Annotated in this window: 103 protein-coding genes and 4 riboswitches; of the genes, 10 read left to right on the top strand and 93 right to left on the bottom strand. The window is 49.9% G+C overall.

The window, feature by feature from the left end; genetic code table 11:
- Window positions 1-194: 194 nt before the first annotated feature.
- The 38 genes from AC50Y5_RS31500 to yabN form a co-directional block, all read right to left on the bottom strand.
- A complete protein-coding gene (locus AC50Y5_RS31500) occupies window positions 195-611 on the bottom strand; it encodes a GtrA family protein (protein WP_056034740.1) in 417 nt (138 codons plus the stop codon).
- Between the two features lie 64 nt (window positions 612-675).
- Window positions 676-4,530, bottom strand: coding sequence for a glycosyltransferase family 39 protein (locus AC50Y5_RS31495; protein ID WP_235533142.1), 3,855 nt, complete (start codon window positions 4,528-4,530; stop codon window positions 676-678).
- 269 nt (window positions 4,531-4,799) lie between these two features.
- The gene (gene lysS / locus AC50Y5_RS31490; RefSeq protein ID WP_494865540.1) at window positions 4,800-6,323 is read right to left on the bottom strand and encodes a lysine--tRNA ligase; all 1,524 of its coding nucleotides are present in this window, start codon (window positions 6,321-6,323) and stop codon (window positions 4,800-4,802) included.
- An 85-nt stretch (window positions 6,324-6,408) separates the two neighbouring features.
- The gene (gene greA, locus AC50Y5_RS31485; RefSeq protein WP_056034744.1) at window positions 6,409-6,885 is read right to left on the bottom strand and encodes a transcription elongation factor GreA; all 477 of its coding nucleotides are present in this window, start codon (window positions 6,883-6,885) and stop codon (window positions 6,409-6,411) included.
- A 784-nt stretch (window positions 6,886-7,669) separates the two neighbouring features.
- The gene (dusB, locus tag AC50Y5_RS31480; RefSeq protein ID WP_494865538.1) at window positions 7,670-8,668 is read right to left on the bottom strand and encodes a tRNA dihydrouridine synthase DusB; all 999 of its coding nucleotides are present in this window, start codon (window positions 8,666-8,668) and stop codon (window positions 7,670-7,672) included.
- A 130-nt stretch (window positions 8,669-8,798) separates the two neighbouring features.
- The gene (locus AC50Y5_RS31475; RefSeq protein ID WP_056034753.1) at window positions 8,799-9,020 is read right to left on the bottom strand and encodes a helix-turn-helix domain-containing protein; all 222 of its coding nucleotides are present in this window, start codon (window positions 9,018-9,020) and stop codon (window positions 8,799-8,801) included.
- Window positions 8,972-9,523, bottom strand: coding sequence for a 2-amino-4-hydroxy-6-hydroxymethyldihydropteridine diphosphokinase (folK, locus tag AC50Y5_RS31470; RefSeq protein WP_056034756.1), 552 nt, complete (start codon window positions 9,521-9,523; stop codon window positions 8,972-8,974). The genes AC50Y5_RS31475 and folK overlap by 49 nt, the downstream gene beginning before the upstream one ends.
- The gene (gene folB, locus AC50Y5_RS31465) at window positions 9,501-9,887 is read right to left on the bottom strand and encodes a dihydroneopterin aldolase (RefSeq protein WP_056034759.1); all 387 of its coding nucleotides are present in this window, start codon (window positions 9,885-9,887) and stop codon (window positions 9,501-9,503) included. Before folB ends, folK begins: the two co-directional genes overlap by 23 nt.
- A gap of 31 nt (window positions 9,888-9,918) precedes the next feature.
- On the bottom strand, window positions 9,919-10,791 hold the full coding sequence (gene folP / locus AC50Y5_RS31460) for a dihydropteroate synthase (RefSeq protein ID WP_056034762.1): 873 nt from the start codon (window positions 10,789-10,791) through the stop codon (window positions 9,919-9,921).
- A 61-nt stretch (window positions 10,792-10,852) separates the two neighbouring features.
- Window positions 10,853-11,818, bottom strand: a complete 966-nt coding sequence (locus AC50Y5_RS31455) for an aminotransferase class IV (protein ID WP_494865534.1) — start codon at window positions 11,816-11,818, stop codon at window positions 10,853-10,855.
- Window positions 11,815-12,396, bottom strand: a complete 582-nt coding sequence (gene pabA, locus AC50Y5_RS31450; RefSeq protein WP_494865532.1) for an aminodeoxychorismate/anthranilate synthase component II — start codon at window positions 12,394-12,396, stop codon at window positions 11,815-11,817. The genes AC50Y5_RS31455 and pabA overlap by 4 nt, the downstream gene beginning before the upstream one ends.
- A gap of 14 nt (window positions 12,397-12,410) precedes the next feature.
- On the bottom strand, window positions 12,411-14,048 hold the full coding sequence (locus AC50Y5_RS31445) for an anthranilate synthase component I family protein (RefSeq protein ID WP_494865530.1): 1,638 nt from the start codon (window positions 14,046-14,048) through the stop codon (window positions 12,411-12,413).
- Between the two features lie 299 nt (window positions 14,049-14,347).
- The gene (gene cysK, locus AC50Y5_RS31440; RefSeq protein WP_056034771.1) at window positions 14,348-15,286 is read right to left on the bottom strand and encodes a cysteine synthase A; all 939 of its coding nucleotides are present in this window, start codon (window positions 15,284-15,286) and stop codon (window positions 14,348-14,350) included.
- Window positions 15,287-15,593: 307 nt separating this feature from the next.
- On the bottom strand, window positions 15,594-16,565 hold the full coding sequence (locus AC50Y5_RS31435; protein WP_494865528.1) for a peptidylprolyl isomerase: 972 nt from the start codon (window positions 16,563-16,565) through the stop codon (window positions 15,594-15,596).
- A gap of 18 nt (window positions 16,566-16,583) precedes the next feature.
- Entirely contained in the window at window positions 16,584-17,483 is a 900-nt protein-coding gene (hslO, locus tag AC50Y5_RS31430) for an Hsp33 family molecular chaperone HslO (RefSeq protein WP_056034777.1), read from the bottom strand.
- A gap of 3 nt (window positions 17,484-17,486) precedes the next feature.
- Complete coding sequence (locus AC50Y5_RS31425) at window positions 17,487-18,257, bottom strand: type III pantothenate kinase (RefSeq protein ID WP_056034779.1); 771 nt, start codon at window positions 18,255-18,257, stop codon at window positions 17,487-17,489.
- Window positions 18,254-19,138, bottom strand: coding sequence for a carboxylating nicotinate-nucleotide diphosphorylase (nadC, locus tag AC50Y5_RS31420; protein ID WP_056034781.1), 885 nt, complete (start codon window positions 19,136-19,138; stop codon window positions 18,254-18,256). The genes AC50Y5_RS31425 and nadC overlap by 4 nt, the downstream gene beginning before the upstream one ends.
- Window positions 19,131-20,747, bottom strand: a complete 1,617-nt coding sequence (gene nadB / locus AC50Y5_RS31415; RefSeq protein ID WP_494865525.1) for an L-aspartate oxidase — start codon at window positions 20,745-20,747, stop codon at window positions 19,131-19,133. The genes nadC and nadB overlap by 8 nt, the downstream gene beginning before the upstream one ends.
- A 39-nt stretch (window positions 20,748-20,786) precedes the next feature.
- Entirely contained in the window at window positions 20,787-21,725 is a 939-nt protein-coding gene (nadA, locus tag AC50Y5_RS31410; RefSeq protein ID WP_046234439.1) for a quinolinate synthase NadA, read from the bottom strand.
- A 416-nt stretch (window positions 21,726-22,141) separates the two neighbouring features.
- Window positions 22,142-23,104: an ABC transporter permease gene (locus AC50Y5_RS31405; RefSeq protein ID WP_056034787.1), complete on the bottom strand. Its 963-nt coding sequence runs from the start codon at window positions 23,102-23,104 to the stop codon at window positions 22,142-22,144.
- A gap of 1 nt (window position 23,105) precedes the next feature.
- Window positions 23,106-24,200, bottom strand: coding sequence for an ABC transporter permease (locus tag AC50Y5_RS31400; RefSeq protein ID WP_494865523.1), 1,095 nt, complete (start codon window positions 24,198-24,200; stop codon window positions 23,106-23,108).
- 5 nt (window positions 24,201-24,205) lie between these two features.
- On the bottom strand, window positions 24,206-25,753 hold the full coding sequence (locus AC50Y5_RS31395; protein WP_494865521.1) for an ABC transporter ATP-binding protein: 1,548 nt from the start codon (window positions 25,751-25,753) through the stop codon (window positions 24,206-24,208).
- A 118-nt stretch (window positions 25,754-25,871) separates the two neighbouring features.
- On the bottom strand, window positions 25,872-26,939 hold the full coding sequence (locus AC50Y5_RS31390; protein ID WP_056034796.1) for a BMP family lipoprotein: 1,068 nt from the start codon (window positions 26,937-26,939) through the stop codon (window positions 25,872-25,874).
- Between the two features lie 517 nt (window positions 26,940-27,456).
- The gene (gene ftsH / locus AC50Y5_RS31385) at window positions 27,457-29,457 is read right to left on the bottom strand and encodes an ATP-dependent zinc metalloprotease FtsH (protein ID WP_056034799.1); all 2,001 of its coding nucleotides are present in this window, start codon (window positions 29,455-29,457) and stop codon (window positions 27,457-27,459) included.
- 104 nt (window positions 29,458-29,561) lie between these two features.
- The gene (gene hpt / locus AC50Y5_RS31380; RefSeq protein ID WP_046234433.1) at window positions 29,562-30,101 is read right to left on the bottom strand and encodes a hypoxanthine phosphoribosyltransferase; all 540 of its coding nucleotides are present in this window, start codon (window positions 30,099-30,101) and stop codon (window positions 29,562-29,564) included.
- A gap of 49 nt (window positions 30,102-30,150) precedes the next feature.
- Entirely contained in the window at window positions 30,151-31,581 is a 1,431-nt protein-coding gene (tilS, locus tag AC50Y5_RS31375) for a tRNA lysidine(34) synthetase TilS (protein WP_056034979.1), read from the bottom strand.
- A gap of 78 nt (window positions 31,582-31,659) precedes the next feature.
- Complete coding sequence (locus AC50Y5_RS31370; protein WP_056034801.1) at window positions 31,660-32,583, bottom strand: protein kinase domain-containing protein; 924 nt, start codon at window positions 32,581-32,583, stop codon at window positions 31,660-31,662.
- Window positions 32,567-33,292, bottom strand: a complete 726-nt coding sequence (locus AC50Y5_RS31365; protein ID WP_056034804.1) for a vWA domain-containing protein — start codon at window positions 33,290-33,292, stop codon at window positions 32,567-32,569. Before AC50Y5_RS31365 ends, AC50Y5_RS31370 begins: the two co-directional genes overlap by 17 nt.
- 609 nt (window positions 33,293-33,901) lie before the next feature.
- Entirely contained in the window at window positions 33,902-36,394 is a 2,493-nt protein-coding gene (spoIIE, locus tag AC50Y5_RS31360) for a stage II sporulation protein E (RefSeq protein WP_494865516.1), read from the bottom strand.
- A 364-nt stretch (window positions 36,395-36,758) separates the two neighbouring features.
- Window positions 36,759-37,307, bottom strand: coding sequence for a S1 domain-containing RNA-binding protein (locus AC50Y5_RS31355; RefSeq protein ID WP_056034813.1), 549 nt, complete (start codon window positions 37,305-37,307; stop codon window positions 36,759-36,761).
- Between the two features lie 103 nt (window positions 37,308-37,410).
- Window positions 37,411-37,722 carry an FtsB family cell division protein gene (locus tag AC50Y5_RS31350; protein WP_056034815.1) on the bottom strand — a complete coding sequence of 104 codons (312 nt, stop codon included), beginning with the start codon at window positions 37,720-37,722 and terminating at the stop codon, window positions 37,411-37,413.
- A 69-nt stretch (window positions 37,723-37,791) separates the two neighbouring features.
- Window positions 37,792-38,382 carry a spore cortex biosynthesis protein YabQ gene (gene yabQ, locus AC50Y5_RS31345; protein ID WP_056034817.1) on the bottom strand — a complete coding sequence of 197 codons (591 nt, stop codon included), beginning with the start codon at window positions 38,380-38,382 and terminating at the stop codon, window positions 37,792-37,794.
- An 8-nt stretch (window positions 38,383-38,390) separates the two neighbouring features.
- Entirely contained in the window at window positions 38,391-38,675 is a 285-nt protein-coding gene (gene yabP, locus AC50Y5_RS31340; protein WP_056034818.1) for a sporulation protein YabP, read from the bottom strand.
- A gap of 209 nt (window positions 38,676-38,884) precedes the next feature.
- A complete protein-coding gene (locus tag AC50Y5_RS31335; RefSeq protein ID WP_081418787.1) occupies window positions 38,885-39,646 on the bottom strand; it encodes a DUF817 domain-containing protein in 762 nt (253 codons plus the stop codon).
- A complete protein-coding gene (locus AC50Y5_RS31330) occupies window positions 39,646-40,254 on the bottom strand; it encodes a histidine phosphatase family protein (RefSeq protein ID WP_056034823.1) in 609 nt (202 codons plus the stop codon). The genes AC50Y5_RS31335 and AC50Y5_RS31330 overlap by 1 nt, the downstream gene beginning before the upstream one ends.
- Window positions 40,255-40,361: 107 nt before the next feature.
- Window positions 40,362-40,643 (bottom strand): RNA-binding S4 domain-containing protein, encoded by a 282-nt coding sequence (locus AC50Y5_RS31325; RefSeq protein WP_046234424.1) that lies wholly within the window; start codon window positions 40,641-40,643, stop codon window positions 40,362-40,364.
- Between the two features lie 3 nt (window positions 40,644-40,646).
- The gene (locus AC50Y5_RS31320; protein ID WP_046234423.1) at window positions 40,647-40,919 is read right to left on the bottom strand and encodes an HU family DNA-binding protein; all 273 of its coding nucleotides are present in this window, start codon (window positions 40,917-40,919) and stop codon (window positions 40,647-40,649) included.
- Window positions 40,920-41,111: 192 nt separating this feature from the next.
- A complete protein-coding gene (gene yabN / locus AC50Y5_RS31315; protein WP_056034825.1) occupies window positions 41,112-42,593 on the bottom strand; it encodes a bifunctional methyltransferase/pyrophosphohydrolase YabN in 1,482 nt (493 codons plus the stop codon).
- Window positions 42,594-42,949: 356 nt separating this feature from the next.
- On the opposite strand from yabN, the gene AC50Y5_RS31310 reads away from it, so the two are divergent.
- Window positions 42,950-43,357: a hypothetical protein gene (locus tag AC50Y5_RS31310; protein WP_494865512.1), complete on the top strand. Its 408-nt coding sequence runs from the start codon at window positions 42,950-42,952 to the stop codon at window positions 43,355-43,357.
- A gap of 53 nt (window positions 43,358-43,410) precedes the next feature.
- Here AC50Y5_RS31310 and spoVT read toward each other — a convergent pair whose 3' ends face one another.
- From spoVT to AC50Y5_RS31240, 14 genes are all read right to left on the bottom strand, one after another.
- Window positions 43,411-43,953, bottom strand: coding sequence for a stage V sporulation protein T (gene spoVT / locus AC50Y5_RS31305; protein ID WP_046234419.1), 543 nt, complete (start codon window positions 43,951-43,953; stop codon window positions 43,411-43,413).
- A 537-nt stretch (window positions 43,954-44,490) separates the two neighbouring features.
- A complete protein-coding gene (locus tag AC50Y5_RS31300) occupies window positions 44,491-44,724 on the bottom strand; it encodes a hypothetical protein (protein ID WP_494865510.1) in 234 nt (77 codons plus the stop codon).
- A gap of 24 nt (window positions 44,725-44,748) precedes the next feature.
- On the bottom strand, window positions 44,749-45,597 hold the full coding sequence (locus AC50Y5_RS31295) for an ABC transporter ATP-binding protein (RefSeq protein ID WP_081418788.1): 849 nt from the start codon (window positions 45,595-45,597) through the stop codon (window positions 44,749-44,751).
- Window positions 45,598-45,774: 177 nt separating this feature from the next.
- Window positions 45,775-47,601: an allophanate hydrolase gene (gene atzF / locus AC50Y5_RS31290; RefSeq protein ID WP_494865508.1), complete on the bottom strand. Its 1,827-nt coding sequence runs from the start codon at window positions 47,599-47,601 to the stop codon at window positions 45,775-45,777.
- Entirely contained in the window at window positions 47,598-51,299 is a 3,702-nt protein-coding gene (gene uca, locus AC50Y5_RS31285; RefSeq protein ID WP_494865506.1) for an urea carboxylase, read from the bottom strand. Before uca ends, atzF begins: the two co-directional genes overlap by 4 nt.
- Before the next feature lie 22 nt (window positions 51,300-51,321).
- The gene (locus AC50Y5_RS31280; protein ID WP_056034837.1) at window positions 51,322-51,972 is read right to left on the bottom strand and encodes an urea amidolyase associated protein UAAP2; all 651 of its coding nucleotides are present in this window, start codon (window positions 51,970-51,972) and stop codon (window positions 51,322-51,324) included.
- Between the two features lie 2 nt (window positions 51,973-51,974).
- Entirely contained in the window at window positions 51,975-52,700 is a 726-nt protein-coding gene (locus tag AC50Y5_RS31275; RefSeq protein ID WP_056034840.1) for an urea amidolyase associated protein UAAP1, read from the bottom strand.
- A gap of 49 nt (window positions 52,701-52,749) precedes the next feature.
- Window positions 52,750-52,899: riboswitch (guanidine-I (ykkC/yxkD leader) on the bottom strand.
- A gap of 148 nt (window positions 52,900-53,047) precedes the next feature.
- Window positions 53,048-53,839: a hypothetical protein gene (locus AC50Y5_RS31270; protein WP_494865503.1), complete on the bottom strand. Its 792-nt coding sequence runs from the start codon at window positions 53,837-53,839 to the stop codon at window positions 53,048-53,050.
- A 244-nt stretch (window positions 53,840-54,083) separates the two neighbouring features.
- Window positions 54,084-54,284: a type II toxin-antitoxin system antitoxin gene (locus tag AC50Y5_RS31265; RefSeq protein ID WP_056034846.1), complete on the bottom strand. Its 201-nt coding sequence runs from the start codon at window positions 54,282-54,284 to the stop codon at window positions 54,084-54,086.
- Window positions 54,285-54,297: 13 nt separating this feature from the next.
- Window positions 54,298-55,170, bottom strand: coding sequence for an SPFH domain-containing protein (locus AC50Y5_RS31260; protein WP_056034850.1), 873 nt, complete (start codon window positions 55,168-55,170; stop codon window positions 54,298-54,300).
- 502 nt (window positions 55,171-55,672) lie between these two features.
- A complete protein-coding gene (locus AC50Y5_RS31255) occupies window positions 55,673-56,473 on the bottom strand; it encodes an ABC transporter permease (RefSeq protein ID WP_056034985.1) in 801 nt (266 codons plus the stop codon).
- A 5-nt stretch (window positions 56,474-56,478) separates the two neighbouring features.
- Entirely contained in the window at window positions 56,479-57,495 is a 1,017-nt protein-coding gene (locus AC50Y5_RS31250) for an ABC transporter substrate-binding protein (protein WP_494865500.1), read from the bottom strand.
- 182 nt (window positions 57,496-57,677) lie between these two features.
- Window positions 57,678-57,826: riboswitch (guanidine-I (ykkC/yxkD leader) on the bottom strand.
- Window positions 57,827-57,971: 145 nt separating this feature from the next.
- Complete coding sequence (locus AC50Y5_RS31245) at window positions 57,972-59,147, bottom strand: asparaginase (protein WP_494865498.1); 1,176 nt, start codon at window positions 59,145-59,147, stop codon at window positions 57,972-57,974.
- Window positions 59,148-59,360: 213 nt separating this feature from the next.
- A riboswitch (guanidine-I (ykkC/yxkD leader) is annotated at window positions 59,361-59,509 on the bottom strand.
- A 58-nt stretch (window positions 59,510-59,567) separates the two neighbouring features.
- On the bottom strand, window positions 59,568-60,743 hold the full coding sequence (locus tag AC50Y5_RS31240; RefSeq protein WP_494865496.1) for an asparaginase: 1,176 nt from the start codon (window positions 60,741-60,743) through the stop codon (window positions 59,568-59,570).
- Between the two features lie 187 nt (window positions 60,744-60,930).
- On the opposite strand from AC50Y5_RS31240, the gene AC50Y5_RS31235 reads away from it, so the two are divergent.
- Together AC50Y5_RS31235 and AC50Y5_RS31230 are read left to right on the top strand one after the other, a co-directional pair.
- Window positions 60,931-61,506 (top strand): TetR/AcrR family transcriptional regulator, encoded by a 576-nt coding sequence (locus AC50Y5_RS31235; protein ID WP_494865494.1) that lies wholly within the window; start codon window positions 60,931-60,933, stop codon window positions 61,504-61,506.
- Between the two features lie 94 nt (window positions 61,507-61,600).
- Window positions 61,601-63,424 carry an alpha/beta fold hydrolase gene (locus AC50Y5_RS31230; protein WP_056034864.1) on the top strand — a complete coding sequence of 608 codons (1,824 nt, stop codon included), beginning with the start codon at window positions 61,601-61,603 and terminating at the stop codon, window positions 63,422-63,424.
- An 8-nt stretch (window positions 63,425-63,432) separates the two neighbouring features.
- On the opposite strand, the gene AC50Y5_RS31225 is transcribed toward AC50Y5_RS31230, so the two are convergent.
- Complete coding sequence (locus AC50Y5_RS31225) at window positions 63,433-64,068, bottom strand: DUF2306 domain-containing protein (protein ID WP_056034867.1); 636 nt, start codon at window positions 64,066-64,068, stop codon at window positions 63,433-63,435.
- 145 nt (window positions 64,069-64,213) lie between these two features.
- Here AC50Y5_RS31225 and AC50Y5_RS31220 point away from each other — a divergent pair, with 145 nt between their 5' ends.
- Window positions 64,214-64,810 carry a TetR/AcrR family transcriptional regulator gene (locus AC50Y5_RS31220; RefSeq protein ID WP_056034870.1) on the top strand — a complete coding sequence of 199 codons (597 nt, stop codon included), beginning with the start codon at window positions 64,214-64,216 and terminating at the stop codon, window positions 64,808-64,810.
- 119 nt (window positions 64,811-64,929) lie between these two features.
- On the top strand, window positions 64,930-65,952 hold the full coding sequence (locus tag AC50Y5_RS31215) for an iron chelate uptake ABC transporter family permease subunit (RefSeq protein ID WP_494865491.1): 1,023 nt from the start codon (window positions 64,930-64,932) through the stop codon (window positions 65,950-65,952).
- A 92-nt stretch (window positions 65,953-66,044) separates the two neighbouring features.
- On the opposite strand, the gene urtE is transcribed toward AC50Y5_RS31215, so the two are convergent.
- From urtE to AC50Y5_RS31185, 6 genes are all read right to left on the bottom strand, one after another.
- Window positions 66,045-66,758 (bottom strand): urea ABC transporter ATP-binding subunit UrtE, encoded by a 714-nt coding sequence (urtE, locus tag AC50Y5_RS31210; RefSeq protein ID WP_056034875.1) that lies wholly within the window; start codon window positions 66,756-66,758, stop codon window positions 66,045-66,047.
- A complete protein-coding gene (gene urtD / locus AC50Y5_RS31205; protein ID WP_056034878.1) occupies window positions 66,736-67,515 on the bottom strand; it encodes an urea ABC transporter ATP-binding protein UrtD in 780 nt (259 codons plus the stop codon). The genes urtE and urtD overlap by 23 nt, the downstream gene beginning before the upstream one ends.
- On the bottom strand, window positions 67,484-68,569 hold the full coding sequence (gene urtC, locus AC50Y5_RS31200) for an urea ABC transporter permease subunit UrtC (protein WP_494865484.1): 1,086 nt from the start codon (window positions 68,567-68,569) through the stop codon (window positions 67,484-67,486). The genes urtD and urtC overlap by 32 nt, the downstream gene beginning before the upstream one ends.
- A gap of 24 nt (window positions 68,570-68,593) precedes the next feature.
- Window positions 68,594-69,499, bottom strand: coding sequence for an urea ABC transporter permease subunit UrtB (gene urtB, locus AC50Y5_RS31195; RefSeq protein ID WP_056034884.1), 906 nt, complete (start codon window positions 69,497-69,499; stop codon window positions 68,594-68,596).
- Between the two features lie 110 nt (window positions 69,500-69,609).
- Window positions 69,610-70,872, bottom strand: a complete 1,263-nt coding sequence (gene urtA, locus AC50Y5_RS31190) for an urea ABC transporter substrate-binding protein (RefSeq protein ID WP_056034886.1) — start codon at window positions 70,870-70,872, stop codon at window positions 69,610-69,612.
- 487 nt (window positions 70,873-71,359) lie between these two features.
- Window positions 71,360-72,757: an MATE family efflux transporter gene (locus tag AC50Y5_RS31185; RefSeq protein WP_494865480.1), complete on the bottom strand. Its 1,398-nt coding sequence runs from the start codon at window positions 72,755-72,757 to the stop codon at window positions 71,360-71,362.
- A gap of 158 nt (window positions 72,758-72,915) precedes the next feature.
- On the opposite strand from AC50Y5_RS31185, the gene AC50Y5_RS31180 reads away from it, so the two are divergent.
- A complete protein-coding gene (locus AC50Y5_RS31180) occupies window positions 72,916-73,800 on the top strand; it encodes an AraC family transcriptional regulator (protein ID WP_494865478.1) in 885 nt (294 codons plus the stop codon).
- A 114-nt stretch (window positions 73,801-73,914) separates the two neighbouring features.
- Here the strand turns inward: AC50Y5_RS31180 and AC50Y5_RS31175 are convergent, their stop codons facing one another.
- The 4 genes from AC50Y5_RS31175 to pth form a co-directional block, all read right to left on the bottom strand.
- On the bottom strand, window positions 73,915-75,075 hold the full coding sequence (locus AC50Y5_RS31175) for a peptidylprolyl isomerase (protein WP_494865476.1): 1,161 nt from the start codon (window positions 75,073-75,075) through the stop codon (window positions 73,915-73,917).
- A 77-nt stretch (window positions 75,076-75,152) separates the two neighbouring features.
- Window positions 75,153-78,680: a transcription-repair coupling factor gene (gene mfd, locus AC50Y5_RS31170; RefSeq protein WP_494865474.1), complete on the bottom strand. Its 3,528-nt coding sequence runs from the start codon at window positions 78,678-78,680 to the stop codon at window positions 75,153-75,155.
- Window positions 78,681-78,882: 202 nt separating this feature from the next.
- On the bottom strand, window positions 78,883-79,116 hold the full coding sequence (fin, locus tag AC50Y5_RS31165; RefSeq protein WP_056034901.1) for an anti-sigma-F factor Fin: 234 nt from the start codon (window positions 79,114-79,116) through the stop codon (window positions 78,883-78,885).
- A gap of 75 nt (window positions 79,117-79,191) precedes the next feature.
- A complete protein-coding gene (gene pth, locus AC50Y5_RS31160) occupies window positions 79,192-79,752 on the bottom strand; it encodes an aminoacyl-tRNA hydrolase (RefSeq protein WP_494865471.1) in 561 nt (186 codons plus the stop codon).
- Window positions 79,753-80,126: 374 nt separating this feature from the next.
- On the opposite strand from pth, the gene AC50Y5_RS31155 reads away from it, so the two are divergent.
- Window positions 80,127-81,269 (top strand): WG repeat-containing protein, encoded by a 1,143-nt coding sequence (locus AC50Y5_RS31155; protein ID WP_494865469.1) that lies wholly within the window; start codon window positions 80,127-80,129, stop codon window positions 81,267-81,269.
- Here the strand turns inward: AC50Y5_RS31155 and AC50Y5_RS31150 are convergent.
- The 6 genes from AC50Y5_RS31150 to AC50Y5_RS31125 all read right to left on the bottom strand — a co-directional run bounded on the left by AC50Y5_RS31150 (window position 81,266) and on the right by AC50Y5_RS31125 (window position 86,665).
- Window positions 81,266-82,180: a metallophosphoesterase family protein gene (locus tag AC50Y5_RS31150; protein WP_056034909.1), complete on the bottom strand. Its 915-nt coding sequence runs from the start codon at window positions 82,178-82,180 to the stop codon at window positions 81,266-81,268. The two genes, AC50Y5_RS31155 and AC50Y5_RS31150, sit on opposite strands and share 4 nt — an antisense overlap.
- 146 nt (window positions 82,181-82,326) lie before the next feature.
- A complete protein-coding gene (locus tag AC50Y5_RS31145) occupies window positions 82,327-82,671 on the bottom strand; it encodes a DMT family transporter (RefSeq protein WP_046234480.1) in 345 nt (114 codons plus the stop codon).
- A gap of 7 nt (window positions 82,672-82,678) precedes the next feature.
- Window positions 82,679-83,575: an HAD family hydrolase gene (locus AC50Y5_RS31140; protein WP_494865466.1), complete on the bottom strand. Its 897-nt coding sequence runs from the start codon at window positions 83,573-83,575 to the stop codon at window positions 82,679-82,681.
- 3 nt (window positions 83,576-83,578) lie between these two features.
- Window positions 83,579-84,937, bottom strand: a complete 1,359-nt coding sequence (locus tag AC50Y5_RS31135) for an ABC transporter substrate-binding protein (protein ID WP_494865464.1) — start codon at window positions 84,935-84,937, stop codon at window positions 83,579-83,581.
- 40 nt (window positions 84,938-84,977) lie between these two features.
- The gene (locus AC50Y5_RS31130) at window positions 84,978-85,817 is read right to left on the bottom strand and encodes a carbohydrate ABC transporter permease (protein ID WP_056034919.1); all 840 of its coding nucleotides are present in this window, start codon (window positions 85,815-85,817) and stop codon (window positions 84,978-84,980) included.
- Window positions 85,818-85,840: 23 nt separating this feature from the next.
- Window positions 85,841-86,665, bottom strand: coding sequence for a carbohydrate ABC transporter permease (locus tag AC50Y5_RS31125; protein ID WP_494865546.1), 825 nt, complete (start codon window positions 86,663-86,665; stop codon window positions 85,841-85,843).
- A gap of 285 nt (window positions 86,666-86,950) precedes the next feature.
- On the opposite strand from AC50Y5_RS31125, the gene AC50Y5_RS31120 reads away from it, so the two are divergent.
- Window positions 86,951-87,490: a GbsR/MarR family transcriptional regulator gene (locus tag AC50Y5_RS31120; protein WP_056034994.1), complete on the top strand. Its 540-nt coding sequence runs from the start codon at window positions 86,951-86,953 to the stop codon at window positions 87,488-87,490.
- A gap of 228 nt (window positions 87,491-87,718) precedes the next feature.
- Here AC50Y5_RS31120 and AC50Y5_RS31115 read toward each other — a convergent pair whose 3' ends face one another.
- The 14 genes from AC50Y5_RS31115 to AC50Y5_RS31050 all read right to left on the bottom strand — a co-directional run bounded on the left by AC50Y5_RS31115 (window position 87,719) and on the right by AC50Y5_RS31050 (window position 100,477).
- A complete protein-coding gene (locus AC50Y5_RS31115) occupies window positions 87,719-88,369 on the bottom strand; it encodes a 50S ribosomal protein L25 (protein ID WP_327204917.1) in 651 nt (216 codons plus the stop codon).
- A 110-nt stretch (window positions 88,370-88,479) separates the two neighbouring features.
- Window positions 88,480-89,880, bottom strand: a complete 1,401-nt coding sequence (gene glmU, locus AC50Y5_RS31110) for a bifunctional UDP-N-acetylglucosamine diphosphorylase/glucosamine-1-phosphate N-acetyltransferase GlmU (RefSeq protein ID WP_056034926.1) — start codon at window positions 89,878-89,880, stop codon at window positions 88,480-88,482.
- Between the two features lie 229 nt (window positions 89,881-90,109).
- The gene (gene spoVG, locus AC50Y5_RS31105; protein WP_020620824.1) at window positions 90,110-90,397 is read right to left on the bottom strand and encodes a septation regulator SpoVG; all 288 of its coding nucleotides are present in this window, start codon (window positions 90,395-90,397) and stop codon (window positions 90,110-90,112) included.
- 129 nt (window positions 90,398-90,526) lie between these two features.
- The gene (locus AC50Y5_RS31100; protein ID WP_056034997.1) at window positions 90,527-90,925 is read right to left on the bottom strand and encodes a RidA family protein; all 399 of its coding nucleotides are present in this window, start codon (window positions 90,923-90,925) and stop codon (window positions 90,527-90,529) included.
- Between the two features lie 35 nt (window positions 90,926-90,960).
- Window positions 90,961-91,791, bottom strand: coding sequence for a pur operon repressor (gene purR, locus AC50Y5_RS31095; protein ID WP_046234486.1), 831 nt, complete (start codon window positions 91,789-91,791; stop codon window positions 90,961-90,963).
- Between the two features lie 83 nt (window positions 91,792-91,874).
- Window positions 91,875-92,729: a 4-(cytidine 5'-diphospho)-2-C-methyl-D-erythritol kinase gene (ispE, locus tag AC50Y5_RS31090; protein WP_056034929.1), complete on the bottom strand. Its 855-nt coding sequence runs from the start codon at window positions 92,727-92,729 to the stop codon at window positions 91,875-91,877.
- A gap of 144 nt (window positions 92,730-92,873) precedes the next feature.
- Window positions 92,874-93,062 carry a small, acid-soluble spore protein, alpha/beta type gene (locus AC50Y5_RS31085; protein WP_056034932.1) on the bottom strand — a complete coding sequence of 63 codons (189 nt, stop codon included), beginning with the start codon at window positions 93,060-93,062 and terminating at the stop codon, window positions 92,874-92,876.
- A 174-nt stretch (window positions 93,063-93,236) separates the two neighbouring features.
- Window positions 93,237-93,506: a biofilm formation stimulator Veg gene (gene veg / locus AC50Y5_RS31080; protein ID WP_056034935.1), complete on the bottom strand. Its 270-nt coding sequence runs from the start codon at window positions 93,504-93,506 to the stop codon at window positions 93,237-93,239.
- A 203-nt stretch (window positions 93,507-93,709) separates the two neighbouring features.
- Window positions 93,710-94,600 carry a sporulation peptidase YabG gene (yabG, locus tag AC50Y5_RS31075; protein ID WP_430154637.1) on the bottom strand — a complete coding sequence of 297 codons (891 nt, stop codon included), beginning with the start codon at window positions 94,598-94,600 and terminating at the stop codon, window positions 93,710-93,712.
- A gap of 103 nt (window positions 94,601-94,703) precedes the next feature.
- Window positions 94,704-95,618: a 16S rRNA (adenine(1518)-N(6)/adenine(1519)-N(6))-dimethyltransferase RsmA gene (gene rsmA, locus AC50Y5_RS31070; protein ID WP_056034941.1), complete on the bottom strand. Its 915-nt coding sequence runs from the start codon at window positions 95,616-95,618 to the stop codon at window positions 94,704-94,706.
- Between the two features lie 9 nt (window positions 95,619-95,627).
- The gene (rnmV, locus tag AC50Y5_RS31065; protein ID WP_056034944.1) at window positions 95,628-96,176 is read right to left on the bottom strand and encodes a ribonuclease M5; all 549 of its coding nucleotides are present in this window, start codon (window positions 96,174-96,176) and stop codon (window positions 95,628-95,630) included.
- Window positions 96,177-96,508: 332 nt separating this feature from the next.
- Window positions 96,509-97,654, bottom strand: a complete 1,146-nt coding sequence (locus AC50Y5_RS31060) for a resuscitation-promoting factor (RefSeq protein ID WP_494865459.1) — start codon at window positions 97,652-97,654, stop codon at window positions 96,509-96,511.
- A gap of 245 nt (window positions 97,655-97,899) precedes the next feature.
- Window positions 97,900-98,107, bottom strand: a riboswitch (cyclic di-AMP (ydaO/yuaA leader).
- Between the two features lie 184 nt (window positions 98,108-98,291).
- Complete coding sequence (locus AC50Y5_RS31055; RefSeq protein WP_056034949.1) at window positions 98,292-99,065, bottom strand: TatD family hydrolase; 774 nt, start codon at window positions 99,063-99,065, stop codon at window positions 98,292-98,294.
- 116 nt (window positions 99,066-99,181) lie between these two features.
- A complete protein-coding gene (locus AC50Y5_RS31050; protein ID WP_056034952.1) occupies window positions 99,182-100,477 on the bottom strand; it encodes an HD domain-containing protein in 1,296 nt (431 codons plus the stop codon).
- Between the two features lie 280 nt (window positions 100,478-100,757).
- Here AC50Y5_RS31050 and AC50Y5_RS31045 point away from each other — a divergent pair, with 280 nt between their 5' ends.
- The gene (locus tag AC50Y5_RS31045) at window positions 100,758-101,012 is read left to right on the top strand and encodes an AbrB/MazE/SpoVT family DNA-binding domain-containing protein (RefSeq protein WP_012772023.1); all 255 of its coding nucleotides are present in this window, start codon (window positions 100,758-100,760) and stop codon (window positions 101,010-101,012) included.
- A gap of 120 nt (window positions 101,013-101,132) precedes the next feature.
- Here AC50Y5_RS31045 and rsmI read toward each other — a convergent pair whose 3' ends face one another.
- The 10 genes from rsmI to AC50Y5_RS30995 form a co-directional block, all read right to left on the bottom strand.
- Window positions 101,133-102,011, bottom strand: a complete 879-nt coding sequence (rsmI, locus tag AC50Y5_RS31040) for a 16S rRNA (cytidine(1402)-2'-O)-methyltransferase (protein WP_056034954.1) — start codon at window positions 102,009-102,011, stop codon at window positions 101,133-101,135.
- Window positions 102,012-102,042: 31 nt separating this feature from the next.
- On the bottom strand, window positions 102,043-102,699 hold the full coding sequence (locus AC50Y5_RS31035) for a tRNA1(Val) (adenine(37)-N6)-methyltransferase (RefSeq protein WP_056035000.1): 657 nt from the start codon (window positions 102,697-102,699) through the stop codon (window positions 102,043-102,045).
- Between the two features lie 121 nt (window positions 102,700-102,820).
- Window positions 102,821-103,261 (bottom strand): initiation-control protein YabA, encoded by a 441-nt coding sequence (locus AC50Y5_RS31030; RefSeq protein ID WP_056035002.1) that lies wholly within the window; start codon window positions 103,259-103,261, stop codon window positions 102,821-102,823.
- Window positions 103,262-103,355: 94 nt separating this feature from the next.
- Entirely contained in the window at window positions 103,356-104,159 is an 804-nt protein-coding gene (locus tag AC50Y5_RS31025; protein ID WP_046234497.1) for a PSP1 domain-containing protein, read from the bottom strand.
- Window positions 104,160-104,163: 4 nt separating this feature from the next.
- Window positions 104,164-105,141: a DNA polymerase III subunit delta' gene (gene holB, locus AC50Y5_RS31020; RefSeq protein WP_056034957.1), complete on the bottom strand. Its 978-nt coding sequence runs from the start codon at window positions 105,139-105,141 to the stop codon at window positions 104,164-104,166.
- Between the two features lie 39 nt (window positions 105,142-105,180).
- A complete protein-coding gene (locus AC50Y5_RS31015; protein WP_494865454.1) occupies window positions 105,181-105,624 on the bottom strand; it encodes a YaaR family protein in 444 nt (147 codons plus the stop codon).
- Between the two features lie 16 nt (window positions 105,625-105,640).
- Window positions 105,641-105,970: a cyclic di-AMP receptor DarA gene (gene darA, locus AC50Y5_RS31010; protein ID WP_099517854.1), complete on the bottom strand. Its 330-nt coding sequence runs from the start codon at window positions 105,968-105,970 to the stop codon at window positions 105,641-105,643.
- 67 nt (window positions 105,971-106,037) lie between these two features.
- Window positions 106,038-106,664 carry a dTMP kinase gene (gene tmk, locus AC50Y5_RS31005; protein WP_494865449.1) on the bottom strand — a complete coding sequence of 209 codons (627 nt, stop codon included), beginning with the start codon at window positions 106,662-106,664 and terminating at the stop codon, window positions 106,038-106,040.
- Window positions 106,665-106,771: 107 nt separating this feature from the next.
- The gene (locus AC50Y5_RS31000) at window positions 106,772-108,298 is read right to left on the bottom strand and encodes an aminotransferase class I/II-fold pyridoxal phosphate-dependent enzyme (protein ID WP_494865543.1); all 1,527 of its coding nucleotides are present in this window, start codon (window positions 108,296-108,298) and stop codon (window positions 106,772-106,774) included.
- A 184-nt stretch (window positions 108,299-108,482) separates the two neighbouring features.
- A complete protein-coding gene (locus tag AC50Y5_RS30995) occupies window positions 108,483-108,674 on the bottom strand; it encodes a sigma factor G inhibitor Gin (RefSeq protein ID WP_046234503.1) in 192 nt (63 codons plus the stop codon).
- A gap of 217 nt (window positions 108,675-108,891) precedes the next feature.
- On the opposite strand from AC50Y5_RS30995, the gene AC50Y5_RS30990 reads away from it, so the two are divergent.
- A complete protein-coding gene (locus AC50Y5_RS30990) occupies window positions 108,892-109,422 on the top strand; it encodes a hypothetical protein (protein WP_056034973.1) in 531 nt (176 codons plus the stop codon).
- Window positions 109,423-109,657: the final 235 nt, after the last annotated feature.

The following is a 109,657-nucleotide window of genomic DNA, read 5'->3' as shown; positions in this document are numbered from 1 at the left end:
GGCAGTTTCACTCGTTGTTCAGTTTTCAAAGAACAATTTCTCTTGCTTGCGTTTCGTTCGTGTCTGCCGTATGTCTCAGCGGCGACTCATATAATATATCACGGGTGCCTAGAGGATTGCAAGTGTTTTTTCAAAAAAACTTTTAACTTTTATTAAACCCGCATTACAGCGCCTTTTTCCGGCGTTTTAAACCCTTATTTACCGCGAAAAACCCACTTCTTGCTGCCAATAAAATTGAGCACTGTCGTCACCCCTGTAACGAGCAGCTTTGCCAGCCACTCGTTAACAAGCATCTTTTCAGATACGAAATACAATAGGGGCAACGACAGGCCTAGAACCGTACAGCTCAAAATAGTAAACCTTATCGCCTGCGCTTTATCAAACTTGCGTTCTCTTCGCTGCTCCGGCCCTTTGCCGAACGTCAGCCAGGAATTCATAACGTAGCTGTTCACAATACCTGCTCCATAAGAAATCACCTGTGCACCAACGAAGTACACACCCAGCCATACCAAGAGGCTAAACACCATAAAATCGACAGCCGTATTTACGAGCCCTATCATATTAAACATTATAAACTGCCTGATTGTTTGCCTCATTGCACCCTGGGACATGTTGCCGCTCCTTTGTCTTCCTAGCTTCTTTACTCAAATGTTTGTATGGCTCAGCTTCCTGGCACTAGCCGCTGTAGAGCACCCAGCTTGGGAACCAACGCAATATATGAGCCACATATGTTTTGCTGAAAGGCAAACCAGATAATACAGGATAAAACATAATGAACAGCACAACCGCTGCTGCGACGTATAGGCCTAGATATTTTCTCCACTTCGGATTTTTCTCCTCAGCCGTCTGGAACATATAGAGAATCGCCATGACCATGAATGGCACCATCGCAAAATAATGATAAATAAACGTCAGCCTTGGCACCAGCATCCACGGCAAGTATTGCGACAGATAAGCGATCCAGACAATGTACATTCGTTTGTCCTTGCGCTTAAGGCTTATATAGAAGGCACCTATTACCGCGAATAGCCCCGTCCACCAAATAAGTGGATTGCCGAAAACGGAAATCGACGATACATCATTCGCATTTTCTAAATCCTTGCCGCTATAATACCACACCGGGCGTTTCATAAACGGCCATTCCCACCACTGCGAGGAATAAGGATGCGTGGCAACCAGTTCGCTGTGATAAGAATACATATGCTCCTGCTGACTTACAAGTCCTTCAAATGTATATTTGCCATCGCCTGCGTTCAGCACCGGGATAAAGGACAGGCTGTAAATGACAGCCGGTATGGCGATATACGTAACCAAACAGCTCGCGAGCGTCAACAGCGTATTGCGCGGGAAAGCCTGAATGACGCGCTTATACATTTCCCTCTGCTCAGCATTCCCTGTGCTAGATGCAAGCGCACGCTTGGAAGCTGCATATTGCTTGTAGCGTTCGAACAAGGATAGGCCCAACATAACGGCAAGCCCTGCCCCGCCGTAAAGGACGATCCATTTGGACGCGGCACCGATGCCGAATACGACCCCTGCGAGCGATAGCGGAACGAGCGTCTTCCTTAGTGCTACTAAATAGAAGTTCATTCTATAGTAACGGTACATGAAGTAGAACATCAGCATAATGAAAAATACGGCGTACACATCGATCGTCGCAATGCGCGTCTGTGTGAAATGCATGAAATCGGCCGCCAGCAAAATCGCGCCAGCCGCTGCATAAACCGTGCGGTAGCGGAACAGCCGCAGCACGAATATATACATAAGAGGAATCATCGCAATGCCGAACAGCGTTCCAATAATCCGCCAGCCGAAGGGGCTGAGCCCGAACAGCTTGATGCCAATGGCGATGAGTATTTTGCCCAATGGCGGATGTGTATTTTCATATACGGGCAAATCCTCAAGGAACTCATACGCAGTACGTGCATGATAAATCTCATCGAAGTATGAGCCGTTCCAATAGGTCGACTTGTAAGCTGCCGAGCTTTGCTCATCAAATAGATGCTCCACAGGGCCAAAACGCGGGTCCTCGGCCGCTGCCGCATTAGAGCCGATATAAACAATGTCTCCAATAGGCAGCGGCTGATCGCTTCCACTTGGATAAAAGGCCATTTCCTGCAGCGAGAAACCAGTTGAAGCAACCGTAACCTTGGCATATCTCGCGCTCACATTAAGCGGCTGGACGACCCATTTTAGATCATCGCCGATTTTCAGCTCGACTTCTACACCGCCGCTCCACGCATCCGGTGAATTTCCGAACTCCAGCTTGAGCTTGCCGGCTCCCACACCTCCAAACATATTGACCCGCTCCAGCTGCTGCGTCTGGCCAAGATCAACATAAAAGCTTTGGCCATTCTGCTGCGGCTTCCAGCCTGTATTCAGGCTGTTGAACGAGCCCAAATTAAGCAGCGCCACAATCGCATAGACAACAGTAATGCCGCCCATCCACCACCAGTCCTTGCGGGTGAGCTTATTGCCGCTCTTATCAGAGGTAGAAGCCTGCAGTTCCTTGCCCTTAGGAGTGCTCTGCGGCTCCAGCTCCTTAAGTGCCTGCTGGTCCGCTTCCCGAAGTTCTTCCTGCGTCAGCGGTGGAACTGGTTTGGGATCATTTTTCACATAGAGAGAATAACCAACATAAAGCAAATAGGCGAACAAACACAAATTCGTAATGGAGCACAAAATGACAATGCCGTCGGTCACCGTATGCTGACCTGCCTCGCTAAATGCAAGCACGTACCCGACATTAATGAAATGCGTGACACTGAAACCCATCATGAGATGCAGCAGCCGCCGATCCTGCGACTCGATATAGGCGAATACATACAGCAAGATGACAGGGAACAGATAACGCTCATGCATTTTCGTCGCAAATAGAAACACGATTGTGATGAGAATAATCGCAATAAAATAAGAGATGCCCAGATTGCGCTTTGGCTTGCCCTTAAAGGAGAACCATAGTGCCGCCACAACAGCTAGTACTATGGCAATATTGCCCCATGTTTTATAAGACAACAGCAGCCAGCTGCTGTCCAGTGAAGCCCAGTTCCCTCCCGTGAGCGCGTATAAGTTGAACGCATTCAATGTTGCGTACGGATAGGAGGATAACGTTGCTTTGTAAAGCTCAATAACACCCATTAAACCGCCATTATTCAAGAAAAATGGAGCCGCAAGCACTAGAAAAGCAATCAAGCCATAAGCGACGCTCATCAAGGCGCGCTTCCAATCGCGTTTATGCCAATAAGCGAGCAGGACAACCGGGGCGAAAATTAAAGCCTGCGGTTTAATGAGCACAGCAAGCGCGAACCAGATACCGCCTCGTTCCAGACGCTCCCCCGCCATGCTGCTAATGGCCATAATGAGAAACAAGGTGAAGAAGGAATCCACCTGTCCCCAGCCTGCTGAATTGATCCAAATCGCCGGGTTAAAGACATAGAGCAGGGCAAGGCCTGTCGCTGCTGCCGGATTGAGCTTTGTTTTGGCAAACCGGTAAATGAGCCAGCTGGACACTAGATCGGCCACGATGGCCGGGAGCTTGAAGAGCAGCGTTGCTCCGCTTGTATCCGGATTTATGCTGAACCATGACTTGATGGCAGCAAGAACATACAAAATATAGACGTAGCCCGGCGGGTAGTCTGCAAAGACCCCTTCTTCATAAAACTGCTGTACGCCATTCTGATAGGCGCGATCCGCCCAGTACATAAAGGTCTTAATATCGTTGACGTAGCCCGGCACCTTAATCGCAACCCATAGCCTGAAAATAAGAGCTGCTGCCATAGCGGCAATCAGCCAGCCACGATAGGAAGTGCTGGATTTGCCAAGCGGCTGCGTCCGAAGCATTTTTCGATAGAGAAAAACAAACAAGAGGCCGAATAAGGCCGATATTGATAATACGGGAAAAGCGGATATCTTTTTCGGGTCCATCTTTTCAGCATCTGTCGCTCCGCCCCCACCACCTGTCAGCTGCGATGGCTCGAAGGACATGATTTGAACGTTTTCAGGCTTTGCTGGAAGCTGCTCCATTTTCAAATCGTCGAACAGCGCTGTTCCCGTGTTCAAGCTTCCGTAGCCGCCCAGGCTGATGCCCATTTGCAGCTCCTTCTGTTCTGGGCCTGTCCGGCCGTAAAATTCGAGCAGCTTCCACTCGCCCGCCGTATCAGTCAACTGTGGAAATGGATCGCCCACTCCTACAATGAACAGATTTGCCCCGATTGCATCGCTCTTTGCATCTGAAACCTTGACCCAGCCGCTCACATGGTAATAAGCGTCCGGACTTACGGTCAGCTTCTGTATCCATTTGGCATGGTTCGGCTGAAAGTTCTGAATCTTAGCTGCGCCGGTGCCTGAATAAACATCGGACTGCTCCAGCGTGAAGCGCGATACGCTCTCCCCAGCCTCCCACACATCCTGCGTCCATGACAAAGGTACACCGGACTCCGCATCCTCGAAGCCAGCATTATGTATAATATTAAATTCCTCCGCGAACACCTGCTTGCCGCCATAAGGCAAAAAACTGAATAAGAGCATTACCATGCATATGACCAACCGCAAACTTCTCATTGAACCTTTCAGCAACGTCTGTTCACCTCTGATTTCTATAGTCATTACCTCGCTAAGATAGCTTTTTTTGTCTGAAAATACATATTCACTTTAAAGGAAAATACGGCACGGGTCAATGGACGGAGGCGGCATCAGCTTGTTGCCTGACATAAAGCACGTTTCAACAGCTTTCCTAGCCCTATTATAGAAAAAAACCTGCTGAAGCCACAGGCCTCAACAGGTTAGTAGAAAAATATGATCGGCTATTCGCCCGCCAGATTGCGCATATGCGGGAACAGCAGCACGTCGCGGATGGAAGGCGCATCAGTCAACAGCATGACCAGACGGTCGATGCCGATTCCTAGTCCGCCCGTTGGCGGCAAGCCGTACTCCAGTGCACGGATGAAATCGTCATCCATCTCATGCGCCTCATCATTGCCCTGCTCCTTCTCCAGCAGCTGCGCCTCAAAACGTTCGCGCTGATCGATCGGATCGTTCAGCTCTGTAAACGCATTGGCATGCTCGCGCGCCACGATAAACAATTCAAAACGATCCGTGAAGCGCGGATCAACCGGGCTTTTCTTCGCCAGCGGCGAAATCGCAACCGGATGGCCCGTAACGAAGGTTGGCTGAATGAGCGTATGCTCACAAAACTCTTCAAAGAACGCATTCACAATATGACCGAACGTCATATGCGGCTCAACTTTGACGTTATGCTCCTTCGCAATGGCATGCGCTTCTTCATCCGTCATTTGAACGCTGAAGTCAACGCCTTTGATTTCCTTAACTAGATCAACCATTGAAATACGGCGCCATTGCGGCGTCAGGTCGACTTCTTGGCCTTGGTACATGATCTTGGTAGTGCCGAGCACATCCTGCGCGATATGCGCGATCATGTTTTCAGTCAATGCCATAATATCCTTGTAGTCAGCGTAAGCCTCATACAGCTCCAGCATCGTAAATTCTGGGTTATGGCGCGTCGACATGCCTTCGTTCCGATAAACGCGGCCAATTTCGTAAACCTTCTCCATGCCGCCGACAATGAGGCGTTTCAAATGCAGCTCAATCGCGATACGCATATAAAGCTGCATATCAAGCGCATTATGATGCGTGATGAAAGGACGTGCGGATGCTCCGCCCGGAATCGTATGCAGCGTCGGCGTTTCCACTTCCAGATAGTTCTGGCCATCCAGGTAGCGTCTCATCGATTGGATAATGCGGGAGCGGGAGATGAACGTTTGTTGAACATCAGGATTCACAATTAGATCAACATAACGCTGGCGGTAGCGCAGCTCGACATCCTTCAGTCCATGGAACTTGTCCGGCAAAGGCAGGAGCGATTTCGTAAGTACGATCACTTCCAGCGCTTTTACCGATACTTCGCCGGTATTCGTCTTGAATACCGTTCCCTTCACGCCGATGATATCGCCGATATCAAGCAGGGTGAATGCTGCGAATTGGTTTTCCTCAACCGTATCCTTGCGCGCATAAATTTGAATTTTGCCGCTTAGATCCTGAATGTGGGCAAAGCTCGCTTTACCCATGCCGCGCTTCTGCATAATCCGGCCCGCAATGCTTACCTGTTCGGCTTTCTCTTCCAGCTCTTCCTTCGTAAACGACTCATAAGCGGACACGATGTCCTTCGCATTATGCGAACGCTCGAATTTGCTGCCGAATGGATCAATGCCGAGTCCTCTCAGCTCGTCCAGTTTATCACGGCGGATTTGCAGCAGCTCGCTTAGCTCTTGTTCTTGTTCATGACCTGTCTCGGTGTTCTGATGTTCCAACTTGATTTCATCTCCTAAGGCACCGCTTTAACGTTCAAAAAGCTTCCGCTTAAGGAAGCTTTCTGAATCAGACACAGTGCAAACCTTATTTTTTAATATCGACGATTCTATATTGTATAACACCGGCAGGTACGCTGACATCAACGACCGTGCCTTCCTTTTTACCCAAAATCGCTCTGCCTACAGGGCTCTCATTGGAAATCTTATTGTTAAGCGGATCCGATTCTGCGGAACCGACAATGGCATATTCCATTTTATCGCCAAATTCCAAATCTTCTACAGTTACCGTGGAGCCGATGCTGACCACATCTGTATCGATCTCATCGCTGTTGATGATCCGAGCGTTGCGGAGCATTTTTTCCAACGTAATGATACGACCTTCGATGAAGGCCTGCTCATTCTTAGCATCTTCATACTCGGAGTTTTCGCTAATATCGCCGTAGCCAATCGCGATCTTGATCCGCTCAGCTACTTCGCGACGCTTGACCGATTTCAGCATCTCCAGTTCGTCCTCAAGCTTTCTCAAACCTTCCTGAGTCAGAATGATCTCTTTATCGCTCATCTTTCCGATTCTCCCGTCGTGTGACCAATTTTCATACCAGGTATGAATTCACTGTTAATTAATATATTACGCTCCTCTTGCCTCAGACCAGCTGAGGGAGCAGATAAGCCGCGTTGACTATAGTCATTAAGGTTATATTGCACGATTATATGCAATGTTCTCCTGAATGTCAATCAAAGCCAAACGACTGGAACGACTTTCGCATAAGGCCTCTTGAAAGCGTTGCCCTCCATATATGTACACCTGGCTGCAAGGAACACGCCGCTTGTAAAAGCGCCTGTGCTTGAACCCTTTATTTCAGTTGGCAGGACAGCCACACGGCCCTTCTTTTTTATTCGTTGCAAAACCGTACAATCCTTCCTAACTCGTCTACAAAAAACACAAAGTTCCAAATATATAAGGTTTTTTACATAACCTTTCCATTTTCTCATAAGCCGCCATGGCTCTCCTCATCTATTACCCAAGGTGAAACGGCTCGCGCCGTTCTATGAAAAAATAACAAATGTTTTGTCGTTAGGCGTCATACGAGCATAGGCAGGAGACTCGCCTTTACAACCTTTTATTTTAAAAAAAGGCAGGCCTCTGAACGTTCTCAGATAACCTGCCCGTTTATTTCATTTGTAAATCAAGTATAGGGATTGTCGAATTTCCGAGCAGCCGTTTCCTGAACAGCCTGATCGTGCAAGGTGAAACGGCTGGCGCCTTCCTTTGGCGGCGCAACGCGTTTCATTCCGAGAAATATAGAGAAAGGATCGCGTTAGGATATCCTTTCCTATATTTCAAGCTAGAAACTTGCAGCAGCCAGACCTTGCTCCTCGAGCGACACCAGATACTGATCCAAAATGTCCACCATCCGGTCCCGGTCGGTTTCTTCCATAATAACATCCTTGACGCGGGCACCGCCCGGCAAGCCTTTCAAATACCAAGCCAGATGCTTGCGCATTTCCCGTACGGCAACCGCCTCGCCCTTCAGGTCAATGAGACGATCCAGATGAAGAATAGCAACCTGCATCTTCTCGCGCGGCATTGGATCGGGCAGCAGCTCGCCATTCGTCAAATATTGAATGGTCCGATACAGCATCCAAGGGTTTCCAAGCGCACCACGGCCGATCATGACGCCGTCGCAGCCTGTATGCTCCAGCAAGCGCCTGGCATCTTCAGGTGAAAAAACATCCCCGTTGCCGATTACCGGAATCGACACAGCCTGCTTCACATCGCGAATGATGTCCCAATTCGCTACACCTGTGTACTGCTGCTCGCGCGTACGACCGTGTACGCTGACCGCTTTGCCGCCAGCACGCTCAACGGCGCGCGCATTTTCCACCGCATAAATATGCTCGTCATCCCAGCCGATGCGCATTTTCACCGTTACCGGTTTATCGACAGCTTCTACTACGGCAGAAACCATCTCGTAAATTTTGTTCGGGTCAAGGAGCCAGCGCGCACCAGCATCGCATTTCGTTACCTTAGGTACCGGGCAGCCCATATTGATATCAATAATATCAGCATTGGTTTGCTTATCCACGACCTTCGCCGCCTCGACCAGCGATTCACGGTCACCGCCGACAATCTGCAGGCTAAGCGGCTTCTCACGCTCGTCCACGAACAGCATTTCCCTCGTCCGCTTATTGCCGTGCAAAATCGCCTTGTCGCTCACCATCTCCGCGCACACAAGACCTGTTCCAAACTCTTTCGCAATTAGACGAAAGGCTGGATTACACACGCCGGCCATCGGCGCGAGTACAACTCTGTTCTTCATCTCGATGTCGCCGATTTTCAGCATGCTTCTCCACGCTCCTTCTGGTTTGTTCAAATATAAGCATTTATAAGTTATACCCTTATAACGGGCTTATACTTCACCCGCGAAACGGTAGCTATACCGCCAGAGGACGGCGTCAGCCGTTTACGCTTGCTTACGCGTTTCCATTTGATTCCGAATCCGTCAACTCTTCATAGCTAACGCCAAGGGTGTTTGATATATGAATCAATAACTTCGCGTCCGCCTTGCGGGTGCCGCGCTCAAGGGAGCCTAACACCGCTACCGACACGCCAAGTACTTTTGCTAATTCCTGCTGTGTATAGCCCTTTAGCTTACGAAATGCCCGGACTCGCTGTGCCAATTGATGATTTTCCATAACATGATGCCTTCCTTTCCATCCTGAAGCGCTGAAGCCGCGGCCGCAGCCACCTGTTCCTTAAGCGGATGGGACTGCTCGATTACATCACCAAGCGGAACGAGCACGAAAGAACGTTCCATCATTCGCGGATGCGGAAGTGTCAGCTCCTCGCCATCCATCACGACATCAGCATACAACAGCAAATCGAGATCTATAGTGCGCGGCCCCCAGCGTATATCTCTAACACGCCCAAGCTGCTGCTCGGTATCCAGCAGAACGTGCAGTAAAGCAAGCGGGGACAGCGTAGTTCGTACGGCGATAGCCATATTCAGAAAAGGGGGCTGATCCGTATAGCCGACCGGATCGGTCTCATATACGCCCGAAACGCGAAGCACTTCGATGTCTGGGCGGCCGCTTAACTGCTGGATCGCTTGCAGCAAAAGCTGCTGCCGATCCCCTACATTTGAACCGAGAGCCACATATGCATCTGCGGGCGAATTAAACGGAGACAATGCGTCCATCAGCATCCCGCTTTCTGCGCAGCTCTACCGTCACGCCATCAAAATGAATGTCGAACGGCGGGTTCGGCTTCGTCACACGAACCGTTACTTCATTTATCATAGTATAAGCCGCCAGCAACTGGGTTGCAATGCTACCCGCTAAAGCCTCGATCAATTTAAACGGCGTTCCTTCGACGATTTTCTTCGTTAGCGCATGCAATTCGGCATAATTCACCGTTGCTTCCAAATCATCCATCGTTGCCGCTTTCTCCAAATCCATCAGCAGTTCCAGATCAACACCGAATTTTTGCCCCAGCCTGTTCTCTTCCGCAAAAACACCGTGATAACCGTAAAACTGCATGCCTTTCACAAGCATTCTATCCATAAGCTTACGCCCCTTATACTTATATCTGAAACTATGAATAACGCGGGTAGGTAATCGCATCCGACATTATAGCTGTTCTTTTATTCGCGCGCACATCATGCACCCTGACGATTTGACAGCCTTGAGCAATGCCCAGCGCCGTCGTCGCTGCCGTACCCTCTACCAGCTCTTCCCTTGGCAACTCTAGCGTCTGCCTAATGAAGCTTTTGCGTGAAGTGCCCAGCAGTACAGGATAGCCAAGAGCGTGCAGCTCGGCGAGCCGTCCTAGAAGCTCCATATTTTGCTCATGGGTTTTGGCAAAGCCAAGACCGGGATCTAGCCAGATATGCTCCTCTTTCACGCCCGCATCTCTTGCGATTTCGATGCTTTCTTTCAAATCGGCAATAACATCCTCCACAAAATCGGCTGCCAGGTAGACGGGATTCGTCCGATTATGCGTTAAAATAACCGGGCAGCCGTATTCCGCTGCGGCTGCCGCCATATCCGCATCAAATTTGAGTCCCCAAATATCATTAATAATCGTAGCCCCTGCGGCGAGCGCGTGACGTGCTGTCTTTGCCTTATACGTATCGATCGATATCGCAATGTGCGGCAGCGCAGCACGGACAGCTTGTATGACCGGAATAACGCGGCGCAGCTCCTCCTCAGCATCGACCGGCACAAAGCCCGGGCGCGTGGATTCGCCGCCGATATCGATAATATCAGCGCCTTCTGCCGCCATCTCCAATGCACGGCTGGCAGCCGCCTCCGCTTCATTAAACTTCCCGCCATCGGAGAAGGAATCGGGTGTCGCATTCAAAATGCCCATAATCAGCGTGCGCTTGCCCAGCTCCAGCTGCTTCCCTCCAGGCAGCTCATAGCTCCTGCTGTAATATTCAAGCTTGCTTTCTCTTGTTATATTCATAAGTTCCGCTCACACCTTTAGCTATTCTAGTCTTCATGCGCAGCTGATTGACGCTTCCACCTTACTTGCTTCTCATCGTATCGGAGCGGTAAGCCTTTAGCAGCTGGCGCGTGATCGGGCCGGCCACAGTCCCGGCTTTCCCGGCTTCCGCTTCCGCCTTAAGCATGGCTGCATTTCTGGCCTTTCCGTAGCCCGCGCCGCCTCCTGCACCCGCCTCTTTGCCGACCTGCACCAGAGTGCCGTCGGGACCTGATAACCGCGTCACTGGCACCAGTTCCTGAACGGAGCCCGTCAGCCAAATTTCATCTGCCCCAAGCAGCTGGTTCCAGCTGTAATGGCCTTCCTCCACCTGAAAGCCCGCCGCACGGGCCAGTTCCATAACTCGCTCTCGCGTAATGCCAGGCAAAATGCCTGTATCAACCGCGGGCGTCCGAATGACACCATCCTGGGCAAAAAAAAGATTGCTGACGATGCCCTCCGTCAGCAGGCCAGCACCGCTCAGCATCAATCCTTCTGCTCCCGGCGAGGCATTGCTCGCGGCCAGCTCGCGCTTCGCTATAATATTATTCATATAATGCAGTGATTTAAGCCGAATCTCGCCTTCTGGCGTATTGCGCTTCGTATGCAGCAGCCTAAGCTCGCGGCCATGCTCATAAAGCGCGGCCTGATAAGGCGGCAGCGGCTTCATCAAGATCAGCTCCTGCGGCTGCTCATAATCGCCCACCGGCAAGCCTAGCCCGCCATCGCCTGCTGTAACGGTCAGCCGGACATAACCATCCTTCAGCCCATTCGCATGAAGCAGCTCGGCGATCCTCGCCTCAAGCGCGCTTTGATCCGCTTTGTAGCGAATGCCCAGCGACAAACAGCCCGCCTCCAGCCGCCGCAGATGCCGTTCCAGCAAATAAGCGCGGCCGCCATAGGTCCGGAACGTCTCGAACAAACCCAAACCGTACAAAAAGCCGTGATCATATATTGAGATCACAGCTTGACCGGCATCCATGACAACGCCGCCAAAAGCGACCTTCATCGCGGCGTGCCTGTACGAATTTTCAAAAAGTTGCGCAGCAGCGTCAGCCCATGCTCGGAAATAATCGATTCCGGATGGAATTGCACCCCTTCAATCGGGTATTCTTTGTGGCGAAGGGCCATAATTTCGCCTTCCGCTGTTTCTGCACTGATTTCAAGACAGTCTGGCAGGGTCTCTTTTTTCACGATAAGGGAATGGTAACGGGTTGCGGTGAACGGCGAAGGGATGCCTTCAAAAATCGTTTTGCCGTCATGCACCATTTGTGATGTTTTGCCATGCATCAAACGTTCAGCGCGAATGACATCGCCGCCAAAAGCTTGTCCAATCGCCTGATGGCCAAGGCACACGCCGAAAATCGGAATTTTTCCTTTAAAATGCTCAATGAGCGACAGGCTGATGCCCGCTTCGTTCGGAGAGCAAGGTCCCGGAGAAATCAAAATATGATCAGGTGCCAATTGCTCAATGTCCGCCAGCCCCAGCTCATCATTTCTTTTCACAACAATGTCCTCGCCAAGCTCGCCTAAATATTGCACCAGGTTGTAGGTAAACGAATCATAGTTATCTATTACGAGAATCATCGCATGCGCCCCCTCTAATGTTTGCGCCCGCTTGGCGCAGCCTGCCTGAACCGTTCACTATACTCAATCGCCTTCCACAGCGCCTTCGCCTTGCTTAATGATTCCTTATATTCCCGCTCCGGCTTGGAATCAATGACGATGCCTGCTCCGGCCTGAATATGCACCATGCCATCTTTGACGACCATAGTTCGTATGATAATATTAAATTCCATATCGCCATTATAGTCAATCCATCCGAGCGAGCCGGTATAAGGACCACGCCTTACAGGCTCCAGCTCTTCAATGATTTCCATCGTGCGGATTTTGGGAGCGCCTGTTATAGTTCCGCCTGGGAAAGTAGCCGCAATCACATCGTAAGCATCCTTGCCCTCGGCAAGCCGTCCCTCCACTTGGGATACCAAATGCATCACATGCGAATATTGCTCTATGACCATCAGCTCTTCCACTTTCACAGTGCCGTAAGCCGAAATCCGCCCCAAATCGTTGCGCTCCAAATCGACCAGCATAATATGCTCGGCGCGCTCCTTCTCACTCGTCCGCAGTTCCTCCGCCATGAGCTCGTTTTCCACCTCTGTTCGGCCGCGTCTGCGCGTTCCGGCAATTGGGCGGGCTGCAAGCAAGTCGCCACGGCGCTCAACGAGCAGCTCCGGGGAAGCCGAAACGAGCTGAAAGTCAGGACAGCGCAGAAAGCCCATATATGGAGAAGGATTAATGAGACGAAGCCATTCGTACAGCTCTTCTGGCTGCACACCCAGCGCCCGGCTCTGCCTCACCGATAAATTAACCTGAAATACGTCGCCTTGCCCGATGTAACGCTGAATTTGCCGAACAGCCTCCTCAAAGGCTTCCTTCGAAAAACGCGTACTGATCCCGCCCATCTCATCCAGATTGCTCTGGAGGGAATCGTCCGTGGCAAGCTGCAGACGCTCTTGACGCAGCTGGCGGCTGTCGCTTGTGCTTGAGCTAGCAGCATGATTCACGCCCCGCTGTCCATTCGCTTCGCTTCCGAACCGCTTCTCCCAATAAACGGCCATCTCATCGGCCCGCGAGCAAGCTTGCGCATAAAGACGCCGCAGCTCCTCTTCACCCGCATCGCTTGGCACAAGCGTATGCACCGCGCAATATAGCTTCTTGTCGCTATGATCGACAATCCACAGTTCATTTAAACGCAGAAATAAATAATCCGGCAAATTCAAGTCGTCCTCCGTCAGCTCCGGCAGCCGCTCAATCGAACGAATGACGTCATAGCTCCAAAATCCGACACAGCCGCCCGTCCATTTCGGCGTGCCAGCTGCTTCAAGCTTCGGCGCGCGATAAGGCTCCATCCAGCTCCGCACCACTTCGAGCGGCTTGCCTTGATAGCGTACGACTGAATCAGCCGCCTGTGAAGCATCGGCGAGATCTGGGCTCAACGCCTGGGCTTCCGCCTCCAAACCTTTGCCGCGAATGACGCTTTCCGGCTGCAAGCCGAGATACGTATAGCGCCCGCCCTTGCCGCTCTCCAGCACAAAAGCATACGGCGATGCATCCCGCCATGCCTCTTCCCATGAAGCGACGCCTTCTTCTCCAAGCGGCAGCTCCCGCAGCAGTGGAAAAGTCGTATACTTCTGCTCGGCGTGCCACCCTAACCAATAGTCCAAGGCGGTGAACATCACCTTCCAACCCCCGATCGACAAGCATGTTTATTTTGCCTAGTATACAGAATACCCGCCCAAAAGGAAAGAGCGCTGCCACCATATTCATGCGGCCCATTACGCCCATCAAGCGTAAACGGCTGCAGCCGTCCTCTGGCGGCAAAGCTGCCGTGTCGAAGGTGAATGCTAAGCCGTTTATAAGGGTGAAACTTATACATTCTTATAATTGAAAAAAGCCCTCCACTCAAATGAATGGAAGGCCAGTCAAACGGTACACCGCTCCAATTAAGGCACGGCCCCGCGCTTGGACATAAGTGTTAGTTCTCGAAGTTGAACAGCGGCGTACTGAGGTAACGCTCACCGTTACTTGGAACAACCGCGATAACGCGCTTGCCTTTGCCGAGTTCCTTCGCTACTTTCAAAGCAGCATAGATTGCAGCACCGGAGGAAATTCCGCACAAGATGCCTTCTTCTTTCGCAGCACGGCGTGCGTAGTCGAATGCATCATCATTTTCAACGGTAATCACTTCGTCGTAGATCTCACGGTCCAAAATCGTCGGCACGAAGTTAGCGCCAATACCTTGGATTTTGTGAGGGCCAGGCTGTCCGCCCGAAAGCAGTGGGGAAGCCGCTGGCTCAACCGCGTAAATTTTAATATCTTTGAAGTTCTTCTTCAGCACTTCGCCAGTACCCGTAATTGTGCCGCCAGTACCAATGCCCGCTACGAATGCATCCAGCTTGCCGTCCAGGGAGTTGATCGCCTCAACGATTTCTGGGCCTGTCGTCTCGCGGTGGATTTTCACATTCGCTTGGTTATTGAACTGCTGCGGGATAAAATAGGACGGGTTTTCTTTCGCCAGCTCTTCAGCTTTGCGTACAGCTCCGTTCATGCCTTCCGAACCCGGCGTCAGAACCACTTCTGCACCATAGGCACGAAGCAGGTTGCGGCGCTCAATACTCATCGTCTCAGGCATAACAAGAATAGCTTTATAACCTTTAGCCGCTGCTACCAAGGCAAGACCGATACCTGTGTTGCCGCTCGTAGGCTCAACAATTGTATCGCCTGGCTTAATGACGCCTTCCTGTTCAGCTACTTCGATCATGCTGATTGCGATACGGTCTTTTACGCTCGCACCTGGGTTTTGATATTCAAGCTTCACATAAATTTCAGCGCTGTCCTCAGGAACAAGACGATTCAAGCGAACTAGCGGTGTATCACCAATTAGATCAGTAATGCTTTGCACGATTTTTGCCATGTGTCATACTTCCTCCTTATTCCGACTAATTCAGTTGGTTTTTTAACTAATTCCATCTTATCAATGAGTTGTATTCGTTGTCAATACCTTCATTTCCTTCAAGCGAAAACGGCTGGCTAACGCCATCCCCGACGGAAAAAGTTCCGTTTTGCATTGAAATATAAGCCTGATATAAGTAGAAGCCTTATAAATGCTTATATTTTGAAAAAGACGGATTGTTCGCCCATTTTCCAAACGTCTGGCGAATACGGCTATATGATGCTCCAATATAATGGAAGCTTATAAACAAACCTAAAATTTCTTATATTTACGGAAAGGTGACAGCATCATATTTGTCCAATAGCTGCTGCTCAATTTGGCTTAGCGAAGGAGCCTGTGATAAAGCCAGCTCTTTGCGAACAAGTTCATGCAATTGCTGCCCCTGTGGCTTATCCGTTGTATGACGCTCCATCAAACGAATAATGGCATAACCTTCGGCAATGGCTATCGGGCCGGCAATCTCTCCCGTACCCAGCTTGCTTGCTGCTGAAAGAATCGCCAGCTCATGAAACGGGTCATTCGCATCAATAAGGCCTAAATCACCGCCAGCCTCTGCCGTAAAAGCATCTATTGAGTTTTCAGTCGCGGTTTGCGCGAAATCCGCTCCTTGGGACAGTTTGTCCAGCACGCGGTTCGCCTCTTCCTTATTCGCCGTCACAATCCAGGATAAGCGATATTGCAGCTTGTCGCCGTACTGTTCCTCATGATCCGCAATGTAGCGTTCAACCTCAGCGTCCGGCACGTCCACTTTTTGGATCGCTATTTTTTCAGTCAACAGCCTGTACTTCACATCCTTCAAAACTTCCTCTTTGGACATGCCAAGCTGCTGATCCATGACCCGGTAAAAATCCTCTTCGCTATCGTACCCTTCTGCCTGCTCCTCCACAGCTCTCTGCTGTTCCTGAGCGGTAACCTCAAGCTGCTGCGAGGCAGCTTCTTGGTCAATGGCGCTGTGAATCATCATCAGCTTGAGGGTGGCTTCGCCATATTGCTCGCTGAGCCTGTTCATCAGCTCGCTTACCCTAATGCTGTGATTGCCAATGATGGCAATAATTTTATCGTTTTCCGAGCTGCCGGGTACTATCTCATTGCCCGTCTCCGTACGTGTTCCCGAATCCGGCTCATGCTCTGGCAGCCCTTCAGAAAAAGGCGACAATCTCACTACAACAACTACACTGAGCACGATCATGCACAACGCCTGAATGACGACGATCGTCCTGACTACACCGATTTTGTTCATTGCCCGGTAGCCTCCATCTTAATGGATCGGCTTCGGTTTGGCTTGGTCGAGCAATTGCTCCAGCTCAGTACGGTTAAACTGGTACGCTTCATTACAGAAGTGGCATACGACCTCTGCTTTTCCTTCTTCTTCAATCGTTTGCTGCAATTCCGATTCGCCCATGCTGATCAGAGTCTGCTCTACGCGCTCGCGCGAGCATTTGCATTGAAAACGCAAATCCAGCGACTCATGGATGACAGCATCGTCGCCGACGACCCATTTGAGCAGCCCTTCTGGCGTCTCGCCCTGATCGAGCAGCGCAGTGACAGGAGGCATCGCACTGAGCGCTTTCTCCAGCTTTGTAATTTCTGCATCCGTAAGTCCTGGCATCAGCTGTACGATAAAGCCGCCAGCGTGGATGACGCGGCCATCCTCATCGACCAGCACGCCTAGCCCAACTGCGGAAGGCGTCTGCTCCGATACGGCAAAATAATAGGTGAAATCTTCGCCCAGCTCGCCGGAAACAATCGGAACGCTGCCGCGGTAAGGCTCTTTCAGGCCTAGATCCTTTGTAATATGAATATAACCGCTATGGCCTACTGCACCTGCAACATCAAGCTTGCCCTGCGCATTGCTTGGAAGCAGAACGAGCGGATTGTCCGTGTAGCCTCGCACTTCTCCATGAGCATTTGCATCAACAACAATTTGTCCCATTGGGCCATCGCCCTTCACTTGAATCGTCAGCTTTTCTTCGCCCTTCAGCATGGCGCCCATAATAGCTCCGGCTGTTGCCGTTCTGCCGATCGCCGCCGTTGCTGTCGGCAGTGTACCGTGCCGGCGCTGCAGCTCATCGACCAATTGCGTTGTACGGGCAGCGAAAACACGAATTTTGCCTTCCCATGCCGTGCCGCGCACCAAAAAATCTTTCCTTTGCTCCATCGTCTATCCCTCCTGATTCCGTTCATATATAATACGCAAGCCTTCTAATGTCAGAAGCGGATCAACTTCATCTATCGTTTCCGATTCTGAGCTAATTAACTCAGCCAAGCCGCCCGTCGCGATGACACGCGGCGAAACTTTAAACTCCTTGCGAATTCTGCGCACGATACCGTCCACTTGTCCAGCATAGCCGTATATAATGCCCGCCTGCATAGATGTGACCGGATTGCGGCCGATTACGCTTGGCGGCTTCACCAGCTCAATGCGCGGCAGCTTCGCCGCCCGCTGATAAAGCGCCTCTGTCGAGATAGCAATGCCCGGCACAATGGCGCCGCCCAAATAGCTGCCAGCGGCATCAATGTAATCAAACGTCGTTGCGGTGCCAAAGTCGACGACAATAAGCGGGCTGCCATATTTGACGATGCCCGCCACCGAATTCACGATGCGGTCAGCACCGACCTCGCGAGGGTTTTCATACCGGATATTGAGTCCTGTCTTCACGCCTGGGCCGACGATATACGGTTTCTTGCGCAAATACTTCATGCACAGCTGCTCCAGCGTCCGCATCAGCGGCGGAACGACGGATGAAATAATGACGCCTTCCATCTGCTCCAAACGCATGCCGGCAAAATGAAACAAATGATGAAAGTTGATGCCATATTCATCAACTGTAGCGGAACGATTCGTGCTGAGCCTCCAGTGATGGAGCAGCTCCTTGCCTTGATAAATGCCCAGCACTATATTCGTATTGCCGACGTCAATGACGAGAATCAAGACATTGCCCCTCCCTTCTTCGCATTAAGGTCGAGACTAATATCAAGCGATTGAAAGGAGTAGGTAAGGCCTCCTACCGAAATGACATCTACACCGCAAGCGGCTATGCCGTGAATCGTATCAAGCCGCACATTGCCCGAAGCTTCTACAATAACATGTGGCGAGCGCTGCTTGATTTGCTTGACAGCTGCCTTCATCATGTCTTGCGGCATATTGTCGAGCATAATAATATCGGCGCCGCATGCAATCGCCTCATCGACCTGCTCCAAAGATTCCGTCTCCACTTCGATCTTCATCGTATGGGGAATGCCTGCTCGCGCTGCTTCCACCGCTTCCCGAATACCGCCTGCGCCCTTAATATGATTATCCTTGATCATAACGGCATCATATAAGCCAAATCGGTGATTCGAGCCGCCACCTACGCGAACGGCATATTTTTCAAGCAAGCGATGGCCTGGCGTCGTTTTGCGCGTGTCGACCAGCCTAACCGGCAAGCCCTGCAAAGCCGCTACAAATTCGCTTGTCTTCGTCGCAACGCCGGACATCCGCTGCATTAAATTAAGCGCAAGGCGCTCCCCTGTCAGCAGACTATGGATGCTGCCCTCTACTTCCGCGAGCACGGTGCCTTTTTCCACATACTGCCCATCCTCAACCTTCGCCGTGAAGACCAGCGAGCGATCAACGGTTTCAAACACAAGGCGAGCAATCGGAATGCCGGCAATCCGTCCATTTTCCTTTACATGAATAACAGCCTTCGCCTGCGCCCCGCGTGGAATCGTCATAGCGGTCGTTACATCGCCGCTTCCGATATCTTCCGCAAGCCAGCTGCGTATTTGTGCGCGCAGTGCTTCATTATAGCCGTCCAGCGTCGTCTCAAACATTGGTTAACCGCTCCTCTGTCCTCCCGTATACACGGTGCATTACAGTATGCTTGCGCCAAGCCTGATCATTGCGCTCCGGGAAGTCCTCACGGTAATGCGCGCCGCGGCTCTCCTCCCGCTGCAAAGCGGATTCCGCCATCAGCAGGGCGCATGTCAACATATTGGCAAATTCAAATTCTTCCCGCTTGGTCAGCATCGCTTGAAAAATCGGAAGCTGGCGCCGCAGCTCCTCAAGCCCCTTCTCCAAGCCCTTCGCATCACGCTGCAAGCCTGCGTACCTGACCATAATCTTTTGCAGCTTCAATCTCCGCTCCACAACGGCCTGAATCGGCACGCTGCTGCGCGGTACGCTGCTCTCTATTATAGGCTGAATCTCTGCATGCTCTGCAAGTTTATCAATCGCCTCGACGATTCGCTTGCCGAAAACGACCGCTTCCGACAGCGAATTGCTCGCTAAGCGATTCGCTCCGTGAACGCCTGTCGAGGAAACCTCGCCGCAGGCGAACAGCCTTTTAATATTGGTTTCCCCATCGAGATCGGTTTTAACGCCGCCCATCATATAATGTGCAGCAGGGGCAACCGGAATCCAATCCGTCGTCAGATCCAAACCATAACGCAAGCAGAATTCATAAATATTCGGAAAACGATGCTTCACCATATCCGGCGACTCATGCGTCACATCCAAATAAACGAAGGTTGATTTCGTGGCCTCCATCTCGCTAATAATGGCGCGGGCCACCACGTCACGCGGCGCCAGCTCCAGCTGAGGATGGTAATGCTCCATAAAACGCTCGCCCCGCGTATTGCGAAGTACGGCTCCCTCGCCGCGCACCGCTTCTGAAATCAGGAACCGCGGCGCCCCTGGGTAGCATAGGGAGGTCGGATGGAATTGAACAAACTCTACATCCTGTATATAAGCTCCTGCCCGGTAAGCCATTGCGATCCCATCGCCTGTGGCTACTTCAGGATTCGTCGTGTAACGATAGAGCTGGCCGGCTCCGCCAGAGCATAAAATGGTCGCCTTGCCGCGCACAAGCAGACGCGAGCCGTCGGGCTTTTGCACAACAGCGCCAACACATTCTCCATCATTAGTCACCAAATCGATGACAAAATGGTCGTCCCAAACTTCAATACCCGGCTTAGACAACGCTTTCTCCGATAAGGCTCGTACAATTTCGTAGCCCGTCGCATCCCCATTCGCATGCAAAATACGGCGCTGGCTGTGAGCGCCTTCCTTCGTCAGCGCAAACTCGCCATTTTCCAAATCGAACTGCGTGCCCATTTCAATGAGCTGATTTACACCCTCTGGCCCCTCGTGCACAAGCACATTGACCGCATCCTCCGAGCACAAGCCCGCTCCCGCAATCAACGTGTCATCGCTGTGATAAGCGGGTGAATCATCCTCCGATATGACCGCGGCAATGCCGCCCTGCGCATAGCGGGTGTTGCTGTCCAGCAGCGACTTCTTCGTAATCATCAGCACGGAATGCCGATCACTTGCCCGAAGTGCGGTAAAAAGACCGGCAATGCCGGCCCCAATCACAATAACATCCTTCTCGATTACCGGCAGTTCGTCTAAATTGATGTCTACAAGGTATCTGGGAATCATTTTTCGCGCCTCCAGGCATAGGAGTAGCGCATGCTGCTCCTATTTCACGAGTAACATGCGCTCCAAGGACAAGCGTGCTTGATCCGCCACATGCGGCGGTACATAGATTTGCGGCTGCATCGTTTCGAGGCATTTTACCAGCTTTTTGAGGTTATTAACCTTCATGTTCGGGCAGACCAAATATTTAGATGCAAAAAGGAATGTTTTGTCCGGGCTGTCCAGCCGCAGCTGATAGCCAGTGCCATCCTCCGTGCCGACGATGAACTCCTTGCAATCCGATTCCTTGCAGTATTTAATAATCGCTGTCGTACTGCCGACAAAATCACCCAGCTCCACCACTTCAGGGCGGCACTCAGGATGCACAACAAACTGCGCATTCGGGTGTTTCGCCTTCATTTCCTCTACATCCTTGACCGTCAACATGTCGTGCGTGTTGCAGTAACCTTCCCAGATAATCATATTCTTATCGGTTTTCTGCTGCACGTAATGCCCCAGGTTTTTGTCCGGTACCCAAATGACGTCTTGGCCTTCCACGGAGTTTACAACGTTAACCGCATTTGCCGATGTACAACAAATGTCAGTCTCTGCCTTAATTTCGGCAGATGAGTTAATATACGTAACGACGGTCGCATTCGGATGCTGGGCTTTCAGCTTGCGAAGACCATCAACATTGACCATATCCGCCATCGGGCAGCCTGCACGCTCGTCCGGAATAATAACCGTTTTGTTCGGTGCCAAAATTTTTGCGCTCTCGCCCATAAAATGCACGCCGCAAAATACGATAACATCCGCGTCCGTCTGCGCCGCTTTTTGTGCTAGCAAAAAAGAATCTCCACGGAAATCTGCAACCTCTTGAATTTCATCACGCTGATAATAATGAGCAAGAATGATGGCGTTGCGCTCTTTCTTCAATTGCATTAGCCGTTCCCGCAGTTCGCGGTTCTGCTCCGCCTTGCGTTCAAGTGCCAGTGCTTCCACAGTTAATCCTCTCCTCTTATGAGGGAAGGGCAAGCTGATTGCCCATTCCAGATATGGCTACTTCCGACTTTGTGAATTGATGCACAAACCTAAAAAGTCGTTCGCCTTTCATTTGACCTTTACGGTAAATTCATTTGATAAGGTTTAATTTACTCCAGGCAGATCATGCTGTCAATGCGTTTATGACAAAAGTGTGAATTCCCATTAAAAATAGCGCCTGCCGCAGCTGAACTTTCCATCATTGGCGACTATTGTGTATAAATGCAGCATTTACGCACATAGTTATCAACAAGTTATCCACAATCGTGGATTTTCTGTGACTAACCTTGCGCAAATGATCAGAATACAAAAAACTTCCCTTGGATTGATCACGACATACGTGATATCCATGGGAAGTTTGGAGCTCTTTGATTCTATTAGCGTTTTGCCGGATCGTATGGTTCGCCAAGCGAGCCTGGAGCAGAAGAACGTCCTACTGCACCTACGAGTACAACCAACGTCAATACGTATGGCAGCATATAGAAAAACTCGGTCGGAATTTGCTGCGACCAATCGAACAGTTGGGCAAAGTTGCGAATCGCTTGCGCGAAGCCGAAGAAAATAGCAGCTCCCGCAACGCCAAGCGGATTCCATTTTCCGAAAATTACAGCCGCGATAGCGATAAAGCCTTGGCCCGAAATGGTATTATGGGCAAAGTTGCTCGTCGTTGTTAACGTAATGGTCGCACCGCCAAGACCTGCAAGTGCGCCGCTAAGCAGCACGCCGATATAACGGTATTTTGTTACGCTGATCCCCACTGTGTCGGCCGAGCTCGGGTATTCTCCGACTGCGCGAAGGCGCAAGCCGAAGTGCGTTTTGTACAGTACAATATAGCTGATAATGACAAGCAAAATAACAACATATGTCGTCGGATAAGCTTTAAAGAACGCCTCTCCAAAAAACGGAATATCTGATAAATAAGGGATTTCCCATTTGTTGAATACATGAGTCAGCGTTGTTGTCTGTCCCGAACCTTCATACAAGCTCTTCGTCAAATAAATCGCGATGCCCGCTGCCAAAATATTAATAACGACACCGACTATCGTCTGATCCGCCTTAAATGTAATGGTAGATACCGCATGTAGAAGGGCAAATATCACCCCATATATAGCTGCCCCCACTAAGCCTATCCACGGAGCAGATTCCTCATAACCAGCTTGTATCGCATAGTCGGTAATGACTGCTGCCGCGAACGCGCCTGACACCATCAGGCCTTCGAGACCGATATTAATAACGCCAGATCGCTCAGAAAAGAGACCACCGAGACCGGTAAAAATAAGCGCCGTAGAAAATACAAGCGTAACGTTAATAAGCTGACCCAATATTTCCAGTGCATTCATATTAGATCGCCTCCTTACGCTTGTCTGCACGTCGTCCAAGGAATGGTTTTATGAAAAACTTTACTATGCCATGCGAAGCAATAAAGAAGATGATCGAACCAATAACGATTCGAACGAGCTCTGGCGGTACGCCCGCTCCAAAGCTCATACCCGCAGAGCCATAGCTGAGACCACCGAACAGTATAGCACCGAACAATACGCCAATTGGCGTATTGCCGCCAAGCAAAGCAACCGCGATACCATCAAAGCCATAGCCCCAAGGCGCTGCTAGAATCGTCTGATAGCCAAATACGCCCAGCGTCTCAAACACGCCTGCCAGCCCCGCAAACAAGCCGCTAATAAACATCGACTTTACAATGGTGCGATTGACATTGATCCCTGCATACAGCGCTGCGTCAGGGCTTTGACCCACTGCTCTGAGCTCATAGCCCTGCTTCGTTCTCCACAGAATAATATAAAATACAACAATACCGAGCAAGGCAATGACCGTGCCCCAATGCATACGGGCATGATCCATCGCATCGGACAACCAGCCAATCGATACCAGTGCAGATTCTTGGATTGGATCTGATTTTTGCTGCCCTTTTGCCACAAAAAATGCGCGAATAATGTAATTGGACAAATAAAGCGCGACCCAGTTCAACATGATGGAAGAAATAACTTCGTTAACGCCGCGAACAGCCTTCAAATAGCCGGTCAAGGCCGCCCATAAGCCTCCGCACAGCGCTCCGACAATAATAGCAAGCGGAGCATGTAGAAACCACGGTAGGTCAAGCGTAATCCCTATGACGGTTGCACCAGTCATACCCATCATGAACTGGCCTTCTACCCCGATATTAAACAGGCCCGTACGGAAAGCGAAAGCAACCGCTGTACCTGTGAATATCAGCGGGGTAATTGCACGAATAGCCTCGCCCATATCGTAAGGACTGCCAAATAGCTTTTTGATCAGCGATTGGTAAGCCAGTATAGGATCGAACCCGCCTGCCAGCATGGCTATCGCCCCGCATAACAGACCCAAAATGATAGCCACCAAGGGGACGAGGAAAGATGTTTTATTGAATGTTTTTCCAGCAATTCCTTTGACTTTATCCATGGTTGCTATCTCCCACCTTTGCTCGGCTGATTCGCCGCCGAATTGCCTGCCATCATTAGACCCAGCTGTTGATCATCACGCTGATCAGCATCGGCATAGCCCATTATTTTACCTTCATACATAACCGCAATGCGGTCAGACAACGCGTACAGCTCATCCAGCTCGAACGATACAAGCAAAATCGCTTTACCTGCATCCCGCGCTTCAATCAGCCGCTTATGCACATATTCAATCGCACCTATATCCAAGCCACGAGTCGGCTGCACAGCTATGAGCAATGATGGGTTTTTCCAGAGCTCACGGGCTATAATAGCCTTCTGCTGGTTGCCGCCCGACAAGGAGCGGGCCTTCGCCCCAATACCTGACGAACGTACATCAAACTCCGTTACTAATTGATTCGCAAGCAAGTCTATTGCTTTATAATCGATAAAGCCGTTTTTGCCGAACTGCGGATCAAAATACGTATCCAGCACCATGTTTTCGCTGAGCGTGAAATCTAGTACCATACCATGCTTGTGACGATCCTCTGGAATGTGGCTTACGCCTGCAACGGACAACTGGCGCGGCGTTTTATTGATCATTTCCTTACCCTGAAGCTTTACAGATCCGCCTGATGCTTTACGCATTCCTGTAATGGCCTGTACGAGTTCACTTTGTCCATTTCCATCAACACCAGCAATACCCAAAATTTCGCCCGCACGGATATCAAAGGCTACTCCGTTCAGAACAAGTTTTTTCTCTTCGCCCTTCATCGTAAGATTGTCGACGGAAACGATAAGCTCTCCAGGCACTTTCTTAGTCTTTATAGCCTGGAAATTAACATCGCGGCCTACCATAAGTTCAGCAAGCTGCTGCTCATTCGTTTCTTTGGTCGTGACGGTACGCACAACCTTGCCACGACGAATAACCGTAACGGAATCTGCAAGTGCCATAACCTCTTTGAGCTTATGCGTAATCAAAATAATGGACTTGCCTTCGGCAGCCAAATTGCGCAAAATGCCAATCAGCTCTTCGATTTCCTGTACGGTCAGCACCGCTGTCGGTTCATCGAAGATCAAAATTTCGGCCCCGCGGTACAAAGTTTTCAAAATTTCCACACGCTGCTGCATGCCCACCGTAATATCTTTAATCCGCACCTGCGGATCTACTTTCAATGCATAACGCTCCGAGATGGAACGGACTTTGTCATTTGCTTGCTTATAATTGACGAATGTGCCAAACTTGCGCGGCTCATTGCCAAGCACAATATTTTCAGCCACCGTAAATGGCTGTACGAGCTTAAAGTGCTGATGCACCATGCCAATTCCGAGTTCAATCGCCTTACCTGCACCTTCAATAACTGTTTTCTTGCCGTTAACCCAAATTTCTCCTTCATCCGGCTGATACAGCCCGAACAAAATGTTCATCAATGTGGACTTGCCTGCACCATTCTCGCCCAGCAATGCATGGATTTCGCCTTTCTTGAGCTCAAAATCAATCGAATCATTGGCTACAAGACCGGGAAAGCGTTTCGTAATCCCCTTAAGTGTGACAGCCGCTGCACTTTGTTTCATCCAGTTATCCTCCCCGGTTTGTTAGCTCCCAATCTCAAAAAAGGACAAGACCAGCTCATAGCAGGTCTTGTCGGCTGTACATAATAAACAAACGACATCTAAATAGATTGATTGAAAATTATTTAATATCAGCTGGAACTACAAGCGATCCGCTAATAATTTGTTGTTTGTAATCTTCAACTTTTTTCATAATTTCTTCAGAAACGTTAGGGTTGTTTTCTGGCAGACCTACTGCGCCGTCTTTCAAACCAAGAACAAGCGATTTGCCGCCTTCCCATTTGCCGTTAATCAGGTCATTAGAAACTTGGTAAATGGCAGCTTCAACGCCTTTAAGCATGGAAGTAAGCGTGACTTCGTTGCCGAATTCGATCGATTGGTCCTTATCAACACCGATTACCCAAACATCTTGGCCTGCTTTTTTACGAGCTGTTGCTTCGTTAAATACGCCGTTACCAGTACCACCAGCAACTTGGAAAATAACATCTACGCCATCATTGTACATAACAGCTGCTGCTGCTTTACCCAAGTCTGGTTTGTTGAATTCACCCGTGTAGTTGCGAATGATTTTTGCATCAGGATTTACTGCCGCTACACCTGCGTTGAAGCCTGCTTCAAACACAGTTACGCTTGGGATTTCCATGCCGCCCACAAAACCAATTTTATTCGATTTTGTTGTCAAGCCAGCAACTACACCTACAAGGAACGAACCTTCGTTAGCTGCGAAGTTAACAGAAACAACGTTTGGTGCGTCAACAGCGGAGTCGATGATGCCGAACTTGGAGTCTGGATTGTCTTTCGCTACTTTACCCATTGCATCTTGGAACAGGAAGCCTACGCCCCAGATCATATCGTATTTCTCAGAAATGAATGCGCGCAGATTCGGTTCCATATCAGCGTCGCCTTTACTTTCAAGATATTTCGTCTCCGAACCTGTATCTTTAGTTACTTTTTGCAAGCCATCCCAAGCGCTTTGGTTGAAGGATTTATCATTTACGCCGCCTGTATCTGTAACCATACCGATTTTGAGCTTAGCACCTGCTGCTGCCGATTCTTCAGGTGCAGCAGACGCTTCAGGCGACGCTGCTCCGTTTGTGCCAGAAGTACCCTTGTTGCCACCGCCACAAGCAGACAATACTAATGCGAACATAAGAACAATAGACAACATAAAACCTAAACGTTTTTTCATCTTCGATTTCTCCCCTTAATATAGATGTGTTGTAACTGCAACCTGCTTGCTTCTATTATTGTTGTTGTGCTTGGCTGCTATTCTCTTTATTATAATTGCTTATCTACATACGTCAACATTTTTACGTCATGTAACATGACATAGAAATTTTGTTCACGTCTATATCTCACAATTATTTAACATTTGTGCCAAACACGCCATTAAAAACCTCACACACACCCGACAAAACCAAATAATGGCTACGTTTTACCTCTATTATTATAGGCTAAACCCGAACATTAATAAAGTAAAATTAATCAGGCGTAAACGGCTGAAGCCGTCCTCTGGCGGCAAAGCACCGTTTCGAGGGTGAAATATAAGCCCTTTATAAGGACGTACCTTATAAATGCTTTTATTTCAAAAAAAGACAGCTATTTTCTCGGTCACTACTGAGAAAATAGCTGTCTCCATAAACAACGGGAAAGGACGATTGTTCAACGACCGACTATACCTGGTTTAAAACACGTCCTTATCCTGTTTATTTCGGTTCTTCCTCATCGTTCGGTTTATCATCAGGCTTATCCAATGAAGGCGGAGTAATTTCTCCCGCTTCTCTTGATTGAATACGAACCTTTACATCGCCAATCGTATCGACGATTGGTTCAGTCGTTGGTTCAACAGCAACATTCTCTGCTTCGCCTTCCGCCAATTCAAGCGTGCCTGTTTCGATCAAACGTTTGATTTGATCCATTTCAAGCGTCTCTACAGATAGAAGTGTCTCCGCAATGGTGTGAACTTCTTTCGATTTCTCGGTGAGCAATTTTTTGGCACGCTCATAACAAGCTCCAATAATCGCTTGCATTTCTTGGTCAATTTCGTAAGCGATCGCATCGGAGTAATTTTGTTCATGGCCGATATCACGTCCAAGGAACACCTGTCCTTGCGAGCTTCCGAATTGCAATGGACCAAGCTTGTCGCTCATTCCGTATTCCATAATCATCGCACGAACGATGCTTGTTGCTTGTTTAAAGTCACTGTATGCGCCTGTGCCGATTTCGCCGATAAACAATTCCTCAGCTACACGTCCGCCAAGCAAGCCTGTCACTTTATCCAGCAGCTCCTGCTTCGTTACGAGCATCCGATCTTCCTTCGGCAGCATGATGACGTAACCGCCAGCTTTACCACGAGGAATAATGGTCACTTTATGAACGAGATCCGCATGCTCCAGGAAGAATCCAATAATCGTATGTCCAGCTTCATGGAAAGCAACAATACGCTTCTCACGATCGCTGATTACGCGGCTTTTCTTCTCTGTACCTACAATTACGCGGTCAATCGCTTCATCAACCTCAACCATTGCAATATCTTTCTTGTTGCGACGGGCAGCAAGCAGTGCTGCTTCGTTCAGCAAGTTTTCAAGATCTGCTCCGGAGAAGCCTGTTGTACGTCTTGCGATAATATCCAGCTTGACGTCCTTGTTAAGCGGCTTATTGCGGGAATGCACTTTAAGCACCGCTTCACGGCCTTTCACATCTGGACGATCTACCGTAATTTGACGGTCAAAACGTCCCGGACGCAGCAAGGCAGGGTCCAAAATATCAGGGCGGTTCGTTGCTGCAACGATAATAATGCCTTCGTTCGCTCCAAATCCGTCCATCTCGACGAGCAATTGGTTGAGCGTTTGCTCACGCTCATCGTGACCACCGCCAAGACCAGCGCCACGTTGACGGCCAACGGCGTCAATCTCATCAATAAAGATAATACATGGTGCATTTTTCTTCGCATTTTCGAACAAATCACGGACACGGGATGCGCCGACACCGACGAACATTTCCACGAAGTCCGAACCCGAAATACTGAAGAATGGCACGCCTGCTTCACCGGCTACTGCACGGGCAAGCAACGTTTTACCTGTTCCCGGAGGACCATTGAGCAGAACACCCTTAGGAATACGGGCGCCTACCAGATTAAACTTACGCGGATCTTTGAGGAAGTCAACAACTTCAACAAGCTCTTGCTTCTCCTCATCCGCCCCTGCCACATCCTCGAAAGTGATGCGCTTCTTCTCTTCATTGTAAAGCTTAGCGCGGCTTTTGCCGAAATTCATGACTTTACCGCCGCCGCCTTGCGCTTGATTCATTAAGAAGAAGAACAGAACGAATATAATCACAAACGGAATGATGGAAGTAAGGAGTGTAAGCCAGACACTTGGCGTATCCATTGGTTTATACTGTAACTCAAAACCGTTTTTCACTGCGGCTTCACGCAATACCTCGCCTGAATCAATCCCTGCACGCGATGTGAACTGTATGCTCTTCGCGCTTTCGGGCTGTTTAATGTATTTACCAGAAATATAATAAGACTGACCATCGTACTTTATCATCATTTCCGCGACGTTGTTCTCATTAATAGCAGCGCGAAGCTGATCATATCGTATTTCGACGGTAGTATCATTCTGATTGCTGATAAACTGAATAATCCCGACGGTTACCAAAAAGATGATCAAATAAAATCCAGTGTTACGGATGATCCGATTCATCTCCTACCTCCTCTCAAGACGCTTTTCATATTTTAACATAGCATGACTTTCCATCACAATAGAACCACTTGGAGGACAGCCATACTGGCTAAGCCCATTTAAGATTACTTCTCGTACACTTCCGGTTTCAAAACGCCAATGAACGGCAGGTTGCGGTAACGCTCGGCAAAATCAAGGCCATAACCGACAACGAATTCGTCCGGCAGCGTAAAGCCCGTGTAGTCCGCTTCGAGATCTACCGTACGGCGCGCTGGCTTATCGAACAGCGTAGCGACCGTAACCGATTTGGAATTGCGACGCTCCAAAACATCAATCAAGTAGCTCAGCGTCAAGCCGCTGTCAATAATGTCCTCAACGATGAGCACATCACGGCCTTCAACCGATACATCAAGATCCTTAATAATCTTGACCACACCTGAGGACTTGGTCGATTGACCGTAGCTCGACACCGCCATAAAATCAATTTCCAGCGGAATTGTCATTTCCTTAATCAGGTCGGACATGAAAATAATGGCCCCTTTAAGGATACAAATAACGAGAGGGTCACGCCCTTCAAAATCCTGACTGAGCTTCTCGCCCATCTCACGCACCTTGGCCTGAATCTGTTCTGCATCGTACAGCACTTCTTGAATGTCGTTTAACAACGGATTAATCCCCCTACAGTACTTATGTTTATGAGTGTAACAGTGCTTCTTATTCTTTCGTCAGACGAATGAATAATAGTTCCTTCGTGCTTGGGCTGATAAGCGCATGGCCTGATCGCCTGATGCCTGGAATCCACAGCAGCCGCCCGTCTGCATCAAATAGCAGGGGATAGCTTTCACGCTGTGAAGGAGGCAGCTTTTCGTCAACGAACATATCTTGCACTTTTTTAGACCCATTTAATCCTAAAACTTGAATTCGGTCACCACGGCGCCGATTTCGTACAGTCAGCGGAAATGCAAGCTGCTCCATATCGAAGCACGCTTCATGGCGGCCTGCCAGTTTCCCAGCAGCCTGATCATCAGCTGTCCGCCGCTCAAATACGAGCTTCCAGCCGCCCGCCTCTACCTCTATGTATTGCTGGGTCAAAGGTGCAACTGCAAGCGCATAGTCCGTATTCACGTCCACCTGTTTCGGCAATCTGACAAAACGCATATGGTCGTATTCACGCAAACAGCGCAAGCCGTTACCAATATCCATACGCCAGGTGCTTGAACTTTCGGGCGCTGCGGCAAGCCGCATAGACTCGATATGCTCGAAGGAGACCACATCAGCATCCCTCGAAAGATAATCTAATATTAGTTTAATCAATCTCCTTTGTAAAGCGACATGAAGGCCTGCCAAACGACTGCAGCTTACAGAACATTCCTCCGGCTCCGTATAGGCTAATTCTTCGAATAAAGCTTTAGTCTGGCTATCCAGCCATTCATCCTCGGCCCCCGCCACTTCAGCAAGGCGGCCAAGCGATTCGGACAGCTGCGGATTGAAGCTGGATAACTGCGGAATTACATCCAGACGGACAACATTGCGAAAGTAATGGCGCTTCTCGTTGCTGCTGTCCTCGCAATACGGAATGCCATAATGATGGCAGTATCGTAAAAGGTCTGTTTTGTTCTTACGCATGAGGGGGCGAATGAGTTCCACGTTTTTTTCTCGCCTGCGCAGCGCCATGCCAGAAAGCCCCGAAATGCCGCTCCCACGAATGAAATGCATGAGCACCGTTTCCGCTTGATCATCGGCATGATGGGCAAGGGCAATCGCCTGCGCGCCCCACCTCTCTGCAACCTCATGCAAATAGGCGTAGCGTTTCGCGCGCGCCGCCGATTGTGCGTTCATTTTTGTTTCTTCTATATAAGCAGGCAAATCGAGTTCTGCCAGCTCAAAGGGCAGCCCAAGCTCGCCTGCATAGCGCCGAACGACCTCCGCCTCCAGCGCCGACTCCTCCGGCCGAAAGCCGTGATTCACATGAGCCGCCACAACGCTTATCGCACCGCTTGACTTCAGGCGGCTCATGAGATGCAGCAGCGCCATGGAGTCAGGTCCCCCGGACACGGCAACGACTATGCAGTCTCCTTCACTCCACAGCCGTTCAGCCGCTGCCAGCTTCTGGACTTCGGGAAGCATATCGATTCCTATCGTCATTTCCTCTTCCCTCATTCCCTTCTGGCCGCCGCCTTCAACAAAAAAGCTAGCGAAGCCTTCCTATAACATCTTATGTCATTACATACCCACGCGAAGCAGCCAATAAACCGATACAGCCAGCATAATCGCCGAGCCTGCAACTAGTCCTTTAAGCCAAAAAGGAGTCGGAGCAGTCTGCTTTCCGTTCGTTCGGTGCATGAGCAAGCGCCATGCCTCCGCGCCTTCAGAAGCATCTGCGAAACGGCCCGCAAGCGCTTCTGCGAGCCAGCCCGCAATCGGCTTCAGTGAAGCATTGGTTGCGATGAGCTGCTCCAAATCCTCGGTCGAACGGTTTTGCGGGAGCAGCGTCAAGGTAAGCTGGTGCAGCCGCTTCGGGTCGTGCATCTGGATGCACAGCACCGCGAAAGAAAATAAGTCGTATTTCAAATCGGCTGCCCGAGACCCTGCATTCCAGTAGCCGCGGTCATAAATTTCAGTAAACTGGCGAATGCTCTTTCCTACCGCCGTCACCCCGCCGTAATCCACCAGCTCGACATGCCCATAATCGGCTACCATCACATTTTCCATCTTCAAATCGCAAAATACCCAGCCCTTGCTGTGAAGCTCCGCCAGTTTATTCAATAAATTGAGGCTGACCAGCGGGAACCATTCCTTGCCGTTTTGCAGCAAATACGCAGACAAGTTCACTCCGCGCACATACTTCATAATATAAAAAGGGTAATCTCGTCCATCGGAGCCTTGCAGATCATCCACATCATACAAGAATGCAGGCGCCTGGCGCCTTCCCTGCTTCGCAAGCGTCTGAAGCACATTAATTTCCGACTGCAGGTCGACCGCGTCAGCGCCTACCTTAAGCGCGACCCAGCCCTGGTCCGAGTGGACCAAGTACACTTTGCCATTGGCGCCTTCCCCAAGCAGACGCTCGACCCGATACTTACGGCGCTTCCATTTTCCAGTCACCACAGTGCCACGGCGGAGACTGATTCTAAACGACGTAGTCACTCATCATCCCATCCGTTTCTTCTCTGCTCCTCCTACCATAATCCCCCTGACGATAAAAATCAATGACCTGCATCAGCGCAGGACCCGTTGGCGTCGTTCCGCTCATTTGCAATTTTGGAAAAATGGACTGCGCTCCCGTCAAATTATCCGTCCAGCCCAAATCCATTTTGCACTCCTCTCCATGCCTTCCGCCTGGAAAATGAAAGACAGCGATTTCGCTTTTCCCCTGCCTTGCTTGCAGGCTCAGCATTAGGTCGCGGATCGCTTCTTCTACCGCAATGAGCTTTGGCTTCATGCTGGCGCTGGCGTCGATAAGCAGCGCCACCTGCAGACTTGAGCTTTCCCCAAGCTCATCCATCACCCTCACGACCTCGCTGCGTGTCTCCGGCGGCAAATCCTCAATCGCCCCGCTGCCTAGCACATGCTTAAGCTCCTTCTGCACAGCCAGCTGAATCGTCTGTACGACCGTCTTGCGCGTCATCATCTGAACAGTCTGCGCCAGCTGCCGCGTATGAACTATTCGGCTGATGCCGCCGCCAGCCCTTGCGATTTCCTCAATCTCCATGCTGCCGGATTCGCCTGCATCACCATGATCAAGCACCCCAACAACATTGACCGCAATACCTTCCGCCTTCGCATGCGCCGCTGCTACAATCGGACTAAGCCCTACATTCGAACAACCATCGGTAATAAGCAAAATTTGTTTCATCCCTATCAATCTCCCTTCACAAGCGTAAACGGCTTTGCCATCCTCTGGCGGCAAAGCATTCGTTTCGCGATGAAATATAGAGAAAGTATGGCGATATCATATACTTTCCTATATTTTAAAAAACGAATAAAATCAAGCGTAAACGGCTGAAGCCGTCCTTTGGCGGCAAGCTTCCGTTTCGCGTTGAAATATAAGAATTTATAAGTGTGAAACTTATAAATTCTTATATTTGCACAAACATCCACGGATCAGCTGCCCACCCTACATAGGAGACAAGGAGCTGATTCTATCAGTTTTGCCCATTTTAAGAGAGATAAACGGCTATGCGCAGAAAAAAACCAGCGTTTATTCATAGCCGCTCCCCTTTGAAGCCCGCTATGAATGAACGCCGGTTCGGCTAATCACCTCCAAGAAAACACTTTGTTTAAGCTCCCTAGCTCCCGACCAGCTACTTCACCTCCGTTTAATATGTGAGCCAAGGTGAAACGGCTGTCGCCGTCCTTGACGGCGCGGCGCGTTTCATTCCGAGAAATATCCTTTCCTATATTTCTAGCAAATCGTCCCGATCTTCTCTCCTTTCTCCTTTTTACTATCCCATTCTTACATAAGCTAGCTTACCGTCCGCGGACGCTCCATCCGCGTCAGCCCCGGCCAGCGGAATGCCGCCCACTCCGGCAAATGCTTGTCCACGCGTGCCACCAGCACGGTCATATCATCGATAATCTCCCCCTTATGATGGCGCACAACCGTATCGAGCAGCACATCCGCCATTTCCTGCGGGTCCTCCGTTTTCAGCTCATGAATAATTCGTTTCATCCACATCTCCTTATTGACCGCATGGCCCGGCGCATCATAAATGCCATCGCTCATCATAATGAGCGCATCTCCCGGCTGTAGCTGCATCGATATCATATCCACATCAATATCCTGTAAAATGCCGATTGGCAAATTGTTAGCCGTAACTGGAATCACTTCCTTGCCGCGCTTAATAAAGCTCGGCGTTGAGCCGATTTTCATAAACATCGTTGAGGCGGTATAAAGATCGATAATGGCGAGGTCCACGGTTGCGAATACTTCATCTGAGGAACGCAGGAGCAGGATTGAGTTGACCGATTTGACCGCGAGCTTCTCGTCCATACCCGACTTGAGCAGCTGCTGCAAAATCGACAGCGCTGCGCTGCTTTCCTGGCGCGCCCTCTCTCCATTTCCCATGCCATCGCTAATCGCCACGGCAAATTTGCCGTTGCCAAGCTCCACCATGCTAAAGCTGTCGCCTGACAGCAGATCGCCCCCTTTGGCCGCAGCAGCAACGCCCGTTTCAATTTCAAATACTTTGGCGGAGCCAAATACGACTCTTGTTGCTTCTCCATTTTTCTCCGGTTCCTCCTCAAGTTTAACTGCAATATGCTCACCTAAAATATCCGTAAGCAGCGGCGCAATAATTTTGCGACACTCATCATATCCCTTGCTAAATGTATGGTACAGCTCAATATCAACATTGCCCTCCTCCAAATTAATCACTTCAATTTCTCGAATCGACAGGCCCAGCCCCTCCAGCGCCTCCCTAATTTGCTCCTCCTGCAAATGCAGCGTTTGTCCCTCGCGGCGAATTTCCTTCGCCAAGTCCTCCATAACCTGGGACACGCCGGTTAATTGCTCAGCCACCAGCTGACGGGAGTCGAATATTTGCTTCTTCCAGTGCATATTATTTTGATAAAGCTCGTACTGCTGCTTCATGACAGACATCACCTGCGTCGACTTGGAGCAATGGGCAGTCCACGTTCGCGGCATATCCTTGGCTCCAGGAGCCCGCTCCTGCTCGACCGTCGTCATCATCTCGGTCATCACTTTATAGGTTTGATAAAATTTATCTCCCCAGCATGCGTTTTGCCGATGGCAGCTAGCACAGCTTCGAGCCGCCACCTCATTCATAAAATGAGTAATCTCGTCTTCGCGGTTCATCGTCACGACACCGCCATTTAATTGTCCGAAGCTTCGCGAGAGCTGCCGGAACATCTCCGAATATTGCGTGACCCGCTCCGCCGTCACTTCTCGCACCCGCTTCGCATATTCATGCTGCGACTTGGCATGCTCATTCGTTCCCGGCACATAGCGGGATATCGTCCGGATCATGACCCGCGGCGTCAAAATCAGCATGATAGCTGCTGTAACGGATTCCCAAGTGGACGCCATCACATCGCCTTGGCCGCCTACATATACAGCTAGAATGGACGTCCCGAGCAGCATGCCGAAGGCTACGGCCATCTTCCCTCCATCCCTTAGCAGCCCCGCTAATAGGCCCGCAAATGCCAGCAGACTCATCTGCACAATGGCGTTAAAGTCCGCAAGGCTGAGTATGAGCCCCGCGATGACTCCAACCGATGCACCAAGCGGCGCTCCCCCAGCAAGCGCGAACAGCACCAGCATATACCGCGACATAATATGCTCCACCGACATGCCGTAAATCACCCAGCCAACTGCCCCCGTCATGACGGAAGCGAGCAAAATCATTAGACATATAATTTCCTCGCTCCGCAGTGCCGCCGTTTTCTTAGACATGGTCAGCACCGGTATGGCCTGAATGAACACGAGTGTGAGAACGAAGCCAAGCGCCGCTTCCACGACAACCAGCATGATGCTGTACCAGGTCAGCGTGTCCAAGGTGAAGGCATGAAACAATTGGACGAGCAAGGTGGCGGTAAATACGAGCAGCGGAGCCGAAGCAAGCTCAGCTTTCTCATAGGCTTCGAGCCCCTTGAACAAAAGAAATAATGCCGCAATTTCCATCGCAATCCAGACCGGGGAGGGTGTAACCGCAAAGAAGCTCCCCACCACCACTGACAGCCCAACCCAAGCAACCGCATCCTTTCGAAGAAAATAAATGACGGCGAAATAAGCGGCGGCAAACGGCATAAGCGACTCCAAAATGACGGCTCGTCCAAGCAAAAAACCAACAGCAACAAGCAGGAAGGTCCATTTTTTCGCCAGCACCAGCTGAATAAATCGCTGCGAGGCAACGCGCTCCTTGATTTTACCGATTCGAGGCTGCAGCCATCCTTCTTTCTTTCCTCTGGGAAATACGAGCACACTTTCCTTGTTCATCCGCAGACACCACCATTTCCGAATGTATTGTGTTTCCCATTATAGGAGGTCGTCCACAGGAAGTTTGTCAGTTTAACGTAGGCGGGCCAAAAGTTTTTTCCGACAAAATCAACTGCCCTCGCAGTCCTTGTCAAAAGCAAATTTCCGCTTGCCCTGACTGGGCTCATGCCGTCCTCTTTGCAGCCATTGCCTCAAACAGCTTCAACAAAAACCGTCTATCAGCACTTCCATTTGTTGGCGAATATACAGGTGAATGTGTCGGTATTGAAAGAGTAGGGGAGGAAAAAACTTTGAGGCGGCACATAAACGCAAAAAAAGCAGAACCATAAAGGCTCTGCTCTTGTCATTAAAATATGGCTCTTACTTAAACCCGCTTGGCTCCGCGTCCACCGCGTTTGCCTTCGGTATTCTTCTTCAGGGAGGAAATGCGTTCTTCACTGTCTTTCAGGAAGCGCGACACTTTATCCTCAAAAGTTGGTTTTCCGTAAGCTGGTCTCCCGGCCTGCTGCTTGAATGGACGTCCACCACCGCCGCCACCGTGTCCTCCACGGTCGCCACGATCCTGACCGCCACCACTGCCGCCACGATTAAAGCGTTCTCCGCCGCCGCCACCAGGCCCGCCACTTGGACGAGAGCTTGGACGTGATTCGCGTGCAGGAGGCAGTTGGCCTTCTGGTCGATCAATTGCCTGTTTAATGGAAAGTCCAATTTTTCCGTCTTTGTCAACGTTAATCACTTTGACCTTGACCACGTCTTCGATCTTCAGGTGATCTTTCACGTCTTTGACGTAATTATCAGCAATTTCCGAGATGTGAACGAGACCTGTGACACCTCCAGACAAATCAACGAATGCCCCGAAATGCGTAATGCCTGTCACTTTGCCCTCTAACTTCGCGCCTACTTCAATTGCCATAAAATAAAATGTTCCTCCCTAAAAGTTTCGCTTAATGTACTATTAACGTGATTATAACCGAACGGAAGAAGGAAGGTCAACAGACGTTCACCCGTTTGTGCGTCTATTTAACCACCTGTATCTGTTGTTCGCCCTCTTTAACCATGCCTTGACCTTTGGTTGCCAGCTGGGCAATATATTCCGGATCGTTAAGCCGCTCAATTTCCTGTTGCAGCTGCTGCGCCTGATTTGTAGCTTCTTCCTTCTGTTTCATTACAGCTGCAAGCCGCAGTTCGGTAGCGTTTTGCTGCTGGATTTGTCCAAAGAAGGTATAAGCCGCCCAGCCCATGAAGAGGACAATAAACATCATCCACATCTTGATCCGACGCTTGGAGCCTGGATTAACGGTTAACTTGTTTGCTGCTGCTGTCGCCAATTGCTTGTACCCCCTTAAGAAATTGAACCAGATGCATCCATCACTCGATCTGCTCCATGCCATGAAAACTTAGAATAACTTCCGCCAAAGCGCAACTACGCGTGCAACCGCTGCCTTAAAGCGCTCTGTAAGCTTAAGCTTATCGGCGTACTTGATAATTAGGCGGTTCAACGGTCGTATGATAGGACCTAATACCCACCATAGCAATAGCCATAATGGACGAGTCAATTTTAACATAATTTTTAGAACAAAAATAGTGAAAGCAGTCCCAAATCCCAGTGCTACAATACCTAATTTGTATATCAGAAGGATCGGCTTAATAATGACAAATTCCACCGTTTTGACAATTCCTCTGATGAGTGCGCGGATGGCGCGAATGATGCCCTGTACCAGTTTGATGACTGGCTTGCTAAACAGAAAGTAATAGCTGGTCACACCTATTGCCAGCCCTAGGAAAACGTACGCCCGCACCTCGCCATTGTTGCTTGCGTACAGCACACGAAACACGATAATCGACGCCACCAGCCAGTAAATAATGTCCAGAACCGGCAGCCACCACCGTGGAAACCGCAGCTCATTCGACACCACACGATAGCCGTCAAAAGCGACTCCCATTCCGATTCCTGACAGAAGCATCATCGCGAGCGTGTACCACTGCATCGTCAGTGTCACTTAAATAATTTACCAAATATGCTTTTGGATTTGCTTGGGGCATTGCCGTCCAGATAGGCGAGTGAATGAACGAGCCCCTCTATAGCGACAAAGCCTTGCTCCAGGCTGAGATGCTTAATATGCAGGTTCTGCCCTTTAATCGTCAGGAAGCCCAGATCGGTTTCCAGCAAAAACTCCTCGCTGTCAAAGCTCTCCACGTTTAATACGCCGGTAATCTCCAGAAGCTTTCGATTGAGCATCTTCACTTCCTGACGCTTCTGTCCTTTATTCTGTTCCACCATTGACCCGTCCCTCCACTTCAAAAGCGTAGCTTATGCTAAAGCTTATGGGAGTGGGACGAACTTTAGAACCTGTCCAGAGGGACAAACCTATGGAATCTATGAAAGGGCTCATGAAAATAGAGCTGCTACCGATATATACCCTATTCTATGATTTTGAAACAGCAGAATGCCTTGCCTTCCTATCTATTAAAAGAAAGCTTCTATTGCGCTCAGCGGGCGCTTTTTACCCGTTTCAGCTGGGCTACAATAATGATGCTGATCACGACGAGCAGCAGCCATGAGCTGATTTTGCTCACATGAACGAGCGTCCATTGCTTTTCCTGATCCGGATAGGCCCATGCCCCGAAAAAAGTCATAATATTTTCCGCAATCCAAATAAAAAAACCGGTTAGAACAAAAGCCAGCGTAAGCGGCATCTTATATACAGCTTCCCCTAGCTTGAAGTGGACGCTGGTACGCCAGAATACGATAATCAGCCCCGCCATCAGCACCCATCTGAAATCCCACAAATAATGATGGGTAAAAAAGTTCAAATATATCGCTGCGCTGATCGCTACCGCATACGCCATTTTGGGCCAGCCCACCATCTCCAGATGGAGCCTGCGCCAGGACTGACAAATATAGCTTGCTACGCTCGCATACATGAAGCCGCTGTACAGCGGAACATCGAATACTCTCGACCAGCCTTCGCCCGGATACGTCCAAGAGCCCATTTTCACCTTATACACCTCAAGCGCCAGGCCGATAATGTGAAACAGGCAAATAACCTTCAGCTCATCCCACGTCTCCAGCTTTGTAGCTACCATAACAACCTGCATGGCCAAGCAGATGAGCAAAATAAGATCATAACGGGCGATACCCGGCACATGGACGTAATGCGTAAGAGCCATAGCCCCGAAGATTGTAACCGGAAACAGGCAGTTCAGTGCCTGCAAGTAGCCGAACAACAGCAGCTTTTTCAGAAAAAATATCATTTCGCCGCTGCTTCATTAACCACGCCGCTCAAATGCAGCGCACAATTAAACTTCTCGCATGTCCAGCCGCCTGCGGCATTCGCATAAATCGTCGAGATGGACGTATTTTGAAGCGGCTCGTTCTTATAGGCATCCGGCACAAGCTCCTTCAAGCAGCGGCCGATGAGCGCACCATGGCTGACGATGAGTACATTTTCACCCGGATGGTTAAGGGCAATCTCCCTCAGCACCTCGCTGCCACGACCAACAACGGATTCATGGCTTTCACCCTGCCAGTCCATTTCCCGCCAATCGGCTCCCCACTTCTCGATGCGCTCTGCCTCCGTGGTGCCCTCCAGCAGGCCGCCTCCCATTTCCCGCAGCCGTTCGTCCTGCTTGACCGCCATGCCGCCGCCCAGACGCTTTGCCACCGCCTCAGCCGTCACAAGCGCCCGCTGCAGATCACTGGAGTAAATATGATGCCATTCCTCCTTGCTGAGCCGCTCCGCCAATACCTCCGCTTGCTGCAAGCCTTCCTCATTCAACGGAATATCCGTAGAGCCCTGCGCTCTCCCCTCGACGTTCCATTGCGTAACCCCATGTCTAATCCAACCAATTTTCGTCATGCTCCACTTTCCCTCCTTGATTTTGTTCCATCCACAGTTATATACGTATATTTATAAAAAAAGGGCCGCTCTGCACATAATTACCATGCGCGAGCAACCCTTTATCTTTATTGCCATTCAAGATCATTGTCACGCGGACGCTGTTCTTCCTTCAGCACCGTGTAGAGCTCACCGGCTTCATCCTTGCGGGTCGTTTCGGCAATTCGCTCAATTCGAACGGTTACCGTCTTCTGCCCGTATTGGATAGCAAGCTCATCCCCAACCTTTACGGCGCTGCTCGCTTTCGCTTCGCGGCCGTTGATCCAGACGCGTCCCTGCTCGGACACATCTTTAGCGACTGTACGCCGCTTGATCAGGCGGGATACTTTGAGAAACTTATCCAGACGCATGAATTACTGGATAGCTTCTTTCAGCTTGTTGCCTGCTTTAAATGCAGGAACTTTCGATTCTGGAATGTTAATCTCTTTGCCTGTTTGTGGGTTGCGGCCAACACGGCTGGAGCGTGTGCGCGTTTCGAAAGTACCGAAGCCGATCAATTGTACTTTGTCTCCACCAGCAAGAGCATCTGTTACTTCTCCAAGAAAGCCGTTAAGAACAGCCTCTACATCACGTTTAGTCAAACCGCTTTTTGTTGCAATGTTGTTAATCAAATCTGTTTTGTTCATTCTAAAATCCTCCTAATAATAAGCTTAGCTAATGGTATAGCCGCACAGTACGGCCTACGTTCGTGAAAGTTTGAAACTGTTACACTTACGAAGTTAACTTATTCTGCTTGCCGACATGAATTCCTGCCGCTGACCGCAAATTTTTTTCACGAAAAGTGCGGAATCTTTGCTGCTATTAGCGAACCGCGTCCCTTACTGTCGCTTTGCTTCTTCCCACCAGCGGTCCATTTCTGTTAAATCAGTCTGGTCAAATGTTTTGTTGTTTATACGAAGCTGCTCTTCAATATAAGCAAAACGAGACTTGAATTTCCGGTTTGTCATCGTCAAAGCTTCCTCTGGATCCGCATGGATGAATCTCGCTGCATTGACGACGGCGAACAGCAAATCGCCTAGCTCACCCGCCTGCTCCAGCTCGTCCTTCGAGGCAATCGCTTCACGAAGCTCGGAGAGCTCCTCCTGGATTTTATCGAGCACAGGCCCAAGATCATCCCAGTCAAAGCCGACCTTCGCCGCTTTCTTCTGAAGCTTGTATGCCTTCATCAGCGCCGGAAGGTCCTGCGGAATGCCGTCTAGCTGCGACTGCCGGCTGGCAGCTGTGCCATTGCGCTCCTTCTCCTCGGCCTTCATCTGCTCCCAATTGCCAAGCGCCTCATCGGCATCCGCAGCGCTGCTTGCGCCAAATACATGCGGATGACGGAACAGCAGCTTCTCGTTCAGCGTCTCAATGACATCATAGACGGTAAACGCGCCCGTCTCCTCCTCCATCTGGCTATGCAGCATCACCTGCAAAATCACATCGCCGAACTCCTCGCGCATTCCGTCCGGATCATCATTATCTATCGCTTCAAGCGCCTCGTAAAGCTCTTCGATAAAGTTTTTGCGGATAGACGAGTGCGTCTGCTCCCGATCCCATGGACAGCCTTCAGGGCTGCGCAAAATGGCCACAATCTCATGAAGCCGATCAAAAGAGCGGTTCAGCACCGCATCCTCCGTCGTACGAGGCACGTACAGCAGCGATAGATTGCCAAAGCCTTGTGTACGATCAAGCTCATAGAGCGGCACGCGAATAATCTGCTCCTCGCCGGCAACACCGAGTGCATGCCCGATGACAACCTCGAAGTCGTCGGGATAACGCTCCATTAAAGCCAGCTTCACGTCGGATGCGGTAAACGCATCGTAAATTTGCCCAATAATCGTATGTACGCGCGGTTGAAGCATGGCGGGCTGAAGCTCTGCGGCATCCAGCAGTGCAAAACCCTCAATTGGATCAATGCCGAGCCGGATAAACGCTTGATCCAAGAAGCTCTCGCCGCCGATAATGTCGAGCTGCACGCCCGCAGCTGCACAGCGCTCGCGAAGCAGCTGCACCGTGCGCTCTGCGACCATCGGATGCCCTGGTACGGCGTATACGAGCGCCCCTTGCAGCGATTGAGCCTCCAGCAGCAGCGTGGCCGCTATCGCCTCATATACCTCCGGAAACGTATCATGCTGCTCGTACACGGAATCAAACGAGGTATACGCTAGCTCATGCTCCTTGAGCAGCGATATCGCCGGATGCTGCTCCGTCCTGACATAGACGCGCGCTGCCTGCTGGAGTCTGCGCCATACGCCAAGCGTCATTTGATCGGCGTCGCCAGAACCGAGGCCAACAACCGTAATATGCGGTTCACTCATTATTCTCCCACTCTCCTACAATTGGCTTGTCCCATTAGTATACTAAAGAAGACGCTGCTACTACAAAAAAGCGGACAAGCACATTTTAATCAATTCCCTTTTATGGAAAATTGAGGTATTATCTAGTCGAAGAGTTCGATGCCGTTCGATAAACCCTCTATAACCAGAAAGGCGGAGAATTAATTTGAAGAAATCCTTAATTTTAATAACGACATCTGCAATCATCGGAATCGGCACACTGACTAATCTGTGTTATTTAATCATCCAAGCCAAGGTTAATAAAAAAAATGGCGTTTATATCGGCTTAAACTGGGATGGATTTTTCCCAAATTACTCGCAAGGCACATGGTAACTAAATGAAAAGGACCTATAATAATTTAAATGCCAACGAGCAAAAATTGCATAAATTCTCCAGCATTGCCTCATCACTGCTTTATGGCTCCTTATTCGGCTACTCGCTCAATAAAGACATTTTTTTTATTTGGCTCATATTGATGCTGTGCGGCGGAATCGCTCTTTTACATGTAAAAAAGTGGATTAGGACAGAACTGCGAACAAAAATGATGACCCAAATCATCGTGTTCACCGTCCTGTTGGATGTTTGGATCGTTTCTGACTTCATTCCTGTGCCTATGCTGATTAAACAACTCGTTTTTTTAATTGCTTTTTGTATATTGGGCTACAAATATTTCAAGCTGCTTTATGCAGGCGAGCTCGCCGTTCAAGATGATGCCGCTATAAACACGCAAAAGCCCGGTGCTTAAACAGCTAACCTGCTGTGTGCACCGGGACTGTTCGTTTGTAGGGACAGCCTGTCCTACTGCTCCATTTGCTTCGCTAAAAAACCAGCAGCGGTCTCAGCCATTTTTTGCTCCATAATCGACATTTTCACAGCTTCATCCTTACTCAGCAGCACCACGGTACCGATCGGATCTCCGCCTGCAATAATAGGTGCTATAACGAAGGCTGAAAAAGTGTCACTTATATCTTTAATCATCTCATAAGCGCCAGGAGTCGTTTCGGCTACAGCCTTGCGGTTCTCCATGCAGCTCTCCAGTATCGGCCCAACCTGCTTGTCTAACAGGTCTTTCTTAGAGGCTCCGGCTACCGCAATAATCGTATCCCGGTCAGAGATGAGCGCCACGTGATTCGTGCTCTCGAACAGCGATTCTGCGTATTCTTTGGCAAAATCCCCGAGTTCGCCAATAGGAGAGTACTTCTTGAGAATAACCTCCCCATCGCGATCCACAAATATTTCAAGCGGGTCACCTTCCCGAATGCGTAGTGTCCGGCGAATTTCCTTCGGAATAACTACACGCCCAAGATCATCAATGCGGCGTACAATTCCAGTTGCTTTCATTTCATGTTGCCCCACTTTCCTAGAGGATTTTAAGTCTACTGGGTACGAACTACCTGTCTAATAGCGTAAACGGCTATCGCCGAAATGCAGCGGCAAAGGCTCGTTTCGCGCTGAAATATAAGCGGGTTATAAGCAAGGAACTTATAAAGTCTTATATTTTAAAAAACACGGCTAACAGGCGGGAAGCCTCGAATGCTGAAGCAGTCGTTTTTCGATGCATGACGAAGGCCGCCACTCGAATGACCGTTCTTTACTTGATCAAGCCAGGCAACTCGTTTGCTGTGAATCTGACCATAGTATTCATCCGCTCCCAATTTCTTATGCACGCACCTTGAACAGCAACCCTTCAAATCATTTTACCCTTTACATCCCCTTCATTAACACCGCCTTTCAGCACTCCTGAAAGGCGGCAGGCAGCTCGTTCCCGGACTAATTTCCTAGTTCCAGCGGGCGAATATTCACGAAATTTTTAAATATTTGTCGCTTCATCCAGCTCTTGGCCAGCAGCTCCACCATTTTGATTTAACCCTGAACCGGTTAAGCTTTTCGTTCTTGCCCTCCGCGGGCCTCCTCTTTTCGCCCTTCTTCTCCCCGAAAAGAAAAACATCCCGCTGCTCCATTAAGAGCGGCAGGATGCCTGAATAACATGACGGTAGCAAGCAAAGCCATAGCCGCAAGCAGTTTGGGACGAGCCTTGAGAACCTCGGCAGTAGGGAAATTCCGCTGATCTTTCTGTTCCTCTTCCAGCACAGCCCTAGTCAGTTTCTCCATTATTAACTCCTCCTTTAAAATCAATCAATCATGCTTCAGCAGATCGGCAAGCTCGCGCTTTAAAGCTAAAAATGATTGGTGCTCACGCACTTCTGGCGAACGCTCCGCAGGCAAATTCACTTTAAATTGCTTTAAAATCCGCCCAGGTCCAGCCCCCATTACAACAATGCGCTGCGACAGAAAGATCGCTTCATCAATATCGTGCGTAATGAAAAGCACGGTGGTTTTCTCCTTTTGCCACACATCCAGCAGCATCTCCTGCATCTCCAGCTTCGTCTGGGCATCCAGCGCGCCAAATGGCTCATCCATCAGCAGCACCTTCGGGCGATTGGCAAGTGCCCTGGCAATGGCCACACGCTGCTTCATTCCTCCTGAAAGCTGCTTCGGATATGACTTGTCGAACGACTCAAGACGAATGATTTTGAGCCAATAATTGGAGATCGCCCGGCGCGCAAGCGTGGGTACCCCTTGCAGCTTGAGACCATATTCGATGTTCTCACGCACCGTCAGCCACGGAAACAGCGTGTAGCCCTGAAAGACCATGCCTCGCTCTGCACCGGGCCCGACAATCTCTTCGCCATCCAAAGCAAGCATGCCGCTCGAAGGCTCATCAAGTCCGGCGACCATGCGAAGCAGCGTAGATTTGCCGCAGCCAGACGGGCCCAGTATCGTCAAAAACTCATTGGAGCCAATAGTGAGCTGAATATCGCGCAGCGCTTCAAAGCTGCTTTTTTTCGTTTGGTATACCTTATGGAGATCGCGGATTTCGATCGTTCCGCTGCCAGCAGCCGCTACGGCAGCTGGCGCGTGTTGCGCCAATACATTCTCCTTCGGCTGCTCTTTCTCTTTCGCTTTCGCTGTTACCGTCGCCATATTCAAACGTGATCGCCTCCATAAGCGTTCAATTTGCGCTGCCTAGCCTGCTTGCGTTCCAGCAAGCAAACCGGCATCGGATTTGACTAACTGCCGCCCGATTTGTCAGGTAATCTAACAATTTTAATTAGAATACCGCAAATTTTTACTATTTGTCAATTTATATGTTAGGTTTATTTACATTATACTTGTAGCCTGCTCATATTTTCGCCAGCCGCCATAAGCCGAAATTCGCTCTGCCCCTCCAAGAGCATAGCCTTCACAAATAAAGCCCGGCACCTCTTCTCCATGCTCCAGCTCCACTTTTCCTATGCCCAGTGGCGCCGGTATAAGAGCCGCGAACTCGCCGAAACGCGCCAGCGGCATTCGCCAAAGCTCCAGCGCGACCGATACGCCACCTCGATCCAGCTTAATCATGCCAGGCTTTGCCGGCGTCGTAGAAAGCTTAATCAGCTCATATTTAGCCGCCGTGCTCGCTTCCCTGACAAAGCTCGCTCCGAAAGCGTGCATTTGCCGCTCTAATGCGAATCCGCGCATATGGAGACCGCATACAGCCACTAGCGTCGTCTGATCGGCGTCGACGGTTTCGGATGGCACTGCTGCAACTGCGCTATTTTGACTGCACTCCGTCCAGCCCGACTGCCCAGACTCCATTGTCTGGTTGGCATACAGCCTCCCCAAGCCTTCAAGCAGATGCTCTTGATCCGCTAATGCGAACAGCGTTATGCCAAAAGGCAACCGCTCCGCTGCCTCCCCCGAGGGAAGAGCTACCGCACTTAGATCGAGCAAATTGCAGTGGTTCGTAAAAGCGCCCATTGCCGTATTCGTCTGTATAGGCTGCTCGCGCACCTGCTCACGCGTCCACGTTCCGCCACAGGTAGGCATAACCAGCACTGCATCATCGAGCAGGCTCTTTGCCGCCAGCTTGAAGGCTTGCAAGCGATGCATGGAAGCAAATACGGAAGCTGCCGTATGGCGCTCAGCAGCTCCCGAACGAAGCACCTGCTCCGTTGCAGGCACCGTAATTCCGGGATGGCTTTCGATAAAACTGCCCAGATCAGCCCAGCGTTCTGCCACCCAAGGACCTTCATATAGCTCAGCTGCCGCTTCCGCAAACAAGCTGCAATCCACATTTTCAATAGCAATCCCCAGCTGTTGCAGCTGTTGAACGGAGGCATCCCATGCCTGAACGTAATCGCCCGCATACGGTCCATAAAAGGCCGGACGCTCTAGCGGCAAATACAGCTTGGACGGCAGGCCGCTCGCAGAGCGCGCAACCTCCCTTGACCATGGATCAGCGGGATCGAGGCCGCGAGCGGAGCTATCGACGGCGAGCGCATCATCTATACTGGGGGCGAATACCGTCACACAGTCCAAGCTGGCGCAGGCAGGCACGACGCCCTTGGTCGGCCACGCGCCAAGGGTCGGCTTATAGCCGACAAGCCCGTTCAGCGCAGCCGGCACCCGGCCGGAGCCGGCGGTGTCTGTGCCAAGCGAGAATACCGCTTGGCCGCGGGCAACAGCGACAGCCGAGCCGGAGCTCGAGCCGCCGCTGATCAGCTCGGGGCGCAAAGCATTATGCGCCTCGCCGTAAGGGCTTCTCATGCCGACCAAGCCGGTGGCGAATTGGTCGAGATTGGTTTTGCCCAGCGGAATGGCTCCCGCCCGAACTAAACGCTCCACTACAGTGGCGTTTTCTTCTGGCGTATAGGCAAATTCCGCACAAGCTGCCGTTGTCGGCCAGCCAGCAACGTCGATATTGTCCTTGATCGCGAAAGGAATGCCCCAGAGCGGCGTTTTTGCCGGATCAAGCAGCGCGAGCCGCTCCAAATAAGGGCGCAGCCGCGCAAGCGCAGGCGGTGTAATCCAGATGTTCATTGCGGCATCCCGCTCGGAACGGCGGATGATTTCTTCAATAACCGCCTCAGGAGCAAGCTGCTTGGCGGCATATTTTTCACGCAGCCACTGCATCGTAAGCACTTCAGGAAAAGTAACAGCCGTCATACGAGCGACACCTCTTTCTGGATTTGCATAATGCCAGCAACAAGCTGGCCAGTATGAACCTCATCACCAGGCTTGACATAGATCGAAGCAACGACCCCGTCACAGGATGCCTGCTGGGAAAACTCCATTTTCATGCTTTCGACAATGATAAGCGTATCGCCCTTTTTCACCTGATCACCCGGACCTACGAGCACTTTCCAGACGCTTCCCGGCATATTGCAGCGTATAGCCTCCGCTCCCGCAGGAAGCTCCTTTTCTTCGCCTTGAGCCGCACCATCCTGCTCAGACACATATTCCGCAAGCCCAAGCGCCTTCCAGCTATCGCGCTCTGCCTTGAACGCCGCCTGCTGGGTGTCGCGGAACGATGCCGCATCCTCTTCAATAGAAGCAAGAAATAGCAAATAGTCATTCAGTTGAAAGGTCGTCTCCTTAATTTCGACATCAAAGCGCCCACGCGGGAAGTCCTCACGCATCTTCAGCAGCTCATCCGCAGCAACCGGATAAAACTGAATTTGGTCAAAAAACCGCAGCAGCCACGGCTTGCCCGCCGTAAAGCTCTTCGTCGCCTGCAGCTTATTCCACATTTGAATCGTGCGCCCAACAAATTGATAGCCGCCCGGCCCTTCCATGCCATAGACGCACATGTAGGCTCCGCCAATTCCAACTGCATTTTCAGGCGTCCACGTCCGCGCCGGATTATATTTGGTCGTCACCAGACGATGCCGCGGATCAATGGGCGTAGCAACTGGCGCACCCAAGTACACATCGCCCAAACCTAGCACCAGATAACTGGCATCGAAAACGATTTGCCGCACATCCTGCCTATCCTCCAAGCCATTGATCCGGCGAATGAACTCTATATTGCTCGGGCACCATGGAGCATCCGGACGCACCGTTTGCTGATAGCGGTCTATCGCCAGCTGCGTGGACGGATCGTCCCATGACAGCGGAAGCCGCACAATTCGCGATGGAACTTCAATGGTCTCAAGCGGCGGCAGCAGGCTATCCAGCTCCAGCAAGCGGCGGCAAGCATCGCGGGCCGTGATGCGAGTGCGATCGATATGCACCTGCAGCGAGCGAATGCCCGGCGTAAGATCAAGCACCGGAAGCGAAGCATCCGCCCGTATGGCCTCCATCAGCACATGCACCTGAAAACGGAGCAAAATGTCCAGCTTCAGCTCGCCATATTCCACGAGCAAATTCTCATCCCCACTGCACCGAATAGCGATGGGAAAACGCCGCCCCTCCTCCTCGCTGACGAGCAGCGGATAGGACGGCGAAAGCAGCTGCCCCCTAGGCTCAGGAAGCTTCAGCTCTTGAAGTGACGCCATGTCGCCTTCGCCAAGCGCCCGCAGATTAGCTTCCTGTGCCTCGCGCAGCACATCAGCCTCTTCAAGCGTCAATAGCTGAAAATAGACCTTGTCGCCGGGATGCAGCTGCCCCAGCTTCCAAAATTCGGCCGAAGCCGTCGTAACCGGACATACAAAACCGCCGAGGCTCGGGCCATCTGGCCCCAGCAGGATCGGCATATCGCCCGTCAAATCAAGCGTTCCCACAGCATAGGCATTGTCGTGAATATTAGAAGGATGCAGCCCCGCCTCTCCGCCATCCTCTCTAGTCCAAAGCGGCGCTGGGCCGATTAAACGCACGCCTGTGCGGGAGCTGTTAAAGTGAACCTCCCACTGCGTTTCGGTTAACTGCTGCAAATATTCCGGCCGCAAAAATTCCTCTGTACAATGCGGTCCCGGTATAACGCCGATTGTCCATTGCCCTGTAATGGCCGGACGGTACACAGGAGCAAACTCCACCGCTAACGGTGCGGATAAATAGTCTCGCGACAGCTCCGAGCAATGTTCAGAGAACGCCATTTCATGTGATAGCATGCTGCCAGCGCCGTGCACTCTCAGCACATCCCCAGCTCGCAGCGCCCGGCCGCCATGACCGCCAAAGCCGCCCAGCGTAAACGTTGCAGCACTACCCAGAATAAGCGGCATATCCAGTCCGCCTGCAATTTGCAAATACGTCCGAAGCCCCGCCGCCGCCTCGCCGAAGCTGAGTACCTGACCCGCCTTTGCTAGAATAGGCGCATACAGCGGAACAAGCTCGCCATCCAGCTTCGCCTGCATATCAGCACCCGTCAGGCAAAACCGCATTGCACTACGGAAGCGATAAGAACCTCCGCGCAATGTCAACTCCAGGCCCGCTACCTGATCCGAATTGCCGAGCAGCTTGTTGCCGAGACGGAAGGAGTAAGGGTCCATTGGTCCGCATGGCGGCACACCGACATCCCAATGCCCGACTCTTCCGGGCCAATCCTGCACCGTCGTCTGCACGCCGCCATCCAGCACCTCAATGGCTTGTTCCACTGGCGCAAAGCCTTCCAGCATCCGCGTATAAACTAGCCCCTCCTTGCAAGCTGCATCCTCAAGCAGCGCCTGCACATATTGCAAATTCGTCGTCAGTCCGTACATCCGCGTCTGGGCCAGCGCCTCGCCCAATTTGCGCAAAGCATCGTCGCGATCCGTGCCGTGCACGATAATTTTCGCCAGCATCGGGTCATACAGCGTCGTAATGGTCATGCCATCTCTCACCCATGTTTCATTGCGCGCCTGCTCCGAAAATCTCGCTTGATCCAGTTGCCCCGCACTCGGGCGAAAGCCCTGCAGGCAATCCTCGGCGTAAATCCGCGCCTGAATGCTATGTCCCTGCGGCTTCTTCACGAGCGTATGCAAATCGCGCAGCTCGCCCGCCGCTTCCCGCACCATCCATTCCACGAGATCGAGGCCAAGCACTTCTTCCGTAACACCATGCTCTACCTGCAGCCGCGTGTTCACTTCCAGAAAATAAAAAGCGGCCGTTTCCGGGTCATATAAATACTCCACCGTCCCCGCACTGCGGTAGCCCACTTCGGCAGCGAGCCTCGTTGCCGACTCCATCATGGCCGCGCGGACACTATCCGGCAAATGGGGCGCCGGGCTTTCCTCCAGCACCTTCTGATTGCGCCGCTGCACGGAGCAATCCCTCTCACCGAGCGCAACAACCTCGCCATAGCTGTTGCCGAAAATCTGCACCTCGACATGGCGCGCTTTGGCGATGTATTTTTCCAAAAACATGCCGCCGTTCTTGAAATTCGTCTCCGCCAGATGACGAACCCCCTCATAAGCAGCAAGCAGCGCCTGCTCATCGTCACACACCCGCATACCGATACCGCCGCCGCCTGCCGTGCTTTTCAAAATAACCGGGTATCCGATTTGCTCCGCACGCAGCACCGCTTCTTCCACACTGTCAATCAGCTCGGTTCCCGGCAGCATCGGAACACCCGCCCTTGACGCCAGCTCACGAGCGGAGTGCTTCAGCCCAAACTGCTCCATTTGCTCCGGAGTCGGGCCGATGAATACGATGCCGCGCTCGGCGCAAGCACGGGCAAAGTCTGCATTTTCACTCAAAAATCCATAGCCCGGATGAATCGCCTCCACACCTGTTGCGATCGCCGTCTGAAGAATGAGCTCCGCATTCAAGTAGCTCTCTTTGGCGGGACCATCCCCAATCCATACCGCTTCGTCGGCGTTATCGACATGCCTGCTGTCTTGATCTGCCTGCGTGTAGACAGCAACAGATTGAATGCCCAGCTTGCGCAGCGTGCGCTCGATTCTCACGGCAATTGCGCCACGATTAGCAATCAGTACCTTTGTAAACATAGCGACCTCTCCCCGCATTTATTTATTCGTTCCAGATCAGCACCTGTACAGGTGTTGGGTTATAGGCATTGCAAGGATTGTTAAGCTGCGGACAGTTGCTGATGAGCACCGTTGTCCTGCCGTGCGATTGCATCTCTACGTAATAGCCAGGCGCGGATACGCCGTCCGCAAACTGCAAGCCTCCTTCAGCGGTCACCGGCACATTCATGAAAAAATTTACGTTCGGCGCCAAATCGCGCTTTGTATAACCCGCCTCCCGCTTCGACAGCTGGAGCATGAACGTATCGCGGCAGTTGTGCATATGCAGCTTTTCATGGGCATATCTCACCGTGTTGCTCTGGGCAGAGCAGGAGCCGCCAATCGTATCGTGGCGTCCGCATGTATCGGCAATGATCGTCACGAGCGGCTTGCCCGATTCCGCCCGCAGCACCGACCCCGCCGTTAAATATACGTTCGCTTGCCCCGCAATCGTCGCGATGGCACTATAGTGATCTTCCGGCTGATCAGCGTCGTAAAAAAGCGTGTCCGCCGCCTGATTGCCTTCCAGATCGACAATTCTGAGCACTTGGCCAGGCAGCAGATCATGCATCCAGCCATCACCCGCCAAAATCGTTTTACTGTATACAGCCTCCGCTACCTTGCGCGGGCTTTCTATCAGATTAAATGCGGCCATTATTATTCGCCTCCTCGTAAAGCATCGTATTCCCACGTATTTTCAAACGCACGGCGATTTTCCGCACGATAATTCACACAGTAATCATGCTCCCGGTCTACCGCTTCCGCAGCCAATACTTCAATCAGCACAGGAACCGATGGATAACCCCTTCTTGCATCGAGCGGATTAGGCGTATTCGATAACACTAGCAGCACATCCATTTCCGTCCTAAGCGTTACAGCGCTGCCCGCCTGGCAATGATGCTCCGCATAATGCATATCACCCTGCTCGTCGCAGCTGATTTTGGAAAACCAATTGACGACCGGCATTAAATCTCTGACACCCATGCCGCTTCGCACGAGCTCCACCGCCAAATTTTCCTGCCCGCTTCGCAGCCAGCCGTTTCGAAGCTCCTGATAAGTCGTCGCACCATAGCGCTCATCCGTCAGCTCGCGGCTTGTGTAGCCGCCAAGCGGATCATGCCAGCCAAGCTCATCTTCTACAATGCTGACCATTGCGCGTCCGTTGTCGCTCATCAACACATTCCCTTTGGTCAGATGTGAGGTATGCTGCGCCTTAAGGGTATCCGGCATATTGTAGCGTTCATTCAGATCTGCGGCACTGAACAGCATGGCAGACACATTAGCCCCACCTTCAAGGGCAGTCAAACGGATGAGCCTCCCCCGTCCAATAACACCTGACCACTTGCCTCCAGCTTCAATTGTCTTGCTCCACCCTTTACTCATTTCCACTCCGCCTCCCCGTGAATATAAATAAAAAAAGCCTGGGAGATTGATCTCCCAGGCTTTTATCCTTCCGTGTTATACAGCGATTCGCGCCAGCAGCACTTATATTCGACTGTATGCCGTCTCTCGGACCAGGCTTAGCATTCATCAGAGGAGGCAATCCCCATATGCAGCTAACGGAACCCTAGACAGCGGTTTGTTTCCAGTTTATTTTGCAACGGAAACCCATATTTAATTGTCATATAACCTAACACTAAATAGATTATATGACCGTTGAATATCATTTGTCAACGATCATGTTAGATAATGTAACATTAAATATAACGCTATATAAACAACTCACCCTTCTACGGCATTGAGTATGCGTCTAATTGCTCCTCTCGGTTTAGCGAAATAGTAATCTTCTTGATTTTTCGTTCACTTGAAGCGAGCCAATTTCGAACTTCTTCAAACCCCGTTTTAGATGATTGCAGATCAGCCGAAGCCATCCAAAATTGATTATTATCTACCCATTCGTAGTCAGGAATCGGCCAAGTTGGCGTGTACATATACACCTCGCCCAGTTCCGCCCTCTCATATGGAACAACCTTCATCTGCACCAAATCAACAGCAAACAACACATTCCGGACAATCTGCCCGCCCTCATTGTAGCCAAATCTCAATAACAGCCTATTTTTCTCTGGAGAAAGCTTATAATCTTGAAAAATGCCGTCCGCCAAGCCAACGCTTACAAGCCCGGAATTACTTTCCTTCACCAAAATAGTCGAGCATTGCTTATTGCCACAATTGTACTTCAGCAAAATAAAACGTTCTTGATCAGCGATATCGAGCATTTCCAATTGAGTCCGTTTGACTTCTTTTTCAATATCAGCAACATGAGCTTGCAAGCCCAAATATTCCTTATAGAGCGGGATATCGCCAATAGCCAATTCCACCTTCTCGCCGTTAGCCCCTTCGACCACGAGCACCTCAGGTCCAACCTTCTCCTTTTCCAAGCGAACCGAATCAGCCGCATCTGTACCAGCAGGAGCCTCCTTATGATTGCCCTTCAAGAAATAAACAGCCGCTGCTCCCGAGACAAATACAAATGCCATCACAATAACAAGCACCAGAGATGAACTCTGCCGTTTTTCGTTCATTTTCATCCCCCCCCATCTGCCATACCATTAACCCTCATGCCTGCAACATACATACTAATAGCTTTAAAGTAAACGACGCTTCCTTCCATAAAAAAAGTTACAAGGCAGCCGCGCTCGTTTAATGACCGCTGACCCAGTGAATCCCCCACCTCAAACAAAGCCAAACAGCAGCTTATCGTCCTTAGACGGCAGCTGCTGTTTGGCTTTGCTCTTGCCCATAATCAGGCTCTCTATCTGCTTCTCTCTATTCCTTAGGCTCACCAGCAATTTCCGGAGGCTCGGCTGGTTTTGGCTTTGGCAGCCTGCCAGAGCGGCTAAGCGCCTCGCGCAGCAGAAACTCAATATGTCCATTAACGCTGCGAAATTCCTCATTAGCCCATTGCTCCAGAGCGCGGTGAATGTCAGGATTCAGTCGGAGCGGAAAAGCTTTCTTTTCTTTTCCCATTATCGACAGCTCCTTACGTGTACAAAGACCCGGTATTAATGACCGGAGTAGCAGAACGATCCGATACGATCGCCACCATCAGATTGTTGACCATCGCCGCACGCCGCTCCACGTCCAGCTCAATTCCACTATCCTCCAATTGCTTCAACGCCGCATCCACCATGCCAACTGCGCCTTCAACGATTTTCTGGCGAGCCGCCACAATCGCTGTCGCCTGCTGCCTTTGCAGCATCGCGCTAGCAATTTCCGGCGCATAGGCCAGATGCGTCAGCCGCGTCTCAATCACTTCAACTCCCGCAACAGCAAGCCTGCTTTGCAGCTCCTTGAGCAGCTCTTCAGCCACTTCCTCCGAATTGCCTCTGAGCGACATCGCATTCTCATCCGTATGCGTATCATATGGGTGCTGCGCCGCCGTGTGGCGAACAGCCGTCTCGCTTTGGATTTCTACAAAACGCTCATAATTGTCGACATCGAAGCTGGCACGGGATGTATCCGTCACTTTAAATACAACAACCGCTCCAATTTCAATCGGATTGCCGTCAGCATCATTGACTTTCAGCGTATGGCTGTTAAAGTTGCGCACTTTAAGCGACACCTTCTGCTTGTTCGTCAGCGGAAGCGTCATCCACAGCCCCGCATTCCTTACCGTACCGATATATTTTCCGAAAAAGGTGATGACCTTCGCTTCATTAGGCTGCACAATCGTCAGCGAGGAAGCGGCGATAATAAAAACAAGAATCAGCAAAGCACCTGCAATAATCAAAAGAAAGTCCGGCTGTGAGTCCGATGCGCCAAACACAATAAGAATAACTCCCCCAACAAGTGACAATATGCCAATGAGCAATGCTAAAAATCCATTCACATGCCAAGCTTTGTACTCCTTCATCTGTCAGAACACCCCTTAGTATTAATTTGATATATTTATGATATCACTTTTTACATTTATATGCAAGCAAGCGCAAACGGCTGAAGCCGTCCTCTGGCGGCAAAGCTGTCGTTTCGCGCAGAAATATAGAGAAAGGCTGGAAAAATCATATACTATCCTATAATTTAAAAAAGGCCCACAATCCTCAGGGAAATCTCCCTATTGGACTGCAAGCCTCGCATAGCAGGTACTGATATTCTTTTTTTAACATCCCGATCCCGATCGAATGCTTCGCGTTCTTCATTTCAGGAGTTCACACCCTTCACCAAGGTAGACTTGGCGGACACAACAGCCGCTATTTTAACAAAATCAAGGGTTACGGCCAGACAGCGGACTCAGGAGCAGCTAACGCACTCCCCATCACCATTTTGACAGGATTATATAGGTGATAACGGATTCCCTGTCCGCTTACGGCCCAAAATCAGATCAAAAGCCAAAATAGCGGAACCTCAGTCCTCGAACGCTATACCCAAGGAAATAATCTGCGGTTCAAAAAGGCAAAAATGCGGTCGCTAATCAAGCCCAGCAATCCAATGACGAAAATACCAACAAAAATTTCCTCCGTATTCAAAAATCGCTGCGCCTTCATAATCGCATATCCCAGCCCGCTGTTAACCGCAACCAACTCCGCCACAACCAGATACGTCCATGCCCAGCCGAGAATAAGCCGCATCGTGTGCATGAGCTGCGGTTGGATCGCCGGTATCAGCACCGTCTCAATCGCCTTCCAACGACCTGCTCCAAGCGTAAAGGAGGCTTGCAGCAAATCTTGCGACACCCTGCGCGTATTGTCAGCTACCATCAGCACCAGCTGGAAGAAGCAGCCGATGAAAATAAGCAGCACCTTGGCCCACTCCCCAATCCCTGCCCATACCATAATAAGCGGAATGAAAGCGACCGCCGGCATATAGCGAATAAATTCCATCGGCGGCTCCACCAGCGCTTCGCCGAACTTGAACGTTCCAGCCAATATCCCGATGGGAATGCCCAATACACATGCCAACAGGAAGCCCGACATTACGCGAAATAAGCTAACGCCAATATGATTCCAATAATCAGAGCTGCCGAGCAGCTCTATAAAGGTAGTCAGAACGACATGCGGCTTCGGCAAAAATACAGGGTTCACTGCCTCCGTATAGCTCAGCAGCGACCAGAGCAGCAGAAGGAGCAGAAAAGAGCAGCTAGCTGTAAGCGCAAACGCCCGGGGGCCGATATCTTTAAAAATCTGTATCCGATGCGGCTTCCGCCGCCGAACTGCTTTCATCGCCATCACTTCCCTGCTGTTGTATTTTTGACGAATTGCGAGTCGAATAGTCCGCTCACGTCATCTATGTCACCGACCATATCAAGTCCGCGCAAGAAATTCGCCGTCTGCCCCGCCGTATACTCAAGCGAGGTATATTCATCACGCTTCTCAAAGGCATGGAGATTATCCGCTTGCGAGAACAGCTTGATGCCGCCAAATCCCAGCTTGAGATCTTCCGGGGTCGTCTCCGCCTTAGCCGCGAGCAGCTTCAGCACTTCTTCCTGATTGGCTTCATAATACGCAAGCGCATCGAACCAAGCATCCACCACCTTCTGCACTTCAGCGGAACGCTTCTGCACGACCTCTTCACGGAACACAAGCAAATCTGGAATAAGCCCCGGCGTATCTTTAGAAGAGAACAACACTTTCCCCTTGCCCTCCTTCACCGCAATCGTCTGGAACGGCTCCCACAGCACAGAAGCATCTGACTTTCCGGAAATAAAAGCGGGTCCCGCATCATTCACCGTCATATTGACGTAGTTCACATCTTCTTCCTTCATGCCATTTTGCGCCAAGGCAGTCAGCAGCAGCAAATGATCGACAGTTCCAAGCTCCGTCGCGACCGTTTTTCCCTTCAAATCCTGAATGGACTGGATTTCCGATTTGCTGACAATCGCATCGCCTCCGAAGGAGTTGTCGTTGACCAGAACCGCTTTAAGCGGAATTCCTTTTGAAAAAGGAGCAAGCGTATCGCTCAGCGTCTGGCTGTTCGCATCGACTCTCCCCGTTGCCAAAGCTTGCAGCGAGTCGCTGTATACCGGGAAAAACTCCAGCTTGACGTTAACGCCATGCTTTTCAAAAAAACCTTTTTCCTCCGCTACATACCACATATACCAGCCCGGCCACGGGCTTAGGGCAATCGTAATCGGCTCCCCTCCCCCTCCTTCCTCCGCTTTGCCTTCTGAACTGCTGCAACCCGACACAACAAACACCGACACGACAAGCAACCCTAAGAGCCAAACCTTCCACGACCGTCTCATTGTCCCACCCCTTGTCTTTATAGCTCCAGCCCCTGAATAACGGGAGATTGGGCTAAGCGTAAACAGCTGTCACCGTCCTCTGGCAGCAAAGCTGCCATTTCGAGGGCGAAATATAAAAATGTATAAGTATGTAACTCATACATTTTTACATTTCTAAAAAAACAAAAGCCTAGGAGATTGTGATCTCCCAGGCTTTTATCCTTCCGTGTTATACAGCGGTTGCCGCCATCTCTCAATGGGTGCACGCTCGCCGTACGCCGTCTCTTGGACCAGACTTGATAAGGCGCAAGCACGCTTGCAGCCTTTCAACGGAACCCTAGACAGCTTGTCGTTCCCGATGTGTACAGCCAGCATAGGAACCATATGTTTTTTTGTCAGATTACCTTACATTTATCTGTATTATAGTAGGGCATCCAACATTCTGTCAATACTCATGTCATGTTAATTTACGTCGTTTTTATCTAAAATGCTTTGTATTATGCAGCAGCTTTCACCGCAGTATCTTCCGGCACTTCCAACGCACCGTAAGTAGTGAACCATTTTTGCATAGTCGGGAAATCGCTTGTGTAAGTCAGAGTCAGCATAAGCAGAATACGAGCATGAGCTGCATTCAAGTTATCCCCTGCCAAAATCCCATCGCTGCCGCCATAAACATTGCCCGATCCGGTTCTTGTCGTCGTTACGAAAACAACACCCTTCTCAATCGCCTTCGTACGTTCTTCCCTCATTGCAGCGGAAATGCCGCCAGCTCCTGTACCCGCTGTAACAATCCCTTTCGCCCCGCCGTCTACGAAGCCTTTGATCGCCTCGCCGCCAGCACCTTGATACGAATAAGCAATTTCGACCTTCGAGAAGCCGGCCTTCGGCAGCTTGGACAGATCAAACGGCGTTGCCCACTCTGCATCGGTTTTCAGCGCTCTTGTTGGCACGCGGTAAATTTGAATAATCGATTCATCAATGTAGCCCAGCGGGCCAAATCCTGGCGACTCGAATGTATCAAGACGCAGCGCGTTTGTTTTCGTCACTTCACGCACAGCATGAATCTCATCATTCAGCATGAGCACGGTGCCGAATTTCTTCGTCTTGCCGCTTGCTGCCAGCTTGATCGCATTAAACAAGTTCGCCGGAGCATCACTTCCGATTACTGTCCATGGACGCATAGAGCCCGTAATAACAACCGGCTTCGAGCTGCGAACCGTAAGGTCGAGGAAATAACCGATCTCCTCCATCGTATCCGTACCTGTCGTAACGACTACACCGTCGTATTTCTTCAACGCTGCATCTACTGTCATCGATAGGCTTGCCAGATCATCCATCAGATAAGCCGATGAGCCTTTGTTGCCAAATTGCACAGTCTCAACGTCTGCCATCTTATCCAGATTCGGCAGACTCTTCACCATATCTTTAATTAAAAGCGTACCCGCACGGTACGTTTGAAAGCTTGTCTCATCCGTCGATTGTCCAGCAATCGTGCCTCCTGTACCAATAACCAGAATGTTAGGGAGCTTCGATTTTTGGAAGGAAGCAGGCACCTCAGGAAAAGCAATTGCCTGGATAGCAGCCTCAGCGGCTCCTACGGGAGAAATAAATGTTACGAGTGCGATAATGGCAGAAAGCGAAAAAACAGTCATCCTTTTAATAGACAGCATCATCTTGGTTCCCTCCACTTAACTATAATGTAATCTCTATTGCGTTATATTATCTCACATATTTAAATCGAACAAGTGACTTTATACCTATATGTGTAAGAATAACTAACATAAATTTAATGACGGTGTGAGGTCTTCTGCTAAAACAATCCAACCGCGAGATCGCCTTGTCCCGCTCCTTATATTTCTAAAAAAACAAAAGCCCGGGAGATTGTGATCTCCCAGGCTTTTATCCTTCCGTGTTACACAGCGGTTGCTGTCATCTCTCAATGGGTGCACGCCCGCCGTACGCCGTCTTTTGGACCAGACTTGATAAGGCGCAAGCATGCTTGCGGCCTGTCAACGGAACCCTGGACAGCTTGTCGTTCCCGATGTGTACAGCCAGCATAGGAACCATATGTTTTTCATCTAAAATGCTTTGTATTATGCAGCAGCTTTCACCGCAGTATCTTCCGGCACTTCCAGCGCACCGTAAGTAGTGAACCATTTTTGCATAGTTGGGAAATCGCTTGTGTAAGTCAGAGTCAGCATAAGCAGAATACGAGCATGAGCAGCATTCAAATTATCCCCTGCCAAAATCCCATCGCTGCCGCCATAAACATTGCCCGATCCGGTTCTTGTCGTCGTTACGAAAACAACACCCTTCTCAATCGCCTTCGTACGTTCTTCCCTCATTGCAGCGGAAATGCCGCCAGCTCCCGTACCCGCTGTAACAATCCCTTTCGCCCCGCCGTCTACGAAGCCTTTGATCGCCTCGCCGCCAGCACCTTGATACGAATAAGCAATTTCAACCTTCGAGAAGCCGGCCTTCGGCAGCTTGGACAGATCAAACGGCGTTGCCCACTCTGCATCGGTTATCAGCGCTCTTGTCGGCACGCGGTAAATTTGAATAATCGATTCATCAATGTAGCCCAGCGGGCCAAATCCTGGCGACTCGAATGTGTCGAGACGCATTGCATTTGCTTTCGTCACTTCGCGCACAGCATGAATTTCATCATTCAGCATGAGCACGGTGCCGAATTTCTTCGTCTTGCCGCTCGCCGCCAGCTTGATCGCATTGAACAAGTTCGCCGGAGCATCGCTTCCGATTACTGTCCATGGACGCATAGAGCCTGTAATAACAACCGGCTTCGAGCTGCGAACCGTAAGATCAAGGAAATAACCGATCTCCTCCATCGTATCCGTACCCGTCGTAACGACTACACCGTCGTATTTCTTCAACGCTGCATCTACTGTCATCGACAGGCTTGCCAGATCGTCCATCAGATAAGCCGATGAGCCTTTGTTGCCAAATTGCACAGTCTCAACGTCTGCCATCTTATCCAGATTCGGCAGACTCTTCACCATATCTTTAATTAAAAGCGTACCCGCACGGTACGTTTGAAAGCTTGTCTCATCCGTCGATTGTCCAGCAATCGTGCCGCCTGTACCAATAACCAGAATGTTAGGGAGCTTCGATTTCTGGAAGGAAGCAGGCACCTCAGGGAAAGCAATTGCCTGGATAGCTGCCTCGGCGGCCCCTACGGGAGAAATAAATGTTACGAGTGCGATAATGGCAGAAAGCGAAAAAATAGTCATCCTTCTAATAGATAGCATCATATCGAATCCCTCCAGTTAACAATAACGCAGTCATTATTGTATTATATTATCTCATATGTATATATTTAACAAGAGATTTTATAAGGGTAACTGGCATTCATTTTATGATAATGTGATAGGTTCTATTGAAGCAGTCTGCGCATGTGCAAGCATTGACAAAATAATTTTAGTGCTATACAGTACTAGTATGAAAACAAAACAATCCAACCGCGAGATTGCCTTGCACACGGCCCAACAGTTATTTTTGAGCAAAGGTTATTTGGTTACGAGCATGGATGACATCGTTGCTGCCAGCAAAGTGTCCAAAACGAACATCTATTATTATTTTAAAAGCAAAGAAGAGCTGCTGTCCGCCATTATTGAACGGATGATCAGCCAATATGAAAGCTTATTCCAGCACATTGGCGGGCAGACTGACACCCCTGTACTTGCACGTCTGGATAAACTAGTCCAGCTATTGACCGAGCAGGATGCACGCTGCCTTGGCGGCTGCCCATTTCTGACCCTCTATACGCAGGCGCCGCTGGAGAACGGACCATTCCGCGAGCAGTTCCGCCGTTTTTTCCAAAGCCAGCTTTCCTTTATCGAGCATTTGCTGCACGAGGGGATAGCGCTTAAGGAGCTCAAGTCCGACTTACCAGTCGAACCAACCGCCGCGCTCATGCTGTCTACGATTGAAGGAGCTTTATTTTTGCAGCATGCCAGCGAGAATCCAAATACCGTTCAACATGCGTTTCATGCTTTAGCAGCCTTGCTAAAGTAATTTTTTTGAACATTTTAGTACTAAATAGTACTATTTCTTGAGAAGATAATTACCTCTTAACTAATAAAATGATCGATACAAAAGGAGCAAGCACATGGCACATTTATTTGTTACGGGCGGTACAGGATTTATTGGACAACGATTGATACAGACACTTGCACAAACCAAGCAGCACATAACCGTTCTCGTTCGTTCTTTAAGCAGATATGAGCAGCTTTTGGACAAGCTGGACCTTCAGCAGCATAACGAGTACATCAAACCGGTATGCGGTGATTTGACGCAGCCTTTATTAGGTTTGAATGAAGAGGATTTGGCACGAGTGAAAACAGCAGAAGTCATTATTCATGCGGGAGGCCCTATGGATATCAGACTGAGCGACGAGCAGGCAAAACAAGTGTTTTTACAAGCCTCGCAGCATATGGCTGATATAGCCTCACTTATTCATGCGGAGACGACGCTGCGCCATTTTATCCATTTGGTCGGCTTTAAAAGCCCCTTTCGCAATGAGGATCTATCGCAAAAAGAGCAGGCTATTGCGTCTCTCAACCATGAGCCGCCTTACGAACAAGCCAAGTTCCTTGCAGACCTGCACATGCGGGAGCAAAGTACAAAGCAAGGCTATCCCCTGTCCGTCGTTCACCCCGGCGTCGTCATTGGCGATTCCGCAACAGGAGAGACGGAGCAGCTCGGCGGTCTAGGTCTGTTAGTTGATGCTGCACGCCGAAAGTTGATGGCGCTTGTGCCGGGAGGCGAGAAATATTGGCTGCCCCTGTTCCATCTCGATCACGCCGCAGCCTTTATCGCCGCACTTGCCCAAGAAGAGCAGCCCATCAGCCAAACGTATTATTTGCTGCAAGCAAAGGAAGACAACCCTAATATGAGGCAGCTTATTACAACGATGGCAGAGGAGCTTCGCGTAGCAAAACCCATTGGTTCTCTGCCTCTTAGCTTCTTATCCAAGGTGCTTGGAAGCCCGCTGGGCAGCAAGCTAGGCATTCCCCAAGAATCGCTGAGCTTTGTCGTAGACGATTCTTATTCGCTCGATTCAGCCCGACATATCCAACAAAAATATGCGCTGGACTACAGGGTAACGCCGTCCGCTCTGCGCCATACGATCACTGACCTCGATTTTCGCCTCTCGCATTCAGTGACGGCACATAAAGGCTACAAGCAGAGCAAGTTAGGCAATATGACTGCACTGCACAATAACAATAACAGCGGAAATCCGATTATTTTCATACCTGGCACCTTTAGCGGAGCGGATTGCCTGATTCCTCTGGCTAATCATTTTCAGAATGCCAACGTATGGCTCCCTGACCTCCCCGGGTTGGGCAGAAGCCCTTATCACCACAACTCCCATGTAATTGACGGCCACGTGGAGAGTTTTATAGAATCCATCGAAGCAATGGATACTCCCGTTACCTTAATCGGGCATTCTTACGGAGCGCTCCTCGCTGCCAAAGTCATGGAGCGCCTGCCGGAGCGAATTCAAGCGCTCGGACTGCTGCAGCCCGTTTTTCATCCGGCACCGTCCATGTATAAACAGCGCTGGCTTACAGAAATGGCGCTCTCACGCATGAGTGAGGCTGCGCTGGTGAAGTCGCTGATCAAGCAAAGCTGCTTCGAATCAGAGGCACAAATTCCAGCTGAATATATCCGTTATGTGCAGGAGGAGCTGCGCTCACCGCGGGTAAGAAAAACACTTGCCGAGCTATTGCGCGAACTGACACGCCCGCAAAGCTTTCAGCTATCGCCGGAGCAGTGGGATGAGAAGAAGGTGCATATTTTATGGGGAGAGAAGGAGCGGAATTATGAACTGCCTGATCGTTACCGCCATTTGAAGCTGAGCAGCCTTCCTTATGGGCATCATTTTCCGATTTCTCATCCAGAGCAAACTGCCCAGCTGCTGTTGCAATAGCTCCTGCATTAGGCAGGCCTACGTCTATAAATAAATTGAATAACCAACTCTGCAATTAGAAGGTTCAAGACAATAGATCCATAGACGCCGATCGTGTAGCTGGTGACGTAATCCAAGCCAAACCCTTGCTGCGATACAAATGTAAGGCTATGAATGAACATGTTTGTAAAGCAAAAAACATAGCTTCTTACCATCCATTTGCGATGCTTGACCACCTGCTTCTTTCTAATTTGAACAATTGCCGCAATTGTCATCGCTGTCCATGCCATATTGATTATATTGAAGGGAATGCTGTTGATTTTCCCGCCTGTCGTATAAGGGGCCATATAGCCTGAGCTAAGGACGACAACAAGAACGGCAATCAAATACACATAGCCATTGACACGGTGAAGCTTTCTAAAGCGGGCTAATACTTTTCCTGAAAAATTGACTGCCCCGGATACCATCGCAAGGCTTGCGAACACAATATGCACATACATGACAATCAGCCAGGCGGCCGCATTGGTCGGGCGTTTCGTTTTATGCTCCAAGAAGGCGGTCGCCTGTGGGTCATAGAAGAAATTTTGATAAACGACGTAACCGATGTAAATCACTGCTGCGGCAACCATTAAGGAATATAAGGACCTGCTTGATAGAGACTTCATAAGCTATTTCTCCTCCTCTTAAAAACCGAACCGTTCGGTATTTTTATTGTAGCTCATTCGCTTCTTTGTTTCATCTGCAAAATGTTACAATACTTAGACAACCATGAAACGAGAGCTGTAACTATAGAGAGGAGATTGACCGCCCATGCGTAAAGGAGAAAAAACACGCCGTCATATTATTATAAAATCGGCGGAGCTTTTTAATCAAAAGGGAATTACGGGATCGTCGATCCAGGATATTATTGAGGCAACTGGCGTAACGAAAGGCGGTATCTATCGGAGCTTTAGCAGCAAGGATGAAATTGCTCTTGAAGCTTTTGCCTATGCGGGAGAAGTGCTGCAAGAGCATTTCGAGAAGGCCGTGGGAAGTGCAGAAACAGCACTCGGCAAAATCATGGCGCTTTGCCATATTTACAGTGATACAGTCAACAATACTCCAATAAAGGGCGGCTGCCCGTTTATTATTAGTGCAGTCGAAAGCGATCACGCTTTTCCTGCTCTTCGCGGACATACGATTGCCGCTTTTGAAGGCTCGCTTGCCATGTTACAGGAGATTTTGAAGCTAGGCATAGCCAGAGGCGAATTTCGGGCGGATTGCGATTTAGAATCAACCGCCTCCTTTATCTTCTCCTCCCTAGAAGGAGGCATTATGGTCAGCCGGCTCACACAGGATAATAAATATGTGAATTATTCTATAGATAATATAGAAACATTTTTAAAGGCCACAATCGCCGTTTCTTAATTGAAAAATAGATTTGCCAGCGGTCGCCATACTAAGGTGATGAACAGTCCGGTTAAAATTTCCCTGCTATATTTCCGATATAAAGGAAAATAGATTTTTTCAGGAAGGACTACTGCTTCATGACAACACGTACGAAAGTGAACCCGCTGTTTGTCTCTGCCTTGTTTATTTTAGGGCCTATTCTGGTGATTGCTTGTTTTGCTTGGTCTTTGTCTACGGGGCCCATGGGGTTTACACTTAATGACTTTAAACAAGTTATTCTTGTAAAATATTGGGAGGCCGATGCGTACGTGGTATTGACGACATTGCGGCTCCCTAATACCATAGCCATTGCATTAGCAGGAGCAGCACTGGCCTGTTCCGCAGCTATGCTTCAAGGGCTGACACGCAATCGTCTGGCTGCACCCACAACTTTTGGACTGACAGAAATGGCAAGCCTCTCCTTACTCGTTACTTGGTCTAGCATAACTAGTATGCAAAATTCAATTAGCGTTTCTACTCTTACAGTAGCAACCACTATGGTAGGTTGTATACTAGGCTACATCCTTCTATACGCCGTTGTTCGTTTACTAAAAATTTCTACGTCCTCCATCCAGCTTATTTTGGCTGGCGCCTTCATTGGAACAGCCGCTCACTTTATCTTGGCGCTGCTTTATATGCTTAACCGATTTAGCGAGGAAGCCACTATCTCTTCCATTCGGGGGCATGGCATTTTCAAAGGAGAGTCATATACTCTGGCTTTTGTAATTATTGCTGCCCTAATTGCCGCCACCTTGATGTCCAGCCTTATTTCCAAACACTATAATAATGAGAGAAGCGCTGGAGTTATTGTTCACATCCTGTCCACTGTAATCATTACCATTATGACTGGCATTGCCGTATGGTTTGTTGGTCCCGTAGCATGTGTAGGATTTGCATCATCAGTCTTACTAAGTAAATGGTGTGGAAATAATTACAGCATTATTATTCCAGGCTCAGCTATAATCGGAGCCATTATCTTATTACTTGCAAATATATTCAGCAAATCTCTCTCCCCCATTTTCGAAATGCCGCTTGCCCAATTCACCAACGTGTTTGCCATTCCCTTATTTATTGTTATGCTATGGAGTTATTATCGCAAAAAGAAAGCCTTACTCTTCTAAAGGCTCCTGCCTAGAGTAAGACTTTCATTTTTCTCTTGTTATCTGCTTTGAAGCGGGGATGCCAGAACCGAGGTAAGGGATGAATCGGGGCATTAAACCGTCAAATACTTTTTGATTACGTCGTCGCTCAGCTGCGCGAGTGTTCCTTCCCATGCGATAGCGCCCTTTTCTAATATATAAAAATAATCGCCCACGCTTTTTACAAAGTCGAGGCTTTGTTCAACGAGCAAAATCGCCGTCTGGCCATCCGCCTTAATGGAACGAATGACCTCGCGGATATCATCCACGATGGAGGGCTGAATCCCCTCGCAAGGCTCATCAAGCAGCAGCAGCGACGGCTGCGATGCGAGCGCTCTGGCGAAAGCGAGCTGCTGCTGCTGCCCGCCGCTGAGATCACCGCCGCGCCGCGCATACATTTCCGGCAGCACCGGAAATTTCGCAATGGCATCGGGCGGGATCATATTCGCTTGTCCGCGCCCTCGCTTCTCCCGCGGCGCAGCCTCCAAGCCAATAAGAATATTTTCGTATACGGTGAGCTGCCCGAAAATCTCTCTTCCCTGCGGCACATATCCCATGCCGCTCTTCGCCCTTCTGCCCGGTGCGCGCTTCGTCAGATCTACGCCGTTGTAAGCTACTGTTCCATGGCGTGCTTTCAACAGCCCCATAATGCTTTTCATTAACGTCGTTTTGCCGACACCGTTACGCCCGAGCAGGCACACAACCTCGCCTGCCTCCACCTTTAACGATACATCGCGCAAAATAATGCTTTCTCCATAACCCGCCTCAAGCTGTTGAACGGCTAACATCTGCATCCCGCCTTTTTCCCAAGTACACCTCCGCTACCCGGTCATCCCGCTGCACATCCTCCATCGTGCCTTCCTTGAGCAGCTTGCCCTCGTGCATAACGGTCACCTTGCTTGCAAAGCTGCGCACAAATTCCATATCATGCTCAACGACAACGATGGAACGTTCACGCGCAATTTCCTGAAGCAGCTCCCCCGTCTTATCCGTCTCCTTATCGGTCATGCCGGCCACCGGCTCGTCGAGCAGCAAAATATCCGGCTCCTGCAGCAGCATCATGCCGATTTCCAGCCACTGCTTCTCGCCATGCGACAGCCCGCCAGCACGGCTATCTTCTTGATCTGCCAGCCCGATCATCTCCAGCTGCCGCTTCATCCGTTTCTGTTCTCCAGCCTGAAGCCTTGCAAACAGAGTAGCGAACACCCCGCGCCGCTGGCGCAGCGCGATCTCCAAATTTTCCAGCACCGTCATGGAGGGGAAAATAGATGGGGCCTGAAACTTGCGGCCGATGCCCAGCTCCGCAATTTGATGCTCTTTTTTTCGCGTAATGTCGATATCGCCATTGAATGTGACCTGCCCCTTTGATGGCCGCACCTTGCCGCAGATCACATCGAGCATCGTCGTTTTTCCCGCGCCGTTCGGACCGATTAGGAAGCGCAGCTCTCCTTTTGCCAAGGTAAGACTCATGCCCTGAATGGCTTTAAATCCGTCAAATTCTACCGTCACATCATTACACTGCAGGATACTCAATGGTTGGCTCATTTTTCGTCACCCTCCGCTTTTTGCCGAGCTTGATTTTGCCAAGCAGTCCCGTTAAGCCATTCGGCAGGAATACAACAACGATGACAAACATCGCACCGAGAAAATAAGTCCAGCCTTCGGGGTAAGAGGTGCTGAATTCGCTTTTTGCCCAATTGAGCAATACAGCGCCCAGCGCCGCCCCAATTAAAGTGCCGCGCCCGCCAATGGCCACCCACAGCACCATTTCAATGGAGGGCACGATGCCCATCATGGAAGGCGAAATAATGCCAACATGGAGCACAAACAACATGCCCGCGATACCCGCAAATGCGGCAGATAAAGTGAAAATAGCCATTTGGTACATCGCAGGATTATAACCGATGAAGCGCACGCGGTTTTCCCCGTCGCGAATGGCGCGAAGCACCTTGCCGAAGCGGCTGCCGACAACGTAGCGGCAAGCTACAAAAACAGCAATCAGCACCAGCACCGTAACAAAATATAAAATCCGCTTCGTATCAGGAGAGGCGAGCGGAGCTCCCAATATTTTGCCAAACCCCGTAACACCATTCGTCCCGCCCGTAAAAGCCTGCTGCCCGACGAGCAGCGTCGTCGTAATAATAACCAACGCCTGCGTCAAAATCGTGAAATAAACGCCACGAATTCGATTGCGGAAGGTGAAAAAGCCGAGAAATAGCGCCAGGAGCGCGGGCATTATTATGCCCATCGCTACCGCAAAGCCAAAGCTGCTGAACGGCTGCCAGAACAGTGGCAGCTCCTTAAGCCCGCTCCAGCCCATGAAATCCGGCAGCTTCCCGCCGCTCGCCTCCAGCTTCAAGTACATCGCCATCGCATACGCGCCAATTCCAAAAAAGATGCCATGGCCGAGGCTGAGAATGCCTGTATAGCCCCAAATCAAGTCCAGTCCTAGCGCCACAATAGCAAAAGCAAGAAATTTTGCGAGCAGATTGAGGCGGAAATCACTTAAAAACATCGGCGCCGAGAACAACGCCGCGGCCGCAGCCGCATAACCTGCCAAAATCCACAATCGCTGGGGTGATAACCTTCGCTGTTCCATTTTCACCCGTCACCCCTTTCCCTATTAATCAAGCGAGCGTGTACGCATTGCCACAAATCCGGAAGGACGCCATTGCAGGAACGCCACTATGCATAGGAACACCAGCACCTTGCCGAGCGAAGCATTCGTCCAATATTCAAACATTGTATTAAATACGCCGATCCCGAGTGCGCCAAGCACCGTACCAACCAGCTTGCCGACACCGCCAAGCACGACGACCATGAACGCATCAACAATATAATAGGTGCCCAGAGAAGGGCCGATTGGCCCCATCAGCGTTAAGGCACAGCCCGCAATTCCTGCGATACCTGAGCCAATCGCGAAGGTCATTGCATCTACGCGGCGGGTCGATACGCCAAGGCACGCCGCCATATCGCGATTTTGCATAACGGCACGCATGCGTCGCCCTTCAAGGCTGCGGTAAATATAGAAGTACATGGCGATCAGACAGGCCGCGACCAAGCCGACAATGAACAGCCTTTTGTAAGGAAGCACGACATCGTTCAATATGCGCATGCCGCCATTCAGCCATGAAGGGCTGGTCACCGCCACATTGGGAGCGCCAAATATGGACCGTGCTAGCTGCTGAAGTACAAGGCCTACGCCCCAGGTTGCCAGCAAGCTGTCAAGCGGCCTGCCATACAGATGGCGAATCAGGCTGACTTCCAGCAAAAGGCCAAACAAGAATGCAATCAGGAAGCTCGCCGGAATTGATAAAACAAAATACCAGTTGAACCAGGAGCCCGGCATATAGGCGTGAAACAGATTTTGCGTCAAATAGGTGGAATAAGCGCCAATCATAATCAGCTCGCCGTGGGCCATATTAATGACCTTCATTAAGCCGAACGTAATGGCCAGCCCCAGTGCGATAAGCAGCAAAATCGAGCTTACACTAATGCCATTGAACAGCTGCAAAATAAATACGTCCATTCCGCTCTTCACCTCCTGCGATGGCTTGCGCCATCGCCATTATCCCGCTGCTGTTATAGGCATTTCAAGCCCAAGGGGCGTTCCGAAAGCATGAGCCGAGCCTAAATTTCCTACTCAGATGGCTGTATGCTTGCAGCCCATTCATAGCTTTTCAAATAGGGGTCTGGCTTCACGGCTTCACCGGAATTCCACAGCTCTTTAAACTGTCCGTCTGCTTGAACCTCGCCAATCCTTACGGTTTTGTAAATATGCTGCGTCTCGCCGTCAATGCGCACCTTGCCTTCTGGCGCATCCCACTCCAGCTCCTTCGCAGCCTCCTTTACTTTGGCAACATCAGTAGAACCCGCCTTCTCTACGGCTGCTTTCCATAAGTACACTGCTGTGTATCCAGCTTCAATCGGGTCAGCCGTCACACGATCCTCGCCAAATTTCTTCTTATAATTCGCTACAAAAGCCGTATTGGCCGGGGTATCCGTCGTCTGATAGTAGTTCCATGCCGCTAAATGCCCTTCCAGCACATCAACACCGATGCCGCGGATTTCCTCCTCCGCTACCGATACCGACAATGTCGTCAAATCCTTTGCGGAAATGCCTGCATCCTTCAGCTGCTTGAAGAAAGCGACGTTGCTATCGCCGTTCAGCGTGTTAAATACGATGTCCGGCTTTGCTTCTTTGATTTTGCTAATAATGGTGCTGTAATCCGTATGTCCTAGCGGCGTGTATTCCTCACCAACCAGTTCTCCGCCCTTAGCCTTGAGCTGTTCTTTAATAATCAGATTAGCCGTGCGTGGAAATACATAATCTGATCCGAGCAGATACATTTTTTTGCCGCGATTTTCGAGGAGCCAGTCAACAGCTGGCACAATCTGCTGGTTCGTCGTCGCTCCCGTGTAGAAAATGTTCGGCGATGCCTCCAGCCCCTCATATTGCACCGGATACCAGAGCAGTCCATTCAATTCTTCAAATACCGGCTTCATCGCCTTGCGGCTCGAGGAGGTCCAACCCCCGAACACCGTCGCCACCTTATCTTCGGAAATCAGCTTGCGTGCTTTCTCGGCAAAGGTCGGCCAATCCGATGCTCCATCTTCAACGACCGGAATAATTTGCTGGCCCAGTACGCCGCCTGCTGCATTAATTTCTTCAATGGCCATCAGCTCTGCATCTCTTACGGACACTTCACTAATCGCCATCGTACCGCTGAGCGAGTGCAGAATCCCTACTTTAATGCCTTCTGCCGCCGCAGTTCCACTACTTCCCCCCGCGGTTTCCGAAGGTGTGGTTGAGGCTGTCTCTTTATTCCCCCCGCATGCCGACACTACAAGGCTAATAAGCAATAAGATCATTCCCGCTTGAATTACATTTCTGTTTTTCATTTCTCCACTCCCCTAAGTTAAGCATTATTTGTATAAGAGCTATCTAAAAACCGAACGTTAAGAGAAATTATGTATGGATCGTTCGTTCAGAGGCAACGTTCGCAGGTTCATTATAGATTGGCAATTTATCTCATGTCAATATATCTAACACAACTTTTTCTGATTCTATTTCATTCGACAAAAAACTTGTTTTTATGACATAATTATTCAGTCGAAAGATGATTCCAGCGCCTCATTTGCGCATCGCCTTACTCTCCCCTTTATATTAAAGTTATTTTATCTAACATGAAATTAGACTTCCAACTTGCTTTTGCGTAGCGCTATGCCCCTTGATCATTCGCTGCTCTTGTTCTCAAGCACAAAAAAGCAGCTATACGCTTAGCGCATAGCTGCTCTATCTATTGTTTATTGATACGATTTCCTTTTGTTGCGTCTGTATTTATCATCGCTTAATCTTGAACGGCACTTCAAAGCTCTGAGCCCGTCATTACTTAGCAAGTGCACCCGAACCCGCTGCTAAACCTTGTGCAGCCTTATGCTCCAGTTCATGCTGCCGCTCAGCTTTGAGCAGAAATTTCCTACCCCGCCAGCGCAGCAGAGCAAGTGTGCCCCGAATGTACTCATCCAAAATCATGCAGGCATAAATGCCGAGCAGACCCCAGCCCATCTCGATGCCGACCCAGTAGGCCAGCCCCGTTGCAATGAGCCACATGGAGATTAGCGAGCTCCACATCGTAAACCTTGTGTCACCGACTGCGTTTAGCGCATTTCCCATCGCCATATTGACCATTTTGCCTGGCTGCAAGATTAGGTTAAGTCCTAGCAGAGAGACGCCGAGCGCTATTATTTCATGATTTTGCGTAAATAAACCGAGCAGCTGCTTGCCGAATAAGAAGATAAGCGTGGCATTGACCGTAACGATGGCAAGCCCGATCCACATGGCGCGATACGCTATGCCATAAGCTTCTTTAATTCTTCCCGCTCCATACAAATGAGCAATTTGAATTTGCACAGCCAAAGCAATGGAATAGCCCAGCATAAAGCAAAACGATTCCAGTGTATTTAAATACGTTCGAGCTGCCAGCTCATTCGTGCCGAGCATCGCCAAAAAAGTATAAATAAGCAGCTGCGTAAACACCCAGCAGGACATATTGACGCCAAGCGGCCAACCGATTCTCAGCACATCGCCAAACAGCTTGCGGCTGAATTTTGCAAGATCGCGAATCCGAATCGTATGTTCAAAGGCATGCATGAACATAACAAACAGCACCGTGACGGCGAGCAGACGACAGATGACCGTCGATATCGCTACCCCTTTCAGCCCCCACTCCGGGAAGCCGAACGCGCCAAAAATAAACGCATAGTTGAGAACCACATGTACAATGTTCATGCCAATGGCTGTATACATCGGTCCCTTTGTATTGCCGGTGTTGCGAATCGCCGTACTAAGCGCCGCCATCAAGGAAATGAGCATCATGCCCCCGCCTACGATGGAAATATAAGTTTCAGCAAGCGGCATTAAATGCTCTGGCAGCTTGAGCAGCGAAGCAATTTGCTCCGGCATCGTATACAGTACGATGCTTAGCCCAATCCCAATTATGCCGCTCACACTGACTGCCATTATCGCAATCGTCCGTGCTTCCTCGCTTTTGCGAGAGCCCAGCTTTTGGGCAATGAGAATGCCGGCTCCACTCGCCACTGTAATAAACAGCGTCGTGAGCGCCTGAAACAGCTGATTGGAGAAGCCGACAACGGCAACCGCCTGATCGGAAATCCGGCTTACCATCAGCGTATCTGCCGCACCTAGCAAAAATTGTAAAAATAATTCAATAAAAATCGGCCATGCCAGCAGCCACAGCGAAAATTTTTTGTTCGTTACTGCCATTTTCCTATCTCCCTCTGGAGCCAGCCTTGCTCGCTCTTCCGCTGCTCTTGTATCATTCGTCATCTCAAATTATAGATGCTATACTGAGCATGATGTATCATTTTCAAAACCGAAACTATTAAGATACAAACTTCACAGCAAGGAGGAAGCACGGCCACATGACGATGATTCATTTGACGATTCCCCCGCTTCCCCATTACATTATAGGCGGCCTCTCCATCGCCCCGGCAGGACGCAGACACCCGAGCAGAAGAAATATTGGCGTGTTCGACCTGCTCGTCGTGACGAAAGGCTGCCTTTATATCGGTGAAGAGGAGCGGGAATATGAGGTGCATGCTGGTCATGCGCTCATTTTGCGGCCCGATGCTTACCATTATGCGACAATGGCATGCCAAGAAACTACAGCTTACTTCTGGATTCATTTCCAGACGACCGGAGCATGGAGCGTTTCAGAAAGGCTCGCCGATCAGCAGGCTGGCGGCGGCAGCCTTGAGCGTATACAAAATAATAACTATTACACGATGCCAACCTTTACAAAACAACTCCCGCAATTTGCAAAACTGCTCCAGCCTTCCCGCATGGACAGCCTGCTGCGGCAGCTTGTACAGTTGAATACGAATGATCATATTCCCGGCGTCAAGTGGAAGCAGCAGCTCGCTTTCCAGGAAATTATGGAGCAGCTTTCCGCCTCCTTGGAGGTAACTGGACCTTCTCCCTCCGCGTATTGCGCCGAGCAAGCCGCCTCGTATTTGCGTGAGCACTACCGTGATAACATAACCGCACAGGAGCTAAGCGAGGCCGTTAACTTTCATTCTGTCTACATTGCCAGATGCATGCAAAAAGAGTTCGGCTGCGCGCCCTTCGATTATTTAATGCGCTTCCGCTTGGAGCAGGCCAAGCTGCTTCTGCTTCAAACGGACCTTGCAGTCGCCCGCATTGCCGAGGAGGTCGGCTTCAATCAGCCTGCCTATTTCACCTCCTGCTTCTCGCGTTATGAGGGGCTCTCGCCGCGCCAATATCGCCAGCGCTTCTCGCATGGCTAAACGCGTGCGCCAAGCAGGCACAGCAAAAATCCCCATGCCGTCAGCTCTTTAGCTGGACATGGGGATTTTTGCGTATCCTTAAAGCTTATCGCATGCATGCGCGATAGGCGTTTATTACTTCGTCGCAGGCGATGCGGACGGTTCTACCGACGCGCTAGGCGAAGCCGATGCAGCTGGCGCTTGCGATGCCGCAGCAGCATCATCAGTTGCTTTCGCATCATCGCTTGCTGCCGGGGATTGCTCTGCACCTGGGGCAGGAGATTGCTCAGGCAGTGTAATTTTCACTTCTTGATTTTTCATATCTTCGCTCATGAAAGTGCTCATGTGGCTGTAAGCTACAGCGCTCTCTACTGCTTCTTTCGTCGTATCATCAAGCTTGTCATACGTCAGCTCATCGCGTTTCTCAACCAAAATGACATGATAGCCATATTCAGTTTCTACTGGCTCGCCAATTACGCCGATTTTTTGCGTCATAGCTGCATTTTTGAAGTTTTCAACCCAGTCGCCTGGCTTCGCATTTGCATATTGACCGCCAGCTTCTTTGGAGCCCGGGTCGTCCGAATAGACCTTAGCAAGAGCCGCCCAGTCGCCGCCCTCATCCAGCTTCGCTTTTACTTCTTTGGCAATTTTCAGCGCTTCTGCTTTCGTACGAATTTCCTTCGTTTCTTGCGTTTCCGAATCCGTTTCGCTTGTAGCCACTAAAATATGACGAAGGGTCACGGTCGAATATTTAGCAATATTCGTTTCGAACTCTTTCTTAAGCTCTTCGTCGGTCACTTTGGATTTCATGTGGTCTACGACAACCAGCATCAGCTTCATGTAGGCTTTTACATCGCTATTCGTGATTTTTTTTGCTTCCAGCTGCGTCTTCAGCTCGGCTTGCTGCTCCAGTGCCGCTTCAAAATCCGCATACTGCTTGTCCGTATCTGTAGTAGCCTGTTTCACCGTTTCTTCGCTTGCTTGAGCCGCCAAGATTTTGTAAGCAATGTACTGCTGCAGCAATTGCTCCTGGAACTGCGGCAGAGCCGTTACGGACTCATACCCTGGCTGCAAGAAATTAAATACCGCCAAATACTTGTTGAATTCAGCCTCTGTTACTTTGCCATTGTCCTTATAAGTAGCAACAGTCGCTCCTTCGCTTGTACCGCTGAACGAGGTACCGTTTCCTTCTTCTTTCTTCGAGCCGCAAGCCGCCAGTACCGTCATGACCAGCACTGCCGCGACTACAAGCAGAGCCAATCTGCGCCATGCCGATTTGCGTGTGTTGTGCAACATTAAGAAATCTCCTCTCAAATCATAAAGTTGATTGTATTGTAACAGATATGTGGGCCCTATTGCGAATTTACAGTAAATCAAGGAGCTGTGTCCTGCAGCTCCTCCTTCACAATGCGGGCATCCGCGTAACGCTTCAAAAACTGCTCAAGCAGCAGCAGACGCTGATCCATATCGAGTCCCTTGCCTCGAAGGGTAACTACCGGATTGTCCTCCAGCGAGCTGCCTTGGTGGAACCGATTTTCAAAATGCAGGCACAGCTTGTCGACCTGCTTTCTATCGATCCGCTTCTTCTCGGCGGAGGCAAATCGAACGACGAGTTCATCGTTGCGCTGACTAATCTGCTCAATGCCATACATCGCGCCATAAACCTTCAATTTAGCCACCGTCATCAAATTATCTACCGCCTGCGGCAGGTTGCCGAAACGGTCGATGATTTCCTCGGTCAGATCATCCGCCTCATCGAAGGAGCGTACCGAAGCCACCTTCTTGTAAATCTCAATCTTCTGAATGCTGTCATAAATATAGTCGGATGGCAGGTAGGCATCTACACTGACATCAATGAGCGTGCTGACGACTCTGCTTTCCTGCACAGGGGCGCCATCGAGCTCCGCCTTGCGCTTGCCAATCTCATCGGCAAGCATTTGCGAGTACAAGTCAAAGCCGACCGACGCAATAAAGCCATGCTGCTCTGCACCCAGCAGGTTGCCGGCACCGCGAATGGCAAGGTCGCGCATCGCGATTTTGAAGCCGGAGCCTAGCTCCGTAAACTCTTTAATGGATTGCAGACGTTTCTCTGCCACTTCCGTCAGCACTTTATCTCGCTGGTAGGTGAAATAGGCATAAGCGATCCGATTGGAGCGGCCAACCCGTCCCCGCAGCTGATAAAGCTGCGACAGGCCCATTTTATCCGAATCATGGACAATGAGCGTATTGACGTTCGGAATATCAACGCCCGTCTCAATAATGCTTGTGCTGACCAGCACATCGGATTCGCCGTCGAGGAAGTCGAGTATCGTCTTCTCCAGCTCCTGCTCTGACATTTGCCCATGCCCGACCGCTACCTTCGCATCCGGTACGAGCTCCGAAATCAGCTCCGCCATCTGGTAGATTCCCTGAACGCGATTGTACAAGTAGTAGACTTGGCCGCCACGGGCCAATTCACGCTCAATCGACTCTCTCACAAGAGCAGTGTTATATTCGACCACATAGGTCTGAACCGGGAAACGGTTTTCCGGCGGCGTCTCGATAACCGATAAATCGCGAACGCCCAGCATCGACATATGCAGCGTGCGCGGAATCGGCGTTGCCGTCAGCGTCAGCACATCGACGTTATTTTTCAGCTTCTTGAGCTTCTCTTTGTGCGATACGCCGAACCGCTGCTCTTCATCGACAATCAGCAAACCCAGATCCTTGAACACAATGTCCTGCGACAGTAGCCTGTGCGTGCCAATGACGACATCGACCGTTCCGGCTTTGAGGCCCTTCATCGTATCATTTTGCTCCTTGCGCGAGCGGAAGCGGCTGAGCACTTGAATATTGAATGGATAACCGGAGAAGCGCTCGCGGAACGTCTCATAGTGCTGCTGCGCAAGAATGGTAGTCGGCACGAGAATGGCAACCTGCTTGCCTTCAATTGCCGCCTTAAACGCTGCCCGTACAGCAACCTCCGTCTTGCCATAGCCAACATCGCCGCAAAGCAAACGATCCATTGGCATCGGCTTCTCCATATCACGCTTGATTTCCTCAATGGCCCGCAGCTGATCCCGCGTCTCATCGTAAGGGAACATTTCCTCAAACTCGTTCTGGTAAGCGGTATCCTGTCCAAAGGCAAAGCCCGGCGCAGATTGGCGCTGCGCATACAGCTTGATCAAGTCATCGGCAATATCCTTAACCGAAGATTGCACCTTGCTTTTCGCCCGCGTCCATTCGCTGCCGCCCAGCTTATTGATCTTCGGCTCTTTTTCCTCATTGCCGACGTATTTCTGGATCATATCGACTTGTTCAATCGGAACAGACAGCTTATCCCCGCCTGCATATACGATGTGCAAATAGTCTTTATGAATGCCCGCGATTTCCAGCGTGCCGATGCCGACATATTTGCCGATGCCGTGGTTCTGATGCACGACATAGTCGCCAACCTTCAGCTCGGTGTAGCTTTTGATTCGTTCAGCATTGTCTATCTTCTTGTCGATACGGCGCGCCTTGCGCTGCTTCTGGGAGAACATTTCTCCTTCTGTGATGACGACCAGATGCGAAGAGGGCAGCTCAAAGCCAGACTGCAGGTTGCCTTCCAGCAGCGTAGGCGGCTCAATATTATAATCGAACAGCACGCGGCGCATGCGCTCCATGCGCTCTGCATTGCCGGCCAGCATGAGCACGTTGGCCCCAATTTTGCGCCATCGGTCCATCTCCGCCTTGAGCACATTCATTTGTCCGTGGAAATTTTGCATCGCCCGGCTCGTCATATTGAGAATATTTTGCGGCTGCGAATGCGGAATTTGCCTTAAAAACAGCGATAAGAACAACGTAGGAAACCGCTTACCATACAAAACTTCCTCCGACTTGCATGCAAGCTCAAAACCTGGCAGCGACTTGCCGTTTTGCAGCAAATGGGTTGCCCATTCTGCCTCATCGCGCTCCAGCTGCTTCGCCGTTTCGATCAAGCGGGTAGGCTCATCCATAATGAGCAGCGTATCTTCCGGCATATAGTCCATAATGGTCTGGCGCTCCGGATACAGCAAGGAAATATATTTATAAATATCGGTGAAATACATATGCTCGCGCAGCTTCTCCAGCTCGCTGCCGATTTCCGAACGAAGGCGCTCCTTCGCCGTACGGTCGGACATTTTGCCAAGCTGCTGCTCCAGCAAGGCTGCCGCATGGCTGGCTGCTGATGCAAAGCGCTCTGCGCTCGCGACAATTTCCTGGCAAGGCGGAACCGTATACGTCTGGATGTTATCCTGCGACCGCTGGTCAGCCGCGTCAAACGTCCGAATGGAATCGACATCATCGCCAAACCATTCAATCCGGAAAGCGGAAGCTTCGGTCAACGGGTAAAAATCGACGATTCCCCCGCGAACGCTCATTTCACCACGGGATTCAACGCGATCTACGCGAACATAGCCAAGTCCCGTCATTTTTCTTAGGAAGCTGTCTATCGGCAGAACATCGCCTACACTAATCGTAATTTTCGCTTCTGCCATAACGCCGCGTACAGGCAAATAGCGCCGCACACCGGAAAAGGGGACGACAACAATCCCGCGGAAGCCTTCGGACAGCTTGATCAGCACGTCCATTCGCTGTGCCAGCGTCTCAGGACTCGAGATCGCCGATTCGGCAGCTACAAGCTCATTGGCGGGATAGAGCAGCACAGTATCCGAAGAGAAGCATTCCTGAAGATCCTCTGCGATTTTCTGCGCTGAAAACATATTATGTGTCACGACTAGCATCGGACGGTCAATCTCTTCTTTCACTGCGGCCATCAGCACTTGTCTGGATGAGCCAGCAAGCCCTGATACCATCTGCTCGCGCATTCCTGAACGGATTCCGGCTATTATGGACTGCACATCCGGATCAGCCGCAAAAGCCTGTATTAACGCTTTCAATCGTCTCGGCACCCCATTTCTATAAACAGACCACTTATAAACTCTTAAATTAATTTCAAGCAAAACCGCCCACCTAAAAAGGTGAGCTCAGCGCTTTGCATGTATGAATCGCTATCATCGAAAAGAAGCCTCAGCCAGCCGCCAAGGCCTTACTATACTTGTGAGCTAAACCTGTTCCAACCACTTCCAAGCCACCTTCAAGCTACTGCAACGGGCTCGCGATCAAGTTCAGCTCAGGATTCGCCTCCAGCGCTTCCCGGCAATAATCGCAAATTACCTTAACCGTCACGTCTCCGTGCTGGTCATACGTAATTATATCGCTGCGCTCTTCAAGGGTCAAGAAATCGAACCCCAGCTGCTGCTCGGTAATTCCGTCCCCGCCTGCAATCGTCCCTATAGGCGTACGGCAGTGTTTGCAAATATAGTTTACAGCCATATGTATGCCTCCTGAAGAATCGTTATACCCTTCAGTATGCCCGGCTTTACCCTATTTTACGCATTTTTCCCCAAGCTAGCGATTAAACTTCGCCATCGTTTCCTCGAACGACGCTTTCAGCGAGAACTCCGCCGCATCGCATGCTTGATCAATCATCGTTTTCAACTGCTCCTGCTCGCTTTTTGGAAAATTGGACAGCACATAGTCGGCAATGTTGCCGCCGGGCTGCGGACGTGTAATCCCCATGCGAATCCGGTCAAATGTCTGTGTGCCCAAATGCGCAATCAGCGATTTAATACCGTTATGCCCGCCTGGCCCGCCTTGGAATCGAAGACGGATACGCCCCACCTCCGTATCGAGATCATCGTAAACGACGAGCCCTTCGGTCACATCGGACTTAAAATAATCGATGAACGAACGCACCGATTCTCCTGATAAATTCATATACGTCATCGGCTTGATCAGCACAACCTTCGTTCCATTCACATTGCCCTCGCCAACCAGCGCCTTGCATTTGCTTTGCGTCACTTGGATGCCCCAACGCCGTGCAAGCTCATCAATAACCATAAATCCAACGTTGTGCCTCGTTCCCTGATATTGCGATCCAGGGTTGCCGAGTCCCACAATCCATTTCATAGCGGTCTTTCACTCCTTGCTGTCTCGATCCTTATCGATTGTTATGTTCTCCATTTTACCTTATTTTCCTTCATTGCGGGCAATATATTGCAGCAGATGACCGAAATTATCGATAATGCTGCGCCCCTCTTTTACGAAAAATGTTCCACGTGAAAAAAGCCTGACCGCCAGCGGGATCATCCCAGCGGGCCATCAGGCGTTTCAAAGGTTGATTGCTTAAGCCTATTTAATTCCATTTCGATGAACAAACCTTTCATAAACTAGATCATATCACGCTACTACTGCAACCTAATCCTCCCCAACAACGTCCATAAAACATGGAAAATAATCATTCCATATTCAACCATACTAGCTATAAGAGAGGAAATAGGCCTATGCGATTATTTCGTGCATTATGGATGTTTGCCATCATCACCAGCCTGATTACAGGCACGGTTTCTGCCAGCAGTGCGGATGACACAGTCTCGCAAAAGGAGACGAAACCAGCGGCTGATGCCCGCAATTATTTGTATTTGATCAAGAAGGATGGCAAATACGGCTACATTAATCAAAGCGGGAAAATCGTCATTAAGCCCGTATACGACGGCGGTTCACGCTCCTTCTCCTTAAAGCCGAATGAACCAGTCCAAGTTACTGACAATAAACAGAAGACGATCATCTATTTTTCGGCTGAAGGAACGAAGCTGTTTGAATGCCCTCAGACGCGCTGCGTTGGCATTATGCAGAACGAGCGGGTCATCTACACAGAGAAAGTTGAGGGAGCAGATGGAAAGCTGCAGAAGAGGTATGGTTATTTGAATGCCAAGGGGGAAAAGGTGACCGAGCCTATTTTTCATAAAGCCCGTGAATTTTCCGAAGGGCTCGCCATCGTGACGATGGGCAAAGGCAGCGGCTACATTAATACAGAGGGCAAGCTCGTCATCCCTTATCAGTTCAGTAGTGCGACTAACTTTTCAGATGGCATGGCCGTAGTCGGATATTTGAAAAAAAGCAAGGATGGCGTGACCATCAAATACGGATTTATTGATAAAACCGGAAAGGTCGTTATTCCTGCGCGCTTCTACTATGCCGATTCGTTTACAGACGGCGCTGCACGCGTGTCTTCTGGAGACACCTACGGCTTTATTAACAAGAGCGGCGAGTTTCTGTTCGAGCCCAATTACACCGCTGTTCAGCCTTTCTCAGAGGGTCTTGCCTACGTGGAACGCAATGGCAAATCCTTTTTCGTCGATAAACAAGGAAAAAGAGCAACCATGAACGTGAGTTCCAGCGGCCCTTTCTCAAACGGACTAGCCCCTGTTCAAGCAGGCTCATCCTTTGGCTATATCAATCCACAAGGTGCTTATGCGATCAAACCTACGGCTGCATATAGCTATGCCGAGCCGTTTCGGGGAGAGCTGGCTGTCGTCGAGCTCCGCGAAAATGCTAAAACGAAGACGCCCGCTATGAAAGCCTACATCAATAAAACAGGCGCAATCGTTTGGAACAATATTGAAGACGAAAAATGGCAGAGTTAGCTTCCTTTTTCACCCGCATGACCGTTATGCACAAAATAGTCCTGGGCTTCCATCCACTGGCGCGCCACAAAATCACGGCCCCGGACACGCACGCCCTGCTCGTATACTTCTATATAATAGCCCTGGCTGCCGGCCTTATGCGCATCCTCATCCGTCCACAAATAGGCGACGGACGCTGCGTTGAACATGGTCGCGATCTCGCCTTGCCCATCAAACACCGTATGCGGCGCACCCAGTTCCCAGTGGGTGTGCCCGGTGAATAATATCACCTGCGGCCAGCTGGCCAGCACCGCGCGCAGCTCTTCGTCCTGATTCACGCCGTACCACTCCTGCTCCTCCAGCGAGCCGGCAACTGTATTTTTCAGCGGCTGATGAAGAAATAGGAACACGGGACGCGAATCCCCGCGGTGCTCCTCCAGCTTCTCTGCAAGCCACGCCAGCTGCGTGCTGGACAGCTCCGCATTTTTAGCCGTCTGAAGCTCAGAACCTAGAAAAATAAAATGGCTGCCGCCTATCCAGCGGTCATAATAAACAGCAGTCATCCCTGTAAAATGCTTGAAGCTGCCGAGCTCCTGCCCTTGCTCCCAATCCTTCCAAGTGTCATGGTTGCCGATTGTATACAGCATAGGTGGAAGCTCGCCCTGCTGCTTAACACGCTCGACAATCGCTGAAAACTGCGCATATTCCGCTTCATCTCCATGATCCGTAATATCTCCGGCATGCATAATGCCAGCGCTGCCCGAAGCAGCCGCCAGTTGTTGAATATCCAGCAGCGCCCGCTCAAAATGCTGATTATGCACATGGCTCGGGTCAACCGTAACATGCGTATCCGTAATGACTTGAAAAAACATCAGCGGCTCGCTGAAGCTGGGCGCCGTCTCTTTTTCACACCACAAACTAACCTTCTTCATGGTCAAAACTCCTTTTGCTGATGTTGCCGCCTATGCTGTTTTTGCTGTTTTTGCTGTTTTTGCTGTTTTTGCTGCTTTTGCTGCTTTTGCTGCTTTTACTGCTTTTACTGCCTTACTCCCTTAGCCGCTTCGCTGCTCTAACTCCGTTAATTCCCTCTAACGGCTGCGCCATGCGCGCTAATGCTCATGTTCAGCCCAACTACCCCGATAACGATGACTCCGACCCATAGCAGAGCTGAAAGCGGGATTCGCTCGCCGAACCAGATATATCCCGCTCCTGTAATGAGCGTAATGCCTATGCCTGACCATACCGCATACGCAACGCTTACATGCATATAACGCAGGGCGAAGTTCAGGCACGTAAAGCTGCTTCCATAAAAAATAAACATAGCAATCGACGGAACCACACGCGTAAAGCTCGCCGAAAGTTTCATAGATATTGTTCCTGACAATTCCAGCACAATCGCCAGTGCCAGCCATAGATAACCCAATGTTTACTCACCCTTCAGTATGAGCTTCCTCCACAGCAAGCTGCGAATAGGAAGCAATAATGACATCCGCCGAGGGAAGCACGCTCGCGGCCTGATTCGCTATGCCAATACAAAGTGCCGCTCCCGCCGCCTGCCCCATTCGCATATCGCCATCGGTATCGCCAATAATAGCGATCGACGATGGGGCAACGCCAAGCTCCTGGCAAGCCAGCTCCAGCATATCGGGATACGGCTTGCTGCGCGGTACGAGATCCGCTCCTACGATGACGGAGAAATGGGGCAGCAGCCCCATCCACTCCAAATGCTCGCGCGCCGCTTCGGTATCATCTGCCGTGACGATGCCGAGCTTCAGCCCCGCTTTCTTGCACTGCTCAATAAAAGGGACAACGCCCACAAGCGGGATGGCAGACTTACGCCTTTTCAGCTCCCTATCAGCCTCTTCCTTGCTTTCCCTGACTAGCTGCATCGACTCGCCCCAGGACAAGCCAAGCTTATAGCCTTGCAAGGCTGCAATGGCATACAAGTCATTCATCGTCCCCATCGCGAGCGGCCCGTTGCGGTCATACGCGCATACATTTCCCGCCGCATCCAGGCTGGTTCCCCAGAGGGAGGGGAATACCCCTTTCGGCAGCAGCAAGCCCTTAGCCGCGAGTCGCGCTGTATAACGGCTCGCCAACAGCTCGCTCCAATTCCCCCACATCGAGACAAAATCAATAATCGTTCCATCTTTATCAAAAAGAATGGCTTCAACGCCGCACGGCTTGCCGCCGTCAACCTTAAGGCCAGCAATGGTAGTCTGCTTCCCTTGAGCTTGCTTCTGGCTTCGCCACTGCTCTTGCTCCAATCCATCTTGTAGGGCTTGTAGAGCTTGTAGGGCTTCTGAATGAGCTGAATGTTCTGCCATCCCTTATTTGCCCTTCAACGCTTTATCCAGCTCACGCTGTGCGGTTTCCTTCGCCTGCTTCAGCGCCTTCTCTGCCGAAATGTTCTCGATTTGCACCTGATCAGCCGCTACAGTCAGTGCATCGTTGATTTTGCCGCCCGTCGGATCAAGGAATGGCTTCGAGCCGTGCGAAGCTTGCTGCAAAGGAATTTTGATTTGCGGATTTGTTTCGCTGAATGCCTTGAAAGCCGGATCATCCTGCGCGGACAAACGGACGGCAATGTAGCCTGTGTTCATCGACCAGGCAGCTGTATTCTCGCTTTTTGTAAAGAACGACAACCATTTAAAGGCCGCTTCCTTCTGCTCATCCTTCGCTTTGGCAGGAACGCCCGCCATAATGGCCTGTGCGACTGGCTTGCCTTCCCCTACCCCTTCCCAGCCGGGCTGCTGCATTGCGCCAACGATGCTGAAATCCAGATCGCCTTGGTCGCCGCTGGAGCCCGTGTAGCCTGCTGCTTGCCCCTTCATGACGTCGTCTATCGTTTTGTACCAGTATTCCCAGCCTTGTCCACCGGAGTGAATCGCCATCGTTTTATCTTCATGCAGCCATTTGCGGAATAAATCCCATGTCTCTATCCATTCCGGCGAATCGAATACGACTGTTTTGCCATCATCGCTTAAAATTTTACCGCCTTTGCTAAGTGCCGCATCAATCATATTGCCCGAGCCCCACATCGGCTCCCAGCCATAAAAGGTCGTTTTGCCGCCATCCTTCACAGCCATCGTTTCCGCCGCCTTCGCCAGGTCTTCCCAAGTCTTGATGTCCTCTGCCTTAATGCCCGCCTTCTCGAATGTGTCCAGACGGTAATACATCACTTGAGTCGTCCCATACATCGGCATAAAATACTGCTTGCCTGCTACTTGTCCTTGCTCCAGAAACGTTTGGATAAAATCTTCTTTCTTAAAATCCGGAGCAGCCGCGATATAGTCATCCAGCGGTTCAAAATACCCTTTAGCTGCCCAGTCCACATTGGAGGCCAACACCGCAGCAGGCGGCTGATTGGCGGCAATAGCGGCCTGAAGCTTTTGCTCCGTTTCGCTGTAATCCCCCTGCACAACGCCTTTAACGATAACTTCGCTTTGCGATTCATTGAATTTCTTAATGAGTGCTTCCACATTTTCGCCCAGCTTGCCGCCAAGGCCATACCAAAACTCGATCTGCACCGGCGCTTTCGGCGCCTCCGAAGCTGCTGCCGATTGCTGAGGCGCACTGCTGCTGCTCGCTCCACCCGTCTGCGTGCCTGCCGTCTGTCCACATGCGCTAAGCGTCACCATTGCAAGCGTGAGCGACATCGTGCCCGCCCATTTCATTGTTCTCAACATCGTCCATTCCTCCACTATTTATATTGTCGATTTCGTAAAGCTACCCCTTAATGCCTGAAGATAAGTTAACACTCTGCATAATCGTCCGCTGGGCGAACAGAAACAGCAGCAAGAGCGGGATAATCGTGAAGGAGCTTGCCGCCATAATGAGCGGCCATTTCAGCCCGTAAGCACCCCCTTCCACGAAGAAGCTGCGCAGTCCCGCCGATACGAGCTGGAGATCGGGATTTTTCGTAATGAGCATCGGCCAAAAATAGTTGTTGTACTGCGAGATAAACGTGATAAGTGCCAGTACTACGAACGAGGCGCGGGTCAGCGGCATCATAATCGTCCATAAAATCCGGCTGTGCGACGCGCCATCAATTTGCCCGGCCTCCACCATCTCATGCGACACTTGCAGAAACGCCTGCCTGATTAGAAAAATCGAGAAGACGCTGACCGCGTTTGATAGAATCAGGCCCGCATACGAATCCAGCAAATAAAGCTTGGACAAAATCATATAGCTGGGCAAATACACCGCTGTGCTTGGAATCATGTAACCGAGCATAATGATGCCGGTCAAAAAACCTTTCAACCGAAATTTCATATGGGTCAAGGCGTAAGCCATCATAGCTGAATTTATAATTTGCAAAAGAACGATGGCGCCCGCAACGATTACGCTGTTGGCTATATATTGACCGAACGGCGCGGCCAGCCACGCCTCCACATAGTTGCTCCATAGCGGCAGCTCCGGCCATAATGTCGGCGGAAACTGCCAAATCTCATCATTTGTCTTCAGCGCGCTCGTCATCATCCAATAGAATGGAAATGCCATCGCGAGCGCAATAGCCAGCAGGCTAATATGCCGCAGTGCCAGCCCTGCCTGGTAAACACCCTTCATAACTCCAAATTCCTCCCTTTTAGCTAGTTGTAATGCACCATTTTGCGGCTGACCGAGAAGGACAGCACGGACAACAGAACACAGATTGCGATCATAACGATGGAAATCGATGATGCTTCGCCAACCTGGAACGATTCGAAGGCCGATTGGTAATACAAATACAGCAGCGTACGCGTAGAGCCTGATGGACCGCCTTGCGTCAGTACATTAATGGAATCGTAAGCTTGCAGCGCTTCAATCGTCTGTACAACGAACAGGAAGAACGTCGTTGGCGAGATAAGCGGCAGCGTTACGTGCAGAAATTTTTGAATCGCACCCGCTCCATCGAGCCCCGCCGCCTCCAGCATATCTGTCGGCACGCTTCGCAGCGCTACAATGTAGAAGATCATCGCCCATCCGACCGATTTCCAGATGCCCACTAGCAGCACCCCAACCAAAGCCCATTTGGGATCTTGCAGCCAGCCAATGGCCGGAAGACCTATTGCCCCTAAAATCGTATTTCCAAGCCCCACTTTAGGCTCTAAAATCCAAGACCATACAATTGAAACGGCAACCGTTGGCGTTACCCATGGCGCGAATACGAGAGTTCGGTATAGAGCGGAGCCTTTAAGCGAGCGTCCGAGCAGCAGCGCCAGCCCCAGCCCGCCTGCCATAATAGGCAGCACGCTGCCAAGACAGAATAGAAGCGTCACCTTCAGCGACTGGTAGAAGGCGGGATTTTGCAGCAAATACACATAATTGTCCAAGCCGACGAACAGCTTGTCCGGACTCATAAAGTCCCATTCCACGAAGCTCAGATAAAAGACATAGGCCAGCGGTGCCAGCCAGAACACCGTAATCGGAATCATCGCCGGCAGCGTAAACAGCACTGCTTTTATCTCATTCAACCATCCTGTCCGTTTCAACACTCAAACTCTCCATTCAATAAAAATTTAATTAATGACCAAATGACCCGTTTTACCGAAATGAAAATCTATAAATTCAAAATTTATTGTATACTCATTATGTCGCAGAACTATTAACGCATCGTCATCACCAGCTTAATTTATTGTAAAGTTACAAATATAAAGCTGGATTTTTAAGAATTCGCTATAATATGGGCAAGAGGCAGACGGGAGAAATGGAGGATGGTTATGCCAGACCATACGGAGGAGCAGGAGACGCAGCGGCTTGCCTTGCGCCAAACGATGATTGACGCAATCGCCCAAACGATGAATTTATACGGGGCGAATTATTCGTTCGGACAATTATATGGCATTATGTTTTTCGAGGATAAACCGATGACACTTGACGAGATGAAGGCGCATATGAATATGAGCAAAAGCAATATGAGCTATGCGGTGCGCTCGTTAATGTCGTCGCAAATGATTATGAAGCTGCCGGAGAAGCGGGAGCGGCAGGACCTGTATCAGGCGGAGACCGATTTTTTCAAAACGTTCCAAAACTTTTTCACCTCCAAGCTTCAGCACGAAGTGGATGTCATGACGGAAGCGGCCGAATCGACTATTCCGCTGCTCAGCGAGCTGATTCTGGATATGAAGACGAGCGAGGAGGAGCGTATGCGCTGCCTGGAGGATTTGCAGAAGCTGCGGCATGCCGTGCAATATTACGCTTGGCTCCAGCAATTCGTGGACCAATTGAAGGCGGGAGCCTTTTTCGAAAAAAGCACCTAAGCATGGCCGGCTTCGCAAGGTTAGAAGGTTAGCGTCGAGAGGCGCTTCCATCCATTGACGATTGAAGGAAACTCACATATCAGGCAAACAAAAAGCGGCCCCATGCAAATGCATGGAGCCGTTTTTATCGTATGGAAACGTTTCTTTGACACCTATATAATGATCCAGCAGAAGCTGCCAGTCACGCTTGCCCTTCGAGCTACTAGCTAAGAACCACGTGCTTGCAAGCTACGAGCTGCTGCCAACCTCTTTCGCATCCTCGGAGCGTATCTCGTGAGCAAACGACTCGGCTGCCGCTTCCTCCGCTTCCTCCTCGGAAATTTCCTTCTGAGGAGCCAGCACAGTCACAACGACCTGCTCGGGATCGGACTTCACTTCTACACCGCTTGGCACCACGATATCGCTGACGAGCAGGTTGCTGCCCATCTCCAAATCCGCCACGTTCAGCTCAATGGAATCCGGAATGCTGCCTGGCAAGCACTGCACCTCAAGCTCATGGAGCATCACCTGCAGGATTCCGCCTTCCTTCACCCCGTTCGCTTCACCGAGGAAGTCGATACGAACCTGCGTCTTCACTTCTTCATTCATGTTAATTTGATGAAAATCCACATGCAGCACTTGGCGCGATACCGGATCACGCTGTACATCCGTTATCATAACTGGCTTTTTGCCATGGGATGGAATATTCAGTTCCAGTACGGCCTTTGGATGCGAACGGAGCAAAGCCAGCAATTCTTTCTCTTCAAGCAAAACAGATGTGGATTGGGACAGCTGTTTGCCATATACGACGGCAGGCACTTTGCCCCGCTGTCTCAGGGAGCGCAGCTCACCGTTTGTAAGAGCAGTTCTTGTTTCGGCAATCATCGAGTTAGACATCATGGAAACCTCCTAGAAAAGTGATATTCCATATAGCTTTACCCTAATGAGCCAAAAAATAAACAAACTTAAACGGCGCTGCCTTTTTTGAGGCCGCTGGAATTTTATAAAAATCAGCCCTTTTTGCTTTTTTCCTTCTTCGCTTTTGCACGAGTACGAATCTTCTCGGCATAGCCTTCCTTATTCTCCTGACGGGCACGCGCAACCGCCAGATCACCTGCCGGCACATCCTTTGTAATCGTCGAGCCAGCAACGACAAAAGCGCCGTCGCCAATCTTCACAGGAGCAATCAAATTGACGTTGCTGCCAACAAACGCGCCATCGCCGATTTCCGTTACCGACTTATTGAAGCCGTCGTAATTAACCGTAATCGCGCCGCAGCCGATATTCACGTCTTTACCGACTACCGCATCGCCTACATAGCTCAAATGCGATACCTTGCTGCCGTCGCCAAGCGTAGCATTTTTCAGCTCGACAAAATCGCCGATTTTGCAGTCTTCGCCCAGCTTGGAGCCGGGACGCAAATTCGCATATGGCCCAACCGAGCTTTTATTGCCGACTTCGGATTCGGCGATTACCGAATATTTTACGCTGACGCCGTCTCCGATGACCGAATCCTGAATATCCGCATTAGGCCCAATGATGCAATCCTCGCCAATGACTGTGGAGCCGCGCAGCACCGTTCCTGGGTATATCACTGTATCTGCACCGATTTGCACATCTGCTTCTATATAAGTCGAGGCTGTATCTATAATCGTAACACCTTCAATTAAATGCTTGCGGTTAATGCGCGCGCGCATCAAGCCTTCCGCCTCGGCAAGCGCCACGCGGTCATTGATGCCAATCGCTTCCGCCGTATCTTCTGTGCAATAGCCTTGAACGGACTCGCCTGCTTGGCGGAAAATGCCAATGACATCGGTCAAATAAAATTCGCCTTGCGCATTATTGCTTGTTACCTTGGCAAGCGCCTCGAACAGCTTGCGGTTATCGAACACATACGTACCCGTGTTGATTTCCTTCGTCGCTGCTTCCTCTGGCGTGCAGTCCTTCTGCTCGACGATTCTCTCTACCTCGCCGCTCTCGCCGCGAATAATCCGGCCATAGCCAGTCGGATCAGCGAAAGAAGCCGTCAGTACCGTTGCTGCCGCTCCGCTCGACTGCTGCAAAGCCAGCATCGCCTGGATCGTCTCTGCACGCACAAGCGGCGTATCGCCGCAAATAACGATCGTCTTGCCGTCTTCCGCGCCAATCAGCGCCTCAGCTTGGCGTACCGCATGGCCCGTACCGAGCTGCTGCTCCTGCAGCACATATTCTGCCTGCTCACCCAAATAAGCTTTAACGGTTTCCGCGCCATGGCCGACGATGACAACCGTCCGCTCGCTAGCTGCCTGTTTCACCGTGTCCAGCACATGGCCTACCATCGGCTTGCCGCATACGTGGTGGAGCACTTTATATCGTTTGGATTTCATCCGCTTGCCTTGACCTGCTGCAAGCACAATCGCCATTACTTTCAATTGCTATTCCTCCCAAGTTAAAAGTCCAGTAAGCACAAGCGCCTTCATGCATGAAAGCGGCTTTTCTCTACTAGGCTCTAAATCTTTGTTGTCCTATTATATATACGGTCTGCCGCATCGATCTATCTACAAGAATATATCCCATCTTGGGCAAAAAGAAAAGGGAGCCCCCTTGGCCCCCTTATCCCCTCATGCAGATACTGATTTTTGCCCTCTAACGAAGCTGCTATTAAGCACCCTCTTCAATGGCCACTTCTTCTTCCGTTGCAGCGCGCTCGTACTCAGCGAGTACGGCAGCTTGAATTTTCTCCCGAGTGGTCGAAGAAATCGGATGAGCGATATCTCGGAATTCTCCATCGGGGGTACGCTTGCTCGGCATTGCAACAAACATTCCATTGTTTCCGTCGATCACACGGATATCGTGAACGACGAATTCGTTGTCAATCGTGATGGAAGCAATAGCCTTCATGCGACCTTCCGAATTGACACGGCGGAGTCTTACATCAGTAATTTGCACTTGTGTTCACCACCTTTGCCTATCTGGGACTTGGTGTAATATTCCACATTTTTGTGCCAATTCCTTCTCCTATTTTGGAAAAAACATGCATATTTTTAAAAAAATTTTCTATTTGAATTTTATTTGACTCTATTCGACAGGAATCGCTGCAATCACTTCAATTTCGACAAGCACATCCTTCGGAAGCCTTGCCACCTCTACTGCCGAACGTGCTGGTTTGTGGTCGCCAAAGTAAGAAGCGTACACTTCATTCATCGCTACAAACTGGTCCATGTCCTTCATAAAGACGGTTGCCTTCACTACATTTTGCAGGGTTGCTCCCGCTTCGGCAAGTACAGCCTCCAGGTTGCGAAATACTTGGTTCGCCTGCACCGTGATATCGCCCGTCACAAGCTCGCCGGCTGCATTAAGCGGAATTTGTCCCGATGTAAAAAGAAGTCCTCCAAGCTGAATCGCTTGCGAATAAGGTCCGATAGCGGCAGGCGCCTTATCTGTTGCAATAACCTTTGGTTCTAAATGCTGTGACATCATTTATTCCAACCCTTCTTTAGTTATAATCGTCGTTATTCCGTGCGAAAATAATTGCCCGGAATGACCGTCGTCTGCTTGGTCTTCAAATCCACGGCCGTCAGCTTGGCTAACGACACATAATCTTCTAATAAACGCTCTTCGAGCTCCACCTCGCCCGATTCTACAAAGACGCCAACGCCGGCAACGGTCGCTTTGAATTCAAAGAGCAGATCCATCATCCCTTGAATGGTGCCGCCTGCTTTCATGAAGTCATCAATAATAAGCACGCGGGACTGTTCCTTAAGCGCCCGCCTTGCAAGCGACATCGTCTGAATGCGCTTATTCGAGCCAGAGACGTAATTGATGCTGACCGCAGAGCCTTCCGTCACCTTATTGTCCCGGCGTACGATAACGACGGGTAGGTTCAGGCAGGCAGCTGTTGCATAAGCGAGCGGTATGCCCTTCGTTTCTACCGTCATAATGACATCAATCTTCCTCGCGGCAAAAGCGGTCGCGAACATGCGGCCAATATCGGCTAGCAGCTCAGGCTGGCCAAGCATGTCCGTCATATACAAATAACCGCCGGGGAGCACCCGTTCTGGCTGCTCCAGCTGACGGCAAATATTATTCATAATGTCGAGTGCATCCGAGGCATGCATCTTCGGTGCGAATTTTACGCCGCCTGCGGCGCCCGCAAGGGTATTCAGCTCGCCAATGCCCTCTTCCTCAAATACTTCTTTAATGATCGCCAGATCCTCGCTAATGGATGATTTGGCTGACTGATAGCGGTCCGCAAAAGCTGTTAGCGAGATTAACGTATGTGGGCGACTTAGCAGGTATTGCGTCATCTCTACCAGTCTTGCGCTGCGTTTTAACTTTTTCAAGGAATTCTCCCCCTGCTAAAATCCGAATATTATAATGTTAATATAACATTTTTATACGGATTTAATCAAGGGAAACGTCACTTTTATGTTAGCATTCTTACCACGTAAACTTCCTTGCAAAAGCCACGCAGCCCATTATATATGCGCGGGAGCTTTCCTTCTTTGGAAACGAGCCCGAATACTGTAGGTCCACTGCCTGACATTAACACGCCATCAGCTCCAAGACGAATCATGCTCTCCTTGAGCTGGCGCACCTCCGGGTACAGATCAAGCGTGACCGATTCCAGCACATTGCCTAATCCCCCGCACACATCGGCGAAGGAGCCGCGCTGAATCGCTGACACCATGTCAGCGGCAGACGGATGCTGGCCAATGCCCGCTACCCGAAACTTGCCGTATACATCTGCGGTGGAAACATTGATTGGCGGCTTCGCAAGGACGACCCAGCATTGCGGCGGGCTTTCGATCGGCTCCAGCCGCTCGCCGCGTCCGGTAGCAATGGCAGTACCGCCCGTTACGCAGAACGGGACGTCGGAGCCCAGCTCCGCTCCAAGCGTGCACAGCTCCTCCTCGGGAATGTTCAGCCCCCACAGCCTGTTCAGCCCTCTAAGGGCTGCTGCCGCGTCGCTGCTGCCGCCGGCAAGGCCAGCGGCTACCGGAATCTTTTTGTCCAAATGAATATATACACCTTTACGCACATCATAGCGGTCTTTAATAAGACGTGCCGCTTGAAACGCCAGGTTTTTCTCATCTAAAGGTATGTAGCCGGCCTGGCTCGATATAATAATCGTGTCGCGCGGCAGCTCCTGCATTTCAAGGCGGTCTGCAAGGTCTACCATCGTCATAATCATCTCGACCTCGTGGAAGCCGTCCTCTCGCTTGCGAAGCACATCGAGCAATAAATTGATTTTAGCCGGAGCTTTTTCATAAATTTTCATCCTAAGCTCTCCCGTTCCTATCATTAACTTATCCAATATTATAGCAAACGGGCAGAAGAAAAGCTAAGAGTGCTGCCGCTTATGTAAAGAGCGGCGACTCTTAGCCGATTATTGCTGATTTTGCCTCGCATTACGGATGCCATGTTAAGGCCGATTGATTCCATTCGCTGCGGCCTGCTCTGCCATTTGGATCGCCCGCTTGACCATGTTGCCAGCGTCTTTGGCGCGAATGCCGCCCCAGCCTTCCTTTTGCACCGTATCATAAAAACCTAGATCCTTCGCCAGCTCATACTTTAGCTCCTCGGACATTACACTGCGTCTTCTGCGGCTCATGCGTGAGATCCTCCCTTGCTGCTGAATTGGTTATGCCCCCTTAGTATGCGACAATCCAGCAGCCCTATACGCATGAGCGCCCATCGACCGATTCCAGCTTAGAAAATGAAAAAAAACGCGAAGAACTGTCGTCTCCGCGTTTAGTATAGCCTGTCGGCATCTATAGATCTGATGTTATGTCTGGGTAATTCGGACTTGACCTTCATCATTGCATACGGTCACTTCCACCGACTCCGTCAGTATATCCGCATAACTGTAGGAAACACGCTTGAATGACTGCGATTCCTGATCCAGTTTAACAATGAAAACAGAAGGGTAGGTTTCTTCCAACACACCGGTGCGCTCAACGGTCTTACGACGACCGCCATTTGCTCGCAGACGAATCTTGGAGCCCACATGAGCTTCCAAATTGCGTTTTATATCCAGTAGGGCATTTTTTGCCATTGTCCACTACCACCTCTTTCCTTGTCCATTATAACAAAATGGAGAGGGGTTGTCAAACAAAGCAAAATATTATATCAGTCAACTTATTTAATTGTCAACGGTGTTTTCATCCATTTTTATCATTCCATGAATAATTTATCGAAAAATTATAAAATCAATGAAGCCGAGAACTGTTGCGAGTCTCAACTGCACTCGGCCGTTTGTTAAGAAATGCTTTGCAAGGATGACTCGACTGCCTTAATTTTAGGCTTTGGCAAACCAATGCGGTACCTTCCCAGCGTCTCAATGCCGCCTACGCCATCAATGCCACTGATGGTGCCATGAATGACATCAGCCAGGTTAATTGTATCTCGTATGGACGTATAGCTTGCTTTGATTGCAATGTATACCGGGTCTAACGCATGAATCAAAATTCTCCCGGGCGAGCTTGCGAAGTTCGAGCCGGCTTGCAGCAGCGCCTCAAAATGCGACTGGCACGCTCCCGCAATGACGACAAGGCCGTCGCGGTTCTTCTCATACTCCCGTGCTACGCGGACCGCATTATAGAAGCTCTGCGAGTTTTTATAGCTGCTTAGGCTGTGCAGATCGGCTTCCAGCCTTGTTTTTAGCACTCCGTCATGTCCCGTAATGACCACAATGTCCGGCTTCACTTGAGGCAGCAGACGGTAAAGCAAATCAGCCATCTGTGATTCATGCGCATGCACGCCATGTGCCGGTACGTTCATCGTCTGGTACAGCTGCATGCTTTTACGCAAATAATTGCCGTCACCGTCCAAATGCAGCACTTTGCCGGGCACCTCGAAGAAAGGCTGGCTTTGTGGCATCGCATGCCGAATATCCGCCTTCACCTGAACGGCCATTTGCTCATGTTGCTGACGTATGCGGCTGAGCGAGTCGTTTACTTTTACTCGAACCAGTTGCGTAGCTTTTTCTTTTTTTGGATCGCGAACAACCGATAAATCAGGAATCGGTGCATCCGCAAGCAATCGGTAATCCGTGCCTTTCAACAGGGCATGATGCGTTCGAACAGCTTCTACGCGGAATAGCACGTCACCGCCATACGATTTGCGGACGACCAGCTCCCCTTGCTCCATAGGTAAATCACCTCTTCGTCTATCCTATGGGCATAAGGCGTGTAGTGTGCGCAAAAAACAAACGGGCGCCCCGAGGCTATTGCCCGGCGGCGCCCATCTTTATTTAGCCTTTCCAGCCCACTTCCAAAAATGCGCGGCTGATCTTGGCGAATTCCTCCAGCGACAATGTTTCACCCCGCCGCGCAGGATCGATCGCAAGCCCCTGCAGCAGCGTTGTAAGGGCCTCCCGCTGTTCTTTGCCCACAAGCGCCGTCAAATTGTTGTAGAGCGTCTTGCGGCGCTGTGCGAAGCTGGCCTGCACGACGCGGAAGAAATGCGCCTCGTCGGGCACATCAACAGCCGGCTTGTCCCGCAGCGCAAGCTTAATGACAGCTGAATCCACATTCGGCTGTGGAATAAACACCGTATGCGGAACGGTGCAGACGAGCTTTGGCTCGCAATAATATTGCACAGCCACGCTCAGGCTGCCATATTCCTTGCCGCCTGGCTTTGCTGCCATCCGCTGCGCGACTTCCTTCTGGATCATGACGACGATGTTTTCCAGCGGCAGGCGCTCTTCCAGCAGCTTCATCAAAATCGGCGTCGTCACATAGTAAGGAAGGTTCGCCACGACGCTAACGCCCGTTACGCCGCTGAAGCGCTCTTCGAACAGCTGCTTCAGGTCGAGCTTAAGCACATCGCCGTGCACAATGCCCACATTCGCTTCGCCTTCGAAAATATCATGCAAAATCGGAATGAGCCGATTGTCGATTTCAACAGCCGTTACCGTTCCCGCAACTGCAGCAAGGCGCTGCGTCAATGCTCCGATACCAGGGCCGATCTCAAGCGCGCCTTTTGTCTCGTCAAGCTCAGCTGCGCTGACAATATTGTTTAAAATATTTTGGTCGATGAGAAAGTTTTGTCCCAAGCTCTTCTTAAAGGAGAACCCGTACTTCGCAATAATTTCCTTTGTTCGTTTAGGCGTAGCTACCTCTGCGGCCTTAACTGCGCCTTTATTCAAGCTTTGTTGCTCCGTCATACGCCTTCGTCACCCCTGTTCCTGTTGTTCCATGGCTTGCAGCGCCTTCTCAAACTCTTCGCGCGTAATGCAGAAGCTCGTGCAGCGCTTGTAGAACTGCTTCCCGTTCGCATAGCCGATCCCCAGCAGCTTGCCCATAACCAGCCGCCGCTTTGCCGCTTCTTCATGCACAATTAAGCCAGCTGCCATCAGATCGTCCCATGTAATGGCCCCGACGCTCTCAGCCGTTTCTGTACGCAGCTCCGAGAGCGCCTGCCTAATCGCATCAGGCGCCGCATTCTCAATGCCGATATCCCCTTTATAGGAAGCCAGCTCCTGCGGTAAAAAAGCATGCTTGCAGCCCGGCACGCGCTGAGCGACAATTTTACGAATACGCTCTCCCGCATGATCCGGATCTGTAAATATAATAACGCCACGGCGCTCCTGTGCCAGCGCGATGCGCCGCAGCACATCCTCGCCAATGGCCGATCCATTCGTCTCAATCGTATCGGCTTCAACGGCCCGCTTAATCGCTACCGTATCCTCTTTGCCTTCTACTACAATCATTTCCTTGATCACATCGAACAATCCTTTCACAAAGGGAAACTTATCTTGGATATTCGTTCAAGCGTAAACGGCTGTCGCCGTCCTTTGGCGGCAAAGCTGCCGTTTCGCGGTGAAATATAAGCTGATTATAAATGTGAAACTTATCAATCTTATATTTCAGAAAAAATGGGCGATTGCTGCAACAACAACCCGCTCATTCACGTCTGTTTTATTATAACCCCAATTGGCCATTCAAGCGAATCTGACGCAAACAAAAAGAAGAGGCAAGGCCTCTTCCGCATCCTGTCATATTTAGCTTATGATTGCGATAAACTAGAGCACAATCCATAAAGAACTGCCACTAATTAGCTAAGCGATGGCTTGTTAGGACCAATCACATAAACGGTAAATCCTTTTTTCTTACCAAATTTATTAGCTTGCTTCTCACTGTCAAAATAAACATCGATCTTATTGCCCTTGATCGCACTTCCGGTATCTTCAGCACGGCGGAAACCAATGCCCTCGATATACACCCACCAACCGAGTGGAATGATATCCGGGTCAACGGCAATTGTCCGTCCTTCCGATACTTTAGCGCCAGAGGCCGTAATTCCGTAGTCCGGGTGCCCTTCGCTCTTGCCCGTTGATGCTAAGCCAGCTGAATAGGCCGTCAATGTGACGTTGCTGAGCACTTTTTTGGATGTGAGCGTTGTGCCGTCTACCGTTACATTGTTGCTGGTTGTCGCTGTCGACAGCACAGTAACTTTAGGCTCCGGCTTTTTCGTACCGACTGCAACGACCTGATTGACCGCAACCGTTTCGACTACCTTGTCTACCACTTTCTTGGAGACAAGTACGCCATCTTCAAACTGCTTCTCAATTTTGATCGTTACGACGCCTTCTTTGCCCGTCTGCACAACCTTCTCCTTGCCTACTTCCAGGTTCGGATCTTCCTTCTTCACAATGGTGAACGGTGTTGGGCTGGACGACTTGCCTAGCTTCGTATCGACGCGAATGACTGTTACGGTCATATCCGCGCTGACGCCCGAGCCAAGCGAAGGTAATACTTTATCATCATCTTCAACAGGAATATTTAATTTCTTTATCGCTGCCTGCACGGTTTTCTCTGTCGTGTACACCGTTGATGTTTTGCCATCAGCTTTTACAAGTAGCGGTACCGCATGCTTAATTTCAAAGCGGTCCCCATCCTTTACTGCCGTATTCAGAGGTACAGATACCTCGTCATGCGGGCCAATTGTAATAGCTTGTTCATCCAGTAGGCGTTGCAGGACCCATTGTTTCGTTGAAACAACGGTTTCTTGTCCATTCACTACTACGGATACGCTTTTGTCAGCCGATCCGTACAACAACACCAAAAACATGAAAGTCATAGCGATTGAGATCGTAGTACTCAAAAGAATCAAACGCAAGTTTTCACGCTTCCATCGCAATGCGAAAGACATGCTGGATGATCGTTTCCCATGGGTCTCACTTGATTGAATAATGCCCACTTCATCGGTCCTCCTTCATAGCCCCGCCGTCGAATTACGCATGATACCATTGACGCGACTATAGTATATTGGCGTGCTTCTAGCACGCTCCAGTATATTTCCTCTGCAACCTCCTAGATTTACCCTATGACGACGGTTTACCCAATATTCAAAAATAAAAAGAAAGCCCGTCGACAGAGGATCTGTTTCGTGGCTTCCCGGGAACGTCAAAATAGACTATTCAGGAATGGTGGATGCACGAGGTTGATCACTCTCTATAAACGCTTACGAGGTTAGCTGTCGGGTTCGGGCAAGAGAGCTGCCCTATCGTCGGAAGAATGCTCATGGCAATCCCCGCCAAATTCACCCCTAGAAGAAATTCAGGTGCGCGTGCAATGTGATCCGCAAATTCCTCACAGCATCGTGCATGGTTCCCCCGCTCTCCAAAGTTCGAAGATTAAGCGCAAACTGGAAATCCAATACAAAAATTTAAAGCTCTGAAATGAATCATACCTTCATCGGAGCCTAATTGTAAAGATCAGATAAAAACCGATTTAAGCGAAATTTTAGGATATTTACGGAAAAGAGAGTCTATTTCAGCATGAAAAATTAGTTTTATCGCCGTAAAGGTCACTTATTCTCGTTTTTATAGCCGTTTTTACACAATTCCGAAACATTTTTTACCGTTTTCGGTCGTTAAATTGGCGATTTCGGCCACCGATTTTCCTAATATTTCTGCTGCGGCTTCCGCAACGAGCGACACATAAGACGTCTCATTTCGTTTCCCTCGGAATGGATGAGGGGTCAAATATGGGGCATCCGTTTCGATCAAAATTCGGTCACTCGGAACCATCGCAAGCACCTCTTTTGGCACCCTTGCATTTTTGAATGTAAGCGGTCCCCCGAACGATATATAGAAGTTCATATCGAGGCATTTTTGAGCCGTTTCTGGACTGCCGGAAAAGCAATGCATAATGCCGCCAACCTCAGAAGCATTTTCCTCCTTCAGCAGCTTGACAATATCCTCATGGGCATCGCGATTATGAATAATAATTGGTTTTTTCAACTTCTTGGCTAAGCGAATTTGCTCGCGAAATACGCGATGCTGGACGTCTTTTGGGGACGTATCCCAATGGTAATCCAGTCCGATTTCGCCAATGGCTACCACTTTAGGATGAGAGCAAAGCTCTTCAATCCATCCCAGATCCTCCGGCAGCATATCGATGCTGTCAACGGGGTGCCAGCCAACTGCTGCATATATAAAATCATATTTTTCTGCCAGCGCAAGTGTTGTTGGAATCGTTTCCCGATTGAATCCAATATTAACCATTAAATCCACCCCTGCCGCACGCGCTCTTTCGATAACAGCTTCGCGGTCTTCGTCAAAATGCGGGGAGTCCAAATGGGTGTGTGTGTCGAATAAAGAAATCATAATTGAGCAAGCTCCTTCTATATTATAGTCTATGGTGAAACGGTCGAAAGCCGTCCTTTGGCGGCGCGTTTCAGTCCGAGAAATATAGAGAAAGTATGGCAAAATCATATACTTTCCTATATTTTAAATAACATTCGTACTTTATCGCTTAATTGATCAGCGGCAGCGCGCAGCTTCTCTTCCGGATAATACAAATGGGACTGGCCCTGATGAAGTCCAGTAATGGAACGAATGATGTCAGATTTCGTGGAAATTTCACTGACAGCCTCGTAGCTATCCATTAACAAAATCGGCGTCTTTTCTTCTTTTCCGCCTTTTTTCGTATCAGGCTGATACACATCATACGGTTGATCAAATGGAAAATCAATTTCCATATGGTAATCCGGGTTCAACCCGATCGCTGCAAATTGTTGTCTTACTTCATTAAAGAGGCCAATATCCGGTTTATCCAACATGATGTATTTATAGAGGCGACGCGTCAAAAAACGATCACATAGCTCCGCCAGCAGTTCATCGCCTTCGTCGCTCCATTCTATAAAGGCTGTCTGCAAATACGCCTCATCCAGCTTCAAATATTGTTTAACCCCAATTGTCCCGTCAAGCAGCCGTTTCAGCGGCTCCGGCATCCAACCAAATGTGTACCCACCCTCATAAAGCTCCTTCGCTCTGCGAAATATTTGTCTAAGGATGATTTCCGAGCTTCTCGTAACCGGATGGAAATAAATTTGCCAATACATTTGATAGCGGGACATCAAATAATGCTCTACGGCGTGCATGCCGCTTTCTTTAACAACAATCCTTCCATTAATAGGACGGAGCACACGCAGAATACGCTCCAGATCAAAGTTGCCATAATTGACCCCTGTGAAATAAGCATCCCTCAATAAATAGTCCATTCGGTCCGCATCAAGCTGACTGGAAATCAAGCCGCTAACAATTGGATTCGGATATGTCTTATTAATAACAGCAGTGACATGTTCAGGAAAGTCGTCTGCTACATTTCGTAGTATACGATTGACCTCGGTGTCCTCAAGCAAAATGCTGCAGGTCCACTGCTCGTGATGCGTATCGAATACTTGTTCCAGCGAATGGGAAAATGGCCCATGACCAACGTCATGCAGCAGTGCAGCGCAAAGCGCCAATAGCCGCTCCTCCTGCGGCCAGCCGGGAAAACCATTGCGTTCGAATTGGGAAATAATCTTTCTAGTAATTTCATACACGCCAAGAGAATGGGAGAATCGGCTATGCTCAGCGCCATGAAAAGTAAGATAAGACGTTCCGAGCTGCCGAATACGCCGTAATCTTTGAAACTCCTTCGTATTGATTAGATCCCATATCGTCTGATCCTGAACATAAATATATTTATGAACGGGGTCCTTAAAAACTTTCTCTTCCGATAGCTGTCGGTTCATTCAACAAATCAACTCCTTTTGTTCTCTGGTTCGACATAAAAAAGCAAAAAATATGTCGAAGAATGTCGCAAAACAGTTTCCAAAATGTCGAAGCTGTTGTATTCTATAGTAAGAGTAATATGACCTTACTATATAGTCAAACTCCCTTAGTAGCTGCAATTTTCTTCAATAATTTCAGTTGACTATTATGGGAAACGTTGGTATTATAGTAGACATAAAAAGAGAAACTATGTCGAAAAGTGACGAATACACTTTTTGATGAGAGGGGAAACAAATTATTATGATGAAGTCCACAGGTATTGTCCGTAAGGTTGATGAATTAGGTCGCGTTGTTATTCCAATCGAGCTTCGCCGTACGCTTGGTATCGGAGAGAAAGATGCACTAGAGATTTATGTAGACGGCGAGCGCATTATGTTGAAGAAATACGAGCCAGCTTGTATCTTCTGTGGTAACGCTGAGAACGTATCTTACTTCAAAGGAAAAATTGTTTGTCACATTTGCCTATCAGAAATGCCTTCACCTGTGACAAAATAAAAAAAATAGGTTATAATAACCTTATTCAACTAGTTAATTCTAACCTTTTAATACTCCTTATTGCCTTCCTGTGCTAGAACCCGGCCAGGAAGGTCTTTTTTTTCTCTATTTTTTGTTTTTCTAGCGGTTTACTTCATTATAAACATCACGCTTTGATAGACCACGATCTGTAGCTGCCTTTTTTATCGCGTCCTTCCGTCCAAGCTCTGCTTCGTAATGCTGTACATGCTCTTCCATGCTCAGCTCCGCCCACCAAGCGGCAGCAAGCTCCCCCGTATTCTCATCTGAGCTGCTTCCTTCTATTATAAGGCAATACTCTCCCAATGGCGGATTTTCCTCAATCCAAGTGATACATTCCGTTACTGTACCACGCGCCATTTCTTCAAAACGCTTCGTCAGTTCCCGCACCATCGCGATACGACGGTCTCCGAGATGCTCCAGTATGGCATCCAGCGTCTTCCGCAAGCGATGTGGCGACTCATACAGCATCAAGGTGCCTTCCTGTGCTTGAAGCTGAAGCAGCCATTTCGCAAGTGACTTTTTGTCTCGCGGCGGAAATCCGGCGAACATAAAACGCTCCGTTGGCAAGCCTGATACAATTAAAGCCGACAATGCCGCATTCGCACCAGGTATCGGAACGACAAAAATACCCTGCTCCACCGCTTCGGCAACCAAATCTGCACCGGGATCGGATACAGCAGGCAGCCCTGCATCGCTTACAAGGGCAATCGATTGCCCCTCTTGCAGCAATCGAATAAGCTCGCTGCCACTCGCTTGTTTATTATGTTCGTGATAGCTCACAAGCCGTGTCGCAATTTCAAAATGGGAAAGAAGCTTACGTGTTTGTCTCGTATCCTCGGCAGCTATAAGATCCACTTCTTTCAACGTACGAATCGCGCGAAAGGTCATATCCTCTAAGTTGCCAATTGGCGTTCCGACTAAATATAACGTCCCGGCACCGTGTTGCTGCGGCCCGCTAAAGCTTTTTTGCACAAACATTGTTGAGCCCTCCTTCTAGCATTCCACTAGGCTAAGTATCATATACCATAATTGGCGGCAGCAGCCTCAGCTCCGGTCTGCCATCACGCATAGCCTCAATAAGCACCATATTGGCTTCGCCATTTTTATTCGGATGAATGAACTGTACCCGCTTTGGCTCCAGCTTGTACTTGCGCATCGTCTCAATTATTTCTACAAAGCGTGATGGCCGATGCACCATGGCTACTTTCCCAGCTGGTCGCACCAGCCTTGAGCAAGCTTCGACAATATCCTGCAAGGTTCCGTGTACCTCATGCCTGGCGATCGCATAATGCTCATTTTCATTAGAGTCTCCTGCTTCAGCCGACATATAAGGCGGGTTGACGGTTACCGCATCATACGTTCCATAAATCGCTTTATTCGCTGCAAAATTTCGCAAATCGGCTTCCACGATATTAATTTGCTGCTCCAGCCCATTCAGCTTTACACTCCGCCTTGCCATATCCGCAAGTCTTGGCTGAATCTCCACTGCATCAATTTGTGCTTTCGTCCGCCCTGTCAATAGCAGCGGTATTACGCCATTCCCTGTGCAAAGGTCAATGACCTTTCCTTTTTTCGGAATGCTTGCGAAGTTGGAAAGCAGCACCGCATCCGTCGAAAAGCTGAACACTTCCCTGCTCTGAATAATTCGCAGTCCGGTATCCATCATTAAATCGTCCAAACGTTCATTGATTTCCAGCTTGATCTGCTCGTCCACGACTTTCCCACTGCTCCCTTGACATAAAGATACCGTCCTCTTAGCAAGGACGGCATAGTGTTGACCGATTGCATTATTTATTTAAGAAGGATAAGCAGAAGAGACAATCGCCTTCTGTCCGCAAATGCCCATAATAGACATTGCAAATATGGAAGCCTTCATGGTAAAGTCTCGCCAAATTATCATGCCCTTCTCCTACTGAATATGCAGCTGCATCTTCGGCGGAAGTGAACAAATCGGCTGTTTCTGTCTGCTGCTCTACCTTTGTGCTTGTCCCCATCGTCTTGCCCGCATTTGATTTTGAAGCCCCTGCTGTCTTAACTGGCAAAGGTTCCTCCGCTTGTTGCGGTATCCGCTTCAAAATTTTGCGCAGCTGATGGTTTTCCATGCTTAACCGCTTATTCTCTTCAAGCAGTTCCTTCACCCGCAGCTTCAGATCCCCAACTTGACGATGAAACTCGCCCATTTGGGTATCAAGCTGATCCATTTGAACAAAAATCTCTTTTTTCTCCAAGTTCCCACCCCAGAGCTTCAAGCATCGTCTTGCACCTTAGCTGTAAGCATTGCGCTTGGTCGTTTGGACATGCTATGAATTGTTCTTAATACTGTCATTTCAAAATGACATCGTCTAACGGAAGTTCCTTCGGTTTCCCCGAAACTTCAAACAAGTGTACGTACACGGTCTTGGAACCAACATTGATTCCCGTTACCTTGCCTTCACCAAGTGAAGTGATAACGATCTTGCCAATCGCTGGAAGCTCTTCTCTTGAGCTTTCATAATTGTCATGCTCGTATTTCAAGCAGCACATCAAACGGCCGCATAAACCAGAAATCTTAGTCGGATTGAGCGACAAATTCTGGTCCTTCGCCATCTTGATCGATACCGGCTCAAAATCGCCCAGCCACGAAGAGCAGCATAATATCCGTCCACATGGTCCGATGCCGCCAAGCATCTTCGCCTCGTCACGAACCCCGATTTGCCGAAGCTCAATCCGAGTACGGAACACGCTTGCCAAGTCTTTCACAAGCTCGCGAAAATCTACCCGACCTTCAGCTGTAAAATAAAAAATGATCTTGTTGCGGTCGAACGTGAATTCGACGTCAACCAGCTTCATCTTCAGCTGATGGTCTTTTATTTTGTCTGAACAGGTTGAGAATGCAGCTTGAGCAGCAGAACGATTCTCTTCTACAACCTTCGCATCCACGTCGCTGGCAATTCGTATAACGCGCTTTAACGGAAGGACAACATCCGATTCACCGACTTGCTTCTGTCCAACCACTACTTTGCCATACTCGATCCCCCTGGCCGTCTCAACAATGACATGCTGGTCCTTGTCAACGGGATGCAGGGCTGGATCAAAGTAATAAATCTTACCCGCCTTCTTAAAGCGGACACCCACGACATTATACAAGGATTTAGCCCTCCTGTAAGTTTACCATTAATTGCTCTAAAGCGAGTTGAGCAGATACATTCGACCTAATACGCTTGCTTGCTTCGAGTGTATGCTCCATGCAAGTGACCCAGCCTTCCACTGGCCGGCTGAATGCATGCTTGCTTATCCATTCCAACTGATCTATATATACAATATCTTCTTGCCTTCCGGCCTGAAATTTAATCATGTCCTTAAACCATAATACAAAAAGAGATAACAGCAGCTGCGGATCTTCACCAATATCCTTCTTAATGAACTGCTGCTGGACGGTAATCATTGCCGCGGTGAATCGGGTCAGACTGTCCTTCCCTAATTGTATCACTACGTTTCGGATTTCTGCAAACTGATTCTGCTGGATGATTTCCCTAGCGCCGTCCAATCCCGAGCTCAGCTGTACGGCTGCGCGAGCAAGAATAGAGGGCAGTCCTTCATTTGTTAATGTTTGAAGCATCTCATCGGAAGACATCGGGAGGAACGGCACCCACTGTGTGCGCGAGCGAATGGTCGGCAGCACAGCTTGTCCATTATCGGTTATCAATATCGCTACAACAGGGGATAGCGGCTCCTCCAAAAATTTTAATAGGCTGTTCGCCGCTTGAAGTGTCATCGTTTCTACTCGCTCAATCATGTATACTTTGCGTTTCGCCCCGCTGCCCCGCAGCCCAAGCTCCCGCTGCAGCTCGCGAATTTGATCAATCTTGATCGACTGCCCTTCCGGAGCGATCCGAATCATATCCTGCTGATTGTTATTATCAAACTTGCGGCACTCCAGGCAGTGCCCGCAGGCATCATCGCCACCGCTCGTACAGAATAAGGCTTTAGCGAAAGCTTCCGCCATCGCCATTCTGCCACTGCCCTTCGGTCCATAAAATAAATAAGCATGCGATACTTTACCGCTTTGCAGCGCATGCTGTAAAATACGCTTCGCTTTCCATTGACCGGTTAGCTGCTCCATGCTCATAAGCTCAAAAATTCCTTCCTCGATCGTAACCTTTCCAATCTAAAACAATAAATTAATCAGCATGCCACGCACTTCACCGATCCGGGCTAGCAATTCAATACGCCCTTCTTCGGTCTCCAGCAGCTCCTCCGCCATATTAACGAGCTCTGCATCAATCTCGTCAAGCAGCTTATAGCGCTTCGTACGGCCTCTGCGGTCAAACCCTCTAAGCTCTTTAAGCCCGATGCCGCGCCTAACGGTATCCTCCAGAAACTTCTTGACCATCTGGCGGTAAAGCTTTAATTCCCGCACCGTCATTACTCTGGATAAATGGTCACCCTGTCTATGAATGTCCTGCAGCTTCTGCTGCAATTGCTCTTGTGTCCGCTGTGCTTCCTGCTGAACCATAACATCGCCGAAGCTCTTCATCTGCGGCTGCTTGGAAGCTAGGTCGTTACTCGTGCGATTCGCCCCAAGCGGACGAAACCCTGGATCAATTTTCATCCGTTATCACGTCCAATCAGAAATGTTCAAAGCGTTCTACCGGAACGACGAATACGGCAGCGCCACCAACTTGTACTTCTACTGGGAAAGGAATATAAGAATCCGTTGAGCCGCCGATTGGCGATACAGGCGTAACTAATTGATCGCGCACTTTGCAGTTGGTTTTGATCACTTGAAACACTTCGTGCACACGCTCATCTTCAATACCAATCATAAAAGTTGTATTGCCTGCGCGCAGAAAACCGCCCGTACTTGCCAGCTTCGTTGCCCGAAATCCTTCTGTCACAAGCGCATTCGACAAACGGTTGCTATCCTTATCCTGAATAATCGCAATGACTAATTTCATCCTGATTCCTCCCATTAATCGTTATCATTTAAACGTAAGCTCTAACGTTGCTTTAGTTCAAATAATGCTAGAGTTTGCCCTCTATTGCGGCCAAAACATCTTTCAGCACCATATCCAGCTCCTGATTTGCATCAACTCGGACTATTCGCTCAGGGAACTTCTCCAGCAATATAAAATAACCTTCCCTGACTCGCTCGTGAAAAGCGATTTCCTCCAAATCAAGCCGATTAATCTCACGATCATCCGATTGTCCAATACGGGCAAGACCTACCTCTGGCGTCACATCCATGTAGATTGTGAGCTGCGGCATCGCCCCTTCAATCGCAAACTGATTAATCGACCATACCTCTTCCATGCCAAGTCCACGCGCATGTCCCTGATAGGCTAGGCTGCTATCCACGAAACGGTCGCAAATGACAAGCTTGCCTGCTGTAAGTGCCGGCATGACCTTCTCTACAAGATGCTGTCGTCTTGAAGCCGCATACAAGAGTGCTTCTGTCCTAGCATCCATTGCGGTATGATTCCGATCCAAAATGACTGACCGGATTTTCTCCGCAATAGGGATGCCTCCCGGCTCTCGAGTGGTCAACACTGCTTTGCCCTGCTGCTTCATCGTATGCGCAAGCTGCTCGATCAGTGTAGTTTTCCCCGCCCCTTCGCCGCCTTCTATTGTAATAAAAATACCCTTATTCAACGGTTCGTAACTCCTAATCTATGAAACTGAATTTTCAGCGTAATGCTTACTTCCATTTTAACAAAGCGACTTTCCCTTGTATACGAGCTTTTGCCGTCTAATCACATTTATTCCACGATTGCAATGGATTGCATGGCTGAATCTTCCGCACCTTGGAACTTCGCTCCACTGCTAGCAAGCTCTTTAATATAGCCCAGCATTTCCGCAGTAAGCAGTTCGCCCGGATATACAATAGGAATGCCCGGCGGATATGGGACGATCATCTCTGCTGCCCTGCAATTTATCGCATCTTCCAGCTTCACTCTTACCATAGTCCCTTTACTCACTCGCGAAAAGGCAATTGGTTCTACCGATTCTGGTAAGAACAGCGGGTTACTTGCTCTTGCAAGCGGTTGTTCAGCTATTACCCGTCCTTTAGATGCGATAATCATCTCCACTGCCTGACAAGCTTGCATGAGACGATCGGCATCCTCAAACTGAATGCCAATCCCCAGCAAAAGCACGACATGGCGCATATCCGCCATTTCTGCCCAGCAGCCCTGCTGTTCCAGCAGCTTCAATATTTCAAAACCGCTTAATGCCCCCGTTCGATCCCATAATACAATTCGCAATGGATCTAATTGATTGTAAGCGGGCATTGCGGCTAGCCTATCATCGCTTTGCTTCAATATCTCAATTGCCGCACAGCACTCTTCTATTCCTTTACGCAAATATGCAGCAACAGCTAATGCATCATCAAACCAGTCAGCGCCCGACGCCTCTATCATTGCACGGGAAATATCGAGCGAAGCCATAATTGGAAAAGACGGACTCGAGCTTTGAATCGTCGCTAAAGCTTCTCTAATGGCGGTTCGGTTAAGAAGCTCACCCTGCACATGAAGCATCGCTCCCATTGTAAGCGCAGTGAGTGTTTTATGAGTGGACTGCACAACGGCATCTGCTCCAGCCGCTATCGCTGAGCCAGGTAGCTTGGGATGCAAGCCATAATGGGCACCGTGTGCTTCATCCACAAGCAGCAGCATGCCGCACTGATGAATCGCTTCAGCATAAGGTTGTAGGTTCATGCTCATCCCATAATAATTCGGATTATTGAGAAATACAGCTTTCGCCTGTGGGTATAAGTCCATCATCATCTTTACCTGCGCTAGAGAAGGCTGCGTTGCAATTCCGGTAGGCTCATCTATTTGCGGCATTATAAATATGGCCCTTGCACCCGCGAGCTTCAAACCATTAATGACCGACTTATGGACGTTGCGCTGTACGAGAATATAATCGCCAGGCTCACATACAGCCAGCAGCATAGCTAGATTGCCAGAAGTGCTTCCTCCCACGAGAAAAAAGCTTTCCTCCGCGCCAAAGCAGCGAGCTGCCAAGTCTTGCGCTTCGGCAATGGCCCCCTCTGGATGATGCAAATCATCTGTAGCGGACAGTTCTGTCACATCCAGCCTCATAATCGCTGTAAAAGTCTCTTTCATTGCTTTTATAAAATCGGACTCCTGCCCTTCACCTTCCCGTTCGGGCTTATCTGGCCCAAATGCCTGGCCGTAGCGATGCCCGGGTACGTGAAAGCTAACCGGCTGCGAAGCTGTATGTTTAAGCAGCATTTCATATAGCGGAGCATGTATATGTTGCATCAAAGAGAGCCGTTCCTTTCGCTATAAACTTAAATCTATTTTAGTGGATTTGAACAAGCTTAAACGGCTGTTGCCGTCCTCTGGCAGCAAAGCTACCGTTTCGCTGGTGGAATATAAGCTAATGAAAACTTATACATTCATATATTTCATGAAAAAAAGAGCGAATTCTATAGGTAGAGTTCGCTCAAGCATTTTTTTCAACGAAGATTTGCTTCATCTGATGGATAAAGAATGGATATTTAGCATCTTTAACGTCGGTCTGCACCATTTCTATTTCGCATGATTGGCATATAAATTCAGTAACGATGCGAATTCCTTCACCCTCGGCTTTATGTTCGCCGCATATAATACAATGAAGCTGATGATTTTCAAGCATTTGAATCCCGCCTTTCATCCCAACTCTATAGCTACTATTATGGCATATATTCTAGCTTTTTAAACTTGTTTCATAGCCCATTTCAAATATTTATATATCGTATGCCGCCAGAGCCCAGATGGTGAATACAAAATTAGCCGTGTGCTATCGCGGGAAAGCTCTAATTAACCGATATATATAGGATAGGCTTGAACGTTATGGAAGGGATGTTAGAAAGATGCGTCAATCATTATCTGAGCAGCAAGCTGCAACGATTTATCAATACCAGCTCGTTAAACGTAAAATCATTAGGCCTGAGCTTGTCCAAAGCCATATCCTTATTGCCGTTATATTCGTCGCTTTTCAGCTGCTTATGTATGGTAGAGATGGACTTTTCAGCTGGTTGTTCGGCTTTGCTGTCATTCAAGTCATTCACCTGATTATATTGCTGCTGACCTTTATCCGAGTAGAAGAGGCAGCTGATCGCCGCTGGGTATGGGGTATTACGCCACCTTGGTTCGGCTTTAAGCCAGCAAACGATATTAAGCTTCAGCTTTTCCGCCGCGTACACCGCCAGTTGTTCTGGATAGGGCTTTGTGGCACTGGCATCTTATATCCTTGGATTTCGGAATCGCTTATGATCAGCATCATCTGTTGGCATTTGTGGCTCATCGTTCCTCGCCTCCTTTTGTCCGTCGCTTTTCGCAAACAAAAAAAAGAAGGCATTCTCCGCCTTGGAAAATACGAAGCCTCGTACTACCATCGTTAACTGGCTATCCTATAACGCAAATATCTATGATTATGAAAAAGAAGCTGTTCCTCAGTCATTAGTGGAGGAACAGCTTCTTTAAATGCATATTTACCCTTTAATTCAGTGGTTATAAATTAAAATTGAAACAAAAAACCTGCCGCAAACTGCGGCAGGCTTCTCGTGCTTGGCGACGTCCTACTCTCCCAGGACCCTGCGGTCCAAGTACCATCGGCGCTGGAGGGCTTAACGGTCG

It is taken from the genome of Paenibacillus sp. JT22N7 (genome assembly GCF_059383875.1).
The sequence above is the reverse complement of the archived record's forward strand: the minus strand, read 5'-3'. Positions and strand labels throughout refer to the sequence as shown.

What these genes read in the sequence shown, in the direction of transcription:
- AC50Y5_RS31500 (WP_056034740.1), bottom strand. Translation starts at nt 611, where the DNA reads ATGTCCCAGGGTGCAATGAGGCAAACAATCAGGCAGTTTATAATGTTT.
- AC50Y5_RS31255 (WP_056034985.1), bottom strand. Translation starts at nt 56,473, where the DNA reads ATGAAAGCAGTTCGGCGGCGGAAGCCGCATCGGATACAGATTTTTAAA.
- AC50Y5_RS31330 (WP_056034823.1), bottom strand. Translation starts at nt 40,254, where the DNA reads ATGACGAAAATTGGTTGGATTAGACATGGGGTTACGCAATGGAACGTC.
- AC50Y5_RS31495 (WP_235533142.1), bottom strand. Translation starts at nt 4,530, where the DNA reads ATGGTAATGCTCTTATTCAGTTTTTTGCCTTATGGCGGCAAGCAGGTG.
- yabQ (WP_056034817.1), bottom strand. Translation starts at nt 38,382, where the DNA reads ATGCAGTGGTACACGCTCGCGATGATGCTTCTGTCAGGAATCGGAATG.
- fin (WP_056034901.1), bottom strand. Translation starts at nt 79,116, where the DNA reads ATGGCTGTAAACTATATTTGCAAACACTGCCGTACGCCTATAGGGACG.
- AC50Y5_RS31405 (WP_056034787.1), bottom strand. Translation starts at nt 23,104, where the DNA reads ATGAATGCACTGGAAATATTGGGTCAGCTTATTAACGTTACGCTTGTA.
- yabP (WP_056034818.1), bottom strand. Translation starts at nt 38,675, where the DNA reads ATGGTGGAACAGAATAAAGGACAGAAGCGTCAGGAAGTGAAGATGCTC.
- AC50Y5_RS31035 (WP_056035000.1), bottom strand. Translation starts at nt 102,699, where the DNA reads ATGATGGATACCGGACTGCGAATTATTCAGAGCAGGGAAGTGTTCAGC.
- nadB (WP_494865525.1), bottom strand. Translation starts at nt 20,747, where the DNA reads ATGATTCCCAGATACCTTGTAGACATCAATTTAGACGAACTGCCGGTA.
- AC50Y5_RS31225 (WP_056034867.1), bottom strand. Translation starts at nt 64,068, where the DNA reads ATGAAGTCTCTATCAAGCAGGTCCTTATATTCCTTAATGGTTGCCGCA.
- uca (WP_494865506.1), bottom strand. Translation starts at nt 51,299, where the DNA reads ATGTTTACAAAGGTACTGATTGCTAATCGTGGCGCAATTGCCGTGAGA.
- AC50Y5_RS31390 (WP_056034796.1), bottom strand. Translation starts at nt 26,939, where the DNA reads ATGAAAAAACGTTTAGGTTTTATGTTGTCTATTGTTCTTATGTTCGCA.
- AC50Y5_RS31045 (WP_012772023.1), top strand. Translation starts at nt 100,758, where the DNA reads ATGATGAAGTCCACAGGTATTGTCCGTAAGGTTGATGAATTAGGTCGC.
- AC50Y5_RS31155 (WP_494865469.1), top strand. Translation starts at nt 80,127, where the DNA reads ATGCGATTATTTCGTGCATTATGGATGTTTGCCATCATCACCAGCCTG.
- dusB (WP_494865538.1), bottom strand. Translation starts at nt 8,668, where the DNA reads ATGCTGAAAATCGGCGACATCGAGATGAAGAACAGAGTTGTACTCGCG.
- nadC (WP_056034781.1), bottom strand. Translation starts at nt 19,138, where the DNA reads ATGTTTGAGACGACGCTGGACGGCTATAATGAAGCACTGCGCGCACAA.
- folB (WP_056034759.1), bottom strand. Translation starts at nt 9,887, where the DNA reads ATGGATAGAATGCTTGTGAAAGGCATGCAGTTTTACGGTTATCACGGT.
- AC50Y5_RS31015 (WP_494865454.1), bottom strand. Translation starts at nt 105,624, where the DNA reads ATGAAAATTGATCCAGGGTTTCGTCCGCTTGGGGCGAATCGCACGAGT.
- yabG (WP_430154637.1), bottom strand. Translation starts at nt 94,600, where the DNA reads ATGGAGCAAGGGGAGCTGGTCGTCCGCAAATCGTATGGCGGTGACGTG.
- AC50Y5_RS31435 (WP_494865528.1), bottom strand. Translation starts at nt 16,565, where the DNA reads ATGAACAAAATCGGTGTAGTCAGGACGATCGTCGTCATTCAGGCGTTG.
- folK (WP_056034756.1), bottom strand. Translation starts at nt 9,523, where the DNA reads ATGGACGCATTGTCTCCGTTTAATTCGCCCGCAGATGCATATGTGGCT.
- holB (WP_056034957.1), bottom strand. Translation starts at nt 105,141, where the DNA reads ATGAGCATGGAGCAGCTAACCGGTCAATGGAAAGCGAAGCGTATTTTA.
- AC50Y5_RS31000 (WP_494865543.1), bottom strand. Translation starts at nt 108,298, where the DNA reads ATGCAACATATACATGCTCCGCTATATGAAATGCTGCTTAAACATACA.
- spoIIE (WP_494865516.1), bottom strand. Translation starts at nt 36,394, where the DNA reads ATGAACAAGGAAAGTGTGCTCGTATTTCCCAGAGGAAAGAAAGAAGGA.
- AC50Y5_RS31270 (WP_494865503.1), bottom strand. Translation starts at nt 53,839, where the DNA reads ATGAACGAAAAACGGCAGAGTTCATCTCTGGTGCTTGTTATTGTGATG.
- ispE (WP_056034929.1), bottom strand. Translation starts at nt 92,729, where the DNA reads ATGAAAATTTATGAAAAAGCTCCGGCTAAAATCAATTTATTGCTCGAT.
- tilS (WP_056034979.1), bottom strand. Translation starts at nt 31,581, where the DNA reads ATGACGATAGGAATCGATATGCTTCCCGAAGTCCAGAAGCTGGCAGCG.
- darA (WP_099517854.1), bottom strand. Translation starts at nt 105,970, where the DNA reads ATGAAATTAGTCATTGCGATTATTCAGGATAAGGATAGCAACCGTTTG.
- AC50Y5_RS31215 (WP_494865491.1), top strand. Translation starts at nt 64,930, where the DNA reads ATGACAACACGTACGAAAGTGAACCCGCTGTTTGTCTCTGCCTTGTTT.
- urtD (WP_056034878.1), bottom strand. Translation starts at nt 67,515, where the DNA reads ATGAGCCAACCATTGAGTATCCTGCAGTGTAATGATGTGACGGTAGAA.
- AC50Y5_RS31275 (WP_056034840.1), bottom strand. Translation starts at nt 52,700, where the DNA reads ATGAGTAAAGGGTGGAGCAAGACAATTGAAGCTGGAGGCAAGTGGTCA.
- AC50Y5_RS31295 (WP_081418788.1), bottom strand. Translation starts at nt 45,597, where the DNA reads ATGGCGACGGTAACAGCGAAAGCGAAAGAGAAAGAGCAGCCGAAGGAG.
- AC50Y5_RS31280 (WP_056034837.1), bottom strand. Translation starts at nt 51,972, where the DNA reads ATGGCCGCATTTAATCTGATAGAAAGCCCGCGCAAGGTAGCGGAGGCT.
- AC50Y5_RS31055 (WP_056034949.1), bottom strand. Translation starts at nt 99,065, where the DNA reads ATGATTTCTTTATTCGACACACACACCCATTTGGACTCCCCGCATTTT.
- AC50Y5_RS31475 (WP_056034753.1), bottom strand. Translation starts at nt 9,020, where the DNA reads ATGGAAAATCATCAATTGGCACAGCGAGTCCGGGCATTTCGTAAGCTA.
- AC50Y5_RS31120 (WP_056034994.1), top strand. Translation starts at nt 86,951, where the DNA reads ATGCCAGACCATACGGAGGAGCAGGAGACGCAGCGGCTTGCCTTGCGC.
- AC50Y5_RS31240 (WP_494865496.1), bottom strand. Translation starts at nt 60,743, where the DNA reads ATGATGCTATCTATTAGAAGGATGACTATTTTTTCGCTTTCTGCCATT.
- AC50Y5_RS31445 (WP_494865530.1), bottom strand. Translation starts at nt 14,048, where the DNA reads ATGTTCACCGCCTTGGACTATTGGTTAGGGTGGCACGCCGAGCAGAAG.
- AC50Y5_RS31180 (WP_494865478.1), top strand. Translation starts at nt 72,916, where the DNA reads ATGACGATGATTCATTTGACGATTCCCCCGCTTCCCCATTACATTATA.
- AC50Y5_RS31235 (WP_494865494.1), top strand. Translation starts at nt 60,931, where the DNA reads ATGAAAACAAAACAATCCAACCGCGAGATTGCCTTGCACACGGCCCAA.
- spoVT (WP_046234419.1), bottom strand. Translation starts at nt 43,953, where the DNA reads ATGAAAGCAACTGGAATTGTACGCCGCATTGATGATCTTGGGCGTGTA.
- greA (WP_056034744.1), bottom strand. Translation starts at nt 6,885, where the DNA reads ATGAGCGATAAAGAGATCATTCTGACTCAGGAAGGTTTGAGAAAGCTT.
- folP (WP_056034762.1), bottom strand. Translation starts at nt 10,791, where the DNA reads ATGAATATAACAAGAGAAAGCAAGCTTGAATATTACAGCAGGAGCTAT.
- pth (WP_494865471.1), bottom strand. Translation starts at nt 79,752, where the DNA reads ATGAAATGGATTGTGGGACTCGGCAACCCTGGATCGCAATATCAGGGA.
- urtE (WP_056034875.1), bottom strand. Translation starts at nt 66,758, where the DNA reads ATGTTAGCCGTTCAACAGCTTGAGGCGGGTTATGGAGAAAGCATTATT.
- rsmI (WP_056034954.1), bottom strand. Translation starts at nt 102,011, where the DNA reads ATGTTTGTGCAAAAAAGCTTTAGCGGGCCGCAGCAACACGGTGCCGGG.
- AC50Y5_RS31300 (WP_494865510.1), bottom strand. Translation starts at nt 44,724, where the DNA reads ATGGAGAAACTGACTAGGGCTGTGCTGGAAGAGGAACAGAAAGATCAG.
- AC50Y5_RS31125 (WP_494865546.1), bottom strand. Translation starts at nt 86,665, where the DNA reads ATGATTCCGATTACGGTGTTCTGGCTGGCACCGCTGGCCTATGTCTTT.
- cysK (WP_056034771.1), bottom strand. Translation starts at nt 15,286, where the DNA reads ATGGCAAAAATCGTGCAAAGCATTACTGATCTAATTGGTGATACACCG.
- AC50Y5_RS31310 (WP_494865512.1), top strand. Translation starts at nt 42,950, where the DNA reads ATGAAAAGGACCTATAATAATTTAAATGCCAACGAGCAAAAATTGCAT.
- AC50Y5_RS31100 (WP_056034997.1), bottom strand. Translation starts at nt 90,925, where the DNA reads ATGTCACAGCATTTAGAACCAAAGGTTATTGCAACAGATAAGGCGCCT.
- urtB (WP_056034884.1), bottom strand. Translation starts at nt 69,499, where the DNA reads ATGGACGTATTTATTTTGCAGCTGTTCAATGGCATTAGTGTAAGCTCG.
- AC50Y5_RS30990 (WP_056034973.1), top strand. Translation starts at nt 108,892, where the DNA reads ATGCGTCAATCATTATCTGAGCAGCAAGCTGCAACGATTTATCAATAC.
- AC50Y5_RS30995 (WP_046234503.1), bottom strand. Translation starts at nt 108,674, where the DNA reads ATGCTTGAAAATCATCAGCTTCATTGTATTATATGCGGCGAACATAAA.
- veg (WP_056034935.1), bottom strand. Translation starts at nt 93,506, where the DNA reads ATGGCAAAAAATGCCCTACTGGATATAAAACGCAATTTGGAAGCTCAT.
- pabA (WP_494865532.1), bottom strand. Translation starts at nt 12,396, where the DNA reads ATGATTCTCGTAATAGATAACTATGATTCGTTTACCTACAACCTGGTG.
- ftsH (WP_056034799.1), bottom strand. Translation starts at nt 29,457, where the DNA reads ATGAATCGGATCATCCGTAACACTGGATTTTATTTGATCATCTTTTTG.
- AC50Y5_RS31185 (WP_494865480.1), bottom strand. Translation starts at nt 72,757, where the DNA reads ATGGCAGTAACGAACAAAAAATTTTCGCTGTGGCTGCTGGCATGGCCG.
- rsmA (WP_056034941.1), bottom strand. Translation starts at nt 95,618, where the DNA reads ATGACGGAGCAACAAAGCTTGAATAAAGGCGCAGTTAAGGCCGCAGAG.
- yabN (WP_056034825.1), bottom strand. Translation starts at nt 42,593, where the DNA reads ATGAGTGAACCGCATATTACGGTTGTTGGCCTCGGTTCTGGCGACGCC.
- AC50Y5_RS31355 (WP_056034813.1), bottom strand. Translation starts at nt 37,307, where the DNA reads ATGGCAATTGAAGTAGGCGCGAAGTTAGAGGGCAAAGTGACAGGCATT.
- AC50Y5_RS31395 (WP_494865521.1), bottom strand. Translation starts at nt 25,753, where the DNA reads ATGAAACAAAGTGCAGCGGCTGTCACACTTAAGGGGATTACGAAACGC.
- urtA (WP_056034886.1), bottom strand. Translation starts at nt 70,872, where the DNA reads ATGAAAAACAGAAATGTAATTCAAGCGGGAATGATCTTATTGCTTATT.
- AC50Y5_RS31265 (WP_056034846.1), bottom strand. Translation starts at nt 54,284, where the DNA reads ATGGGAAAAGAAAAGAAAGCTTTTCCGCTCCGACTGAATCCTGACATT.
- AC50Y5_RS31130 (WP_056034919.1), bottom strand. Translation starts at nt 85,817, where the DNA reads ATGAAGGGTGTTTACCAGGCAGGGCTGGCACTGCGGCATATTAGCCTG.
- atzF (WP_494865508.1), bottom strand. Translation starts at nt 47,601, where the DNA reads ATGACGGCTGTTACTTTTCCTGAAGTGCTTACGATGCAGTGGCTGCGT.
- AC50Y5_RS31175 (WP_494865476.1), bottom strand. Translation starts at nt 75,075, where the DNA reads ATGTTGCACAACACACGCAAATCGGCATGGCGCAGATTGGCTCTGCTT.
- AC50Y5_RS31400 (WP_494865523.1), bottom strand. Translation starts at nt 24,200, where the DNA reads ATGGATAAAGTCAAAGGAATTGCTGGAAAAACATTCAATAAAACATCT.
- AC50Y5_RS31365 (WP_056034804.1), bottom strand. Translation starts at nt 33,292, where the DNA reads ATGAAACAAATTTTGCTTATTACCGATGGTTGTTCGAATGTAGGGCTT.
- AC50Y5_RS31230 (WP_056034864.1), top strand. Translation starts at nt 61,601, where the DNA reads ATGGCACATTTATTTGTTACGGGCGGTACAGGATTTATTGGACAACGA.
- AC50Y5_RS31325 (WP_046234424.1), bottom strand. Translation starts at nt 40,643, where the DNA reads ATGCGTCTGGATAAGTTTCTCAAAGTATCCCGCCTGATCAAGCGGCGT.
- AC50Y5_RS31135 (WP_494865464.1), bottom strand. Translation starts at nt 84,937, where the DNA reads ATGTTGAGAACAATGAAATGGGCGGGCACGATGTCGCTCACGCTTGCA.
- AC50Y5_RS31320 (WP_046234423.1), bottom strand. Translation starts at nt 40,919, where the DNA reads ATGAACAAAACAGATTTGATTAACAACATTGCAACAAAAAGCGGTTTG.
- AC50Y5_RS31245 (WP_494865498.1), bottom strand. Translation starts at nt 59,147, where the DNA reads ATGATGCTGTCTATTAAAAGGATGACTGTTTTTTCGCTTTCTGCCATT.
- AC50Y5_RS31455 (WP_494865534.1), bottom strand. Translation starts at nt 11,818, where the DNA reads ATGAAGGTCGCTTTTGGCGGCGTTGTCATGGATGCCGGTCAAGCTGTG.
- AC50Y5_RS31140 (WP_494865466.1), bottom strand. Translation starts at nt 83,575, where the DNA reads ATGGCAGAACATTCAGCTCATTCAGAAGCCCTACAAGCTCTACAAGCC.
- AC50Y5_RS31260 (WP_056034850.1), bottom strand. Translation starts at nt 55,170, where the DNA reads ATGAAGGAGTACAAAGCTTGGCATGTGAATGGATTTTTAGCATTGCTC.
- AC50Y5_RS31085 (WP_056034932.1), bottom strand. Translation starts at nt 93,062, where the DNA reads ATGAGCCGCAGAAGACGCAGTGTAATGTCCGAGGAGCTAAAGTATGAG.
- urtC (WP_494865484.1), bottom strand. Translation starts at nt 68,569, where the DNA reads ATGGAACAGCGAAGGTTATCACCCCAGCGATTGTGGATTTTGGCAGGT.
- AC50Y5_RS31220 (WP_056034870.1), top strand. Translation starts at nt 64,214, where the DNA reads ATGCGTAAAGGAGAAAAAACACGCCGTCATATTATTATAAAATCGGCG.
- AC50Y5_RS31250 (WP_494865500.1), bottom strand. Translation starts at nt 57,495, where the DNA reads ATGAGACGGTCGTGGAAGGTTTGGCTCTTAGGGTTGCTTGTCGTGTCG.
- AC50Y5_RS31115 (WP_327204917.1), bottom strand. Translation starts at nt 88,369, where the DNA reads ATGATGTCTAACTCGATGATTGCCGAAACAAGAACTGCTCTTACAAAC.
- AC50Y5_RS31050 (WP_056034952.1), bottom strand. Translation starts at nt 100,477, where the DNA reads ATGAACCGACAGCTATCGGAAGAGAAAGTTTTTAAGGACCCCGTTCAT.
- hslO (WP_056034777.1), bottom strand. Translation starts at nt 17,483, where the DNA reads ATGGAGCAAAGGAAAGATTTTTTGGTGCGCGGCACGGCATGGGAAGGC.
- AC50Y5_RS31150 (WP_056034909.1), bottom strand. Translation starts at nt 82,180, where the DNA reads ATGAAGAAGGTTAGTTTGTGGTGTGAAAAAGAGACGGCGCCCAGCTTC.